Source organism: Pseudoclavibacter sp. JAI123, from assembly GCF_013409665.1.
Lineage (GTDB): Bacteria > Actinomycetota > Actinomycetes > Actinomycetales > Microbacteriaceae > Pseudoclavibacter.
Window position 1 is genome coordinate 1,369,226 of the sequence record NZ_JACCCM010000001.1, and the last position, 112,081, is coordinate 1,481,306.

The window sequence follows — 112,081 nt, forward strand, 5'->3', positions numbered from 1 at the left end:
GAGGGTGTGCTGACGATGGTGGCCATCATGGTGGTGTGCATGCTGTTCGCCACGCTGTGGCGCCGGTATCTCGGGGTTGGCCCGCTCGAGAGGGTCATCGGGGTGCTGTCGCTCAGGCATCCGCCGGAAACATTGCTTGCAGTTCCTTCCGCTTCGACCAGGCGATCCGAACCAGCTCTTCCAGCACCTCGAGGTTGAGGGAGGAGAAGCGACCGGCCCAGATGCAGTCCTTGCCGAGCTTCACCTTGCCGAGCTGCTCGATGAGGCCATCCGGAGCCCACATCTGCAGACCGTAGATGGACATCGACGCTTTGCGCGGTGAGAACCCGAGGATCATCGCGTCGCCCGAATGGCCGCTCTCGTACGTGTAGTGGTAGCTGCCGTAGCCGATCATCGTCGGCCCCCACACGACGGCTTCCTCGCCCGTGACCCGATCCATGATCTCCTTCAGGATGCGCGCATCTTCGCGCCGCCCCGCGGGCTCCGCCTGGTCGATGATGAGATCGGGTGAGACATCTGACGGCTTCGTCTTCGTTTCTGCCATGACGAGAGTATGGACCCAGCCGCCGACAAAACGTGTCCCAGCGGCGCTGAACCCTGGTCACGATTCGCGATAGGATTCCCCACGGTCGCCGCACTCCAGGCGACTGTGGGGCCTGTAGCTCAGTTGGCAGAGCATCGGACTTTTAATCCGCGGGTCGTGGGTTCGAGCCCCACCGGGCCCACCCTTCTCGCTGCTGACCACCTGGAATGCTTGCGGTCTCGTTGAGATACCAGCTGCAATTCCTCGCAGGTTCGAGCCGATGTTCGGACGTGCTACTCAGATTGCGTTAGATAAGTCCGACTGGCGCATCTTCTCGCGCCAGAGTAGCTGGACGATGAGTCCACGCTCGTACTCGGCGAGGGTGGAGAGCACGTTCAGCATGAGGCGGCCCGTTTGCGTCGCCGGATCGATACCGTCGGAGACTGAGCGCACGTGGATGCTGCACTCCCGCGACAAGTTGACGGTGTCGCGGGCGTCGATGAGTGCGTACCCCACGTGATCGACCCGCGACGAGACGACAGCATTGCCGGTCTCTGCGCTCGAGTAGTCGCGTCACGCCCCGGCGTTTGATCGCAGTCAGGCGTACGGAGGTGACGTCGGCGAAGACGTCGCGCACCTGGACGCCGACGAGTGCGTCGAGCTGGAGCTGCGCATCCTGAGGCGCGGACTAACGCGGGCGTAGCCGAGGAGCCTCACCCGGGCAGTTTGCCTCAGAAACCCCGTGGCTCGTGCAGGCCGAGACGATTCGTGATGAGGCGAGTTTTCGAGACAAGCTTGGTCCCGGGTTTACGGGGGAGTGGTCGCACCTCGTGCAGGGTGCCTCTATGTCTCGAAAGTCTAATGGTTTATGCACCACGCCTCTCACAGTCCCTTCAACACCCAAGCAGCTGACAGTGCCGCTCAACCCCGGTCGCGGGCACGCCAAGTATTTGCGCCGATGTGGCTTCCCGCGCTACACACCAAAGGAGCTGAACTTCTGCGCCCCGGTGCATATATTGGCGTGGTGACTGAACTGCTAGCGGCTCTACTAGGTGCGATCGTCGGTGGCGCCCTCTCTGCTTGGATTGGTTCCCGGCAGACTGCGCGAGTCCTAAAACACGAAACGGATCTGGCCGCTGCCGAGCGACGCGAAGCACAACGTGTCGACGACGACCGTCGACGGACTTTCACTGCTGATCAGCTGATCTCTGCTCTCGCAGACTTCACAACGATGCCTACAGACGATCACGATTGGTCAGCGTCATTCGTTCGAGTCTCCTCCACGGCTGAAGCCCATCGCGACCGGAATGCCCGCGTTTCAACCCTGCTGCAGGCCAGCTCGAGTCACGCACACGCCCTACCCGTGGAGTTACGTCCAAGGTGGGATGCCCTGACATGGATGGTTCGCTTCAACAACTCGCGACAATCAGAACGTGCGTCAGACTTACGACGACGTGACGCCCACGACCTGCTCAACTACATCGAGTACGTGCGTCAGTCCCTGAGCGCGTTGGGCGGAGACCACACAGCACTGCCCCACTTCCCTGCACCTGATGTACGTCGCAAAGGAGACCGCCCCTGGGGCTATGAGCCCGAGGGAAGAGGCGACGAGTTCGATCTCACCCAGTGGCACCGGAGTACGCGCCTGCTTGGCCGAGTCAAGTTCACGACTGGCGAAGAGCGTTGGTACGGGCCCAACGGTCTGGTCGTGGAACTAGCGGATGACCCGAACGACATCGATCAAGCCGGAGACTGACGTAGCTAGAAAGCTGCACGCACGAATGAACCTTGGACCGCGTGACCACTACCTTCAGCACCGCGCGATGCACACACTGTGAGGCTTCGATCGCACAGAAAATACTGAAACCCATGGGCTTAGAGATAGCTCGACTAGGAGACACGGTCCGGTCCGCTGCTGGGTGTGCCAAGCCTACTCAGCCAGGACGAGACCACCAGTCGCTGCTGGGAGCCTCCTGCGACGGCACCTAAAATCCATCGCCCTAGAGGCAGCCGTGACGTTCGACGACTGATGCTCCCTTATCGTTGACTCAACTTCCAGCGTTCCACCTCAGGCCAACTGCTAAGCAGCAGCATGACGAAGCAGCAAAGCAGGATCCACACGTGCCGCCAGGCAAGACGTAGAGCAGGATCGAAACGTGAACAGATCGAATCGGGCCGACACTGAGGCTCTCTCCCAACGCGCACGGCACTCTGAAGTTTCCTCGCGTTGGTCAATGATAATTGCGGCACTTTCCCTGGTTGTGAGCGTCCTCACAGTCCTAAACGGCACGGGTCGACAGAGCACGTTTGAGTCGCGAAGGCAAGTATGCTTAGAGTCCCTTACTACATATTCGGGGACTATGTACGAGATCTTAGTGACCCAAGGGATTGTCAATGACAATCTCCAAGGTCGATTTAGATCCGAAGCCGCAGCGGCCGAGATAAGTTGTTTCGATGGTGGATTACTACTACGAGATTCGGAGTGGTTCAACTGCTGGAGATCTAACATCATTTTTCTCGACACGTACATCGGTGGGCGCGACGACGAGTTCGCGGATATCGATATCTCTCCGTTGGACCCAGAAGAGTTCTCGAACGTGCGGATACGAATGCAAATAGAGGCCATAAATGCGGCATTTGAAGTTGTGATTGAAGCGGATGGTCCTGCGCTTATAAGCTGGTTCGATCCAAGCCCCAAGGTTCCGACAGCCTGGCCCAGTCAGAACGCACCAAACCCCGACGCCTGCCAGGCGCCAGTATTTCCACCACCCGGGGAATCCAGTGAATAAACCCTAATAAAACTGAACAAAATTGCAGTCGAAGCCCCTTAGGCTGCGTTCAGTTTAATGATCGCATCAAAAAACGCGGTCTTGAGCTTGCCGCCCTTGAACATCCGATCCATGGCCGTCTTGCCATCGTCCATCTTGCGTACCTCCTGATATAGCAGCTTGTGCAAGTCGGTAAGCATAGCCTCGGACGGTTTCTGCTTGAGGTTAGGGGTAGGTATCTTCTGGAAGTCTCCAAGAATCTTCACACCGGCGGCACGCAAGACATAGCCCGAGACCAGGTAATATCGAGCATTGGTGGAATCATCAGCGATCGCCTTTGCTGGAGATGAGCGTAGGTAGTCGTCTACTGCGTCCACTACTGAGAGAGCCTTAGAGTAGAGTTCCTCGGGTTCGTTCGGCTCGAAAACCTTATTCCATCCGGCGCTGGTTCCAAGCAGCGAGGTGGGGCGAGCTCGCGCCGTGTCGGGCTGCAGTAGGCGGTAGGCCATCACCGCTTGACCCACCTCCGTCATGTTGCGGATCCTGCTCGCGGCCACCTTCACCCCGCGGTACTGGTAGCGTCGGCGCTCGTAGTACCAACCCGACGCGCGAAGAAACTCTTCGATGCGCAGCTGCTTCTCCTCGTTCGCGTGGAGTTGGAGACTCGCGATTGCGGTCTGATTGTTAGTTCCGCTGATGATCGCCTCGCGGACGTCGGCGTCGGACTCGGTGATGACTCGCACAAGAACGGATTGACCAAGCCGCTTGCGGGTGATGGCCCCTGCAATATCTTGCGCGTGGATGACATGTGAAGTCTGGAGGCCGTTCACGATTAATGGATTTGTCAGCAACCATTCCAATTCGAGTGGATCCTCAGCCTTGTCTGCGATGATCGTTATCCCGTTGTTGAGCCACCAAAACAGCGACTCTGTATCGCTCGCAAGCGTTTTGCCAATCGCATCATTCACTCGAATATTCGCTCCAGCGTAATCTCTCACATTGACGGCAAACATCTCATCTCTGATCACCTTGGACTTCTGGTGTCGGAGAAACTTGAGATACTCCTTGACAGTGACCAGGCCTACGAGGGCATTCGCCTCACGGATCGGTAGTTTAGTTAACACGAGCTTTGCTTTGAAGTCAGTACCTAGGCGCAGGCGTGTGACAACCTCCGCGTCGCCGACATACTCCACAATCGTGGTACTTCCGGTCGGCAGACTGCTTACAAGCCACGACTTGAGCTGTCGCGCTTTCGTCTTCATGTAGGCGTTTACATCTGATTGCTTTGCGAATGTGGCGTAATGGACGTGAAAATGTACAACTGGCGCAAGCATGGCAATTTTGGATCGCAATTTTCGCCATGTCATCGCTTTCTCGACAACGTCTTCGTTCAGTGGGAACGCCCTGAGGTCGGCCGCCGACTGATTGTTGTCGAACATAGCCCTCAGCGCGCTCTCAATCTTTGGGAATACGTTCGTGTCCCAGCTTGATTCTTTCTTTGACTGGACAATCACCACATCTAGAGATAGCCCGGCCTGGAGTCCATCCAGAGCACTCTTTCGATTAGTCAGTCGTGGCGAATCGGACTCCACCAGTTCGCGACGATTCAGGAAGAGGTAGAACCCGTCTATTCCGCCGTCGTCACTCGCAGACACGAGGCCTCGCTCCAGATCTGCGGGGCTGGGACCGTAGTGTTTTAGGAGCAGGCTGATGGTGAATCGCTCAAAGCCATCATCGTCTGACAACTTCGGGTAGTTGGCTGCCTTAAATTGACTAAAGCTGTCTTTTGCGATGACCTGATCGGGGGAGTCACTCATTGGGCCACCCTATCGACCAGCCGCACCGCACGGCGGGTCACAGGTGGTTCCGTTTGTCGTGCGCAGGGTCGTCTCACAACCCTAGGGTTTCGCGACCACCTACATGAGACACCGAACCGGCGGAGTGGGTGGCGGAGCCTTGCGGGAGTCGGATTCTCAAAACTATGTTTCACAACCGGCTCACCGTTGACGTGTCGCAGGGGTCGGTTTCGTGACACGTCTCGTGCCTGAACGACCAAGCTCATCGGCTGCGCCCGCGTCTCGACCCGACACCAGGACGCTGACCGCCAAGAAGTCGATCTGCGCGCAACCGGTGTCCGTGCCAATGACCGCTACGTGATCGGGGAGCTTCGGGCGTGAACGCCTCCCGACCAGCACTCAATGATGCGTTACGGGCGCTCGCGCGCGCAGACAGCTTCGTGGTGGCGACTCTTGATCGCCTTGATAGTCTCGGCTGCTCGACCGGCAACATGCGCACGGTCGCCGAAGAACTCCGCGACGAAGGAGTTGCGTGGCGGGTCTTGAGCCTGGGCGGGGGAAACGTGGACACATCGACCCCGATGGGGTCGATGGTGTTTACCGTGCTGGCGGCCGTCGTGCAGATGGAGTTCGAGATGAAGCGTGAACGCGTCCTCGACTCGATCAACAGACGACGAGCGGCTGGTTCCGACCTGGGCGGGCGCCAGGTGAAGATCAGCGAAAGCCAACTCAACAACTCCACCCCCCCCTCGTCGCCGCGGACGTTCCGGTCGCGGAGGTCGCGGATCGTACGCGAGCGCAGCACTCGACCTCGGCGCCGCCGCCGGGCCAGTCCTGGGGATCTTCGCCCTCGAGACCGGAGCGGGCGACGTCGGCCCGGTCTGGGCAGCTCCCGTCCTCACCGCACTGGCCCTCTGGGTAGCGGCACTGCGCCGCAGGGACTCGCTCGGTGGATGACAGCATGGCCGGGCGGCGACAAACCGCGACGCCCCACGGGTGTGGACGTCGCCAACGGACCCCGTCGTCGACGGCTCCTGGTTGGCCCTCGGATCGCACTCCGAGTTGCGTGACCGTCACTGGTACCCGCTGGTGGGCTGACCTGTCGGCACCTGCCGGGTTGTGCCGAGGGCGGGGGAGACCGCGCTGTGTCCCTCTTGCGTGATCGTCTAAGTTTATCCGGTGATGATGATGTCGAGGTGGGCCGCCTGTGCGCTCCTCGTGTCGTTTGCCGCGGGGATCCTCGCCGCGGTGCTCGCAACCATCCGCCTCGACTGGGCCATGGGTCTGGCGACACTGACCGCGCTCGCGGCGGCGTGGGCGACGGTCTGGCTGGTCCTGAAGGACCACGAGCGCGATCGGAAGCGGCTCGAGGAGGTCACGGAGCTCAGCACGAGGCGCGCCGACCAGGCATCGGTGCTCAGCCACGAGCTGCGCACCCCGCTTGCCGTCATCCAGGGGGCCGGTGAGCTGCTCGCCGAGGAACGCGCGGGTCCGCTCACCGAGAAGCAGGCGGTGTTCGTGCACCGCATCGTCGACAACGCGGTCCGCATGCACAACTTCTCGGAGCAGCTGCTCACCCGCGCTCGTCTCGAGGCTGGCCTCGTGTCGATCGAACGCACGTGGGTGGACCTCCGCGTCCTGTTCCGCGGCGTCGTGGAGGAGCTGTCCGAGATCTCCGACGTCACGGTGGTGTTGGATGCGCCCGGCGCCCCGGTCAGCGCGTTCGTCGACCCGCAGCTCACCCGCCAGGTCATCACGAACCTCGTCAACAACGCGGCGAGGAGCGAATCCACCGGCGGGCGCGTGGAGGTGCGTATCGTTCCAGGAGACGACGAGGTCATGATCTCCGTCAGCGACGGGGGAACCGGGATGAGCGAGACGCAGCGGGAGCGGCTCTTCAGTCGCTTCTCGAGCGGCCGGCCGCTCGGCAACGGAACCGGAATCGGGCTCTTCATCTCGCAGCAGTTCGTGGAGCTGCAGGGCGGGCGCATCCACGTCGACACGATCTCCGGGAAAGGGACGACCATGATGTTCACGCTGCCGCTCGCCGACCCGTCGCTTCGACGGCGGCGCCGATGACCGCGCCGAACAGCCTCGCCTTCGTCGTCGATGATGAACCCGCGATGCTCGACATCGTCACCTTCGCGCTCGAGACGCAGGGGTTCACCACGGAGTCGTTCCGTTCGGCCGAGGCAGCCTGGTCCGCCCTCGAGCGCTCCCGCCCCGACCTCGTGGTGCTCGACATCATGCTGCCTGGCATCTCGGGCATCTTGCTCTGCCAGCGCATCAAGTCGCGCTGGGACGTGCCCGTCATGCTCGTCACGGCGAAGGGCGAGGTCTCCGACCGCATCGCCGGGCTGGAGGCGGAGGCCGACGACTACGTCGCGAAGCCGTTCCACCCCCGCGAGCTCGCCCTTCGAGCGCAGCGGCTGGTGCGGCGCACGGACTCGTCACGCGTCGTCGTCACCGCGGGTGTCCGTCTTGAGCTCGACCCCGCGAGCCACGACGTGATCGTCGGGACCGAGCGGGTGTCGCTCACCAACACCGAGTACAAGCTGCTGGCCGCCCTCATCTCGCATCCGAATTCGCCGCTCGACTTCTCGCAGCTGCTGCTCATGTGCTGGGGTGAGTACGACCGCCACGGAGACCGGGAGATGATCAAGGCGGCGATCTACCGGATGCGCCACAAGCTCGAAGCCGCCGTGCCTGGCAGCGCCGCGGCCATCGAGAGCGTGCGAGGCACCGGCTACCTGCTCCGCGCCGACCGCTGACGGCTGGCGACGCCCGCCAAGCCCAGGTGAGCCCGGGTCCCGCAGCGGCTCGGTGACGAAGCTGTCACCGAGCATCACCAAGCTGTCACGGACGGATGCCCGTCCCGCTCCTAGCGTTGGCATCGTCAGCCACAGCGTCCTGATGCTCGACAGCACGGAAACAAGAACAAAGGAGTTCTCCAGCATGCAACGCAAAATGCTTCCTCTCGCAGTAGCGGCAACCGCCGCCACTGCTCTCCTCGCCGGTTGCTCGGCGGGTGCAGGCACTGAAGCTGGCGGCTCGAGTGAACCCGTCACGTTCATCTGCAGCCCGCAGGAGGACTGGTGCCAGCTCATCGCCGCCGAGTTCACGGCCGCGTCCGGCATCCCCGCCAACTACGTCCGCCTGAGCGGCGGCGAAGCGGTCGCCCGCCTCAGCGCGACCGGCGAGACTCCTGAGTTCGACGCGTGGTTCGGTGGAGGCGCCGAAGGACACCTCGCGGCCGACGAGTCGGGCCTGCTTGAGCCGTACACCTCCCCGAATGCGGAGCAGATCCCCGACGAGTACAAGGACGCCGACGGCACCTGGACCGGCGTCTACGTCGGTGCGCTGAGCTTCTGCTCGAACACGGACGTGCTCGAGGAGATCGGCGCCGAGGCTCCCACCTCGTGGGAGGACCTGCTCGACCCCAAGTTCAAGGGCAACATCGCGATGGCGCACCCCGGAACGTCAGGCACGGCCTACCAGGCGCTGTGGACCGAGGTCGAGCTGAACGACGGCGACCAGGATGCGGCGATCGACTTCTTCGGGAAGCTCCACTCGAACATCCTCCAGTACTCGAAAAGCGGCAGCGCACCCGGCCAGATGGCGGGCCGCGGCGAGGTCGCCACGGGCGTGATCTTCGCCCAGGATTGCCAGAAGTTCGTGAACGAGGGCTTCACGAACCTCGAGACGACGTTCCCGTCAGAGGGAACCGGCTACGAGGTCGGGGCCGTCTCCCTCATCAAGAACGCCAAGAACCCGGAAGGCGCCAAGGCGTTCATCGACTGGAGCCTGACGGCCGAGGCGCAGGACCTCGCTGCGACGGTCGGCAGCTACAGCGTGCCGACGAACCCCGATGCGACGATCACCGAGGACATGGTCGACTTCGACACGCTCAAGCTCGTGCACGCCGACATCGACGCCGCAGGCAAGGCGCGCAACGAGCTCACGGGACGGTTCGACGCGGAGGTGGCGCCTGCTCCGAAGGAGTAGAAGCGCAGACGAACAATGACCTCCACACTCGAAGCAGTCGCGGGCGGCGTCACGCCGCCCGCGACCCCGGCCGCCCCCAGGCGCGGCAAGCGCCCGGCTCCACGAACGCGAGCACGCGCCGATCGCAGCGTCGTGATCCTCGGCCTCGCCGTCGCCCTCGTCCTCATGCTGCTCATCGGCTACCCGGTGGTGAGCCTCCTCTCCGCGGCCTTCGCCCCGGACGGCCTCGCCGTGCTCGGCAGCATCGTCACCGACCCCGTCAACCACCGCATCATCCTCAACACCCTCACCCTCGGACTGATCGTCGGCGTGATCGGGACGATCATCGGCTTCCTGTTCGCCTTCGCCCAGGTGCGGGTCGCGTTCCGTGGGAAGCGCGCACTCCACCTGCTCGCGATGGTCCCGATCGTCGCACCGCCTTTCGCGGTCGCGACCGCCGTGATCACGCTCTTCGGGCGCAACGGCGCGATCAGCAACGGCATCTTCGGCATCAAGGGTGACATCTACGGCCTCACCGGCCTCGTTATCGTCCTCTCCCTCTCCTTCTTCCCCGTCGCCTACATGAACTTCCGGGGCATGCTCGAGTCCCTCGACCCGAGCCTCGACGAGGCCGCCGCCGGTCTCGGCGCGAGCAAGCTCAAGGTGTTCTTCTCCGTCACCATCCCCATGCTCGTACCGGGCTTCGCGGGCTCCTTCCTGCTGCTGTTCGTGGAGTCGATCGCCGACCTCGCCAACCCGCTCGTCCTCGGCGGCGACTACACGGTGCTCGCCAGCAGGGCGTACCTCGCCGTCACAGGTGACTACAACACGAGTGCCGGCGCCGCCTACTCGCTCACGATCCTCGTCCCGGCCCTCCTCGTGTTCCTCGTGCAGCGCTACTGGGTGTCGAAGAGGAGCGTCGTGACCGTGACCGGGAAGCCGACCGGGCGATCCGAGCAGATCACCGCCGCGAGCATCCGCGTGCCCATCCTCCTGCTCGTCGGCTCGATCAGCGCGCTCATCGTCACCATCTACCTGACCGTGCTGTCCGGCGGCTTCATGAAGGTGCCAGGCGTCAACAACGAGTTCACCCTCGAGCACTTCCAGTTCGTGCTCACGGGCATCGGCTCGAAGGCGATGACCGACACCGCCACCCTGGCCCTCATCGCAGCACCCATCGCGGGTGTGCTCGGGATGCTCATCGCCTGGCTCGTGGTGCGCAAGCTTCGGCGTACGGCCGGCATCCTCGACTTCGTCGGGATGCTCGGGCTCGCCGTGCCTGGCACGGTGCTCGGCATCGGCTACGCGCTCAGCTACATCACGCCCACGACCATCTTCGGCGTGCAGATCCTGCCCGCGCTCGCGGGAGGCAGCGCCGCCTTCGCCGGTGGCATCGCGATCGTCATGGTCTACATCACGAGGTCGCTGCCGTCCGGTCAGCGCTCGGGCATCGCAGCGCTGAACCAGATCCACCCCGCCATCGAGGAGGCCTCAACCTCGCTCGGCGCGGGCTCTGGCACGACCTTCCGCAAGGTCACGCTGCCGCTCATCCAGTCGGCGCTCCTCACCGGCCTCACGTTCGCGTTCGCGCGGTCGATGACAACCCTGTCGCCCATCGTGTTCCTGACCACGCCCGGCATCAAGATCATGACCTCGCAGATCCTCGCCGAGGTCGACTCCGGCCGATTCGGGAACGCGTTCGCGTACTGCACGGTGCTGATCCTCATCGTGCTGACGCTCATCCTCATCATCAACTTCCTCGTCCGAAAGGTGATCTTCCGTGGTCGCACACACCGTCGTTGACTCCGTCGAAGGCCTCGCCGAGGCCGTCGGCATCGACCCAGAGGCCGCGCTCGGCCGCATCACGCTCCGCAAGCTGACGAAGCGGTACGGCGCGAAAGCGGACGACCCGCTCGCGGTCGACTCCATCGACCTGGAGATCGAGCCGGGCGAGTTCATCACCCTCCTCGGCCCGTCCGGCTGCGGCAAGACCTCGACGCTGCGCATGATCGCCGGCTTCGAGGAGCCGACCTCCGGCGAGCTGGAACTCGACGGTGCGGACATGATCCGCGTCGCCCCCAACCAGCGGCCCATGTCGATGGTGTTCCAGTCGTACGCGCTGTTCCCGCACCTGTCGGTGCGCGAGAACGTCTCCTACGGCCTCAAGCTCAAGAAGATGCCGGCGGCGCGGATGCGCGAGGAGGTCGACACCGTCCTCACGATCATGAACCTCATGAACTTCGCCGACCGTGCCCCGCACCAGCTCTCGGGCGGCCAGCAGCAGCGTGTCGCCCTCGCCAGGGCCCTCGTCATGCGCCCGAAGGTGCTGCTCTTCGACGAGCCCCTGTCGAACCTCGACGCGAAGCTGCGCGTGCTCATGCGCAACGAGATCCGGCGCCTCCAGCGTCGCCTCGGCATCACGAGCATCTTCGTCACCCACGATCAGGACGAGGCGATGACCCTCTCCGACCGGATCGTCGTGATGAACCGGGGCCGGATCGAGCAGGTGGATGTGCCGGACACCGTCTACCGGCGTCCAGAGTCGGTCTTCGTCGCCGACTTCATCGGCCGGGCCACCTTCCTCGACGCGACCCTGCTCGCCGAGCCCACGGACGGCCGGGCTCGCGTCGTCGCGCTCGGGCGCGAGTTCGAGACCGACTGCCAGGACGGGGTCACGATCGACACGGAGGTGCTGCTCATGATCAGGCCCGAGTCGGTTCGCCTCTCGGAGCGGGTGGATGCGGCAGACGTGCACGGGGACATCGGTCGCGTGCTCAACGCGATCTTCCACGGCGACAGCGTCGAGTACGAGATCGAGACGGACACCGGCACCATCGTCGCGCAGGTGTCCGACCCGTCCGTCGAGGACATCCTCCGGCCCATGGACTGCGTCCGCGTCAGCATCGCGCCTGACCGCGGGTGGCTGCTGCCGAAGACCGACTACGAGGAGGACGCCGCGGCGGCGCACTAGTCACGTCGGCACCGTGAACTCGGGCCGTCTGCTCCTCTCGGAGCCGGCGGCCCGATTTCTGTCGTGGCGCTCACGTGCGCCTCCCGGGCGAGGTCCTTGCCCGTATCCGAACGGCTATAGTCGCGATCATGGAGCCAGAAGACACCTCGCCCGTTGGCATGGCCGGCATCGCCGCCGCCGCGGGCGTCTCCGTCTCCACCGTCTCCCGGGCGCTCAGCGGCGTGCCCGGCGTCTCCACGGCGAAGCGCGCGGAGATCCGCAGGATCGCGCGGGCCCAGGGGTACCTGGCCGACGACGTCGGCCGAGAGCAGAACCGGGACGCCCGAACCGCGGGGCGGATCACGGCCGTCATCCCGGAACCCGACCGCTGGGTCTTCGGCTCCATCCTCGCCGGGCTCCACGACGTGCTCACCCCGACGGGCGCGACGCTCACCGTCTATCAGGGGCTCTCCGGGCGTGAACGGGCCAAGCTCTTCGAAGCCACCGCGCTCTCCCGCAGCAGTGACGTCGTGGTGCTCGTGCCGATGCCGCATCGCATGCCGGTCCCTGACGTGCGGCGCCTCGGCGTTCCCGTCGTCGTGGCTGGATCCGTCGTCGAGGGCGTCGCGAGCGTCGGCATCGACGACGTCGTCGTCGGCCAGCAGGCCACGAACTCCCTCATCAACGGCGGATGCACGAGCATCGTCTACGCGTCGAGCACCGACCACGAGGGCACGCCAGGCAACGCCTCCCGCCGCCGAGCCGAGGGCTTCGAGTCGCGCATGCAGCGAGCCGGACTCGACCCGAGCTGGCAGGTGCAGGTGCCGTTCGGCCCCACGGCGGGCCAGGTCGCCGCGGAGCAGCTGCTGGCCGGGGAGCGCCTGCCCGATGCGGTCTTCGCGTCGTCCGACGACCTCGCCTCCGGCATGATGTCCGCGTTCCGCAAGGCCGGGGTGCGCATCCCCGAGGACCTCTCGATCATCGGCGTCGACGACAGCCCCATCGCGAGCCTCATGCACCTCACCACGATCGCGCAGCCTGCACGCCAGCAAGGACACCTCGCGGCATCAATGGCGTTGCGTGCCCTGCAGGGTGACCCGCCGAGCGAGGCGGTCACGCTCGAGACGCGCCTCGTCATCCGCGAATCGACGGGGCACCCGACCGCGAGATAGCGCGCGCTTCGCGGTCTTGCGGGTGGTTCCGGCCAGTTGCGCAAAGGCACGCAACAGTCACGCAAGCGCCCCGAATCGCGTCGGCCCCGGTCCTAGGCTTCTGCCGATGCGTACTGAATCCAACGGCGGCTTCCAGCAGAGCACCGTCTACCAGATCTACCCGAAGTCCTTCCTCGACTCCACGGGTAGCGGCGTCGGCGACCTCCGCGGTGTGATCCGGAAGATCCCGTACATCGCGTCGCTCGGCGTGGACATGGTCTGGTTCAACCCGTTCTTCGCGTCGCCGCAGGCTGACAACGGCTACGACATCTCCGACTACTACCGCATCGACCCCGAGATGGGCACGATGGCGGACTTCGAGGAGCTCGTCGCCGGCCTCAGGGCAGCGGGCATCGACGTCATGCTCGACATGGTGCTCAACCACACGTCCACTGAGCACGAGTGGTTCCAGCGTGCGCTCGCGGGCGAGGACGAATACCGCGACTTCTACTTCGTGCGGCCGGCGGGCGCCGACGGCGGCCCCCCGAACAACTGGGTGTCCAAGTTCGGGGGAGCGGCGTGGGACCGCTTCGGCGACACCGACGAGTACTACCTGCATCTCTTCGACCGCACCCAGGCGGACCTCAACTGGCACAACCCACGAGTGCGCAGCGAGATGGCCAAGATCGTCGAGTTCTGGCGGCTCAAGGGCGTGCGCGGGTTCCGCTTCGACGTCATCAACCTCATCTCCAAGCCCATCGACCTGCCCTCGGCGCCCGAGGGTGCCGACGACCGGTACATGTACACCGACGGCGAGCTCGTCACGACGTTCCTGCGCGAGCTGGCGGAGGCCTCCTACGGGAAGGACGCCGGATGCGTCACGGTCGGCGAGATGTCCTCGACCTCGATCGAGCGGTGCGTCGAGTACTCGCATCCCGAATCCGGGGCCCTCTCCATGGTGTTCAACTTCCACCACCTCAAGGTCGACTACATCGACGGCAAGAAGTGGTCGGTCGGGCGCTTCGAGCTCGACGAGCTGCGCCGTGTGCTCATGGAGTGGGCCGACGGCATGCAGGCTGGCGGCGGCTGGAACGCGCTGTTCTGGAACAACCACGACCAGCCTCGCGCGCTCAACCGCTTCGGTGACGCGGGCCGGTTCCGGGTCGAGTCGGCGATGATGCACGCCACGCTCCTGCACCTGTTCCGCGGCACGCCGTACGTGTACATGGGGGAGGAGATCGGAATGACCGACCCCGAGTACACGTCGATCGACGACTACGTCGACGTCGAGGCGATCAACGCGCACACGGCGCTTGTCGGCACCGGCCTGTCCGACGAGGACGCACTGCAGGTCGTCCGCGCGAAGGCCAGAGACAACGCCCGCACCCCCATGCAGTGGGAGCCCGGCCCAACTGCCGGCTTCACCTCGGGCACGCCGTGGCTCCGGCCCACGAACGCCGAGCTCATCAACGTGGCTGCCGAGGAGCGAAACGGGCGCATCCTGCCCTACTACCGCCGGCTCATCGAGCTGCGGAAGGCGCACCCCGTCATCAGCCACGGCAAGATAGCCGGGTATTCGCCAGAGCACCCGCACGTCTTCGCCTACGAGCGCACGCTCGGCGAGACGCGCCTGCTCGTCCTCGCGAACTTCCTCGACAGCCCCACGCGCATCGACGTGCCGGCCGAGTTCACTTCGGGTCGCGTGCTCATCTCCACCATCGACCGCGCCGCCACGCCGAGCTCGCCCGACGTCGAGCTCTCGCCGTACGAGGCACTCGCGATCCTCCTCGAACCTTCCGAAAGCTAGGAGCAGCAATGTCCCAGACCGAACTCAGCGGAGGCATCGTCGCGCCGCTCGCCGGCACGATGGTCGCCATCACCGATGTCCCAGACCCCATGTTCGCCTCGAAGGCCATGGGCGACGGGTTCGCCGTCGCGCCGAACGCAGACGATGTCGTCGCGCCGTGCAGCGGAACCGTCATCATGGTCGCCAAGACCGCGCACGCCTTCGGCATCCGCACCGACGACGGCCTCGAGGTGCTTGTGCACATGGGCATCGACACGGTCGAGCTCGAGGGCGCGCCCTTCGCGATGCACGTCGACGTCGACGACCGCGTCGAGGCCGGGCAGCCGCTCGGGCGCATGGATCTCGCTGCCGTCGAAGCCGCGGGCAAGAGCACCATGACCATGGTGATCTTCCTCAACCTGGCCCAGAAGAAGGGCTCCGTCGAAGCCGCGACCGGCCCCATCGGGCTCGGCGAGCGGGCTGCGACCCTCGACATCCCCGAGCAGGATGCGGATGCGCCAGCGGCGGCGCCAGCGGCAACGGCAACCACGGAGGCGTCAGCGCAGAGCGCGGCTTCGCCCGCGACTGCGAAGACCGCCGTGGCCACCGGGCACCCCTCCGGCGCGACTGGATTCGACGCCCTCGCCTACGACATCGTCGAGGGAATCGGCGGCAAGGACAACATCCGCAACGTCGTCCACTGCATCACCCGCGTTCGCTTCACGCTGAAGGACACGGAAGCGGCCAACGACGACCTCGTCAAGAACCTCGATGGCGTCATCGACGTCATCAAGGCCGGCGGCCAGTATCAGGTCGTCATCGGCCCGGCCGTGGAAGACGTCTACGACGCCGTGGTCCGTGTCATCGGCGGCACGGGGGAGGCGTCGCCTGACGACGAGCCAGCCGAGCGGCCGACGACCATCGTCGGGTGGTTCCAGTTCGGCTTCAGCTCGCTCATCGGCGTCATCACCGGCTCGATGATCCCCGTGATCGGGCTGCTCGCCGCATCCGGAATCCTGAAGGGCATCCTGGCCCTGCTGACGCAGTTCGGGGTCGTCGAGAGCGACAGCTCGACCTACGCGCTCATCGACGCGATGTCGTCGTCGATGTTTTACTTCCTGCCCATCATCATCGGGTTCACGGCGGCACGCAGGTTCGGCTCCGACCCCATCATCGTCGCCATCATCGGCGGCGTGCTCGTGTTCCCCTCGGTCGTCTCGATGTCGGACCCTGCGGCCGATGGCTACACGGTCGTCAGCCAGCTCGGCAACACGATCTTCAACGCCGACTTCTTCGGCATCCCCGTGGCGCTGCCGCAGGGCAACGCCTACGCGTACTCGATCTTCCCGATCATCGTCGCCGCCTACCTCGCGTCGCTGCTCGAGCCGCAGCTCAAGAAGTACATTCCGGCGGTCGTGCGGATGATCTTCGCACCGCTGCTCGAGGTCTTCATCATCTCGACCGTCATGCTCGTGGTCTTCGGCCCCATCATCATGACCATCTCGGGCGGCATCGCGAACGGCATCAACGGCGTGCTCGAGGTCAACTACGCGATCGCTGGCCTCATCATCGGCGCCCTCTACCAGTGCCTCGTCATCTTCGGCCTGCATTGGGCGGTCATCCCGCTCGTCGCCTCGCAGATCGCGATCGACGGCTCGTCGCCGCTCAACGCGATCATCTCGGCGACCATGGTGGCGCAGGGTGGCGGCGCGCTGGCGATCTGGATCCGCACGCGCAGCCAGAAGATCAAGACCCTCGCGGGCCCCGCGACCATCTCGGCGTTTTGCGGCATCACGGAACCGGCGATGTACGGCTTGAACCTCAAATACGGTCGGGTCTTCATCACCGCGTCCGCCGGTGGCGCGGTCGGCGGCTTCCTCACGGGGCTCATGGATGTGAACATGTACGGCTTCACGGGAGCGTTCGTCGGCTTCCCGTCGTTCGTGAACCCTGCAGGGCTCGACCACAGCTTCTTCGGATTCCTCATCGCCTCCACGGCTGCACTCGTGGTCTCGTTCACGCTCACCTACTTCTTCGGGTACAGCGACAACGACCTCGAGACGGAACGCGCCGTCAAGAAGGTTCGCCTCGGGAAGCGCGAGCCCGCGGGCGTCTAGAGTTCCCGCGCCGCCACGTCGTCGGCGGCGCGGGGCGACAGAGCGGAGACCCCGGTGGTCACCTCGAGGATGCGCCCTCGAGGTGGACACCGGGGTTCTTCGGTTGAACGGCGCGGCACTTGCCGACGGCTAGTCCCGCTTCTTCTGCGTGTAGGCGACGGTGGCGGCGGCCGCGAGCGAGGCGCCGATGGCGACGAGCACCCCGCCGCCCCCGGTGAGCGGGGTGAGGAGCCCAGCCCCCGCCGGGATGAGCGACTGGGCGAGCCTGTTGCCGACGAGTCGGAGCGAGAGAGCGAGGCCGCGCTGATCCTCCGGCGCCACGTCGGTGAGCCAAGCCATCGTGATGGGCTGCGTGACACCGATCGCGAACCCGTAGAGCACGGCCGCGACCACGAGCCAGATCGGGCCGATCGGGAGGCCCGTGAGGGCGAGCGTCACCGCCGCCGCTCCCAGCGAGATCAGCAGCAGCATGCGCCGGGAGAGCCGTCGACTGAGCGCGGGGAGGGCCGCTCGGGAGGCGAGCGTCGCGAGGGCGCGGCTCGTCAGCATGAGGCTCACGAGCGCCGCGGAGATACCGGGCTGCGTGCTGAGCGCGGGCCAGAACGCGAGCGTCACGTCGACGGAGGCGATGGCGATCCCGCCCGCGACGACCGCCCGGAACGCGCCTGGCTCGCGCAGGATCTTCCGGCTCGACGCGAACGACCCCGGCCGCTTCGCGGCGCTGGCGCCTCGGGACCCGCTCCCCAGGAAGAGGCTGGCGACGCCGAGCAGGACGGCGGCTCCCATGGCGCACCAGAACACGAGCGAGAGGTTCGGGCCAGGACCGGCGGGGTTCGGGATGGCCAGCAGCAGCGGGCCGAGCGTCTGGCCGATGGATGCGGCGAGCGTGTAGAGCCCGAACGCCGACTCCCGAGACCCCACCTTCGAGCGATTGGCGACTGCGGTCTGCTCGCTGATGATGCTGAGCAGATGTCCGACGCCGAGGACGAGGGCCGCGACCATGAGGCCTGCGACGCTCTGCAGTGACACCAGCGCGATGCCGATCGCGGCGATGAGCAGGACGCTGCCGAGCACCGCGATGGTGCGTTCGCCGCGCCCATCCGTGAGCCGGCCGGCGGGCAGTGCGAGGAGGAGAGCCGGGAGCGCGAACGACGTCGCGAGCAGGCCGATGACGGCCTCCTGGCCGCCCGCTTCGAGCACGGCGAACGAGAGCCCGGGGCGAACCGCATACGTGAGCACCTGGATGAGCACGGCATGCACGATGATCCACGGCCACCGCGAGCCGGGTGTGCCCGGCATTCAGCGCACCTCCGAGGGGCGCGTCACGCCTTAGCCCACTCGCCCCGCACGTGCCCGATGTGCCGCGCGACGATCTCCTGCATCCGTTCGCGGTCGCCGTCGAGTGCCGCCTCGATCATCTGCTCGTGCTCGAGGGTGGATGCGGTGAGCTGGCCCGCCTCGGCGAGCGGCACCAGGTTGTGGAGGCGGCTGCGTTCGCGGGCGCGGCGCACGATCTGCACGAGCTCGGGGTTGCCGTGCATGGCGAGGAACGCGGTGTGGAACTCGGTGTCGGCAGTGAGGTACGCCACCATGTCGTTGGCCTCTTCCGCCCGCTTCATCGCCTCCACGAGAGGGCGAAGCGATCGGATGCGCGTGGCGTCGTCGTCGCTGCGGACCTCGGCGATGTCGCCCATGACAGGCACCTCGAGCAGCCGGCGCACCTCCGCGAGGTTGTCGAGTTCCGCGCGCGTGACCTCCGTCACCCGGAAGCCTGTGTTCGGAACGACCTCGACCATCCCGTCGCGCGCCAGGTCGAGCATCGCCTCGCGCACGGGGGTCGCCGACGAGTCGAAGCGCGCGGCGAGGGTGGGCGCCGAGTAGACCTGGCCTGGCGCGAGGTCGCCGCCGATGAGCGCCGCCCGCAGCTCGGCCGCCACCCGCTGGCGAACGGAATCCCGGCGGCCCCCGCCGGAATCGCTGGAGCCGGCCGGGCTCATCCTCGGCGCCCATCGGCGTCGGCGATCGCCTGCGCGAGCACGAGGTCCTCCCACGACATGCCAGCGCTCTTGAACACGACGGGCCGCCCGCCGCGAATGCCGCGGCTGCCTCGCACGAGGTCGCCCATCGGGATGAGGTCGTCGGCAGCGAGGTGCCCCTCGTCGATCGCCAGCACCACGTCGCCGCATTCGCGGAGCGCCGCGCCGATGTCCTCCACGATCACGTCCGACCGGCCGAGCAGGGCCCCCGGCAGCTCGCGCGCATCCGGCGAGTGCGAGCCCACGGCGACGACGACCGCGTCGTCGCGCACGACATCGTCCTCGAACAGCGGAGTCGAGGCGGTCGTCGTGCAGAGGATGAGCCCCGCGGCACGGGTCGCGGCCACGGCCTCCTCGCTGCCCGCCGCCACGACCGCATCGAAGTCGGCACCCGTCGTCACGCGGGCGGGGGAGCGGACCACCGAGGTGACGCTGCCCACGAGTCGAGTGCCCTCGAGCACCGCGCGGACCGTCCGCACGTGCGCTCGGGCCTGTGGGCCCGCTCCGAACACGACGATGTCCAGCGTTCCGGCGTCGCGCTCGAGCGCATCCCTGATCGCCGCTACCGAGACGGCCGAGGTGCGGATGTCGGTGAGCGCGGGACCGTCGATGAGCGCGCGCGGGCTGAGCGTCGCCGAGTCGAACAGCACGTAGAGGCCCTGGATGCGCGCGAGGCCCCGCGCGGGATTGTCCGGCGCGATCGTGAGCACCTTGATGCCGGTGCTTGTCGCCGTCTCCGCGGGCATGAGCAGGAACTCGCCGCCATCGAGCTGCTCGAAGATGCGCGCGTGGTCGGTCTCGGGACGGAAGCCGCCCGCGAGGGCGCGGCGCAGCGCATCCACGGCCGCCGTGGGCGTGAGCAGGGCCTCGACATCGCTCGCGTCGAGGAAGGGGATGCCGGCGCTCATCGCAGCACGAACCCGGGGGTCATCTCGTCGCTCGGGTCGACCTCGAACACATGCTCCCCGGTCTTGTGGGCGATGCCGGAGACCTGCGTCGTCGTCGCCCGGTGCCCGGCTTCGACGCCTTCCGCCACGACCCGCGCCAGGAATCTCGAGCCGACGATCGAGTCGTGCACGAGTTCCACGCCGACGGGCAGGATGCCTTCCTCGGTCAGCGTGGCGACCCGCGCGCACGTGCCGGACCCGCAGGGAGAGCGGTCGAGCTCTCCGTCTGCGAAGACCGTCGCGTTGCGCTGGTGCACGACGCCGTCCGCGCTGTGGTCCGAGTACAGGATCGTGCCGTAGATGCCGTTCAGGCGTCGGTCGCTCGGATGCTCGGCGTGCGCCGAGTCGTTCAGGAGCCACTTCACCTCGCGGCCGAACGCGATGACCTCGCTCACGTCCTCCGGCTCGATGGACAGCCCGACCGCGGTCGCGTCGACCTGGGCGTAGATGGCCCCGGCGAAGGTGATGTCGGCGAGCACTTCACCGCGGGACGTCTGCACGGGCACCCGTCGAGCGAGCACGTACCCGGGCACGTTGATGAAGTCGGCTCCGGTGACCGTTCCAGCCTGGTCCGTGCGGACCCGGGCCGTCACTCTCCCCGAGGGGACGTCGATGACGACGTCCGTCGTCCCGCTCTCGTCGGCAGTCACGAGCCCGCTCTCGATCGCCCACACGCCGAGCGCGATCGTGCCGTGCCCGCAGGCCGTCGAGAAGCCGTCCTTGTGCCAGAAGAGCACCCCGAGGTGAGCGCCGGCGTCGTCCGGCTCGACGATGAAGCCGCCGTACATATCGGCGTGCCCTCGCGGCTCGAAGCAGAGGAGGCGACGGGCGCGGTCGACCTCGGGGGACGCTGCGGCGAAGACGCGCTTGCTGGCGACGTCATCGCCGTCGATCGCGATGCCGAGATCCGGGACGATCCGGAACGGCTCGCCGGCTGTGTGGTAGTCGATCGTCGCGAACCGTTCGCGCATGATGCCTCCCCGTCAATTGCAATTGCAATAACACTACGCGTCGTCAGGCTCACGAGCGAGGATGGTGACACGCGATGCGCGCATCCCTCGAATGTGGCCTAGAACATAGGTACGATGGCGTGGTCATGAACTCGTACCTGCTCCATGCCGACGCCGATGCGTTCTTCGCGTCGGTCGCGCTGCGGGATCGGCCGGAGCTCGCGGCCAAGCCCGTCGCCGCAGTGGCGCACCTCTTCATCGCGAGCGCCAACTACCCGGCCCGCGAGTACGGCATCCACGCGGGCATGCTCGTGACCGAAGCCCGAGAGCTGTGCCCCCGCATCCTCCTCGTCGAGTCCTACCGGCAGGAGGTCGAAGCGGTGGGGGATGCGCTCTTCGCGCTCTTCGACTCGATCGCCAGGGGTATCGAGCCCGGTTCGATCGAGGAGGCGTTCCTCGACGTCGGAGCCACCACGCCGGAGGGGGCGCTCGAGGTCGCGCACGAGCTGCGACGGCGTGCCGCCACCGAACTGCGCATCCCGGTCAGCATCGGCATCGGCCGCACGAAGCTCATGGCGAAGCTCGCGTCACGCAACGCGAAGCCCGACGGTGTGCACGTCATCGACCCGGCGCGCGAACTCGAACTGCGCACGGAGCTGCCCATCGGCGACGTCTGGGGCATCGGGGCCCGCACCGAGGCGAGGCTCATCAAGCTGGGCGTCGCGCGCATCGGCGACGTCGACGTCATCCCGCGCGACGAGCTGCTGCGCGTGTGCGGCACGGCGATGGCGAGGCGGCTGTGGCGCATCCGCGCCGGCACGGACGAGGCCATGATCTCGCCCATCAGGCATCGCACGTCGCTCACCTCCGAGTCGTCGACGTCCGGGTATGCGCGCGCGGATCGCACGCCCGTCGAGGTCGTCGAGGGGTGCGTCGAACGCGTCTGCCATCGAGCCACCCGCGCCGGCCTCAGCGCGACCGGCATCAAGCTGGAGCTGCGCCCGACCGGTCTCGCCCCGATCCGCGAGAAGTATCAGGGCATCGACTCGAGCGCTTCGTTCGACGTGTGGATGCCCGTGGCCGAGCGGCTGCTCGTCGCCTCGAAGGCGACCGAGATCGAGTCGGCCAGCGTGACCCTCACGGGGCTCCTGCCCGTCGAGCTGGTGCAGCCGACGCTCTTCTGACCCGGGCGGGGCTCGTTCTCCTCGGTTCGCGAGTCTCAGCCCGCGGACAGCCAGGTGCGAACGCCGTCCCACGCACCGGGTGTGGCATCGTCGACCGTTGCTGCGAGGTCTGCGATCGAGACGCCGCGAAGCGAGTCACGCCAGGCGATCTCGGCCTTCGCCATGACCTTCGCGATGCCGCAGGGGGTGGTGCACGCCTCGGGTGGCGAGGCGAGGGGGCCCTGTTGGCGTATCTCCGTGCATCGGAATGCCCGCTCCGGTCCATCGATGGCTCGCACGACGTCGTAGACGGAGATGTCCTCGGGGCTTCGGGAGAGTCGGTAGCCGCCATCGCGCCCCTCGACGGCCGCGATGATGTCAGCCTTCGACAGCGCCTGCATGTGCTTGGCGAGGTAGCTCTTCGAGACGCCGTGGAGCTCGGCGAGCTGCGCGACGGGCACCGGGGACTCGCTGGCGCTGAGGACGGCGCAGCAGTGCAGTCCCCACTCGACACCCGCGGACATCTTCACGCAGCTCATGATACTCGGATATGAAATGTCTGTGTATGCTCGTGATCACGGACAAGATTTGTCCGAGTTAGATGGGAGGAAGCACCATGCGCATCGCAATCGCCGGATCCACAGGTCTCGTCGGGCGGCACGTCGTCCGAGAAGCTCTCGCCGCAGGGCACGACGTCCTCGAGCTGTCACGTCAGAACGGGGTTGACCTCACGTCCCCTGACGGTCTGGCGGGCCGTCTCGAGGGCGTCGACGCCGTCGTCGACGTCACCCAGAGCCCGACCCTCGATGAGACGGAATCAACGCAGTTCTTCACGACCGTCGCCGGAAATCTGGGCGACGCGGCCCGGGAAGCCGGGGTCACCCGCAGCGTGACGCTCTCGATCATCGGCATCGACCACGTCCCCGACTACGGCTACTACGTCGCGAAGCTCGCCCAAGAGCGGACCGCCATCGAACGTGGACCCGCCGCCCGCATCCTGCGAGCCGCCCAGTTCCTCGAGTTCCCAGGTCAGATGCTCGACCGGAACCGTGACGGTGACAAGGTGGTCATCCCAGAGCTCAAGACCCAGCCGGTCGCGATCTCGGAGATCGCACGCCTCCTCGTCCGTCTCGCCGACGACAGGGTCCCAGAGGCCATGGTCGAGCTTGCCGGCCCCGAGTCCGGCGAGCTGACCGACTTCGTGCGCCGCGTCGCCGAGGCACGCGGCGTCGAGGTCGAGGTCATCGGGGTCCGCGCCAGCGAGGGAATGGCCGACGGGGCCTGCTTGCCGGGCCAGAACGCCATCATCGCCGGCCCGGGGTTCACCGACTGGCTGGCCACACAGGCGTAACCGGTCCCGTCGACCGCGGCTTCCGCGTGGTTTCGTCCGCCCGCCACCCTGCCTCTACGCTGAACTGCAGATCGCGGGATGCGCGAGCAGACGAGACGAGGACCCCACGATGAGCAGCACCGTCGAGCCGCGCGAGGGCATCCTGCGCCCCATCTCGGCCGGCGTCGTCTCCGCGCTCGTCGCGTTCACGAGCTCGTTCATCGTCGTGCTGACCGGGCTGACCGCCGTCGGTGCCAGTGCAGACCAGGCGTCGAGCGGGCTCCTCGCCGTCAGCGTCACCATGGGCCTCGGCTGCATCCTCCTCGCGAGCTGGACCCGCCTGCCCATCACGGTCGCCTGGTCCACGCCCGGAGCGGCGCTGCTCGCGGCGACGGGCACGCTCGAGGGCGGGTGGCCAGTGGCCGTCGGCGCGTTCCTCGTCACCGGCATCCTCATCATCGTCACCGGCCTCATCCCACAGCTCGGTGCACTCGTGGCGCGGATCCCCGTCTCCGTCGCCCAGGCGATGCTCGCAGGGGTGCTGTTCCAGCTCTGCCTCGGACCGATCACCGGCATGGCCGAGAACCCGCTGGCCGTCGCGCCGGTCGTCGTCGCGTGGCTGCTCGCGCTGCGCTTCCTGCCGCGCTGGGCCGCGCCCATCGCGTTCCTCGTCGCCGCGATCGTCATCGGCGTCCACATCGTGGCCTCCGGGGCTTCTCTCGACGCCGCCGACTTGGCGCCGCGCACCCAGTTCACGGCACCCGAGTTCTCCGTCACCGGGATGATCGGCATCGCGCTTCCCCTCTACCTCGTGACGATGGCCTCCCAGAACGTGCCAGGCGTCGCCGTCATGAAGGGGCTCGGCTACGACGTCCCGTGGCGTCGCTCCCTCATCGTGACGGGCATCGGCACGGTCGCGGGAGCCCCGGCAGGTGGGCACGCCGTCAACCTGGCCGCCATCAGCGCCGCCCTCGCGGCCGGTCCGGAAGCCGGGGAGGACCGTTCGAGGCGCTGGATCGCGAGCGTCACCAACGGGGTCGTCGTCATCGTGCTCGGCGTCGCCTCCGCCGCGTTCGGGGCGCTCGTGCTGCTCGCCCCTGCTGGCGTCATCGCCGCCGTCGCCGGGCTCGCGCTCGTCGGCACGCTCGCGAGCTCGCTCAAAGCCGCGTTGGCAGAGACCGGGGAGCTCGTCCCCGCCGTCGTGACGTTCGCGACAGCCGCATCCGGCATCGCCATCGGTGGCATCAGCGCCGCGTTCTGGGCGCTGGTCGCGGGCCTCATCGTCCGCGTCGTCGTGCGCCCGCGCCGCCCGCCCGCCCAGGGCTGAGTTGCGGTCCCTGAGACCGCGGGATGACGACCAGAAGTCCGCCGCGGGCCGCCGGCATAACCGCTGAGCGTGGCTCAGTCGTTGCGCGGCGCGGTGAGCCTCACGACCACGAGGAAGACGGCGAGCGCGGCGATCGCACCCACGATCGCGGAGGTCCAGTTCGGCAACGAGAAGGGGTCGCTCGTGCTGCTCCAGAAGAGCACGCTGCCGAGCCAGCCTCCGAAGAGCGCGCCGAGCGCGCCCACGAAGAGCGGCGCGATCCAGTCGTCCCGACGGCGAGTCGGGAGGAAGCGCTTCGCGACCACCCCCGCGAGTAGGCCGATGGCGAGGAAGGCGAAGTAGCTCACGCGTGCTCCTGAGGTTCTGGGGACGATTCGACGGGCTTCAGCTCCCGGTACGCGAACGGCGGGATCTCGGCGACCGGAACGAGGACAACATCCCGCAGCTTCCAGTCGAGCCCACGACAATCCTCCGTGAGTCGATGCAGTTCCGCCAACTCGAGCGCGGCGCCGTCGCGAGGCACGATGAAGACCTCCGCCTGCAGCTCATGCCCTTGGTCTCGCACCCGGCACCCGACCTGCGCCACCCAGTCTCGTGCCTCCACGAACGTGTTGAGCTGTCCCGCCAGCGGGTGCGGGCGTTCACCGTCGTAGGTGCGCGCCTGCTCATCCATGAGGTCGAGCACCGCGATGCGCAGGTTCCGAACACCGTCGTACAGGATGCTCGCCGAGATGAAGAGCGCCGCGACGGAGTCGAGCCACCAGAGCCCGATGCCGATCCCCGCGACCCCGACGGCCGACCCGACCGCGGTCTGCCAGTCGGCCTTGTTCATGTCGGCGTCCGCGTACAGCACCTTGTCGTGCAGCTTCGCGGCGAGCTTCATCTTGTGGTGTCCGATGATGACCGGCGGCCACGCGATGAAGATCATGACGCCGATCATCAGCCAGCCGAGCCAGATCTGCCGCCCGAACAGCTCGACTGAACCGATCGTGGGGTGCTCCTGTGCGAGCAGCCCGGAACTCGAGTCGACGATCAGGAACACGGCCATCGAGGTCAGTGCGATGCCGGACACCAGGTGCCCGATGCCGACGGCCCGGTGGTAGCCGTAGGGATGCTCGACGGTCGCAGCCCTCCGGCTGATGCGAGCGGCGATGAGGAACGCGAACGGCGGGATGAACGACAGCAGGTCCTCGAGCCAGGCGGCCTTCATGGCCTGCGAGTTGCCGAGCACCAGGTAGACAAGGGTGACCGTGACGGCCAGGAAGCTGATGGTGATCCACTCGAGCCGGATCGCCTTCCTGCGGACCTCGTCGTGGGAGTCGCTCATGAGGTGGCCTCCGCAAGGTACGTCTCGAGCTCGACGAGGTAGGCGTTCTCGCCCATGGGCGTGAGCATCACGTGGGATACCTTGCCGCCCGCGGCGTCCTCGGTCTCCAGGAACGGCTGCGTCGAACCGGCCTCGTCGACGTAGGGCGAGTCGTCGCGGAAGCCGGCGATCGCGAGGTCGAGCGTGCCGTCCTCGAGGCCCTGGACGAGGGCGGCCTCGGAACCGTCCACCCAGGTGATCGAGGCGCCGAGCTCGTCGGCGAATCCCTCGACGAGCTCGACCTCGACGCCCGTCGGGTCCGCGCCCTCAGCGATCCCCGTGAACGGCGGGTTGTGGGAGACGCCGACTCGGAGCTCACCGCCACGAACCCGATCGAGGGTCCCGTCCGGGTCGGTCGGGACGCTCATCCCGCACCCGCACAGCATCAGCACGACGGTCGCGACCGCCATCGCCACGGCGATCGTTCGCCGCACGCTCGTCAACTCCCAGACGCGCAGAGCCATGTCAGCAGGTTAGGAGTTGTCGCTGTGCTCGAGCTCAGCACTCCGCGGCTGGCCGGGTTCCTGGACGACGACGCATGGCTCGTCGCCGATGCCGCCCTCGAGGAGGCCAAGCTCGCGAAACGCTTGCAGCCAGCCGACCATCGGCCACACCCGCCAGCGCTCGCGGAACAGGTTCGCGTTGCGCGCGATGTCGTGGAGGTGCTGCACCGGCGGATTCGAGGTGGGGTGCCACTGGTGGTAGGCGCGGGCACCGCCGACCCAGGCGAGCCCCACGCCCAGGTTCCCCGCGACTCGCGCGAAGTCGGTGTCCTCGGCGCCGTACCCGCGGTAGCCCTCGTGGAAGCCCCCGATGCGGCGCCAGTTGTCGGCGGTCACGGCGAAGGAGAGCGACCAGAAGAGGTTGCGATCGTCACCGAGCTGCACCTCGCCAGCCGCCGGGGCGGGGCGAGCGGGATGCGGGGCGTCCTTCAGCTCCACGCGTTCCGCGTCGTAGCCGTTCGGTCCAGGGGGCTCGAGGTAGGTGACCGGGCCGCTGAGCAGGCTCGACGCCCAGCGGGGATCCTGCGCTGCGTCCTGGTAGGCCTCGACGAGCCCACGGCCGGGGATGCAGTCGACGTCGAGGAACACGAGCAGCTCGGCACCACGCTCCAGTGCGATCCGCGCCCCTTCGTTGCGGGCGGCGGCGAGGGGGAGCCCGCTCGCGTCCGCGGGCATCTCGACGGTTGTTCCCGGCAGCAGTCCGTCGGAGATGAGCTCCGCGATCTGCAGGTCGCCCATCGCGACGACGATGGCGTCGTCCGCGGGTACCGACTGCCGGAGGAGCCCCCGTCGCTGCTCGAGCAGGTGGCGATGGCGCCCGTGCGCCAGCGTGATCGTCGCGGTCTTCATCGGCTCGCCATCCGGTCGAGCAGCGCGGCAGCTCGCAACGCGCCGCCGCCGTCGTTCCACGTCGCCCACTGCCTGCCGTCGAGCTCGGACGCGGCATCGAGGAGCCCCGCCCAGTCGTCGCGGTCGAACGTCTCGGCCACGATGACCGGCAGGTTCGGCGTCGCCGCGAGCACGCGCGCGGAGGTGATCTGCTCGTCGTGGGGCCGGGGCTGGGGTACGACGATCGCGGGGACCTGAGCCGCGGCGACGTCCGCGATCGCGCCCTGGCCCGCGTGCGTGATGACGAGCGACGCCTCGCGGATGCGGGGGCCGGGGTCGGCGACGCGGTTGCCGGGCGTCGTCCCGATCTCGTCCCACTCGACCCCGGGCGTCTGCCGTTTTGCCTCGCGGATCTGCGCCGACGTCATGCCGCCGCCGCCAGAACCGGCGAGCACGAGCACTCGTCTGATGGGGCCAGGGCCGGCGCTGTGGCCTCGCTCCGCAGCCGAGATCGCACCGACCTGATGGATGCGCGCTTCGATGTGGGACGGAACGCCTGGCAGCATTCCGGTGATGCCGACGGGCCAGGCCGCGAGGATCGCGTCGGACAGACCGAAGCCCAGCGTGTGCGGCGCGTCGGTGCGCACTCCGGGGAGTGCCACCGAGACGACGGGAACCCCGTGGAGTCTGGCCAGCGAGGCAACTTCGACGGAGACGTCGGAGACGAAGACGGTGGGGGCGGTCTCAGCGATCCAGGCGGAGATGCGGGCCATGCGGCGCCGCATGCCCTCGTCGTCGACGGGCGCCCAGTGCAGCGCGCCGTTCGCCGTCGGCTCGAGGGGCGAGAGCGCCATGTCGTCGCGCTCGAGGCGAATCCAGGGTCCGAGCCAGGCGTCGGGCTTGGCGAGCGTCGAGAGTCCGGTGACGGGCATCGAGCATTCGCGGGCGATGGCAAGCGCACGGCGCGCGTGCCCGCCGCCCTGATGGTGGACGTAGTAGCCGATGGTGCCCGTGACCGCCGAATCACCGGCGTTCGGACCGTTCGCTCCCGAGATGGTCATGCGGCTACCCGCCCTTCTGTCACCGAGCGCAGCAGCGCTTCGTACTCGTCCACCATCCGCTCGAGCGAGCAGAAGGTCTCCGCGCGTTCCCGCGCGCCTGCTCGGGGCAGGTTCGCCGCCTGCAGCAGTGCAGCTGCGAGCGCGTGGATGTCGTCGCCGGGGGCGAGCCGTCCGCTGCCGTCGTCGAGGATCTCGCGCAGCGCGCCGCGATCGAACGCGGCGACGGGGGTGCCGGCCGCCAGCGACTCCGCGGCCACGAGCCCGTACGGTTCGTCCCAGCGCGGGGTCACGAGCGTGACGCTCGCCCGACGGAGATGCTCGAAGAGAACATCGTGGTCGAGGTGCCCGAGGTAGCGGACGCTCTCGCCGAGACGTGGGCGGATCGCAGACTCGAAGTAGTCGCTGTCGTAGGCGGGCCCCGCGATGTCCAGCGGGACGCCCGCGAGGTTCGCGGCGTCGATCGCGAACTCGAGCCCCTTCTCCGGCACGATGCGCCCCGACCAGAATGCGGGCCCGCCTCCGTCGCCCGGACGAAGGCGCTCGGTGTCCACGCCATTGAGGATCACCGAGCAGTCGATGCTGTCCGACCACGCCTCCCGCATGTGGGAGCTGACCGCGACGAACGTGCCGGCAGCCCCGTCGACCCGGACCGCCGATTCGATCCACCCGACGGGGGGAGTGTGCAGCGTGGTGACGACGGGAACATCGAGCAGTCCCGACATGGCAACCGGGAGGTGATGGATGCTGACGTTGAGGACCGCGTCGAATCGGTCGCTCGAGTTCCGTGCGAGACCGACCATGAGCGACAGGTAGGCGTGATGCTCGCGCATCCACTCGGCCGGCATGGCACCGACGTCGCGCCTCGCGGTCTCGCTCATGGAGAAGTCCGCGACGTCGAGGAACTCTACGCCGAGACTGGGGTCCGAACCGGGTGCCGCGAACAGCGTCACCTGGTGCCCGCGGCGCTTGAGCGCCGTGATCAACGCGTGCGTATGTGCCTCGAGCCCGCCGGCGAAGGGCTCGCTGATGGGGAAGCGCGAGGGGCCGATGACGCAGATCCTCACTGGGTCACCCGCACTCGGGTCAGCACTGCCGCGTAGATGTCCGCGTGCGCTGCGGCGATCTCATCTCGCTGCGACGCCCGGAACTCGGGGGCGTGGCGGGGCGCGACGGCGCGTGACGCGGCGAGCACCGCATCCCGCAGCGAACGGGCGTCGAGTGCGTCAGCCGCGCGCCGGTAGGTGAAGACCGGCCCCTGATCGGCGTAGAAGCCCACATCGGGGGCGATGACGGTCGTGCCAAGGTCGAGGCACGCCTCCATCCAGCCCGAGTGCGTCCCGAAGCGATAGGGGAGCACCGACGCGTCGAGCGAGGCCAGGTAGCGCCACAGCTCTTCGTCGCTCAGGTAGTCGTGGATGCGCAGCTCGATGTGGCCCGCGTCCGCGAGCTCCCGCAGGCGCGAGGCGAGGCCCTCTTCGAACTTGGCCCCACCCGGCTCGAGGATCTCACGGTGCCCGTTGACGTGGACGACGATAGACGGCTCGACACGCGCCAGCTCGACGAGCGCCTCGATCACGGGCAGCGGCTCCATGCTCGCGCGCAGGCTCTTCGCGTGCACGCCCACATGGAACTCGCCACGTGTATCCACCCGTTCAGCCAGAGCGGTCTCGACTTCAGCAGGCTCGACGATGTGCGGGTGCGGGATCACGACCGGTCGTCTGCCCCACCGGCGTTCGACCTCGTCCGCAGCCCCCTCCGTGAGGGTGATGAGCTCATCCGCCGCGGGGATCAGGATGTCGAGGTGAGCGAGGTGGGCCTCAGGCGTCGCGTGGTGCGGGTTCGTGAGGTCGTGCACGGTGTACACGAGCGGCTTGCCCTCGCGGCGGAGCGCATCCACGAGCTCCGTGAGGACGTCCGGCGCGAGCGCGTCGAAACCGAAGTGCACATGGAAGACGTCGAACTCGTCGGCGTGCTGTTCGATCCAGGACGGCTCGAGCATGACGGGGGGCCACCAGCGCTCGGCTGCAACCCGAGCGGAGCCGTCGGGGTGAGGGTCCGGGAGTCGGAGGATCGCTGCGAGCGATGGGTCTGGCGTGACGGCCGAGAGGTGCCTGACGTAGACGTGCCCCGCGGGAACGCTCGCAATCCGAATGGTTCGACTGAGGTCGTCGACGACGTCTGAGCTGCTGGGGGATGACACCCCTCCACCTAAACAGCTTCAACAGGGGAGCGTCGCGCTCTTGACAGTCCTCGACCATCGTGCATTCGTCCGCCCGGCCCTGGAACCCGGCGCGAGGCGGGTCAGTCGCCCGGGTTCGGCTCCACGATGACGAGGCCGACGCCAGGACCGACCAGCAGGTTCGCCGGCTCGAGGCGTCCTTCACCGCGGTCCCCGCGCACCCAGAACCACTCTCCGCTCGCGACGCGAGCAAGGATCTCGGCCTGGAACGTCCCGATGTCGTCCACGAGCTTCGAGAACGTCTCCCCCTGGTAGAGGAGCTCGATCCTGGTCTGTCCGTTCATGACGCCCTCTCTGCGGGTTCAGCGATCACGGCCAGGCCGGCCTGCGAATTGGCGCCCTGTACCAGCGCCTCAACCCACGATCGGTTGATGTGCACCTGCCGGCTGCCGAGGAATTTGAAGCGGATGGGGACGGCCGGGTGCATCCAGACGGTACTGCGACCGTCGCCACCTGCGTTGTTGTCCTTCCAGCTGAAGAAGAACGACTCGCCGCGGCGCAGCTTCGTGCCGATTGCGAGCTGGAGGTGCGCAAGCAGGCGATCCTCGAAGTCGACTGTGACCTCGGAGTTGTAGATGAACTTCCCCACGCTGAACCCTGCTTTCTGGTCTGTCGCGCATTGTGTGCGCCGTCCATTATCACTGTCTCGGAGCTGACGTTTCGCCAGCTCGGCGTCTAGAGCTCGTCGAGCCAGTCGGGATGCGGCACGCGCGGGTCGTTCGACGACCCTTCTTCGACGAGCGCCTCTGGCGCCCCGTGCTCTTCGGCGAGCTCGGCACGGAGCCTCTGGAAGGTCGCGAGCGCCTCGCTGTCGTCGAACTCCGGGACCTCGGAAGTGACCGTCTCGGTCGCGATCTGGCTCGAGGGCCCGACCAGCACGGAGAGCATGTTGTCCGAGCCGTCGGCGTGACGAACCGGGATCTCGACGATTCCGGCCTGATGGGCAGCGGCAAGCGCCGCCGCATACGCGACCAGCTCTTTCGCGATCCTCGTGCTCGTGAAGTAGACGCCACCTGCGTAGTGAAGTTGGTCCATCGTTTCCCCAGACGGTCGCGTGCGTGCAGAATTCCCCGAGTCTCGCAGGCCCAGTTGGGTGCGCTTGGAGTATTGCCTTCTGAACCGTTGTATGAAGCGGCGGCATCTGTTTCCCGAATGGAAACGCGAAATGAGGCTCCGTAACGCTACGCTCAGTGCAAATCCCACGCCTTGGCAGTGCCTGATTGGAGTCCCTGATGTCTACCCCTCAGCTCGACGCCCCGCTCTACCCACCGCTCTACGGAGCCAGCTTCGGTCAGGCGGTGAAGCGGTTCTTCAAGAAGTACGCCGTCTTCTCCGGTCGGGCCAGCCGCAGCGAGTACTGGTGGTGGATTCTCTTCGGCGTCATCGTCAACGCCGTGTTCTTCCTCATCGGCTCTCTCGCCGGCGGGCCGGGCACTATGGACTCCTCCGGCCAGTTCACCGGCGCCAGCGGGGGCTACACGGCCGTGTCGGTCGTGCAGTCGCTCTGGGGCCTCGCGACGCTCATCCCGGGGCTCGCGCTGCTCTTTCGCCGCCTGCACGACACGAACCGCTCCGGCTGGTGGTGGCTGCTCCTCTTCATCCCGCTCATCGGCGCGATCGTCATCCTCGTGTTCGTGATCAGCGACTCGCGCCCCGAGGGCGCCCGCTTCGACCGCCAGTAGCACTGGCCGCCGAGCGACCGAACCGCCACCCTCGATCGAGGGTGGCGGTTTCGTCGGTCAGCACGCTCGGCCCGTGAGCGTCACGACTCCGGGGTGACGGCCTCCGCGACCGCACCGAAGCGGCCGAGGAGTCCAGAGAAGACACGCAGCTCCTCTGGCGTCCAGTCCCGCAGCACAGCGTGCAGGCGGTGGCGGTTGCGGGCACGCACCTCGGTGACCCGTTCGACGGCGAACGACGTCGGCGTCAGGATGCGCGCCCGCCCGTCGTTCGGGTCCGACCCGACCGTCAGCAGCTCGAACTCCTCGAGCATCCGCACCTGTCGGCTCATGACGCTCTTGTCGACGGCGAGCTGCTCGCCGAGCATGCCGGCGTGCGCCGTGCCGTGCTGCACCAGCGCGGAGAGGATCTTGTAGCCGATGGGCTGCAGCGACGGGTGCACTGCGACGGCCGACTCGCTCCACGTGGTGCGGACACGGCGGTAGAAGGTGCCGAGCTCCGTCTCCACTGAGGCGATCGCCTCCGCGAAGTCGGCGTCGTCTGGGGACTCTGGCATGGTCGCCATCTTAGGTGCGGTCCGCCCGCCGCCCCGAGTCGCCGAGGATCGGGATGGCGCCGGTGCGGGGGATGCCGACCACGGCCTCGGCGACCTCCACGAGGTCCTCCGATGCCGACTCTGCACCCGCGTGTCCGCTGGGGTTCTCCTCGCCCTTCGCGCGCTGCACCGCGTTCTGCGTGCCGAGCTGCGCGTTCGGGAGGAACGAGACCGCGACGAGGGTCACGATCGCGAGCGGCAGTGCTGCGAGGAAGATCGCGCCGACCGAGGTGCCGTAGGCGTCCTCGACGAGGATCCGCAGCCACTCGGGGAGCGTCGCGAGCTGCGGGATGCTGCCGCCCGCGAGCGACTGCGCCGCAACCGCCTGCTGCTCAGGTGGCAGCGCCCGCACGCTCGTGGAGATCGTGTCCGCCACGACCGTTCCGAGGATCGACCCCATGACGGAGACGCCGATCGTGCCGCCGAGGCTGCGGAAGAACGTGACCGCGCTCGTCGCGACGCCCATGTTCTTGACCTCGGCCTTGTTCTGCACGACGAGCACGAGGTTCTGCATGACCATGCCGACGCCGGCGCCGAGCGCGAACATCGAGAGGCCAACGTAGAGGTACGGCGTGTCGTAGTGAAGGCGGCTCAGCAGGAAGAGGCCGACGACCATGAGCGCGCTGCCCGTGACGACGAACGCCTTCCACTTCCCGCGACGGCTGATGAGGTTTCCCACGATGGTCGAGGCGACGAGGAGGCCCGCCATCATCGGGATCGTGAGGATGCCCGACTCGGTCGGGGTCGCCCCTCGCGCGAGCTGCATGTACTGGCTGAGGAAGACGCTGGTGCCGAACATGGCGACGCCGACCGAGACGCTCGCGATCACCGCGAGGGTGAAGGTGCGGTCGCGGAAGAGCGTGAGCGGGATGAGCGGCTCCTTGACGCGCAGCTCGACGAGGACCGCGATGACGAGCAGCAGCACGCCGCCGCCGGCCATGAGCCAGGAGGGGAGCGAGTTCCACTCGAACTGCGAACCCGCGAGGGTCACCCAGATGAGCAGCAGCGAGACGCCGCTCGAGATGAGCACGATGCCGAAGTAGTCGATGCTGACCTTGCGCTTCTTGGGCTTCGGCAGGTGCAGTGTGACCTGCAGCAGGATGAGCGCCACGACCGCGAAGGGGAGCCCCACGAAGAAGTTCCAGCGCCATCCGAACGCGTCGGTGATGACGCCGCCGAGCAGGGGGCCGCCGACCGTGGCGAGCGCCATGACGGCACCGAAGAAGCCGGCGTAGCGGCCGCGCTCGCGGGGGCTGAGGATGTCGGCCATGACGATCTGGCTGAGCGCGCCGAGGCCACCGGCGCCGAGGCCCTGGAACACGCGCATCGTGATGAGCATGGACGTGTCCTGCGCGAAGCCGGCGATCGCCGAGCTGACGACGAAGATGACCAGCGAGATCTGCAGGAGCAGCTTGCGGTTCGTGAGGTCGGCGAGCTTGCCCCAGATGGGGGTTGAGACGGTCGTCGCGAGGAGGGTCGCGGTCACCACCCAGGTGAACGCGCTCTGGTCGCCCTTGAGGTCGCTGATGATGAGCGGCAGGGACGTGCTCACGACGGTCGACGCGAGCATCGACACGAACATGCCGAGCATCAGGCCGGAGAGGGCCTGGAGCACCTGGCGGCGGCTCATGCCGGATTCGGTGAGCGCTGCTGCTGGCTTGGTGCTGGGTCTGGGGTTCTTGCTAGACGACATCGACGCGGGGCCTCCTGATAGTTGACGACGGTCAACCATACATAGATGGTTGACCGCAGTCAACTACCAGAAAGGGCCCCGCGAACGGGGCCCTGATCCTGCGTGCTGCTGACTGCGGCGCTGTGCCTAGTCGATCTTGCGCTTGAGGTTGTCGAGGCCCTCCTTGGCGCCGTCCTTGACGTCCTCGACCTTGTCCTTGAACCCGGCCTTCGCCTGGTCGGACCGGCCTTCGGCCTTCAGCTCCTCATTGCCGGAGACCGCTCCAGCGGCTTCCTTCGCGCGTCCGCCGAGGTCTTCTGACTTGTTCTCAATTCGATCGTCAATTCCCATGAGGGGATGCTCTCAGGCCAACTTGAGCGCCGCCTGTGGCGACGCATGACCCGGACGCTCCACGGATCGGGGTGCGGTCCCGCGGGCGCCTCAAGCCCCCTGGTGGCGTTCGGTCTGCCCGGACAGCGCCTCGAAGACGGCAGCAACGGCCTCGTCGTCGCCCACCCCCAGCTCGCGTGCCTCGACGGCAAACGCCCGCGCCGCTGCCGTGAGCCGCACATCCCCGTTCCGGCTGTTCGCCGTCACGAAGGTGCCGGCGCGCCCACGGCCCTCGACGACGCCCTGTTCCTCGAGGGCCGTGTAGCACTTCGCGACGGTGCCCGGTGCAACACCGAGGGTCTCGGCGAGGGAGCGCACAGGGGGCAGCCGCTCGCCGGGTTGGAGGTCACCGCGCTCGACGGCGAGGATGATCGCATCACGAAGCTGCCTGCCCGGCGCCTTCGACGAGTCACCCCCGATCGCGAGGTGCTCGAAGAAGTCACCTGTGCTCATGCGCGAGGTCGCTTGCCTGGGCTCGTGTTCTCGTCGATCGCAGTCTCCGAGCCGAGCGAGATCTCCTCGTCGTCATCCGGCTCGACGAGGTCATCGAACATCGCGGCACTCACGGCCTCGTCGTGCTCCTTCGCACGCTGCGGGCCGAAACCGAGCCACTTGCGAGTCGGGTAGTGGAGCTTCTCACGCCGCCACCACAGCGTCGCGAGCACCAGCGTCGCGATACTCGGCACCAGCGCCAGCCACGCTCCGTAGGCGATCGGGTACTGGCCGTTCGCCGCATCCACACGCAACGTCGCGAAGACGAACAGGAACAGGATGCCGAGCGTCGCGAGGGCGGCGTAGACCTGGAGGATCTTGGCCGAGATCACCGCGACACCGGAGATCCGCAGGATCAGCACCACGACGAGGCCGAGCAGGGGAATGGTCGGGACGAGCCCGAACAGGAAGGTGCCGAACCAGTTGTAGCCGAGCGCCTCGTCCATCTGGCTGAGGCCGGTGCCCGCCAGGAACAGCTGCCAGCCGTTCAGGGTCGGGGCGATGCGGTTGAGGGGGATCTCGGAGTTCCACCAGGGGAAGAACATCACCACGAGCAGCAGGGCCGCCAGGACGCCGAACGCGATCTGCTTGGGGCGGTAGGCCGGGTACGACGACATCGCCGCCGTGTCCTCGACCAGCGAATCGTCGTCCTGCGCAGTAGCCATGCCCCCAGCCTACGAGGCAGGTTCGCAATCGTGGCTCCGAACGCGCAGACTGGATGCGGCCCCTCACGAGGCCGAACGGTCTCAGGCGGCGAGAGGGGCAGCATGACGGAACGACACCACAGGCCCGTGCGCGTGCCATCGCAGGCGTTCGAAGCGCTCATCGGCGCCGATGACCCCGCGGCGGTGAGCCGCGTCGCCCACGATACGGCGAGGGCACTGCTGCAGCGGGCGCGCGGAGAGGGCGACCAGGCCGTCGTCGCGCGTCTCGTCGCCTACGCCGACGAGCACGGCATCGATGAGATCGCCGAGCTCTGGGCCGGCGCCAGCTCGCGGTCGCTGCCTGGCGCACTGTGGCGTCTCTACCTGCTGCGGCAGGCCGTGCGCGCGAACCCCGCGGAGACGAGCTACCTCTTCCGCCGCGGCTACGAGGTCGACCGCTCGATCAGCTCCGTCGTCGCAGGAGCCGCCACGCCGACCGGCCCAGAAGAGGTCGTCGCCCTCGCGGACGTCATCCTGCACGGCGCCTTCTCCGGAGACTTCGCGCTCGCGCTCGAGCGAGCCGCCGCGTTCTGCCGCGTCATGTCACAGGGCGCGACGAGTCTCGCGAAAGACGAGGAAGGGCCAGCGCCCGCTCGAGCCAGGCAATCGACGCGTCGTGCCGTCCGCTACCTCGAGATGGGCGACGACCTGCACGCCTCCGCCGGCATGTGGCGCCTCGATACCCTCGACTGAGCCGCGGCGCGCCGCATCCCGCCCGCGCACTCGCTGCCCTCCGCTTCGCTTGCACACCCGCTGCCGGCCGCTTCGCCCGCGACTTCGCCCAGAGGGCTGCCAAAGCAGCTCCGTGACCCCCCTTTGGGGCAAGTCGCGGGCCGAGCGGGCGTTCGAGCGAGCCTCTGCGACGAGCCGAGTGCAATACGACGTCGGATGTGTTCGCGGAGAGCCGATCCGGCTTCCGGAGCGCCCGAGGTTCGGTAAACTCGACGTCGCCGGGCCGCAGTAACCCCGGGCTCCAATATTCGCCGCTGCGAGCGGCCTTCCGCCGAGAGGCGTTCCTGCGGCCTGGCTTTTCTCTTCCCTGCAGTCGCGCGCCGCATCCGTCGTCTCGGGATGGAAACCTCGCATCGTTGCGGGAAGTTCTCCAGCACGAAGTGAGAATCCCATCCCGAGTCGGTGCGTCGCCGCGTCGCCGCGTCTCCGCGTCTCCGCGTCTCCGCGTCGCCGCCTCGCCGCCTCGCCTCGACGGCCGCGTCGCCGCCTCGACGGCCGCGCGGTCCATCCGTCGTTTCGAGATGGGTTTCGCGCTTCGGGATGCGTTGCAACCCATCTGCATGCGTGGAACCCATCTCGAGTCGGGGAGATCGATGAGTGGCCCAGCGCGCGACGACGGGGCCGACGCAGCGCGCGACGAAGGCCCCGGCGAGATCGCCGGGGCCTTCGTCATGATGCGGGGAGTGCGGTCTAGCCGAAGCGGCCCGACACGTAGTCCTCCGTCGCCTGGACGGACGGGTTCTCGAAGATCGTCTTCGTCGTGTCGTACTCGATGAGCTTGCCCGGCATCCCGGTTCCGGCGATGTTGAAGAACGCCGTCTTGTCAGAGACGCGCGACGCCTGCTGCATGTTGTGGGTCACGATGACGATCGTGTACTCGGTCTTGAGGTCCTCGATGAGGTCCTCGATCGCGAGCGTCGAAATGGGGTCGAGGGCAGAGCAGGGCTCGTCCATGAGCAGCACGTCGGGGGAGACGGCGATGGCGCGGGCGATGCAGAGACGCTGCTGCTGTCCGCCGGAGAGGCCGGAGCCGGGGAGGTCGAGGCGGTCCTTGACCTCCTTCCACAGGTTGGCACCCTGCAGCGACTTCTCGACGAGGGCGTCGGCGTCGCTCTTGGAGATCTTCGTGTTGTTGAGCTTCACGCCGGCGAGCACGTTCTCACGGATCGACATCGTCGGGAACGGGTTCGGGCGCTGGAAGACCATGCCGACCTGACGGCGCACGAGGACGGGGTCGACGCCGGGGCCGTAGAGGTTGTTGCCGTCGATGAGGACCTCGCCGTCGACCCATGCCTTCGGGATGACCTCGTGCATGCGGTTGAGCGTGCGGAGGAACGTCGACTTGCCGCAGCCGGATGGGCCGATGAAGGCGGTGACGCTGCGGGGCTCGATCACCATGGAGACGTCTTCGACGGCCTTGAACTTGTCGTAGTAGACGTTGAGGTCGTTGACTTCGATGCGCTTGGACACTGTGTTTCCCTAACTTCCTGGCTGGTCGGCCTGGTCAGTCTGACCGGTTAGCCCTTGGGGGCGAAGAGCTTGGTGATCATGCGTGCGACGAGGTTGAGCAGCATGACGATGATGAGGAGGACAAGTGCGCCTGTCCAGGCGAGGTTGAGCATGTTCTCGGCCCCGGCTCCGACCTGCTGCGTGTAGGAGCGGTAGACGAAGACGGGGAGGCTCATCATGGCTCCCTGCGTCATGTTGTAGTTCATGTAGATGTTGAAGCCGGCGGCGATGAGCAGCGGCGCGCTCTCGCCGATGACGCGGGAGATGGCGAGCATGACGCCAGTCGTGATGCCGGCGAGCGCGGTGGGGAGCACGACCTTGGAGATCGTGAGCCACTTCGGCACGCCGAGCGCGTAGGAGGCTTCGCGGAGCTCGTTCGGGACGAGGCGGATCATCTCCTCCGAGGAGCGCACGACGGTCGGGATCATGAGCACGGTGAGGGCGATGGAGCCCGCGAGTCCCGTCCGCACGTTGGTGAGCGGGATGCCGAGCGTCTGCAGGATGAGCATGATCATCGTGTAGGCGAACAGACCCGCGACGATCGAGGGGACACCCGTCATGACATCCACGAAGAAGTTGATGGCCTTGGAGAGGCGGCCCTTGCCGTACTCGACGAGGTAGATCGAGGTGAAGAGTCCGATCGGCACCGAGATGAGGGTCGCGACGAGGGTGATGAGGAGGGTTCCGACGATGGCGTGGATGCCACCGCCGCCTTCCGTCACGACGCCGACCATCGAGGAGGTGAAGAAGGTCATGTCGAAGCGGGCGAGGCCGTTCGCGACGAGGGTGAAGAGCAGGGAGAGCAGCGGCACGAGGGCGAGCACGAACGCGGCGGTGACGAGCGAGGTGACGAAGCGGTTCGTGGCCTGGCGGGGGCCCTCGATGATGCGGGCGATGATCCACTGGCCGGCGATGTAGAAGATCGCGCCGAGGACGGCGAAGCCGGTCCAGTTGAACTCGCCGCCGCCTGCCGCGAGGAGCAGGGTGATCACTGCGGAGAGCGCGAAGCCGCCGACGAGGATCGCGTACGGGCCCCACTTTGGGAGGCGTCCGTGCGTGAGCGGGTTGATCATCTCGGGAGCCGACTGGTTCTGGGTTGGTTTCTGCAGTGTTGAGGTCATCAGTTGGCTCCTGAGAATTCCTTGCGGCGGCTCACGATCCATCGTGCGAGGGAGTTCACGAGGAGGGTGATGGCGAAGAGCACGAGACCGGATGCGATGAGCACGTTGATGTCGAGGTTCGACGCTTCCGGGAAGGAGAGGGCGATGTTGGCGGCGATCGTCGACGGGTTGGTGTTCGACGTCAGCTGGAAGGTGATCACGCCGGTCGCGGAGAGGACCATGGCGACGGCCATCGTCTCGCCGAGGGCGCGGCCGAGGCCGAGCATGACGGAGGAGACCATCCCGCCGCGTGCGAAGGGCAGGACGGCCATCTTGACCATCTCCCAGCGCGTTGCGCCGAGGGCGAGCGATGCCTCTTCGTGGAGCCGCGGCGTCTGGAGGAAGACTTCGCGGGTGAGGGCGGTGACGATGGGGAGCACCATGACGGCGAGCACGATGGCGGCCGTCAGGATGGTGCGGCCCGTTGCCGAGACCTGCCCCTGGAAGAACGGCAGCCAGGAGAGGTTCTCGTTGAGCCAGACGTAGAACGGCTGCACGAAGGGTCCGAGCACCGTTGCACCCCAGAGGCCGAAGACGACCGAGGGAACTGCGGCGAGCAGGTCGATGACGTAGCCGAGGGGGGCGGCGAGCTTGCGCGACGCGTAGTGCGTGATGAAGAGCGCGACGCCGATGGCGACGGGGACTGCCATGAGCAGCGCGAGCAGCGAAGCCCAGAGCGTTCCGAAGATGAGCGGCAGCACGTACCAGAAGAAGTTGCCTTCGGCCTCCGGCTCGGCGAGGTTGCTCGCGCCGGCGACGAAGTGGCTGTTCTCGGCCGCGTCGGGGAAGAAGGCCGGGAGTCCCTGGAAGAGCAGGAAGAAGAACACGGCGGCGAGGATCGCGAGGATGAGCGATCCGGAGAACGTCGAGAGGAAGCTGAAGACGCGGTCGCCAGGACGCGACTTGGCCTTCACCGATGTGCCCGCATCTGGGGCGAGTTCTGCAGTCATCTGCTGAGGGTTTCCCTAAGTCATTTGGGTGGAGCGGGGCGAGGAGCTGAAGAGAGCCGAATCGCCCGGTGCCATGCTTTCACAGCACGGCACCGGGCTGAAACGGAACTTCAGTCCGCGCGGACTACTTGATGGCGTCGACTGCTGCCTGTGCCTGGGTGCGGAGGTCGTCCGAGATGGGCGCGGAGCCCGCGTTCTCGGCCGCCGCATCCTGCGCCTCGGGGCTGATGACGTAGTCGAAGTACGCCTTGACGTTGGCTCCGACGGCCGGGTCCGTGTACTCGGCGCAGCCGATGAGGTACGAGACGAGGACGATCGGGTAGACGCCTTCGGCCGAGCGGTCGAGCTCGAACGAGAGGTCGGTCGCTGCGCGGCCTTCCTCGAGCGTGGAGTTGTCGACGACGGCGGCTGCCGCCTCGGGGGAGAGCTCGACGAACTCGGAGCCCGTCTGGATGGCTGCCGTGCTGAGGTCGCCGGCTGCGGATGCGTCGAGGTAGCCGATGGTGCCGTTGCCGGAGGTCAGCGCCTGCTGGACGCCGGGGGTCTCCTGCGCGCCTTCGCCGCCTTCGATGGGCCAGTCGTCGCTGTCCTCGAAGGTCCACACGTCGGGGGCTGCCTCGACGAGGTAGGACGTGAAGTTGCCCGTCGTGCCCGAGGTGTCGGAGCGGTGGACCGGCGTGATGGCGAGGTCGGGGAACGTGACGCCCGCGTTGAGCGCCGCGATCTCGGGGGCGTTCCAGTTGGTGATCTCGCCCTTGAAGATCTTGGCGAGGGTCGCGGGGTCGAGGTTGAGCGTGTCGACGCCCTCGACGTTGAACGCGACGGCGATGGGGGAGATGTAGGCGGGGATCTCGACGAGGTCGGTGCCGTCGACGCAGTTGCCGAAGCCGCCTGCCTCGATCTCTTCCATCTTGAACGCGCGGTCGGAGCCGATGAAGGCCGACGTGCCGTTCGTGAAGTCGGTGCGGCCGGCGCCGGAGCCGCCACCCGCGTAGTTGATCTGGATGCCGGGCTGGACAGCCTGGAAGCCAGCGATCCACGAGGTCTGGGCGGTGCCCTGCGACGATGCGCCCGACGCGGCGAGGGTGCCCGTGAGTGCGTCTGCGCCGTCTCCGGATCCCGGTGCTGCTGCGGGAGTCTCGTTGCCAGCGCAAGCCGCAAGCGTGAGTGCGGCGATTGCGGCCATGGCGACCGATGCGCCTACTCGCGTGAACTTCATGGAGTTTCCCTTCGGGGACAGGTGACATTCCGTTGGATCAGTTGCGATCCGTCGGTGACGCTATGCGCGAAGGGTGACGAGACGGGGCGGGGAAAGTGAACGGGGGGTGAACGGGCTGGGAATGCGCGCAGATTTCACCCGCATCCGCTACTTCATCTGCTCCAGGACGGGCTCGATCTGCGCCCGGAGGGTGGCGGAGATGGGCGCGGATCCGGCAGCTTCTGCCGATGCCGCCTGCCCCTCCTCGCTCACGACGTAGCTGAAGTAGGCCTTCGCGTTGGTGCCCTCGTCGGCGTCCGCGTACTCGGCGCAGCCGATGAGGTAGGAGACGAGCACGATCGGGTAGACGCCCGGCGTCGTGCGGTTGAGCTCGAAGGCGAGGTCGGTCGCGGCGCGACCTGCTTCGATCGTCGAGTTGTCGACGACGGCCGCGGCGGCTTCGGGGGAGAAGGGCACGTACTCGCCGCCCGTCTCGACGGAGGCGGTCGTGAGGCCGTCGGCCGCGGACGCATCCATGTACCCGATCGTGCCGTTGGCGCGGAGTGCCTGCTGCATGCCGGCGCTCTCCTGGGCCGCCTCGCCGCTCTCGACCGGCCACTCGTCGACTTCGCCGTAGCTCCAGGCGTCGCCTGCCGCCTCGTCGAGGTAGGCGGTGAAGTTGCCGGTCGTCCCGGACTTGTCCGAGCGGTGCACGGGGGTGATGGCCAGCGACGGCAAGGCGGCGTCCGGGTTCAGGGCCGCGATCTCCGGCGCATCCCACGAGTCGATGTCTCCGGCGAAGATTCCGGCGATCGTCGCCGCGTCGAGGCGCAGCTCGTCGACGCCGTCGAGCGCGAACGCCACGGCGATGGGGGAGATGTAGGCGGGGATCTCAACGAGGTCGCTGCCGTCTGCGCACGTCCGGAACGGGCCCTCCTCGATCTCCTCGAGGTCGAAGGCGCGGTCGGAGCCGATGAAGGCGGAGGTGCCGTTCTGGAAGTCCGAACGGCCGGCACCGGAGCCGCCACCCGCGTAGTTCACTCGAACGTCGGGCTCGATGGGGTAGAAGCCTGCGATCCACGCCGTCTGCGCGACGCCCTGCGAGGAGGCGCCCGACGCGCTCAGCACGCCGGACAGGTGCTGCGAGCGGGGGTCCTTGCTGACCGAGATCTCGTTGAGCGCGCATCCGCTCGTCGCCAGAACGGTGGTTGCGAGGAGCGCCAGGGCGGCGAGTGCTCGGGAGTGGTGCATCGAGTTCCTTCTGCCATCAGGTGTCAGGCGATCCCAGGACCCACGGGGACCGACTACGGGCCTGAATCAGTATGGACGAGAAGTGGACGGGACGTGACGCGCGGGTGAACGGACCGGCACCCGAACGGGCGGATCCGACGGCGGGGGTCAGGTGATCGGACCGTGCGTCTCGGCGGCGACGACGCCCGCCCTCGGGTGATTGACGGGCACGTGGATGACGGAGCACTCACCGGTCGAGAGCATGGCGTGCCGCGCGAGCGAGCTCGGGCGCGTCGCGGTGTACAGCGCGATGGAGCGGACGATGGCGGGCATGACCGGTGAGTGACTGCAGATCACGGTGCTGCGGCGCTTGGCGATGAGCTTCCGGACGACCTCGTCGAGCTCCTCCTCGTCTCGCGTGTACGAGCCCTGAGCGATGCTGCGCTCGACCTGCGGCGTCAGCCCGAGGAGCGAGCTGATGGGAGCGACCGTCGAGCGGCAGCGGACGGCGTTCGAGGTGATGACGGCCTCCGGTCCGAAGGCCCGGAGGATGGGCACGACCGTCTCCGCCTGCTCGAGACCGCGGGCGGTTATCGGCCGGGAGTCGTCGTCGCCAGGCCACGACTGCGGGGGCACGGCCGTCGCGTGGCGCAGCACGAGGATCGCGAAGGTCCGGTGCAGGCCACGGCGGTACCGGTCGGCGAAGACCTCGAGCAGCTCGCGGTCCCTGTCGTAGCTGAGGAGCTTCTTGGCCTTCTTGAGGGAGACCCACTCGATGGCGTCGACCTCGTCGTTCGGCTCGAAGACGTGCGCCTCGAAGGATGCCTCATCGACCTCGGCCGTCCAGTAGTGCACCTCTTTCGGTCGGCCGTTCGGCATGACGTACTCGATGTACCCGAGCGGCGCGCCGAGCTTCGCCTCGTATCCGGTCTCCTCCTCGACCTCGCGCGCGGCGGTCTCCGGCAGCGTCTCGCCGGGGTCCACCTTGCCCTTGGGCAGCGAGTAGTCGCCGTGGCGCCCACGATGGATGACCAGCACCTTGAGCTTGTCGTCCGCGATGTCTTCATGCCACAGCACAGCGCCTGCCGCGTAGACGGTGCGCGAGGCGGCAGGGGAGTCGATCGTCATCCGGTCAGGCCAGCGTGGTGGGCCTGCGACGCTTGCTGATGCGACGCATCATCTCGTCGTGGAGGTCGGTGAGTCGCTGCCCGTTCTCGTCCCTGGCGTGGCGGACCCACTCGGCGTCCGAGCCGAGGTGCCAGGTCGCGGTCGTGTCGTCCATCGCGAGGTCGAACATCGCCGCGATGTCGGCGGCGTGGTGCTCGTCGATGATGCGCACGAGTGCTTCGATGCGGCGGTCGAGGTTTCGGTGCATCATGTCGGCCGATCCGATGAAGACGCGTTCGTCGCCGTCGTTCGCGAAGCAGAAGATGCGGGAGTGCTCGAGGTAGCGTCCGACGACCGAGCGCACGCGGATGGTCTCGCTGAGGCCGGGGACTCCCGGGCGGAGGCCGCAGATGCCGCGGACCCAGATGTCGACGGGCACGCCCGCCTGGCTCGCGCGGTAGAGGGCGTCGATGATCTCCTCGTCGACCATGGAGTTGACCTTGATGCGGATGCGGCTCGGCTTGCCGTCGAGCGCGTTCTTGCGCTCCTTGTCGATGAGGTTGAGCAGTCCGGGGCGCAGGTGCATGGGGGCGACGAGGAGTCGCGTGAACTTGCGCTCGATGGCGTAGCCGGAGAGCTGGTTGAAGAGGCGCGTGATGTCGCGGGAGATCTTCTCGTTGCAGGTGAAGAGGCCGAGGTCCTCGTAGATGCGGCTCGTCTTCGGGTTGTAGTTGCCCGTGCCGATGTGGTTGTACATCTTGAGCTCGTTGTCTTCCTTGCGGATGACCTGGAGGAGCTTGCAGTGGGTCTTGAGCCCAACGGTTCCGTAGACGACGTGCACGCCGGCCTTCTCGAGCTTGCGCGCCCAGACGATGTTGTTCTGCTCGTCGAAGCGCGCCTTGATCTCGACGAGGACCAGCACCTGCTTGCCGGATTCTGCCGCCTTGATGAGGGCGTTCACGATGGGGCTATCGCCTGAGGTGCGGTAGAGCGTCTGCTTGATGGCGAGCACGTTCGGGTCGGCGGCGGCCACCTCGAGGAAGGCCTGCACGCTCGTCGAGAACGCCTCGTACGGGTGCTGGACGAGCACGTCGCGGCGGGCGATCGCACCGAACATGTCGGGCTTCTCGTCGCTCTCGGACGTGCGGAACGCTGCCGCTGTCACGGGCACGTGCGTCGGGTACTTGAGGTCGGGCCGGTTGATGGCGCCGAGCGCGAAGAGGCCGCCGAGGTCGAGTGGCCCCGGGAGCACGTAGACCTCGTTGTGGGTGATGTCGAGCTCGGTCATGAGCAGTTCGAGCGTCACGTCGTCCATGTCGTTGGACACCTCGAGGCGGATGGGCGGGCCGAAGCGTCGCCGCAGGAGCTCCTTCTCGAGGGCCTGCAGGAGGTTCTCGGTCTCGTCCTCCTCGATCGTCATGTCCTCGTTGCGCGTGAGGCGGAACGCGTGGTGATCGAGGATCTTCATGCCGGGGAAGACGTGGCCCAGGTGCTGGGCGATGAGGTCTTCGAGCAGGATGAAGCGAGCCTTGCCGTGGTCGGACTGCAGCGGGTAGAACCGCGGAAGCACGGGCGGCACCTTGAGGCGGGCGAACTCCTCCTTCTCACTGCGCGGGTTGTAGACGCGCACGGAGATGTTGAGGGAGAGGCCCGAGATGTAGGGGAACGGGTGCACCGGGTCGACGGCGAGCGGCATCAGCACGGGGAAGATCTGCTCGTCGAAGAGGTCGCCGAGCTCGACGCGCTCGGCATCGGAGAGCTCGTCCCAGCTGACGATGTGGATGCCCTGGTCGGCGAGCTCTGGGCGCACGCTGTCGTTGAAGATCGCCGCGTGCCGCTTCTGCAGCTCGTAGGCCTTGGAGCGGATGGTGTCGAGGGCCACCTGCGGCGGGACGCCAGCGGGGGTCGGGACGGCGAGGCCGGTCGCGATACGGCGCTTGAGGCCGGCGACGCGCACCATGAAGAACTCGTCGAGGTTCGAGGAGAAGATCGCGAGGAAGTTCGCCCGCTCGAGGAGCGGCGTCGAGGGGTCCTCGCCGAGCTCGAGCACACGCTGGTTGAAGGCGAGCCAGCTGAGCTCGCGGTCGACGAAGCGGCTTCGCGGCATGTCCGGCGAGTCTGCACCGGCCTCGGGGGCGCGGAGTTCGATTGTCATGCGGTCATCCTTGCAGGTGTGCGGAGAAGAACGGTGCCTCGATGCGCCTGTCCCGCAGGATCGAGATGATCCTGTGGGGGTGAAGCTCAGCAGACCCATTCAAACGGATCATGAACGGGTGTGTCGGTACTGCACGTCGATCGAGAGCTGCTCGTAGCCGAGGGACCGGTAGAGCGCGAGTGCTGCCGTGTTGTCGCCCTCCACGTACAGCGAGGTCTCCCTGGCGCCGGTCGCGTGCATCCGCTGCAGGCCGGCCTGCATGAGGGCGCGGCCGAGCCCGCGGCCCGCTGCCTCCGGTGCGATGCCGACGACGTAGATCTCGACCTCATCGCCTTCTCGCTTGAGCCAGTTGTAGCCGAGGAGAGCGCCGTCGCCGTCGCGCAGGAGCAGGAAGTCGTCGGCGTCGAACCAGTCGGTCGACCGTCGCGCGTCGAGGCCTGCCGCGTCGAGCGCCCCCTGCTCCGGGTGGCTGCGGAACACGACGGCGTTCAGCGCCAGGAAGTCGTCGGCGTCCGCTTCCGTGAAGGGTGCGATCGTGAGGCCGTCGGGGGGAGGGGACCCGCCGGCATCGGCCTCCGTGATCGGCCGCCCGAGCTTGAGGAGCGTTCGCACGGCCTCGAGGCTCCGGCTCGAGGCGAGTGCCGATGCGCCCGCCAGGTTCCCGTGAGCCCACAGAACCGGGGCAGCATCAGCGGCTGAGGAGACAGCGTCGTAGAGCCGTGCGCCGAGGCCCGCTCGGCGATGCTCTGGATGCACGACCAGCTCGCCCTCGATCGTTCCGTCGCCGAGGTCTCTCGTGAGCGCCACGGCGACGAGCTGACCCGAGTCGTCGATGGCGGCGAGCCTCCGAGCGTCGAGCGACAGCATCGTGTCCTCGTTGAAGGGCGAGACGCCGTCCGCCGAGCGCGCGGCGTCGGTGATGGCGCGGATCTCCTCGCCGCGAACGTCGGCAGATGCCGCGGTGGAGATCTCGGACGTTTCGGGCATCTCGGCTCCTAGGCCTTGGCGGTCGCTTCGTCTGCGTGGCCCGTGGCCGAAAGCTCGTCGCGGGAAGCCTCGCCCCCGCGCAGCAGGCGGTAGCCGACATTGCGGACCGTGCCGATGACGCTCTCCTGGTCGCCGAGCTTCGCGCGGAGACGCCGCACGTGCACGTCGACCGTGCGTGTGCCGCCGAAGTAGTCGTACCCCCACACCTCGCTCAGCAGCCGTTCGCGCGTGAACACGTGGTCGGGATGCGAGGCAAGGTAGCGCAGCAGCTCGAACTCCTTGAAGGTGAGGTCGAGGGTGCGTCCGCGGTACCTGGCGGTGTAGCTGTGCTCGTCGATCGTCAGGGGGCCGATGGCGATCGTGCCGCTCGGCTCCTCCACAGCGGCCTGTGGGCGCAGCAGACGGATGCGCGCATCCACCTCCGCCGGTCCTGCAGTGCGCAGGATGACGTCGCCGATGCCCCAGTCGGAGGAGATGGCCGGGAGGCCTCCCTCCGTGATGGCGAGGAGCACCGGAACCGACGACTCGATCGTGTTGAGCACCCCGCACAGTCGCTTCGCACTGGGGAGGTCGCTGGTGCCGTCGATGATGTTGGCATCGGCTTGGGGGGCCGACGCGAGGGCGGATGCGGTCGGAGGGAGCACCCGGACGCGGTGCGCCAGCAGAGTGAGGGAAGGGAGAGCGTGCTCGACGCCGCCGGCGCTGAACAAGAGGACGTCTGCCAAATGTGGCCTCCTCGATGTTTGGTCGGACTCGCTGGCTAGTCTACGCACCCTCGGGACAGCTCCAGCGTGCACAATGGGGCAATGACCCGCGAACGAGTGAGCATCGGCATCGTCTGGCTGGCGGCCATCGTCGGAGTGTTCGGCGTCGCGATCCTCGCCGACCCCTCGCGGCACCTGGTCTGGGTGAGCATCCTGATGCTGACGCTCATCTGTCTCACCTGCCTCCTCCAGCTCCGCCTGCAGGAGAGCGACGGGTTCATCATGAGGATGAGCCTCAGCCTCGTCGGCGCCCTCGTCGTGCTCGGCGTCGCCTCGCTCGGCTTCGCGCTGCTCGGTGGAGACGCGGTCGTGGGCACGCCGAGCCACAGCTAGCCGCACTGACTCTCGCGTGCATCCGCACTGACTCTCGCGTGCATCCGCACTGACTCTCGCGTGCATCCGCACGGCTAGGATGGTCGGCATGGACACCGTGCTTGTTATCGAAATCATCTTCACCGGGCTGCTGGTGCTCGCGCTCGTCGCCATCAGCTTCGTCTCCGTGGTCGTGCTCAAGAACCTCTTCAAGGGCCAGAACTAAGCAGCCAAGCGGAGCGACACTGCAGCCGGATCGAGAGGAAACCACCGATGGTCTACGACATCCCCACTGACCTCCCGCCGGAGATCGTGCCGCTCTCCTGGCTTCTCGGCGTGTGGGAGGGAACCGGCCACGTCGAGTACAAGGTGGGCGAAGAGGTGCGCGAGCAGGCGTTCCGCCAGCGCGTGAGCTTCAGCCATGACGGTCTTCCCTACCTCAACTACTCTGCCCAGCTGTGGCTCGAGGAAGGCACCGGCGACGAGCCAGTGCAGCTCCCGCTCACGGGCGAGACCGGGTTCTGGCGGCTGGCTCGCACCCGGGACGACGGCGATGTCGGCCCCGGCTACCTGCCCCCGACCGCGCCGGCCACGATCACGGACGCCGATGGCGTCGAGGGACTGCGCGACGACGACCAGGCGTTCCCACTCGAGGTGTCGATCGTGCATCCGACCGGACTGCTCGAGCGGTACAGCGGCAGCGCCAGAGGCCCGCGCATCGACCTGAAGACCGAGGAAGTCCTGCTCGCGCCCGGCGCGAAGAAGTTCACCGCGTCGACCCGCATGTACGGCTACGTCGCGGGCGAGCTGCTGTGGGCGTGGGACATCGCGGCCCTCGGCCAGGAGCTGGCGACCCACGCGTCGGCGAAGCTGGCCAAGCTTGACTGAGCAGGCTGTTCCGAGCGGCTCGGCGGCGGCCGCCGACGAGCCCCAGCCGTATCGCTCGCCGTTCCTCGCGCTACCCGGAGCGGTGGAGGGCGTCGGCATCGACGCGGGCGTCGCCTGGCGCTACGGGCAGGTGACGGCCGATCAGCGCGACCTCGCTGCGGGCCGCTCCGTGGTGGACACATCGCATCTCGGGATCCTCCGCCTCACCGGCGGCGACAGGCTCAGCTGGCTCGACTCGCTCACCTCGCAGCGTCTCACAACGCTCCAGCCCGGTGAGAGCGCGGAGACCCTGCTCCTCGACATTCAGGGTCACATCGAGCACGGTGCGGCCGTCGTCGACGACGGCGCCGCCACCTGGCTGATCACGGAGCGAGATTTCGCCCCCGCCTTCGCGGCCTGGCTGAACCGCATGCGGTTCATGCTCGACGTGCAGGTCGCCGAGGTGACCGGCGAGTTCGCCGTGATGGCGACGCTCGGCGAGCTGGACCTCGGTGCAGCAGCCCCGAACGGCACCCCACTCGTGTGGAGCGACCCGTGGGCCGCGCCGCCGGAGCACGGCTGGAGCTACTCGGCATACCCGGTCGTGCCTGCTGAAGGCATCACCGACGCGCACCCGGGGGCCGACTTCCCCCTCAAGCTGCACGTGGTCGAACGTGCACGGCTGCAGACCATCGTCGACCGCGCTGCGTCCGGCGAGCTGCCCATCGCGGGCATGCATGCGCTCGAGGCGCTGCGCATCGCCGCCTGGCGGCCTCGCCTCGGCGCCGAGGTCGACTCCCGCGCCATCCCGCACGAATTCGATTGGCTCCGTAGCGCCGTACACCTGGAGAAGGGCTGCTACCGCGGGCAGGAGACCGTCGCGAAGGTGCACTTCCTGGGCCGCCCGCCGCGCAGGATCGTCCTGCTCGACCTCGACGGCTCGCTCGGTGAGCTTCCCGAGGCCGGGAGCACCCTGTCGGTCGAGGGCGACGCCGGGGCGCAGACGGTCGGTCGAATCAGCTCCGTGGCCATTCACCACGAGGACGGACCCATCGCACTCGCGCTCGTGAAGCGTTCCCTCCCGGAGGACGCCACCCTCGTCGCGCATCTCGCTGACGAGCAGCAGGTCACGGCGAGTGCCACGACGATCGTCTCGCCGGGTGCGGGACGAGCGGCCGAGGTGCCACGGCTGCCGCGCCTCGAGCGCCGCGGGCAGTAGACGTGGCGGCTCCGGCGGTCGGCGTCGGGGCCGCGTTCGCTCGCGTGCGCGCATCCCTGCCGGCGGTCGTGCAGATCACGGCGGCCGCGTTCGTGGCCTACGCAATTGCACACTGGGGGCTCGGGCATCCCATACCGTTCCTCGCGGTGACGGTGGCGATCACGAGTCTCGGGCTGCAGCGGGACGCGCGGCCCCGTCGCGTGTTCGACACCGCGCTCGGCATCACCTTCGGGGTGCTGCTCTCCAATCTCTCGCTGGTGCTCTTCGGGCGCGGCGTCTGGCAGGTCGCGGTCGTCCTGGCCGTCGTGCTCCTGCTCGGGCGGCTCGTGCACCCGAGCCCGGGCTTCGCGATCGGCGCCGCGGTCCAGGCTTCGCTGGTGCAGCTCATCCCGGTGCAGGGCGTGGCCGAGTACTCGCGGCTCCTGGACGCCGTCATCGGCGGGGCCGTCGCGATCGCGGCCACAGCGCTCGTGCCGCGCAACGCGGCGGCGCTCGCCAAGAACGAGGCCAAGGGTCTCATCGGGGCATTGGCGCAGGCGCTCGGCGACATCTCTCAGGCGCTGCGTCGCGGCGACAGCGACGCCGGGCTCGCCGCGCTCGAGGAGCTGCGCCGGACGCAGGACACGCTCGACGCCTGGTCAACGGAGCTCGAGAGCGCCGCATCCATCGCCCGCCTGTCGCCGTTCATGCGCCATCACCGCGGGCGAGTCGATCGCCTGGTGGAGCTCCGCACGAGCATCGACCTCGCCACTCGGAACCTGCGCGTGCTCGCCCGTCGCGCCTGGTCGCTGTCCTGGGACGGACGCCACCGCGAAGAGCTCGCTGACCTTCTCGGCGACATCCAGTCGGGCATGCTCGAGCTGCGGCTGGGCCTCGACGACGACGCCATGCTGCACCAGTCCCGGCAGACGCTGCTCATCGCGGCGGCGCGACTGGAGCCCGACCACCTGCACGGGGCGCAGCTCGCCGATTCCGTGCTGCTCATGCAGTGCAGGCCCCTCGTCGTCGACCTGCTCATCGCGAGCGGCATGGACCCGGAAGCTGCCCGCACGGCGCTCCCCGAGGTCAAGTAACCCTCCTCTCGCCGATCGCTGCCAGTGAAGTGGCCGTTCTGGCCGGTTCGGAAGGGCCATTCGGCTGGCAGCGATCGGCGGATGAGTGCGGGGCGCATCACCGGGGCTTCGGGGTACTGCTCAGGGGCGCGCCGGCGCGAGCGCGCCGGAGGAGGGCGCGACCGCGTCCCAGGCGACCGTGACCTCGCCGAGCCGCCAGCGCTTCTGCGTGTCGACGAGCGGCCAACCGGCCGCGCGCATCCGCTCGCACACGGCGAGGAAGCGCTGCCTGGCGCCGAACGTCTGCCGCGGGGCCTCGCGCTGCCAGGCGTCGTCGAGCGCCTTCAGGTAGTCGTGCACCCCCTCGCCGGGCACGTTGCGGTGGATGAGGGCCTTCGGCAGGCGCTCGGCGACGATCAGCGGTGAGTCGAGGCTCGCCGTGTGCAGCGAGACCGTGAACGTGCGGGGTCCGCCGGCGTCGATGCCGACCCAGGACGACACGCGGCCGACCTCGTTGCACGTTCCCTCGACCAGCAGTCCGCGCGGCGCGAGTCGCGCCGTCATGCGCGACCAGGCATCTGCGACCTCCGCCTCGTCGTACTGGCGCAGCACGTTCATGGCGCGGATCACGGCGGGCGGCTCGGACGTCGGCGTCGGCACCTCGAACCCGCCGACGGCGAACGAGACCCGGCCGGCCAGCTCGGGCCGCTCGGCGAGCTGCTGTCTGGCGAGCGCCACGCGCCCTGGGTCGATCTCCAGTCCGTGCACGCGCACGTCGGGGACCGCGCGACCGAGGCGCTCCGCCAGCTCGAAGGCTGTCGCTCCGCTCGCCCCGTAGCCGAGGTCGACCACGAGTGGGCGTTCGGCGGACGTGAGCGCCGGATGCTGCGCGATCCAGCGGTCGACGCGACGCAGACGGTTCGTTCCCGTCGTCCCACGCGTGAGTCGACCCAATGGCATACGACAAGACTATTGAGCCACCGAGACTATTTCAGCGCGCGACGACTCCGCGTCGCACACGGGCCAGCCCCCACTCGGTACGCTTGGACGCATGACTGAAGCGCTGACCCTCATCCTGGTCCGTCACGGACAGAGCGAGTGGAACGAGAAGAACCTCTTTACCGGCTGGGTGGACGTTGAGCTCACCGAACAGGGCCGGGAGGAGGGCGCCCGTGCGGGCCGCCTCATCCGCGAGTCCGGCCTCAAGCCGAACGTGCTCTACACATCGCTGCTCACGCGCGCCATCGACACCGCCAACCTCGCGCTCAAGGAAGCGGGCCGCGGCTGGATCGACGTCAAGCGCACCTGGCGCCTCAACGAGCGCCACTACGGCGACCTGCAGGGCAAGGACAAGGCCCAGGTCCGCGACCAGTACGGCGAGGAGCAGTTCATGGAGTGGCGCCGCTCGTACGACACGCCGCCGCCCGCGCTCGACGACAGCAGCGAGTTCTCGCAGGCCCACGACGAGCGCTACGCCGACCTCGGCGACGAGCTGCCCCGTACCGAATGCCTCAAGGACGTCCTCGTGCGGTTCCTGCCCTACTGGGAAGATGAAGTCCTGCCGACGCTCGTGCAGCGTGGCACCGTCATGGTCGCCGCGCACGGCAACAGCCTCCGCGCGCTCGTGAAGCACCTCGAAGGCATCAGCGACGACGACATCGCCGCCGTCAACATCCCGACCGGCATGCCCCTCGTGTACCGATTCGACCCCGAGACGCACGAAGTGCTCGGCAAGGGCGAGTACCTGGACCCGGAGGCAGCAGCAGCGGGAGCCGCCGCCGTCGCCTCGCAGGGCAAGTAGCGCCGAGCGACCCCCAGGCCCCCGCCGGGCCACGCGAACGAGGAGCTCCCCGTCATCGGACGGGGAGCTCCTCGTTCGCGATCACCAGTGACCAGGAAGATCGTCAGTGGTCGTGGTCGTGGTCGTGGTCATGGTCATGGTCATGGTCATCTTCTAGGAGCATCCCGACCGACGTCGCGCAGGCATCGCCCTTCCAGGCCTCGATGCCCTCGCGCACCGCGAAGGCGGCGATGACGAGCCCGGCCACCGCGTCGGCCCACGCCAGGCCGAAGAGCGAGTTCAGCACGAGGCCGAGGAGGACGGCGGCGGACAGGTACGTGCAGATCAGGGTCTGCTTCGAGTCGGCCACGGCCGTCGCCGAGCCCAGCTCGCGCCCGGTGCGTCGCTCGATGAGCGACAGGAACGGCATCAGGACGACGCTCACGGCGGCGAGCACGATGCCGACGGTGCTGTGCTCGACGTCGGAGCCCGATGTGAGCGCGAGCACCGAACTGATCGTGACGTAGGCGGCGAGCGCGAAGAAGGCGATCGCGATGACGCGCAGCGTCGGCTTCTCCCAGCGCTCCGGATCCTTTCGCGTGAACTGCCAGGCGACCGCTGCGGCTGAGAGCACCTCGATGATCGAGTCGAGGCCGAACCCGATGAGGGCCGCCGAGGATGAGGCTGCGCCCGCACTCAGCGCGACGGCCGCCTCGATCACGTTGTAGGCGATCGTGAACGTCACGACCAGGCGGATGCGGCGCTGCAGCAGCGCGCGGCGCGCCTCCCGGTTCCCGCGTGCGGCACCGACGCCGCCGGGACTGGTGTCTGCTGCGATCCTCGGCGTCGAGGTGGGTCGCTCGGTCACGAGACAGGCTCGCAGCAGCCTGGCACCGGGCAGGACGCGTCCTGGCACGGGGCGGCCTCGTCGACGGCGAGGACGACGCCGACGAGCGTCGTGAGCGACTGGGTCAGGTGCGGGTCGGCGATCTCGTATCGCGTCTGCCTGCCTTCCGGCTTTCCCACGACGATGCCGCAGTCACGAAGGCAGGTCAGGTGGTTCGACACGTTCTGCCGCGTCAGCTCCAGGTCCGCGGCGAGACGGGCGGGGTAGTCGGGGCCGTCCAGCAGGCGCATGAGGATGCGGGACCGCGAGGGATCGGCCATGGCGCGCCCGAGGCGGTTCATGACCTCGAGGCGTGAGGTGGTCGCGGTTGTCATGCACCCATTAATACAGCGCCCGCTGTATTAAGCAACCTGCGGGCGGCGACATGCGGCCCGAGAACAGACGACTGCACCCCTGGTCGCCGGCGTTCCCGGAGGAACAGCGGCGGCAGGGGTGCAGTCGGTGGTGAGGTGCGGGTGCTACGCGCCCGGGGTGACCGGTGCGACGGGCGTGGACGGCTCCTTCTCCTGCATCCACTCGCCGCTCGTCAGGTACTGCACCTTCTGCGCGATCGAGACCGCGTGGTCGGCGAAGCGCTCGAAGTAGCGGCTCGCGAGCGTCGCGTCGACGACCTCGACGCTCTGCGCCTGGATGTCGTCGGACAGGAGCGCGTCGAACGTGCTGCGGTGCAGGTCGTCGATCTGTGTATCGCTCGCCTTGATCTCGTCGGCGATGCGGTTCGTCTCCTCGTCGTTGCCCGCGTCGAGCAGGGCGACGAGCTGACGCGCAACCGCGACGTCGAGTCGGCTCATCTCGGCGAACACCGGACGGAGCGTGTTCGGGCCGACGCCGCCCGGGAAGCGGTAGCGGGCGAGCGCCGCGATGTGCGCCGCGAGGTCTCCCATGCGCTCGAGGGACGAGCTGATGCGCAGCGCGCTCACGACGAGTCGGAGGTCGCGTGCCACGGGGGACTGGCGGGCGATGATCTCGATGGTGTGCTCATCGAGGGCGATCGCGAGCTCGTCGATGCGGGCATCGTCGGAGATGACCTGCTCGGCGAGGGCGACGTCGGATGTGGTGAACGCAACGGCGGCGCGCTGCATGGCGGACTCGACGTGGCGGGCGATCTCCACGAGGCCGTTGCTGACCTCAGCGAGTTCCTGCTGGAAAACTTCGCGCATGTTTATCCTCTGTTTCGTGGCAACGAGCGATGTGCCGCTGCCCGTAGTTCTGGGAAGACCGGTCGTCCGGTGCCTTGGGAGTGACGCTGCCTTCGCGGGCGAGTCTACGGAGCCAAGGTAACGGACTCGTGTACGACGGGTGACACATCCGATGGCCCATATGCTGGGCACATGGACTCGTCCGTCGCAGTGGTCCTTGCGATCGTACTCGGCTTCCTCTTGGGCGCAGGTTTCGTCTGGCTGCTCCACGTCGCCTCAGTACGGCAGGCAAAGGCGCGAGCTGCCTTCTCACCCCGCCTCCCAGAGGGCATCGAGCATCTGCTCGGCGCCCTCGACTCCATCGTGATCGTCACTGACCCTTCGAGGAACGTCTACCAGTCGTCCCCTGGAGCCACCTCGAAAGGGCTCGTCCGCCCCGGCGGGCGCCTCGACGAGCGAGTCGGTGCCGTCGTCGACGAGGCCAGAAGGCAGGGCGAGGCCGTCACACGGGACCTCGAGATCGCGCGCGGCCCGTTCGGCCGCTCGGAGATCCACGTCCGCGTGCGAGCGGCGCCCCTCTCCACGAGGTTCTTCCTGGTGCTGGCCGAGGACCGAACCGAGGCGCTGCGCGTCGAGAGCGTGCGGCGGGACTTCGTCGCCAACGTCAGCCACGAGCTCAAGACGCCGATCGGGGCGGTCACACTCCTCGCCGAGGCGATCGCGGAGTCAGCGGGCGACGAAGAGCAGGTCAAGTACTTCACGGGGCGCCTCAGCAAGGAGAGCCTGCGCCTCGCATCGATCACCAACGAGCTCATCGAGCTGTCGAGGCTGCAGTCGAGCGACTCCCTCGCGCATCCGGAGCTGATCTCCATCCACGAGATCCTCTCGCTCGCCGTCGACCAGTCACGCGTCCCGGCCGACGTCGCCGGGGTCGAGATCGTACTCGGCGACGACGTGGATGCGTTCGTGTACGGCGAGCGGACCCACCTGCTCATGTGCTTCACGAACCTCGTCTCCAACGCCGTCCAGTACTCGTCGACGAACTCGCGCATCGGCATCGGCACGCGGCTCGTCGACGACACGGTCGAGGTCGCGATCTCCGACCAGGGCATCGGCATCGCCCCGGAGGACCAGGGGCGGATCTTCGAGCGGTTCTTCCGCGTCGATCAGGCGCGCTCTCGCCGGACCGGTGGAACCGGCCTCGGCCTCAGCATCGTGCGACACGTCGCGGAGAACCACGGTGGTGACGTCCGCGTCTGGTCGCAGCTTGGCAAGGGATCGACCTTCACCGTGCGTCTGCCCTCCGCGGACTCCGTCGTCGAGGAGATCGACCTGCAGCGGTTCACCGAGCGGCGCTCCGCCTGACCAGATCCAAGGTCCCGTCGCTCACCGCGCGCATCACGCGAGCCGTGACGCGCCGGTCCGCGTCCACGTCACTCAATGTTCACGAAAGATATGCACAATGACCACCGTGACCCGCATCCTCCTCGTCGAAGACGAATCAGCACTGCACGAGCCGCTCTCCTTCCTCCTCGGACGGGAGGGGTATGACGTCGCAGTCGCCGAGACCGGACTTGACGCGCTCGATCTGTTCGACCGCGACGGCGCCGACCTGGTGCTCCTCGACCTCATGCTCCCCGGCGTTCCAGGCACCGAGGTGTGCAAGCAGATCCGCCTCACCTCGAAGGTGCCGATCATCATGCTCACGGCGAAGGACAGCGAGGTCGACATCGTCGTGGGGCTCGAGCTCGGCGCCGACGACTACGTCACGAAGCCTTACTCGACGCGCGAGCTGCTGGCGCGTGTGCGTGCCGTGCTCCGCCGCAACGAGCAGGAGGAGGAAAGCGAGGACGACAGCATCATCGAGGTCGGCGAGGTGCGCATGGACCTCGACCGTCACACGCTCGAGGTCTCCGGCAAGGTGACGCCGATGCCGCTCAAGGAGTACGAGCTCCTCGAGTACCTCATGCGCAACTCGGGACGCGTGCTCACCCGCGGCCAGCTCATCGACCGCGTCTGGGGGCCCGACTACTACGGCGACACGAAGACGCTCGACGTGCACATCAAGCGCATCCGCAGCCGCATCGAGGACAAGCCGTCGACACCGGTCAGGCTCGTCACCGTTCGTGGCCTGGGCTACCGCTACGAGGGCTGAGCTCGCTCCTGGCCCATGCCAGGTGAACGCAAGAAGGGCGCATCCGGGTGGATGCGCCCTTCTCGGCGGTCTGCGGGTGGCGGCTAGGCCGTGCCGCCCTCTTCCGGCTCCTCGGTGGGGGCCGGGGTCGGGGCGATGCTCGGCGGTGCGGCCGGCGGCTCGGTCTGAGCGGGCCCAGGCACGAGCGTCGAGTACTCCGGAAGCGTGCCGTCGAGGACGGGAACACTGACGGCCTGCACCGACTGCTCGCCGTCGAGTGTCGCGGTGAACGTCACCTCGTGGGTCGAGCCCGGGGCGAAGTCCATGCCTTCGAGGAGCACGCTGGCGCCCTCGCCGAAGCCGACCTGGGTCACGCCTGCGGCGGCGTCGACGGGGACGGTCACGACGACGTCCTGCTCGACGCCGTTGATCAGTCCCGTGTAGGTGATGTCGAGCGAACCGGCGCTGCCTGTGTGGTTGACGACCGCGAAGATGAGGTTGGCACGGTCGGTGACGTCGGTGCCAGTCAGCGTGTCGGTGATGAGGATCGCGTTGCGAACCTCGAGCTCGCCGACGTTGGCGTTCGTGCCGTCACTCGCCGAGTACTGGGTCGTCGTGCGCTGGGGGGAGATGTAGTTGCAGCCGGCAAGCCCAACCGCGACTACGGCGGCAAGGGTGACGGACGCGACGGCGCGGATCTTCACGTCTGGAGCCTCCAGGTTCGGACCGTGCGACTGTCGCCGCACGAATTCACAGGATGCAGCAAGCCTATCTGATCTAGCTGCAGCTCCCGGACGACGCGGCGGCGGACTCTACCACTTCCACCCTCGGATGGGCCCTTTTGACATGGTACTCTTAGGTGCCGAAAGGGGCTTGTATTTATGCAGTTTGAGGTCGGGGAGACAGTCGTCTATCCCCATCACGGCGCGGCCACCATCTCAGAGGTGAAGATCCGAGTCATCAAGGGTGAAGAGAAGACGTTCCTCAAGTTGAACGTTGCACAGGGAGACCTCGTCATCGAGGTCCCTGCTGACAACGTCGACCTGGTCGGAGTGCGCGATGTCATCGGACAGGACGGTCTCGACCGTGTGTTCGAGGTTCTGCGAGCCCCCATCACCGAGGAACCGACGAACTGGTCCCGCAGGTACAAGTCGAACCTTGAGAAGCTCGCCTCTGGCGACGTCATCAAGGTCTCCGAGGTCGTCCGCGACCTCTGGCGCCGCGACCAGGACCGGGGTCTCTCCGCTGGAGAGAAGCGGATGCTCGCGAAGGCCAGGCAGATCCTCGTCTCGGAACTCGCTCTCGCGGAGAAGACCGACGAGGAGAAGGCCGGAGACGTGCTCGACAAGGTCCTCGCGTCCTAGTCGGCTGACATCGGCGGTCTCCCTCGGGACTGTCGTTCGGCACACGCCACACGCTTCATCGTCGGGGCCGCAGGGACGTTCACTCGTCCGTGCGGCCCCGACGCGTATGCTGGTGCAGTGAATCAGCGCATCTACGACACGCAGACGCAAGCACTCGGCGACTTCACGCCGCTCGTGCCAGGCGAGGTCTCGCTGTACGTCTGCGGGCCGACGGTGCAGTCCGCGCCGCACGCTGGTCACCTGCGTTCTGCGCTGGTCTACGACCAGTTCCGTGCATGGTTCGAGGCGACCGGGTCGCGCGTGACGCTGGTTCGCAATGTCACGGACATCGACGACAAGACCCTCGCCGGCGCGACGGCGGACGAGCCGTGGTGGGCGCTCGCGTACCGCGTCGAACGCGAGTTCAACGCGGCGTACTCGGCTCTCGGCATCCGCCCGCCCACGTACGAGCCCCGCGCGACGGGCTCCATCCCGGAGATGCAGCAGCTGATCTCGCTGCTCATCGAGCGCGGCCACGCCTATGCAGCGGCCGACGAGAGCGGCGACGTGTGGTTCGACACCGGCAGCTGGCCGAGCTACGGCGAGCTCACCCACCAGCGTCCGGAGGACATGGCGGAGGGGGAGGCCCCCAGCCGAGGGAAGCGGAGCGCCGCCGATTTCGCTCTCTGGAAGGGACAGAAGTCGGGCGAGCCGGACTCGGCGGCCTGGTCTTCGCCGTGGGGTTCGGGGCGACCGGGCTGGCACATCGAATGCTCGGCCATGTCGACGAAGTACCTCGGGCCGACCTTCGACATCCATGGCGGCGGACGAGATCTCCGCTTCCCGCACCACGAGAACGAGCTGGCGCAGTCCCGCGCGGCGGGCCTCGAGTTCGCTCGCACATGGGTGCACAACGGGCTCGTGTCGGTTGCCGGGCAGAAGATGTCGAAGTCGATCGGCAATACCGTCTCGGCCGCCGATCTCCTCGCCGCCGCGCGTCCGATCGTCGTCCGCTACTTCCTCGGATCCGCCCACTACCGCTCGACGATCGAGATCGGTGAGAACTCGCTCGACGAGGCGGCGGCATCCTTCGCGCGCGTCGAGGCGTTCCTGGAGCGTGCCGAGCGGGCAGGTCTGCTCGCATCCGTCGTCGAGGACGCGCCGCCGAGCCTCGCCAACCTGCCCGAGGCGTTCGTCGCGGCGATGAACGACGACTTCGCAGTCCCTCAAGCCATCGCCGCGCTGCATGAGGCCATCACCGCCGGCAACCAGGCATTCGACACCGGCGCCCCCGACGCGGCGGCGCGCGCCGTCCGTGAGGTCACCGCGATGCTCGACATCCTCGGCATCAACCCACGCGCAGAGCAGTGGAGCGGGGGAGTGGATGCGACGGGCGAGACGGCCCTCGCCGCCCTCGTCGATGCGCTGCTCGTCGAGCGCACGCAAGCCCGCGGTGCGAAGGACTTCGCCCGCGCAGATCAGATTCGAGACACGCTGGCAGCAGCCGGCGTGCAGATTGAAGACTCGCCGAACGGCAGCTTCTGGACGTTGGAGAAGGCATGAGCACGAACTCGCGCGGAAATCGCAGCAAGAAGGGCCCCACGAAGGGCACCGGCGGCAATGGCCGCAAGTCCCTCGAAGGTCGGGGCAACACGCCTCGTGCCGAGGACCGCTCCTGGCACGTCGCCGGCAAGCGCAAGGCGGCGAAGGAACGCCTCGAGGCTGCTCGTGGCGGCTCCAAGCCGCGTCCGGCGCAGCGTGAGGGCGGGGCGCCCCGCCGCGCCCGCACCGACGACAGCACGGAACTCGTCACCGGCCGCAACTCGGTCGTCGAGGCGCTCCGCGCCGGCATCCCGGCGACGACGCTCTACGTCGCCGCCCGCGGCGAGATGGACGAGCGCGTCAAGGAGATCTTCAAGATCGCCACCGAGCGCAAGATCCCGATCCTCGAGGTCATGCGCCCCGAGCTCGATCGCATGGCGGGCCGCGACGCGGTGCACCAGGGCGTCATCATCAAGGTGCCGGCCTACACGTACGCGGACCCTATGGAGGAGCTCGACCGCGCCATCCAGCGCCGTCGCAACCCGCTCTTCGTCGCGCTCGACGGCATCACCGACCCGCGCAACCTTGGTGCCATCGTGCGCTCGGTGGCCGCGTTCGGTGGCGACGGCATCATCGTGCCGCAGCGTCGCTCGGTCGGTATGACCGCCTCGGCGTGGAAGACCTCGGCAGGTGCCGCTTCGCGTCTCCCCGTCTCCATGGCCTCGAACCTGACGGCCACCATCAAGGCGTACAAGAAGGCCGGCGTGTTCGTCATCGGCCTCGACGGCGACGGCGACGTGTCGCTGCCCTCGTTGGAGCTCGCGACCTCACCGTTGCTTATCGTCGTAGGCAGCGAGGGCAAGGGCCTCTCGCGCCTCGTCACCGAGCACTGCGACGCGATCGTCTCGATCCCGATCGACGGGGCCACCGAGTCACTCAACGCCGGAATCGCCACGAGCATCACGATGTACGAGGTCTCGAAGCTCCGCGCGGAGAAGCGCGCGGCCAAGTAACCAGGGCGTTCGACGCCGAAGGGCCTCACCCCCGCGGGTGAGGCCCTTCGTCATGCCAGCACAGATGGATGACCGCTGGTAGCCGTCAGCGGCACCACGAGGTCAGGAAGCCGGTGAGCCGACGCAGTTCCGCGCCGCTCGCGATGTCGATGACGGTGGTCGTCGACTGCTTCATGCCAGGGAGCACGGCGTAGCCGTCCGGCCCCTGCGCTCCGAGCCCCGTCTCGACGGCGAGGTACTGGCCGTTGGGGGAGACGCAGATGTCGCGCAGCCATTCGCCGCTCTCGCCCGGGTCGAACAGCGTCCGCTGCCCAGCCGTGTCGGCGAGCTCGACCGTGACGTCGGCGAGCCCGGCAGCCGCATCCGCAACGGCTGAGATCTGCGTCCCATCTGGACTGAGCACGCTCGTCTGCGTGAGGTACTGCGTCTCGCTGAGCGAGATCGGGGCGGGGGTCAGTGCTTCGGCGGTGCCCGAGCTGAGATCGAACAGCGTGTAGCCGCCGACACCGGACGTGACTGCGGTTGCCGTGCCCGGCATGAAGCCGTGGAAGTGCTGCGCCTGGCCGATCGGCTCGGCGGGTGTGCCCGCCAGGACGTTGACGAGGTAGAGCTGCTCGTCGAGGGTCTGCGCGATGAGGGCACCGGTTCGAGGGGCGAACGCCCACGCGGAGACCATGAGCGGGGTCCCGTCTGGTCCCGCGACCTGCTTCGGCCGGAACGAGGTGTCGCTCGTGTCGAAGACGAACAGCGACCGAACGAGCTCCGTCTGCCCGTCGGCGTGCATCCCGTCGATGACGAACCCGATGAGCCCACTCTCCGCATCCGCGGCGAGGCTCGAGAAGTTGCCCGTCGCATCCACGTTCAGGGGTACGGCCGGGCCGGGCTCGGCGCGGGGTGCGACGCCCACGGTTCCGAGGCCCGCGGCGTCCTGCTCGACGACGGCGACGAACGCGTCGGTCAGCGCGTACTCCTGGATGCGAGGCGCGGTGAAGAGAATACGAGGCTCACCGCCGCCGGAGACGTTCGTCTCCACGACACGGTCCTCGAGGCTTCCGCCGGTGGAGATGGCACCGCGCACGAGCGTCGACACCTCGAGCTGGGGTGTCGTGAACTGCGTCTCGAGCGTCGATGCGACCCCCGTCGAGGAGCTGACCGCGTCTGTGACGGTGAGCGTGTAGCTCGTGTCGTAGGCGAGCAGCTGCTCGAAGGTGAGCGTGATGGTGCCGTTGTCCTGCGAGAGGCTGTAAGCGGCGGCCGGCTCGAGGACGACCTGTGCGGGGTCGATCTCCTGCAGCCGCTGGTTGGGTGTCAGTACGAGGCGCGTGCCCTGCTGCTCGACCGTGCCGATCGCGTTGACCGCCGTCGAGGCGACGCGCGGCCCCTGCAGGATGTTGCCGACGGCGAGACCCGCCGCGAGCAGGGCGAGCACGACGACCGCGAGGATGAACGTCTTCCGGAAGCCTCGTCCCGTGCGGGCGTCAGGCGAGCTGAGATCAGTAGACATATGGGTCGCTCGGCTGGTCGATGGCGGCGACGGTCGTGGGCATGAGCGCCACCCGTTCCGCGCTGGACGCGCTCGGGTTCGTGACGAACGCGCCGTCCACCTCGACCCAGGTGTCGACGGGGTAGTTCGCCTGCCAGCCGGGCTGGTGCACGGCGACGCCGACAGGGGCGGCGTCGATCGCGCAGCAGTTCACGACGAAGCGGGCGAGGATGAACGCATCCGGCGCGTCCGGATCGACGGTCACGAAGCCGACGAGCTTGGCGCGCTCGCCCAGGACCTGCTGCTCGCCGTCGCCCTGCCGGAGCATTGCCGCCCAGTCCTTGACCGTGAAGCTGCTGGTGTCGCGGCCGCGCAGCGTCTCGCCTTCGTCGATCGGAGAGTCCACGGTCTGCGCGTTGGCGTTCAGCGAGCGGTTCTCGACGGCCGCCGAGCTCAGGGTCACGGGCGGCGCGATGATGAGCGCGACGAACGCCGTCACGACGACGACCAGCGTGACCGTCGTCGAGGCGATGACGGCGATGCGCTGGCGGGCGCCGAGGCGCGGACGTCGATTGTTGCGCCGGGCGCTCGACGTGCCGAGCGCATCCGACTCATGCGAGTGGTCGTGGTCGTGCCCGTGGTCGTGCTCGTCACGGGAGGGCGTGGCCGCGATCGCGGCGATCGCCAGGATCCCGCCGATGACCGCCATGATCGAGGTGAATACGAAGTAGCGCGGGTGGATGTATAGCGAGAGGCCGCCGGTCATCGAGAGCCATACCGTCGCGACGACGGTGATGAGGGTGAGGGCGACGCCGCGCCACCTGGAGAGCAGTCGTTCAAGCAATGAGGTTCACTCCGAGTCCGAGGGTGAAGGCCGACAGCGCGACGATGAGGGTGATGCGGGCGAGGACCGCGCTCGTGTAGGTCGTGCGCATGAGGGCGAGCATCTTGACGTCGATCATGGGGCCCATCACGAGGAAGGCGACGATGCCGCCAGGCATGAAGGTGCCGACGAACGAGAGCGCGAAGAACGCGTCGACGTTCGCGCAGATCGAGATGACGAAGCCGAGGGTCATGAGCACGAGCACGGAGAGCACCGGATGCTCTCCGAGGGTGGTGAGCAGGTCGCGCGAGACGCCGACTTGGATGGCCCCGGCGATGGCCGACCCGACGAAGAGCGCGGGCAGCATCGTCGAGGTCTCCGCACCGAACATCGACGCGCTCGCGCGGAACCGCTCGCGCACGCTCGAGCCCGTCTCGTGGCCGTGTTTCGCCTCCAGCTCGCACGTCGCGGCGAAACTCGGTGTGAGCAGGTCCTGTGGCTTCGGGTGGCGGCTGAAGAGGAACCCGATGACGTTCGCGATGACGAAGCCCCCGATGATGCGGGCGGCGAGGATGCCGTGGTCCCAGCCGAACGCCTGGTACGTCGTGACGATCGTGATGGGGTTCAGGATGGGGGCCGCCAGCAGGAACGTGATCGACTCGGCGGGCGTGAAGCCGCGCAGCACGAGGCCGCGTGCGAGCGGAACGTTGCCGCACTCGCAGACGGGCAGCGCGATGCCGAACAGTGAGATGACGGCACGCCGAAGCCACGGAGTCTGCGGCAGGATGCGCATGAGGAAGCCCGGCGGAAGCCAGTGCTGCACGACGATCGAGAGCAGGATGCCGAGGATGATGAACGGCATCGACTCGATGACGACGCTCAGCGAGAGCGTGACGAAGTCGGTGATCGGCCCGAGTGCCGGCTGGTCGTCGAGCGACGCAGTGAGCGTGCGGATCGCGATGAGCGTGAGCACGAGGCCCGCCCCGATCGTCAGCCCGAGAACTCCGCGGTTGGCGGCCGTGCGCTGCTGCGGGAGCTTGGTGCGCTGCGCGGTCGTGTGCTCGTGCATCCAGCCGAGTATAGTTCGGGCCGCTTTCACGAAGTGGGGACGTGTCAGGGCTGTGCGCCGGAAGACGCATCGTGGAGCCGACTGCGAGGTTCGAACTCGCGACATCCGCTTTACAAGAGCGGTGCTCTACCAGCTGAGCTAAGTCGGCCTGCTGCAATCGCAGCGGCACCATCATAGTCACGCGGTGCACGTCCCCGCGCACCGCATGGCTGTTGATGGATGCCCGTGCGCTTACTCGGCGGAGGTCTCTTCCTCGGGTGTGAAGGAGAGCGACAGCGAGTTCATGCAGTAGCGGTCGCCCGTTGGCGTGCCGAAGCCGTCAGGGAAGACGTGGCCGAGGTGGGAGCCGCAGTTGGCGCAGCGCACCTCGGTGCGCACCATTCCGAGCGAGCGGTCCTCGAGCAGCTCGACCGCGTCCGGCCGAACGGACTCGTAGAAGCTCGGCCAGCCGCATCCGGAGTCGAACTTCGTTCCGGCCTTGAACAGCTCTGAGCCGCAGGCGCGGCAGGTGTAGAGGCCTGCGCGACCCTCCTCGAGGAGCTCTCCCGTGTAGGCCCGCTCCGTGCCTGCCTCGCGCAGCACGTGGTACTCCTGCGGCGTGAGCTCCGCGCGCCACTCGGAATCGGGCTTGTTGACGGCGTAGGACACCGTGCCTCCTGGAAAATCGACGAGACCGCTGGGAGCGGCCGGGGAGGATCGAGCATACGCGCGTTGCGTGAGTCCAGTCGGTGAACCCTGCTCGTACACTTCGTGCATGGCACGGGACGTGGAGCTCAGCGACCTCGAGCGCGCGCTGCTGGATTTCGAAGACGGGAATCCGCGGCAGAATGCGGCGAAGGCGGCAGCGATCAGGGATCGCTTCGGCTGGTCGACGACGCAGTACTACCGAAATCTCGCTACGCTCATCGAGACACCAGCTGCGCTTGTCCATCAGCCGATGCTCGTCGGCCGCCTGCGGCGTGCGCGCGAGCGGCGAGCGGACGAGCGCCAGTTGCGGCGCGAGCAGCGAATGTCCAGCGCCTCTCCCACCTCAGGACGGATTCGGTAGACACGTGAATTACCCCAAGGATCGCTTCGACGACATCCCACCAGGGCTTGACCGCCGCGGAGCGCATCGCGCGCCCCGCACGCGCCTCGCCAAGCTCGCCTCGTGGCTCTGGGGTCTGCTCGCCGTCGTCGTGATCGTCGCCGTTGCCGCCGTCGCGATGCAGGTCATCAACGGCGCCGTGTCCTTCAGCCCGACCGCGGAGACAGAGACGAGTGAGACTCCGACGGCGGAGGCGCCGGTCGAGGAGGCTCCGGCCGAGGTCGTGCCGCAGCTCGACCCGAACGTCTCAGTGCGCGTTCTCAACGGAACCGAGCTGGCGGGCGTCGCGGGCGGCACCACCACGGAGCTCGCAGCCGCGGGCTGGAACGTCACCGAGACGGCGGACGCTCCGACGTCCGACTACGAGACGACGACCGTCTCCTACAACGACGCCTCCCAGGAGGCTGCGGCGCTCGCCCTCGTCCAGTCGCTCGGTGGGGGAACCGCCGTCCTCGACCCGAACGTCGCCGCAGCAGGCACGATCGTGGTCATCGTCGGCCTCGACCTCGCCGGGTAGCCATTCGCGGGTCCACGGTGGTTCGACACGGAGGATGATCCGAGAATTCTCCGGGGAATGCGGCTCGTGTGTTCCGTGCGTGTGAACATCTGGAGACAAAACGTCGCCAGGTGACGTGATCCCGGTTTTGGGCTTCCTCGCTCAACAGGTCGCCACCTAGTATCTTGCTCGAGTCCTGGGCACCATCGTTCGTCCCCCTCGCACGCATGCAGGGCTCCGCGGGTTGGCGCCTGCGAGTACTACTGAGCAATGGAGACAAACATGGCGAATGGAACCGTGAAGTGGTTCAACGCTGACAAGGGCTACGGCTTCATCACTGTGGATGCGCTCGACGGCGCTGCTGCACAGGATGTGTTCGTGCACTACAAGGCCATCGAGATGCAGGGCTACCGAGTCCTTGAAGAGGGCCAGAAGGTCGAGTTCGAGATCGGTGCGGGCGACAAGGGCCCGCAGGCGGAGTCCGTGCGCGCGCTCTGACCGCAGGCTGGGAACGGCGTCGGCCCTCTCGGGTCGGCGCCGTTCCGTGTTCAGGCGGACATCGGCGTCTCTTCAGGCCCGGCTCGTTCGCCCGCAGCGAGAAGGCGTGGGGTGGCTTGCACTCGACAGGGTCGAGTGCCAATATGGATTTGCACTCGCCTCGTTCGAGTGCCAACCACGAACCTCACGAACCACGTCCGGAAAGGACGCAGTACACATATGTCGAAGATCATCGCTTTTGACGAAGAGGCCCGTCGCGGGCTTGAGCGTGGACTGAACACGCTCGCCGACGCGGTCAAGGTCACGCTCGGCCCACGTGGCCGCAATGTCGTGCTCGAGAAGAAGTGGGGCGCGCCCACGATCACGAACGACGGCGTCTCCATCGCCAAGGAGATCGAGCTCGAGGACCCGTTCGAGAAGATCGGCGCCGAGCTCGTCAAGGAGGTCGCGAAGAAGACCGACGACGTCGCCGGTGACGGAACGACCACGGCTACCGTCCTCGCTCAGGCACTCGTCCGCGAGGGCCTCCGCAACGTCGCAGCTGGCGCCGACCCGATCTCGCTCAAGCGCGGCATCGAGAAGGCCGTCGAGGCTGTCGTCGCCGAGCTCCTCTCCTCCGCCAAGGAGGTCGAGACCAAGGAGCAGATCGCTGCCACCGCGTCCATCTCGGCCGCAGACGCTCAGATCGGCGAGATCATCGCCGAGGCCATCGACAAGGTCGGCAAGGAAGGCGTCGTCACCGTCGAGGAGTCGAACACCTTCGGCACGACGCTCGAGCTCACCGAGGGCATGCGCTTCGACAAGGGCTACCTCTCGCAGTACTTCGTCACCGACCCCGAGCGCCAGGAAGCCGTCTTCGAAGACGCGTACATCCTGATCGTCAACGGCAAGATCTCCAACATCAAGGACCTCCTGCCTGTCGTCGACAAGGTCATCCAGGCCGGCAAGCAGCTCCTCATCATCGCCGAGGACGTCGAGGGCGAAGCTCTCGCGACGCTCATCGTCAACAAGGTCCGCGGCATCTTCAAGTCGGTCGCCGTCAAGGCTCCCGGCTTCGGAGACCGCCGCAAGGCTCAGCTGCAGGACATCGCCATCCTCACCGGTGGTCAGGTCATCAGCGAAGAGGTCGGCCTCAAGCTCGAGAACACGACGCTCGACCTCCTCGGAACCGCCCGCAAGGTCGTCGTCACCAAGGACGAGACCACGATCGTCGAGGGCGCTGGCTCGCCCGAGCAGATCGCCGGCCGCGTTGCGCAGATCCGCGCCGAGATCGAGAACAGCGACAGCGACTACGACCGCGAGAAGCTCCAGGAGCGCCTCGCGAAGCTCGCCGGTGGCGTCGCCGTCATCAAGGCCGGAGCCGCGACCGAGGTCGAGCTCAAGGAGCGCAAGCACCGCATCGAGGACGCCGTCCGCAACGCGAAGGCTGCCGTCGAAGAGGGCATCGTCGCCGGTGGTGGCGTTGCGCTCATCCAGGCTGGCGCTCGCGTGCTCGGCTCGCTCGACCTCCAGGGCGACGAGGCGACCGGCGTGAACATCGTCAAGGTCGGCATCCTCGCACCGCTCAAGCAGATCGCAACGAACGCTGGCCTCGAGCCCGGCGTCGTGGCCGAGAAGGTCGCCGGACTCGAAGACGGCTGGGGCCTCAACGCCGCAACCGGCGAGTACGTCAACCTCATCGAGGCCGGCGTGCTCGACCCAGTGAAGGTCACGCGCTCCGCGCTGCTCAACGCAGCGTCGATCGCTGGTCTCTTCCTCACGACCGAGGTCGTCGTCGCCGACAAGCCCGAGAAGGCTGGCGCACCGGCGATGGACCCGGGCGCTGGAATGGACTTCTAAGCACCACACGCAAGTAGACAAGCGGGCGGCTCCCCAGGGAGCCGCCCGCTTCGTCGTGCCGTCGCCGGGTGAGCGGGACCAGGTCGGTCAGACGCTGAAGAGCCGCCTCACGTCACCCTCGACGGTGCCGTAGCTCGCGCTCGCGCTGCCGAGGGCACCGTTGATGGTGGAGATGCTCGACTCAACCTGCGCCTGCGTGGCTCGCCACTGCTGCACGAGTCCCTGGAAGGCGGTGGCGGCCTCGCCGGTCCACGAGCCCTCCAGGGCGGTCAGGTTGCCCAGCAGAGCGGCCACCTCCGCCTGAACGCGGCCGATGGATGCCTGCGTGTTGGTCACCGTGAGTTGCAGCTGCTCGCTGTCGACCATGTAGACGGCCATGGATGTTCCCCCTTCGTCGGCCGCCGAGCGGTTCCGGCGGCTCTTCGCGAGAAGGCTACGGGGGAGGAGGGCGGTGCCGGCCTCAGGAGTTCGGGGCTGTGGACGAGGCGCTGTCCACAGGCGCGGACATGAGGAGTGGGAACTTGAGGCGGAAGGTGGCCCCGCCGCCCGGCGTCTCGAACACGTCGACCTCGCCGTCGTGCGCCTTCATGATCGCGGAGACGATCGAGAGGCCGAGTCCCGAGCCGCCGGTCTCGCGGGCTCGCGAGGTGTCCGCGCGCCAGAATCGCTCGAAGATCTTCTGCCTGATCTGCGGTGGGATACCTTCGCCGTGGTCGATGATGTCGACGATCGCGAGCTGATTCGGCAGGTCCACGGTGACACCGACTTCCAGCGGCGAGCCCTCAGGTGTGTACCGCATGGCGTTGCCGAGCAGGTTCGAGATCGCCTGGCGAACCTTGTCCTCGTTCGCGTGCACCATGGCGGGCACGTCGCCGTAGTCGTCGTCGACTTCCGGGGCTTCACCCGTGCTCGGCTCGACGCCGCGGCGGCGGATGGGGAAGCCGCGGAGGGCGGGCCGTGGCAGAGGCCGCCTGCGCCAGATGGCGCGCCTCGCGGCGGCGGCTTCCGGGGCAGCGGCGTCACCGGCGGGCACCACGTCCGCTTCGATCGGCGCTGGCAGCTCGCCCGTGGTTGCCGTTCCGGGGACGTCAGCCTCATCTCGCGGCTCCTGGATGATCCGCACGGGGAGCGCTCGGACGACGCGGTCCTTCGAGGTCGCGTGCGCGTCCATGGCAGCATCTTCTGCGATGGGCTCGAGGTCGATGACATCCTTTACGAGCTCGCGGGTCTCGTCGAGTCTCGCGAGCTGCAGGAGGTCCTCGACGAGGCCGCCCATGCGGAGGGCCTCCTTCTCGATGCGTTCCATGGCCTGCCCGACCTTCTCCGGGTCGTTGAGGGCGCCCATGCGGTAGAGCTCGGCGTAGCCGCGCACCGTGACCAGCGGCGTTCGCAGCTCGTGGCTCGCGTCGCCGACGAAGCGGCGCATCTGGGCGATGGTGCGGGTGCGCTCGTCGAAGGCATGGTCGATGCGCACCAGCATCGTGTTGAGCGAGCGCGAGAGTCGCCCGACCTCGGTGTTCGGCGTGCCAGCAGGCAGCCGCTGCGAGTAGTCGCCGGAGGCGAACTGCATGGCCGTCGCCTCGACCTGGCGCAGCGGCAGCAGGGTCGCAGAGACGAGGACTCGTGTCAGCGCTGCGCCGAAGATGACGACGGTCAGCCCGAACCCGAAGAAGATGGCGAGGAAGTTGACCATGGTCGCATTGACGCTCGTGAGCGGAGCGGCGATGAGCAGCGTGCCACGGACCTGGTCGGCGGCGTACTCGCCCTCTGGCACGGTGATCGTCCGCCACGTCGCGCCGAGCGGGTCCTCGATGTCGAAGAGGCTCTGGCTTCCTCGGTTCGCGGCATCGGAGGGCACTTCCGGCGCGATGGCCTGCGGGCGCTGCCACTGCCCCCAGTTGTCGACGACGACATTGCCCTCGGCGTCGAGCACCGCGACGTACAGCGTCGAGGGCGCGATGCGGATCGCATCGTAGGTGATCAGCCGGGACGAGGGGTCGGCGGCGAGGAACTGGGTCGGATCGCTCGCGTAGACGCTCAGCTGCGAGTCGGTCTGCGACACGAGTGTCGGTCGCAGCAGCAACGTCGTGCCGATGCCGGCGACGACGATGCCGAACGTCAACAGGGTGATGTTGACGATCGTCAGCTTGTTGCGGAGCGAGAGCCGATCCCAGCGCCAGGCTTTGAACGGCACCGCCTAGTTCCCCTCGTGACCGAGCCTGGCCACCTCTGTCAGGCCTTGGCCCCGGAGACCTTCAGCATGTAGCCGAAGCCGCGCTTGGTCTGGATCAGGGGCTCCTCGGTGAACTGGTCGAGCTTGCGACGCAGGTAGGAGATGTACGACTCGACGATTCCGGCGTCGCCGTTGAAATCGTACTCCCACACGTGGTCGAGGATCTGCGCCTTGGAGAGCACGCGGTTCGGGTTGAGCATGAGGTAGCGCAGCAGCTTGAACTCGGTGGGGGAGAGCTCGATGGGCTCGTCTCCGATGAACACCTCGTGGGTGTCCTGGTCCATGGTGAGCTCGCCTGTGCGGATGACCGCTTCTTCTTCGGCCTGCATCGTGCGGCGGAGGATCGCCTTGATGCGGGCGACGATCTCGTCGAGGCTGAATGGCTTGGTGACGTAGTCGTCACCGCCTGCGTTGAGGCCCTCGATCTTGTCGTCGGTGTCATCCTTCGCCGTGAGGAAGAGGATGGGGCTCGTGTACCCGGATGCGCGGAGGCGCTTGGTGACACCGAAGCCGTTCATATCGGGGAGCATGACATCGAGGACGATGAGGTCGGGCTCCTCCTCGATGACGGCGGAGATCGCGGCGGCGCCGTTGCCGACGGCACGCACCATGAACCCTGCGAAACGCAGGCTGGTCGACAGGAGTTCGCGGATGTTTGGCTCGTCGTCAACGACGAGAATCTTGGGGCCATCAGTCATGCACTAAGTATCTTGACGCCGTCTGAGTGAAGTCTGACGGCGCGCGGTGTCGCGGCTATGCGGGTGCGCTAATCTGCTGGGCCGCGTTCTGTCGGATGCTCGGACGAAGGCGCTGCGCTACTGTGCCGACATGGATGACTCCGCAGCACCGAGGTACACCCACGGCCATCACTCGAGCGTGCTCCGATCCCATGGTCGACGCACGGCGGAGAACTCCGCCGCCTACCTGCTTCCCGAGCTCCATGCGGGGATGCGCGTGCTCGACGTCGGTTGCGGGCCCGGTTCGATAACGCTCGACCTCGCAGGCCGGGTCGGGAGCACCGGGCAGGTCACGGGCATCGAGGTCGTCGACGAGCCACTCGGCGTTGCGCGTGCCGCGGCCGCCGATCGCGGGGACACTCGCACGAGGTTCCTCCTGGGTGACGTCTACGCGCTCGACTTCGCTGACGGTGAGTTCGACGTGGTGCACGCGCATCAGGTGCTCCAGCATCTGGCCGACCCGGTCGCCGCGCTGAGGGAGATGCGCCGTGTGACGAAGCCTGGCGGGCTCATCGCGGTGAGGGACGTCGACTACGGGACCTGCGTCTGGGCTCCCCAGCTCCCGGCCCTCGACCACTGGCTCGCGGTCTACGACCGTGTCGCGCGTTCGAACGATGGCGAGCCGAACGCCGGACGGTTCCTGCGGCGCTGGGCGCGGGCCGCCGGCCTCGAGAACACGCGCCTCACGGCGAGCGCCTGGATCTTCGCGACGGCCGACGAACGCGAGTGGTGGGGATCCACGTGGGCGGAGCGCGCTACGCGGTCGCGCTTCGCGGAGGACGCGCGCGCGAGGGGCATCGCCTCGGCGGGTGATCTCCAGCAGATCGCCGACGCCTGGTCCGCGTGGGCCGAGGACGACGACGCGGAGTTCGTGATGACCCACGTGGAGCTGCTCGCCCGCGTGTGATCGGTTCGGTCGGTTGCTGCTAGGCGGGTGCGAGGATCGCGTCGGCGTCCAGGATCTCGTAGGAGTAGCCCTGCTCGGCGAGGAAGCGCTGCCGGTTCTGCGCGAAGTCCTGGTCGACCGTCTCGCGCGAGACGAGCGTGTAGAACGACGCGGTCACGCCGCTCGAGCTCGGACGCAGCAGGCGACCGAGGCGCTGGGCCTCCTCTTGCCTCGACCCGTACGAGCCGGAGATCTGCACGGCGACGGACGCGTCGGGGAGGTCGACCGAGAAGTTCGCCACCTTCGACACGACGAGCACCTTCTCACGTCCCTCGCGGAACGCCTGGAACAGCTCCTCGCGTTCGGCGATGGGCGTCTGACCGGTGAGCTTGGGCACGCCCAGCTCCTCGGCGATGCTGTCGATCTGATCGAGGTACTGCGCGATGACGAGGATGTTCTCGCCTTCGTGCTTGCGGATGAGGGCCTTCACGAGCTCGTGCTTTGCCGGTGCCGTGGCGGCGATGCGGTAGCGTTCGTCGTCGCTCGCCGCGGCGTACTCCATGCGGGTCTCGTACGGGAGGTCGACGCGCACCTCGTAGCACTTGGCCGGCGAGATGTAGCCCTGCGCCTCGATGTCCTTCCACGGGGCATCGAACCGCTTGGGCCCGATGAGGCTGAACACGTCGCCCTCGCGGCCGTCCTCGCGCACGAGCGTCGCGGTGAGGCCGAGCCGTCGGCGCGCCTGCAGCTCGGCCGTGAGCTTGAAGACCGGGGCCGGGAGGAGGTGCACCTCGTCGTAGACGATGAGGCCCCAGTCGAGGGCATCGAGCAGCGAGAGGTGCGTGTAGACACCCTTCCGGCGCGCCGTGAGGATCTGGTACGTGGCGATCGTGACGGGCTTGATCTCCTTGATCTCGCCCGAGTACTCGCCGATCTCTTCCTCCGTGAGCGTGGTACGGCGCAGCAGCTCGTCGCGCCACTGCCTCGCGGAGACGGTGTTGGTCACGAGGATGAGGGTGCTTGTGGACGCCGTGGCCATCGCACCGGCACCCACCAGGGTCTTTCCTGCGCCGCAGGGAAGCACGACGACTCCAGAGCCGCCCTCGAAGAAGTGGTCGACTGCGGAGCGCTGGTAGTCGCGCAGCTGCCACTCGGACTCGTCGAGCGCGATGGCGTGCGGCGTGCCAGGGGTGTACCCGGCGAGGTCCTCGGCCGGCCAGCCGAGCTTCACGAGCTGCTGCTTGAGCTCGCCGCGTGCCCAGGCCTGGACACGGAATCCTGACTCGCCGGTCGGCCCTTCGAGGAGCGGCGCGACGTGCTTGGCCTTGGAGATCTGGAGGAGCACGGCGGGGTCGTCGCTGGAGACGATGAGCTCACCGTCATCGTCTCGGGAGATCACGAGCTTGCCGTAGCGCGCCACCGTCTCGCGGATCTCCGCGGAGACCGAGGCGGGCACCGGGAACTTCGCGAAGCGCTCGAGCACGTCGAGCATCTCGTCGGCCTCGTGCCCGGCGGCGCGTGCGTTCCAGAGCCCGAGGCGCGTGATGCGGTAGGTGTGGATGTGCTCGGGTGCGCGTTCCAGTTCGGCGAACACGGCCAGCGCGTGGCGGGCTGCTTCGGCGTCGGGATGCGCCACTTCGAGCAGGACAGTTCTGTCGCTCTGTACGATCAACGGTCCAAGTGCCATAACGGTCGATCATACTCGTCGGCATCGGTGCGCCTGAGTGCTTGTCGGTGAAGCGCCCCGAATGCGTGGGGGCTACTCGACGTCCGGCTGTTCGGAGAGCTGGACTTCGAGGATCGCGCGGATCGGCAGGGTTCGCTCGACGTCGGCCGCGAGGTCGCGCGCTCGCAGGCGTCCCGCCGCGACGCTCATCGGGACGAGTCGGAGGGTGGTCTCCTTGCCGCCGCCGAGGTCGACTCTCACCGTCACTTCGCTCTTCGCCCGCCTGGCGACCTCCAGCTGCCGCTGCACCCACGTCTGCGCGTCGTCGCCGGCATCGAGCCGGGTCGCCTCGTCGTGCAACGCGTCGGCGAAGCGCAGTGCCGCGTCACTGGGACCGAGCTCCCGGGCGGGGGCCGTCTCCCTCGGTCGCAGAGGAACGAGCTGGCCCTCGGCGTTCTCGGCGCTGGCCGGGTATCGAGCGTCGAGGAGCATCAGCACGACCGTGTCTCGAGAGGCTGAGGAGACGAGCGCGCCTTCCCCCGACTGGCGCAGCCCGAGCGGAGCGACCGCGGCATCCACCCGGAGCGCGTCCATGAGGGCTGGGTCCTGGCTCGTGACGATGGTCCCCGGTCTCACGGGATGCTCGCGGACCCGGACCCGACCGTGCCGGTTCGAGGCCTCGCGGAGCAGGTACTCGACCGGTTGCGGGATGCCCGTGAGGGAGAGCCTCGCCAGCGTCGCCTCGATCTCGGCGATGGAGAGGCCCGTGCCGAGGGCGTGCGTGACGGACGCCTCGGAGAGGCGGTAGCTCGATGCGAGCCCGCGTCGCTCGAGGGACGCCACCGCCTGCAGCGCCTGCTCGTCGACGGGGGCGAGCGGGCCGGGCGCGATGATCGAGAGGTCGGGCTGCAGGTAGACGCCTGCCACCTCCTCAGGGAGCGCGGACGCGAGGAGCTCTGCCGCGGCCCGGAGGTCGTCGTGCGTGAGCAGGAGCCCGAGCTGGCTGAGTCGGCCCTCGACGGTCAGCCCGAGGAGCTCCGTCTGCGGGGTCGCGTGGCTCGCGCTGTCGCGGAGCAGGCCTGCGCGGTTCGCCACGCTGAGCTCGGCCAGCCAGCACTCGGCCAGTCGGCGCCAGCGATCGAGCGGGGCGCTCAATCTGAATGCGCGCCCGGCGGCCGTCGGGCGCATGGCATCCGCGACCGGGCTGCAGAGGCCCAGGTCGAGCATCCACTCGAAGAGCGGCGAGAGCACGGTCTGCTCGGTGTGCAGCTCGGCGGCGATGCGCCGGACCGTCGTGGCGCCGAGTTGCAGGCCACCCCGACCGTCTCGGTAGGCGCGCGGGGCGAGGTCGAGCGAGGCGATCGCGTCCGCCGCGAGCTGCGCTGCGCCGTGGGCGCGCTCTGTCGCCTGGGGGAGCGGCGCGAGGTCCGCCCGCTCGACGGTCACGTCGTCGCCCGCCCCGGCGAGCTGTCGGGTGAGCGCGGCGGATGCGGCGGGCAGGAGCTCGGGAGCCTCCAGTGTGCCGACGGCGAGACCGCGAAGCCGCGCGCTCTGCAGCGCCTCCACCGAGCCCGAAGCCAAGCGGGATGCATCCCGCCAGCCGAGCTTGCCCACGGCCTCGCCGATGTCGGCCTCATCTGCGAGGGCCTCGGCGATGTCCATGGCCCCGTTCGAGCCGCGCATCGACAACCTGCGCCAGCTTGCGAGGGCGGCGAGGTCGGTGCGATCGAGGCTGCGGAGGAGTTGGAGCACCCGCAGCGCGCTCGGGGAGGCGTCGATCAGTTCTCGGACCTGCCCCGCGAACGCCGGTTCGCGACGACGCGCCAGATGATGAGCGAGAGGATGAGGAGGAACGCGATCGGGAACCCGAGGTAGGTGACGAAGAGCAGCGTCGGCCAGATGGGATTGGTTGCGTCCACTTCGATGCCGAGAAGCGGCGTCGCGAGAAGCACCAGGAGCGCGATGAACGAGATCGCCGCGATGCCGAGGGACATGAATGCGAGGATGCGTTCGCCCTTCGCGATGGGGGCGCCGTTGGAAGAGGTCACCGAACCAGACTAATCGACATGCGCGCCACCGTAGACTGGTTCGGATCAGCCGCACGCCGCGGCCGACCAGGGGAGACGAAGTTCGCCGCCCCGCCTGTGAAAGTTCGATCTGGTGCTCTACGCGCCGAACAAGGAGATGGCCATGCCCACCGGCAAGGTGAAGTTCTACGACGAGGACAAGGGATTCGGTTTCATTGCGGCCGACGACGGTCAGGAGATCTTCCTGCACGCGACGGCGCTGCCAGCAGGGACCTCGTCGGTGCGCCCGGGAACGAAGCTCGAGTTCGGCATCGCCGACGGCCGACGCGGTGCGCAGGCGCTGTCGGTTCGCGTCCTCGAGGCGCCCCCGAGCGTCGCGCGCATCCAGCGCAAGTCGCCTGACGACATGGCGGTCATCATCGAGGACCTCGTGAAGCTGCTCGACACGGTCGGCGGCGCGATGCGTCGAGGCCGCTACCCAGAGAAGCCGCAGGGCGCGAAGATCGCAGCGATGCTCCGTCGCGTCGCGGACGACTTGGACGCCTGATGACGAACGAGGCCGTGCTTCCAGCCCCGCTCGGGGTCGCCCTCGACGCGGCCGAGCTCGAACCTTCGCGACGGCTCGCGTGGGCCGCGCTGCTGGACGTGACGCCGGCCTCGGAGCTCGGCGAGCTCGTCGCCGTCGTCCCGGAGACGGATGACGGGGTCTACACCCTGCAGTACACGACCCGCCTGCCTGGATACCCGGACTGGCGCTGGAATGTCTCGCTGGTTCGGCTCGTCGACCAGGCGGAGCCGACGGTGCTCGAGGTCGAGCTGCTGCCCGGAGACGGGGCTCTGCTCGCACCCTCGTGGGTGCCGTGGTCCGACCGACTCGCCGATTACGAGGCCGCCCAGCTGCTCGAGGCCGGCGAAGCCGCCGAGGTCGGCGACGAGCCGGCCGAGGCGACGGGTGAGGAGCCCGCTCCGAAGTCGAGCAAGCGCATCCGCCGCACTCGTACGCGTCGCCGCATCGGCGCCGATGGGACCGCCGAAGTCGAGCCGACAGGCGCTGAGTCGAGTGAGGACGAGGCCACCGCCGCTGAGCCGGGTCAGCTCGCTTCCGCCGAGGATATCGACGCGGGCGCAGCGGCTGAGAAGCCGAAGAAGAAGAAGCGCAAGAAGGACAAGTCCGCGAAGAAGGCGAAATCGGAGGCTGGAGACGAGCTCGCGGCTGGCAGCGTTGAGCGCGGTGGCACTCCCGAGGACGCCTCCGGCGCTGCCGTCGACGAAGCACCGAGCGAGGGCAAGCCGAAGAAGTCGCGGCGCAAGCGTGTCGACCAGGCCAGTCCCGAGGCGATCGAGCTGACCGACGGCAGGCCGGACGAGGCATCCGACGAGACTGCCCCGCAGAAGCCCGAGCGTCGGAAGCGCAAGAAGGCCGTCAAGGCGGTGGACACCGCTCCCGACGTCCAAGTGGATGTGGGAGACGCTGCCGACGGGCCCGTTGAATCCGACCGGGTCGCCGTCGCTGCGGTGCACGCCGAGCCAGCCAAGGCGAAGGCTCGTGGCAAGCGCCGCCGCGTGGTGGTCGTGCCGAGAAGCGAGGACGAGCTTCCGGCGCAGGATCCCGTCGAATTCGGTGAGGCAGCCGACATCCGCGAGTTCGCCGACGACATGGACGACGTGTTCGATGGCGTCGATTTCGAGCCTGAGACCGCTTCCGACGACTCGCGGGCCGCGGACTCGACCGCTGCGGACACGGCTCGCACGGAGGACTAGCGAGACGCGGGCACCTTCCGCGGAGAGAGAAGGGGCGTCACCAGCAGCTGCTGGTGACGCCCCTTCTTCGTGTGTCGCTTCTCGCTCAGCGCGAGAGATCGACTCAGCCCAGGTGCTCGATCACGTAGTCGATAGCACCGGTGAGACGTCGGACATCGTCGGGGTCGACGGAGGTGAAGGTCGCCACCCGCAGCTGATTGCGGCCGAGCTTGCGGTAGGGCTCCGTGTCGACGATGCCGTTGGCACGGAGAGCCGCAGCGATCGCGGCGGCGTCCACGTCGTCGTTGAAGTCGATCGTCGTGACGACCTGCGAGCGTTCCGCCGGGTTCGAGACGAACGGGGTCGCATACGCCGAAGCCTCGGCCCAGTCGTACATGATCCCGGAGGATGTGCGGGTCCGGCTGTCGGCCCAGGCGAGTCCGCCGTTGCCGTTGATCCAGTCGAGCTGGGCCTCGAGGAGCAGGAGCGTCGAGATCGCGGGGGTGTTGAGCGTCTGGTTCTTCCGCGAGTTCTCGACCACGTGGCTGAGCTTCAGGAAGTCGGGGATGTAGCGGTCTGAGGCCGCGATGCGCTCGATGCGCTCGAGAGCGGCGGGCGACGCGATCGCGATCCAGAGGCCACCGTCCGAACCGAAGTTCTTCTGCGGAGCGAAGTAGTAGACGTCCGTCTCGCTGATGTCGATGTCGACGCCGCCGGCAGCGCTCGTCGCGTCGATGACGGTCAGTGCGCCCTCGTCACCGTGCACGCGGCGGATGGGAGCCATCGCGCCCGTCGACGTCTCGTTGTGCGGCCAGGCATAGACGTCCACACCGGCAAGGGCCTCGGGGGCGGCGATGGTGCCGGGCTCGGCGGAGCGCACGTCAGGGGCTGTGAGCCACGGGGCGGCTGCGGCCTTGGCGAACTTCCCGCCGAACTCGCCGAACGTCAGGTTCTGGGCGCGGTCGGCGATCAGGCCGAAGGCAGCCGAGTCCCAGAACGCGGTCGACCCGCCGTTGCCGAGGAGGACCTCGTAGCCGTCGGGAAGTCGGTAGAGCGACGAGAGCCCGGAGCGGACCCGGCCGACCAGGTCCTTCACCGGCGCTTGGCGGTGCGAGGTGCCGAGGATGCTCGTGGCCCCGGCGACGAGGTGGTCGATCTGTGCGGGCCGTACAACCGACGGGCCGCAGCCGAATCGGCCGTCGAGCGGAATGAACTCAGTCGGGATGCGAATGTCAGGCATGCTGCAAGCCTATGCGCGCGAGTGGCCTCGCTCGCCGCTAGGCTTGGCGGACCAATGCAACGGGAGGTGGCGGGGCGTGACCAATCTGGTGGACACCACGGAGATGTATCTCCGCACCATTCTCGACCTCGAGGAAGAGGGCATCACCCCGCTTCGCGCTCGGATCTCCGAGCGGCTCGGCCACTCGGGGCCGACGGTGTCGCAGACGATCGCCCGCATGGAGCGCGACGGACTCGTCTCCGTCGCGAGCGACCGCAGGCTCGTGCTCACCATCGACGGTCGCGCGAAAGCCACCCGAGTGCTTCGGAAGCACCGCATCGCCGAGGGGCTGCTCGCGAACGTGATCGGCCTGGACCTCGCGCAGGTGCATGAAGAGGCCTGCCGCTGGGAGCACGTCATGAGCGACGAGGCCGAGCAGCGCATCTTCGAGATGCTCGGGCGCCCGAGTGAGTCGCCGTACGGCACGCCGATTCCCGGGCTCGACGAGTTCGGCGCCGAGCCCGCTGAGGAGTTCCTGTCCGGCGTCGTGAGCGTCTCGACGCTGCTCGAGGTCGCGGCGAGCGGCGCGACGTCGACCGAGCCGGTCCTCGCGAAGGTGCGTCGCCTCGGCGAGCCAGTCCAGTCCGACCTGCAGACCCTTACGCTGCTCCGCGAGGCCGGGGTCCTTCCTGGCACCCAGGTCACGTTGCAGCGTCGCGGTGCGTGGATCGGTCTCCTGCCCGCGTCAGGCGGCATCGGTGTGGAGGTCTCGCTGGAAACCGCAGAACACGTCTACGTAGATGCGATCCTGAGCCCCGAAGGTGCGCTAGGCTGAGATCCGGTCACGGCCAGCTGAAGATCTCCTCCGCGTTCTGCGGACCTCGAAGCGCCTGACTTCCGCTCTATTCCGGGACTCGTTACCTCGGCGTTAGCGTTCTGACACCGAAGCGTGACAATTCACAGGTTTTCCACTAGTGTTGTCCGAGTCATGAGCTATGCAATCTGCATAGCTGGCAGGCCGAGGCGCCGCATCCCGCTCCTCGACCTAGCTTCCCCTGGTAACAGGCAAGAGCGGGATCGGCTCCCAGGAGTCAGGCGCTGGAGGAACGACTTGGAAAACTTTTCGAACGCCACGGCACCGCTGACGCGACGCCAGGCTCGTGAGATCGAGCGCCGCACGGGCCAGCGCCCGGTGGCGACCGTCGGTGTCGCGGGTGTGTCCGCGCCGGTGATCGAGGCTTCGGTCGCAGAGATCACCTCAGCGCCCTCTGCATCTGTGCACGACACCGCTCACATCGAGCGCAACGAACTCGGTGCGCTCGTCTCCGTGCTTCCCACGACCACGGCACTGCCCCAGGTCGCTGGCGATGAGGCCGTCGAGACGAAGCTCGCCGAGGTCATCGAGATCCCCGAGGCATTCACGGGGCGCTCGCTGAGCATCCGCGCCGCCAAGCCTGCCGCAGTCGTCGCTCGCCAGCGTCGACGCACGGCAGGTGGCTTCGCCGCCGCTGCCACGGCAGCCGCGATTGCGACGGCTGGCGTCGTCGTTCCGGCCGCAGTGGCTGACGGCAACGGTGCCGACCAGGCCCAGGCCAACCTCGTCGCCGCTACGACCGTTGAGACGGACGCTCCGGCGGCCGAGCCCAGCGCGACAGCCGAGGCCACCGAGGAAGCGACCGCTGAGCAGGTCTCTGTCGACCTCGTCGCGGCACCCGAGGTCGCGGTCGACCGCACCGAGTCGAGCGTCGTGACGTTCTCGAGCGACCAGGTCGCCGAAGTCGTCGCAACTCCTGAGCCCACGGCAACGGCAGACACCCGCGCCTCGACCGGTGGCACGACGTCCACCGGCGGAAGCACCTCCGGCCAGGCCACTTCGGCTTCGACCGGTGGACTCAGCGTCGACTCGTCGAGCGTCTCTTCCGCTGCCATGAGCTACGTCGGCACGCTCTTCGGGTCGTGTGACCTGCTGACGCAGGCTGCGTATGCAGCAGTCGGCATCTCGCTCCCGCGGGGCGTCTCCGCGCAGGCAGCGATGGGCACACCGACCACGAACCCGCAGCCCGGCGACCTCGTCGTCTGGCCCGGTGAGCACATCGGCATCTACGCGGGCAACGGAATGGTCATCGACGATCCGGGCGACGGCTCGCGGTCGGTCATGTACCGCTCGATCTCGTGGGGCAGCCCCTACTACGTGACGCTCCGCTAAGCAGCGATTCACCTCGACAAGCGCGTCCAGCTTCTGCTGGGCGCGCTTCGTCGTTATGGCTCCGTGATCCCGCGTGCATCGATTTGTGACCTGGCCGTGACAATTCTGTGACCTTTGTGTAGGCTCGTACGCGTCGAGGATGCCGGTTCCAACGGTGTTCGAAAACACCCGAGGAGAAGTCTTGAGCACATCGAGCACCCCGCGAACGGACAGCACCAAGGTGCTGACCCGCCGCGAAGCCCGCGCGATCGAGCGGCAGACCGGAGTTCGGCCAGCCGCGGCTCCCGCGGCAGTCACCGGGGTCTCTGCCCCGGTCATCGACGCGTCCATCGCCGAGCTCTCGGCGACGGAGGCCTCGCGCCCTGACGCCACAGCTGCATCCGTGCACGACACGGCTCGCATCGAGCGCAACCAGCACGGCTCGCTCGTTTCTGTCCTTCCCGTTGCGCCCGCGGTCGACCGCGCCGCCTTCCAGGCAGCCGAGCAGGCCGACGATGCGCCCTCGGCCGACGTGACCCCCATCTCGGAAGCCCTCACGGGCCGAGCGGTAAGCATCCGTGCGGCCAAGCCGGCCGCGCTCGTAGCCCGCGGTCGCCGCCGCACGGCCGCGAGCTTCGCCGCCGCCGCGACGGTTGCCGCCGCCGCCACGGCAGGCATCGTCGTCCCAGCGGCTGTCGCAGATGGCAAGAGCGAGGTGCAGTCACAGGCCAACCTGGTCGCAGCGACCGCACCGGATGCAACTGCCGCTCCCGCCGACGCCACCACGACTCCCGCCGCGGAAGCTGCGCCCGCCGAGGAAGTCGCCCTCGTTGCGGCTCCCGAGGTCGCCGTCGACCGCACTGACTCGACCGTCGTCTCCATCTCGAGCGACGACCTGGCCGCGGTCGCCGAGACCCCGACCCCGACGCCGACTCCCGAGGAGACTCAGGAGCCAGAGGCGGAGTCGTCGACGTCGTCCAGCACATCGTCCGGCGGCGGCACCAGCAGCCAGACCTCGACGACCTCGTCGTCGCCATCCTCGTCAGGTGCTTCCTCATCAGGATCGGGCAACGTCGACACGTCGAGCTTGATCGCCGCCGCGCACAGCTACGTCGGCTCGTACTTCCCCGCCTGCACCGATCTCACCAAGGCCGTCTACGCCACGCAGGGCATCTCGCTGTCTGGATCGGTCAGCAACCAGATCGCAGGCGCCCGCCAGACGTCCAGCCCCCAGCCCGGCGACCTCGTCGTGCAGCCAGGAGCGCACATCGGCATCTATGCCGGCGACGGAATGGTCATCGACTCACCCGGATACGGCGGCAAGGTCGTGCAGTACCGCTCCATCTGGTGGAGCAACCCCGTGTACTACACGTTCAACTAGGTTCGGCCAGTTCGGACTCGTTGCATCACGACGCCGCGCACAGCATCTGCTGTGCGCGGCGTCGTTCTTCGTGACCTAAACGTGACGTCTTGGGATGCTTCTGTGATCTGAGCGTGACAATTCCGTTATAAACGGTTACGCTCGTCGGAGTCCAGGGCACCGGTTGGTGCTCAGCTCCACCCGAAGGAAATCCATGAGCACCACGCTGACTCGTCGCGAGGCACGCGCCATCGAACGCCAGACCGGTGTGCGCCCCGTCGCAGCTGCCACGAAGTCGCTGAGCGCATCGGCGTTCGCCTCCGTCGCCAACCATCAGTCCTCTGCATCCGCTCAGATCGAAGAGACCGGTCGCATCGAGCGCAACGCGATGACCTCGCTTCTCTCGGTCGTCCCTGCCGAGCAGGCCGCGGCCACGTCCGCCGGAGCGGCCTCATCCGGACCCGCGGTTCCAGCATCGTTCGCGGGCGAGCGCGCCATGACGATCCGTGCCCCACGCCCCAAGCAGCTCGTCGCCCGGCGCCGCGTCGCCGGCGGCCTCGCCATCGCGGCGTCGCTCGCCGCCGTCACGACCGCAGGCGCCATCGTGCCGAGCACGATGGCAGCGCCGGCCAGCGAGGCAAGCCTCTCCAGTGCCGTGACAGCCCAGGACGGCACCTCCGACGACACCAACGCAGACGCGCAGAACGACCAGGCATCCGTCGAGGCGGCCATCGCCGATGCGGTCGCCGATGCGACTCCCGCCGTTCCTGCACCAGAGACCGTCACCGACCGCACCGAGACATCGGTCGTCAGCTTCAGTGCAGACCAGGTCGCCGCCGTGGCGACGCCCGAGCCAACGGCCGACGCGACTTCGGCAGACGCGACAAGGGCTGACGCCAGCGGAGCGACCGGACAGAGTGCTGTCGGCGCCAGCGTCGTCGAGACCGCCTCGCAGTTCATCGGCGTCTCGCCGTACGTGTTCGGGGGGGCGACGCCAGACGGCTTCGACTGCTCCGGTCTCGTGAAGTACGTCTTCGGCCTCCACGGTGTGGATGTCGCGCACGGCGTGAGCGCGCAGGCGGCCGCCGGAACGCGCGTCTCCGACCCGCAGCCGGGTGACCTCGTCATCTTCCCGAACTTCCATGTCGGCATCTACGCCGGCAACGGACAGATGATCGACGCTCCGACCGAGGGTCGCATGGTCGAGCTCGGCGGCCTCGACGCCGGTGGCAGCTACTACTTCGTGCGCCTCTGACCCCTCGGTCCTCCTGATGCGGGAGGGGCAGCTTCCTGTCTCGGGCCTTTCCGGCCCGTGAACAAGCGAAGATGCCCCTCCCGCATTCTGCATGCGTGGTCTACGCTGATGCCAGATCGACGACACTCGGGAGCGTCAATGAGGGCACGCAGCAGCATCCACGCCACGGATGCGCGCGCGTGCTCAGCCCTCGACGTCTACCAGAGCGGTGAAGCCTGTCAGACCATGCGAATACAGGCCGACGAGTCTCGTCAGTCCATCTACCTACTCGATTCAAGGGTGCCGCCGATCCGGGCGGTGCCCTTTTTTCGTACGGATGCGAAAGCAGGTCCGCGATGCGAACTCTCGTCCTGAACGCAGGCTACGAACCACTCGGGGTGGTCTCCGACCGGCGGGCGCTCGTGCTGGTGCTTCACGGCAAGGCAAGCGTCATCGATGTGGATGAGGAGCACCCCGTGCTCGCGTCCAGCGGCGTCTGGGAGCGGCCTCGCGTCATCCTGCTCACCAGGTACGTGCGCGTGCCCATGGCGCGCATGCAGCCGGTCAGCCGGAAGGGAGTGCTGCGCCGGGACGCGAACCGGTGCGGCTACTGCGATGGGTTCGCGAACACGATCGACCACATCCTGCCCCGCTCGAGAGGAGGGCGCGACAGCTGGGAGAACCTCGTCGCGTGCTGCCTGCGCTGCAACAACGTCAAGGGCGACAAGACGCCGGGGGAGATGGGGTGGCGACTTCGCCTCACCCCACGGCCGCCGCGGGCCACCGGCTGGTCACCGCGCAGCGTCGAGCGTGAGCTGCCGGAGTGGGCCGCCTACCTGCCAGCCGCTTAGCGGTTCCGCTGTCAGACGGCGGCGAGCTGCTCGGCCCGTGATGCGAACGCGTCGGCACGTTCCTTGAGCTCGCGGTCGAATACGGGCTTCGTCGCAGCTCCGAGCGTCGAGGCGAAGACCGGGGAAGCGAGCTTGTACGTGTACTTCCAGGTCGCCTTCGTGCCGCCGTCGACGGCCTCGAACCGCCAGCCCTCACCGAACGAGGCGAGCCAGGCCGGGCCCTTGACCATCTCTGCGGCGCTCATGAGCGGTGCGTGCACAATACGCAGCTCGAGGATCATGCGCCGCCCGCTCGGGGTCTTCGTGAAGAAGTGCGCGCCAGGGTGGGGTGCGCTTGCGCCGCGGATGTACTGGCTGCGGACGACGCCAGGGTCCCAGCTGCGTGCCTCGCCGACGGTGTGCGCGAGCGCGAACGCCTCGTCGGGGGAGAGTGGCACGATCACGGACGCTTCCAGCTGAGGCATGGAACCAAGTCTAGGAGTGACTAGCCTGGTGCCATGACTGACGCCGATGCCCGTATCGAAGCCGCACGCAGAGCACTCGAGGAAGCGACGGCCGCCCTCGCTGCCGCCGAGGCAGAGGCTGAGGCCTCCGCGGCCGCCGAGTCCGAGCCCGAGCCCGTGCCCGTGCCCGTGCCCGAGCCCGAGTCCGCTCCCGCCACCGCGGCGAGCGTCTCCGGTCCGCTGGACGAGCAGCAGCTTGAGGCCGTGCGTGCCGGGTACGCGTTCGAGGCGGCTGCGCTCGAGATCGGCGCCATCGTGAACGGCGAGGCCGTGCCAGGGGTGCCGGTGCGCATCCCCCTTGCGATGACGAATCGCCACGGGCTCGTCGCTGGGGCAACGGGCACCGGCAAGACGAAGACCCTGCAGGTGCTCGCCGAGCAGCTCTCGGCGGCTGGGGTGCCCGTGTTCGCGGCCGACATCAAGGGAGACCTGTCCGGCATCGCCACCCCGGGTGAGCCGAACGACAAGCTGCTCGCGCGCACGCGGGGCATCGGCCAGGACTGGGTGCCCGCTGCCGCGCCGACCGAGGTGTTCTCGCTCGGCGGGCGGGGCATCGGCGTTCCCATCCGCGCGACCGTGTCGAGCTTCGGACCCCTCATGCTCTCCAAGGTGCTCGGCCTCAACAAGACGCAGGAGTCGAGCCTCGGCCTCGTCTTCCACTTCGCGGATGAGCACGGGCTCGCACTCGTGGACCTGTCGGACCTGCGCACGGTGCTCCAGTACCTCACGAGCGCAGAAGGCAAGGTCGAGCTCGAGGGGATCGGCGGCCTCTCGAAGCAGACCGCCGGCGTGATCCTGCGGGAGCTCGTGAACTTCTCCGAGCAGGGCGCTGACATCTTCTTCGGCGAGACCGAGATCGATACCCGTGAGTTCCTGCGTGTCACGGACGACGGGCGCGGGGTCGTCAGCCTGCTCGAGCTCCCCGGCGTGGCCAGCAACCCGGCGCTCTTCTCGACGTTCCTCATGTGGCTGCTCGCGGACCTGTTCAACGAGCTCCCCGAGGTCGGCGACCTCGACAAGCCGAAGCTCGTGTTCTTCTTCGACGAGGCGCACCTGCTCTTCTCCGGCGCCTCGAAGGCGTTCATCGAGCAGATCACGCAGACGGTTCGGCTCATCCGCTCCAAGGGCGTCGGCATCTTCTTCGTCACGCAGACGCCCAAGGACGTGCCGGACGACGTGCTCGCCCAGCTCGGCTCGCGCATCCAGCACCAGCTGCGGGCGCACACGCCAGACGACGCGACCGCTCTGCGGCAGACGGTGCGCACGTATCCCAAGAGTGGGTACGACCTCGAAGAGGTGCTCACGCAGCTCGCCACCGGTGAGGCGATCGTCACGGTCATGAACGAGAAGGGCGCGCCCTCACCGGTCGCCTGGACTCGGCTGCGCGCCCCGCAGGCATCCATGTCGCCGACCCCGGAAGATGGCCTCCGGCAGCTCGTCGCCTCCTCGTCCCTGTACCCGCGGTATGCGCCGGTGCTCGATCCGCAGTCGGCGCATGAGGTGCTCACGTCGAAGATGAACGCCGCGGCAGAGCGGGAGCGCGCGGAAGCTGCGGCCGCCGAGGCCGAGAAGCAGGCCGCGAAGGATGCGAAGGAGCGGGAGCGCGCCGAGAGGGCCACGCGCTCGCGCACGCAGACCCGCACCACCACCAGGGCGAGGCAGGATACGGGCGGCGGCAATGTCGTGAGCGACCTCCTCGGCTCGCGCACCGGCCAGACGATCGTGCGCGAGGTCGTGCGCGGCGTGTTCGGCACGCTCTTCAAGAAGCGACGCTGACCGGCCGAGCCCGGACCGGCCGGGCATGACGGAGGCGGGTGGCGGATCTCCTCGATCCACCACCCGCCTCCGTCATGCTGCCGCGTCGTTCAGCTCAGTGCGCTTGAACCGACGTCGACGACGAACTCGGTGCCGCCCTTCAGCGCCGAACCTGCCCGGTCTCCTCAGGCGGTGGCGACGATCGGCACGCCCTCGCTCGGCTGCACGACGACGAACCCGGGCCCGTGGAATGCCAGCTGGAACGACTCGCCCGAGCCGCGGCCGATGAGCGAGCCCATCTTGAAGTCGTTCTTGATGGTCGGCTGCAGGTTCTGCGACCAGCAGATCGCCGCCTGCGGGTCGACGAAGGTGGGCTGCACGGAGCAGTCGAGGACCATGGGCGGGCCGTCGCTCGAGACGGCGACGGTGCCGTGCCCGCCGACCTCGAGGTTGAAGAGGCCGCCCGTCATCATGCCCGCGTTCGCGAGCATCTTGATGTCCCACTGCAGGTTCGCGTCGAACGCGAGGAGGTTGGACGTGTTGATGGTGATGCCCTCGCCCTCGAGCGTGAGCGTAAAGACGTCCGCGCCCTGGCGGGCGAAGAAGACCTCACCCTGGCCGCCGACGCGCATGAGCGAGCCGCCCTCGCCCGAGACCATCTTCTTCATGAACTTGCCGAGGCCGCCGGAGCCCTCGTGCTTGAAGTCGAACTGGCCCTGGTAGGCGACCATGGCGCCCTTGGCCGCGAGGACCTCTGGGCCGAAGCCGACGCGCAGCATCTTCTTCGACTGCAGCACCCAACGCTCGGTGCTCTGGCTCTCCCGGTTCGCTTCCGCGAATAGCTCGCTGCGCATGCTCATTCTCCTTGTCGTCTGCTTCACTGAAGCACGATGCCTGCAATCGCGGGGCTGAGGGCCTCGCTGTTCGGAATCATATTGCCGTTCGCTTGCGGGGCGCATGGGGAGTGCTCCCCATGCGCCCCGGGTTTCGCTCAGGCTCGTGCGGTACCGCCGAGCCGCGGAATCCTGCGGGTGGCCGCTCTAGCTCAGCGCGATCTCGTTCGGCACGCCGGGGAGCGTCTCCGAGGTGGTGATCTCCTCGGTCTCGAGGTCGACCGCGTGGATGCTGCTCGTCGCCGGGTCGGTGACGTACGCGACGCCGTCCTGCACCTTCAGTGCGGGGTGAGCGTCCTGCCACTCGGCCGGACCCTCCCACGCGTCGATGACCGGGATCGAGGTGATGAGCGAGCCGTCCGCCTCAGAGAAGAGGTGCAGCGACCCATCGGAGCCGAGGATGATCGCCTCGTTGTCAGAGCCGCGACCCAGGTCGCGGAAGGTGTAGCCGACACCCTCGGGGAGCTCGTGCACGGAGATGGTGCCGGTCGCCGTGTCAACGAGGCTGAAGGCCTGGAGGAGGTAGCCCTCGGCGTCCGGATCCGACTTGTAGTCACCGAGCGCGATGGCCGAATCCTCGGTCGTGAACATGTTGCCGATTCGACCGAAGTCGTCCGGCGACGAGAGCTTGGTGATCTCCCCGTCCGCGTAGGCGAGCGCGCCGTTCTCGCACCCCACGATGACGACCTCGTCCTTCACGGTTCCCTCGCCGTGCACGCCGGGGCACTCGGTCGAGCGGGCGAGCTCGTTGCCGTCGGCGTCGGTCGCGACGATGCCGGTGCGGTCGCTGAGCGTCGTGACGAACGTGCCGTCGGAGAGCTCGATCGAGACGCCGTGGTGCGCGGCGTCGCTCGCGACCGTCGTCGTCTCCGGCAGCGTCGTGTTGTCGGCGAGGAGCGCATCCGTGTCGAAGATGACGGAGTCGCCCGTGCCGTCGAAGAAGAGCACGGTCTTGCCGGCGTGCGGCACGGCGTGGCCGGCCTTGGAACCCTCGAACGTGAGGCCGGTCAGGGCCGGCTGCTGGGTGTCGAGCACCTGGAATCCGGTCTCGGTCGTCACCAGCACGTTCTGGCCGTCGCCGACGGGGTTGACGCGCGTGAATCCCTCGATGGGCACGTCGCCGACCACCTCGAGGGTCGCGGCGTCGAGAACGACGAGTCCGCCGTCGTAGGTGAGTGTGACCGTCTCGGATGCAGGTGCGGAGGCGGACCCGGGGGTTGCCGCCGCTTCACCGGGGGCGGCCGGGGTGGTCTGCGCGCAGCCGGTCAGGGCGAGGATGCCGAGGGCGGTGACGGCGATGGCGCCGCGCGTCTTCAATGGTGATGCGATGGTCATGGAGACCTTTCTGTGTGCGGACTTGCTTCTGGGATGGGGGATCGTGGTCGGGGCCGGTCGGAGCATCAGGGCGCGAGGCCTGAGGTGATGCGCTCCGTGTTGGCGCGCATCATCTCGAGGTAGCTCTCGGCACCGCCGCCCGCCGGGGTGAGCGATTCCGTGAACAGCGGCTCGACGCGCACGTCGATGCCAGCCTCGTTCGCGAGGGCGCGGGCGAGGTCGTCCGGGCTCGATGCGTCGGCGAAGATCGTGGAGACGCCGGCGGTCGTGATGTCCGCGCTGAGCTCGGCGAAGTCGGCGGCGCTCGGCGCGGCCAGCGTCGTCCCACCGGGGATGACGGTGCCCACGATGGTGAAGCCGAACCGGTCTGCCAGGTAGCCGAAGACGTGGTGGTTGGTGACGAGGCTCTTCGACGCGCTCGGGATGGTGTCGAACTGGGCCTGCATCCACGTGTCGAGCTCGTCGAGCTGACCGGAATAGTCGGCGACCGAGGCATCGAGCGCCGCCTGGTCGAGGCCGTCGACGTCCGTCGAGAGCTGGCGGCTCAGGGCGTCGACGACCGCCGACATCCTGGCCGGGTCGGTCCAGAAGTGAGGGTCGTCCATGCCTTCCGCGTCCCCTTCCGTGTAGGCGAGTGGCTCGAAGGCGTCGCTCGCGACGAAGTGGGGGATGCCCGCCGCGTCGACCTGCGTGAGGTGCTGCGCGACTCCCTCCTCCAGGCCGAGCCCGTTGGAGACGACGAGGTCGGCGTTCTCGATGGAGGCGGCCTCCTGCGCGGAGAGGCTGAAGGAGTGCGGGTCGGCGCCGGGTCTCATGAGGGTCGTGACGGTGGCCTGGTCGCCGACGAGCTCGGTGACGACGTCGCCGAGGATGTTCGTGGTCACGACGATCTCGGGTCGGTCGTCGGTTCCCGTCGCGCTGCAGGACGCGAGACTCGCCGTGATGGTCACGGCGGCGAACGCGGCGGCGATCGTCCGGAGGGTCGGGGGCTGGGTGCGGCTGGTCATGGTCAGTTCCCCGTCTCGAAGGCGAAGGCCGGAGGGGAGGAGAGGTCGAGGGTGCGGGCGATGCGGGCGCTGTCCTTGTAGTCGATCTCGTGCAGGTCGGTGGAGGCTGGAGTGCTCAGGTAGGCGCGGCTCGTGTCGACGGAGAGGTGGACGCTCGCGGCGGAGTCCGGGGTGCCGATGAGCCCGGCCTGCGTGCCGGTCACCTCACCGGTCTCCCCGTCGATGACCAGCAGCGTGCCTTGGCGGTCGACAGCGACGATGCGGCTGCTGTCGTCGGCGACTGCCACGGCGGTGAGGATCGGGTCCGCAGTGGGGATGAAGCTCAGCTCCTGCGTTCTGGACGAGGCGAGCCAGATGCCTGCGTCTCCGGCCGGGCCTGCGACGGCGGGCCGGTGCGGGCGGTTCTCGAGCGAGCTCGCCGGGCCGACGGGTGCAGCGCCCTGGTCTGTCGTGCTGCTGACCGCCGGATAGGCGACCTTGGTGAGGGCGGGGGCCGCGGACTCGGCGCCTGCCTCCGCGGCAGCTGCGAACACGAGGCCGTCGGAGCACGCGAAGGTCGCACCGAGGCTCGTCTGCTGGACGTCGCCCAGTCCCGGGCATTCGACGTCGACGCCCAGGTCCTGACCGTCGAGCGAATAGGCGCCCAGCGTCGGCGTTCCGCCTGGCGACTCGACGCTGCTGGCGACGACCGCATCGCCGACCGGGGCTGCGGCCGCACCGTGGGCGGTGGACTCGACTCGGGCGAGCTCGACCACCTCGCCCTGTCCGAGTGCGTGACGATCGAGGATGACGGTGGTCCCGGAGTCCTCGAAGCTGAGGGCTGCGACGGCCTCGTCCGAGGAGACGCGGGCGGGTCCCGCCTCCGCGAGCTCCCCGGTGATGCCCGGAGCTGTGCGGTAGTAGTGCACGTGGTCGCCGTGCGGCACCGTCCACACACCCGTGTCGATCACCTGCGTGGTGCCGTCGCCGTCAGCTCCGGACCCCGTGAAGACGAATCGCCCATCGCTCGCCGCCCAGGCGGGGTTGGCGACGGAGTCGAGCGTCGAGCTCTCGCCAGTCAGGAGGTTGAGCACGTTCACGGAGCCGTCCGCTCCGATGCTCGCGATGCTCGACTGGGCTTCCGTGAGCTCCTCGGCGCCGGCGACGAAGCCGTGCGGCTGCTCCTCGGGCGCAGCGCTTCCGGCGGGCGCCGCATCCTCGGGAACGGGGGAGGCGCACCCGGCGAGGGTGAGCATCCCGACCGCCGCCAGGGTGGCGACGAGGGGGTGTCGACGAACGGATGCGGGGGAGAGGCGGAGGGTTAGGCGTGTGCGGGGCAAGACGTGACGCTTTCTGCTGGAGCGGTGGATGCGGAGGAGGTGCGGGCGCGCGCGCCGCGGAGCCGGGCCGGACGCACGAGCGCGGCGACGGCGACGGACAGCACGGCGGTGAGCGCGATGGCGGGGCCGGCGGCGATCGCGAGGTGCCAGGAGGCGTAGAGGCCGACCACCACAGCGGCGACGCCGATGGCGCTGCCGAGCGCCATGATGCCGACGACGCTCTTGCGTGTGAGGGATGCGGCGGCAGGCGGAGCCAACAGGAGCGCCGTCACGAGCAGGGTGCCGATGGCCTGATACGACGCGATGACGGCGAGCGCGACGAGCGCGATGAGGGCGAGGCTCGCGCGCTCGGGGCGCAGGCCGAGGGTGAAGGCCTTGCGCTCGTCGAAGGCGAGTGCCGTGAACCCGCGGTGGAAGAAGGCGAGTCCGGCGACCGCGAGCACGAGGGATGCGCCGATGAGCCAGAGCTCTGCCGGTCCGATGGCCAGCACGTCGCCGAACAGCATGGCCGTGACGTCGACCGCGAAGCTCCCCGATCTCGAGACGATCGCGATGCCGAGCGCGAGCATCCCGACGAAGAGGATGCCGATGGCGGTGTCGTTCGAGAGGCGGGTGCGCTTCGTCAGGGTGCGCACGCCCACAGCCATGACGGCGGCAGAGGCTGCGGCTCCGGCGACGGGCGGGAAGCCGAGGAGCACAGAGAGTGCGACGCCGGGCAGGATGCCGTGGGCCAGCGCCTCGCCGAGGAAGGCCATGCCGCGCAGCACGACCCAGGTGCCGACGCAGGCGCACAGGACGGCGGCGAGGGAGCCGCCGATGAGGGCTCTGGCGAAGAAGCTCGCTTCGAGGGGATCGGTGAGGAAGGGCACGAGGAAGGACCGTAGCATAATGAAAACGCTTCTCATTACCGATAGGGTTCGAGCATGGCCGCCCTCACCACACTCGCGAACGCAACTGTCCGCTACGACTCCCACGAGGCGCTCGCGGGCGTCTCGCTCGAGATCGCCCGCGCCGCGATCACGGTCGTCGTCGGGCACAACGGCTCAGGCAAGAGCACGCTGCTCGGCGTGCTCGCCGGGACCACGCCGCTCACCTCCGGGTCACTCGAATGGCACGACTTCGACGCATCCCCTGGGCGGATCGCCTTCGTGCCGCAGCACGCCCGACTCCCAGAGGCCTTCCCGATGACCGTCGGGGCCGCGGTCGCGATGGGCAGGTGGGCCGAGCGAGCACGAACCGGCATCCGCCTGAGCCGTCGAGCACACGCGGATGGGCGCCGGAGCTCCGACGCCCAGCACGTGCGCGAAGCCATCGAGCAACTCGGCCTCGGCCCTCTGCGCGGACGGCTCCTCGGCGAGCTCTCCGGCGGCCAACGGCAGCGCACGCTCATCGCGCAGGGCATCGCGCAGGACACCGAGCTGCTCCTCCTCGACGAGCCGACGGCAGGCGTCGACGCCGAATCGAACGAGCGCATCGCAACCTGCCTCGCCGCACTCGCGGCACGCGGCAGGACGATCGTCGTCGCGAGTCACGACGCCCACGAGATCTCGGCGGCAGACGCCGTCATCACCCTCAGGGACGGTCGGAGGATGGACGAAGAGCCCACGCCGTCGGTGGGCCTGCGACGCGCGCTTCGTCACTAGGATGACGGCAACCCCTCGCTCTCCGGACGAGGGGCGTCGACGCCGCGCGCGGCGCATCCCCCGCTGAAGGAGTCCGCAGTGAGCCAATCCACCCCCATCGTGCGTTTCAACCTCAACCCGACGCTCCTGAGCCCGAAGCAGGTGACGACGCTGCGCTGGATCTTCGGCATCGGCGGCGCAGTCGCACTCATCCTCGGCATCGTCGCGTTGGCTTTCCCCGAGAAGGCGCTCACCGCCATCGCGTGGGTCTTCGGCATCTTCTTCGTGTTCACCGGCGTGTTGCGCCTCGTGCGCGCCATCGTCTCCAAGGGGCTCCCCACCGGGTGGCGCGTCTTCAACGCGGTGGTCGGCCTGCTGCTGATCGCCGGTGGAATCGTCGCGCTCGTGCAGCCCGCGGCGCTCATCGACGCGCTCGGCATCCTCATCGCCATCACCTGGATCATCGAGGGCATCGCATCGCTCGCGGATGCGTCCCCCGACCAGTCGCGCTGGTTCGCCATCATCTCGGGCGCGCTCAGCATCGTCGCAGGTCTGCTGATCCTGCTGTGGCCGGCTGGGATCGTCGTCGTGATGCTCTGGATCGTCGCGTTCATCCTGATCATCGGCGGCATCACGCAGCTCGTGATGGCATTCCGGTTCGGCAAGACGGCCCGGAAGGCGTGACGATCATGGCGATCAAGAGCTCGGATATCCGCCTCGCCGACGAGGCACCCACCTCGCGGCTTCGGACCGTCAAGCGCGTGCTCCTCGGCGGCTTCCTCGTCTTCGCGGGGGTCACGCACCTGACCGTCGCACGGGATGAGTTCAAGGCACAGGTGCCGAAGTCGGTGACCAGGTACGCGCCCCTGACGACCGACCAGGTGGTGCTCGCATCCGGAGTCGCCGAGATCGCGCTTGGCCTGTCGCTGCTCTTCGCCCGTCGAGCCCAGCGGCCGACCGTCGGCTGGGTGGCCGCGGCGTTCTTCGCGGCCGTGTTCCCCGGCAACCTCGCGCAGTTCGTGCACCGCCGGGACGCGTTCGGGCTCGACACCGACAAGAAGCGCTTCCTTCGCCTCTTCTTCCAGCCCGTGCTCATCGCCTGGTCGCTGTACGCGACCGGAGCCTGGCGCCGCCGCGTCAGGTAGGAGGGCGGGCTCGCCCGAGCCGCCGCCAGTCTCGGCCCGGGCGCCAGCAGACTCGGGATGGGTTTCTCGCTTCCGGATGGTTTGTTTCCCATCCCGAAGCGAGAAACCCATCCAGAGACGCGCGCGAGGTGGGTGGAGACGCGGCGGCACCCGCGGCGGAGCTAGTGGGGCGCGGGCGCGTCCTGCTCGATGCGGTCGAGGTGCGCCGCGGCGTGGCGGTGCCCCACCGACTCGTAGCCGATCACGACGACGACGGGTGCGAGCATCCCGACGAGCAGGCTGACCGAGATGCTGGCGCCGTTGGCGGCCATGACGACACTGGCAGCGAGCACGGCGACGGATGCGAGCGCGAGCAGCGCGTGGAACGCGTCGATCGTGCGCAGCAGGTACGAGTAGAGCGTGAACACCGTCAGTAGGAAGATCAGCACGGGGATCGCGACGGCGAGCACCGCCGTGACGTCGCTCACGTGGTAGTGCTCGTCGAACGTGTACGCCACGATGTGGAGACCAGCTCCGGTCGCGGCGATCGACGCGAAGATGAAGAAGTGGCCGTAGCCCCACGGGAACGAGCGCTCGCGGTGGACGTGCAGCACCTCGGCCGCTGGCACCATGAAGTACACCCACCACATGCCGAAGATGAGCACCATGCCGACGACGACGAGCACGATCGCGTCGAAGCTCCAGCCGTACTCGGTCGTGACGGTCGTGACGGCGGCGATCGTGCCGAAGACCCCTTCTCCGAGCGCGATGATCGCGAGCAGCGAGTAGCGTTCGGCGATGTGGTGTGCGTGCCAGGGCGTTGCCGTGCCGTTCTTGGCGCCGCGGCTTTCGGCCACGAGAGGGCCAGCGATCTCGACGAGGAGCGCGACGAGTCCGCCCAGCAGTGCGAAGACGAGCGTGAGCGGGAGGATCGCGATGACGATCCAGAGGATCTGCGCGACGGAGACGAAGACCGCGTACGTCATGGCCGTCGTCCGGTACCGCGAGCCGCTCCGGGCCGCGCGGAGCCACTGGCAGACGAGCGCGACGCGCATGACCACGTAGCCTGCGATCATGACGCGGTTGTCGAGCACCTCACCGTGGTCGATGGACTCGAACATGGCCGGGAGGCCGAGGGCGAGGATGACCACGCCCGCCATCTGCACCATCGTCAGCAGCCGGAAGAGCCAGTCGTCGGTGTCGAAGGCCGAGGCGAACCAGGAGAAGTTGATCCACGCCCACACCAGCGAGAACATCGCGAAGCCGAAGCCGATGATCGCGGGCACCGTGTGGCCCTCCGCGATGCCGTGGGCGAAGAGATTCCCGGCGGTGGCGAACGACGCGGCGAACGCGAGGTCGTAGAGCAGCTCGAGCGGCGTCGCGGCGCGTCCCTGCTCGTGATTGTCGCGGCCGAGCATCCGCTGGAGGCCGTGGTTCAGCCGCCGCGGGGCAGGCTTGAGCGTTTCTGAGGTCATGAAGTCGTCCGATCTGACGAAGTGAGCGAGCTCCGGAGGTCTCGCAGACCGACGCTGATGTTCCCCCACCGGCTCCGAAGCCTGTACATGTTACGTCGTCCTCCGCGTTCCCGCGCGTCGTCTCCGTGTGAGCACATGTGCAGATGCGACACTGCGGGGGTGGATGCACACCTCCGACCATGGGTGTCCGACGATGCCCCTGCCCTTGCGAACGCGATGCGGACGTCGCCGGACCTCGCAGCGCAATTCCCGGGAGGGGTGCCTTCGACGGAACTCGACTTTGTCTCGTACATGGCACAGCACCTCGTCTCCGGCACGGCGAAGCACGACCTGGCGATCATCGTCGACGGCATCGCCGTCGGCAACGTGGGGCTCAGCAACATCGAGCACGTGCACCAGACGGGCTGGGCCTACTACTGGCTTGCGAAGGGGGCGCGGGGGAGGGGCCTCGCCACGCGGGGCCTCGCGACGATCGCCGACCTGGCGTTCACGGAACTCGGCCTCTTCCGCCTCGAGCTCGGGCACCGGACGGGCAATGCAGCCTCGTGCCGCGTCGCGAGCCGCGCTGGCTTCCGGCCGGAGGGCATCGAACGACAGAAGCTGCGCTACGGGAAGCAGCGCTTCGACGTGGAGACGCACGCGCGCCTGACGCTCGACCCGGTGCCGGACATCGAGCTCATCCCGCGCACGGCCTCCTTGGCCGGACCTCGGCAGCCGGATCTGACGCGCCCGGATCTCGGCACCGCCTGACCGAGCGCGAGCGATGCGGGACCGGTGTCCCGGTCGGGTGCCGTCGAGTTCATGCGGGGTAACGCAATTGCACGGGGCCCCGCCGGTGGTGGCAGTTTGGTATCTGATCTCCCCCGAACTCCACTGCTGAGGACCCCCACGTGCGCATCTCCCCGACGGTTCCCGAGTCGATCGCCTCGCTGACGGCAGCCAAGCCCGAGGTCATCGAGCAGACGCTCGCCGCCTACTCGGCGCTCTACGAGGCACCCCAGGCGCTCGAAGCCACGCTTCTGCACGGGTTCGCCCGCACGGTGGCCCGCTGGCAGGGCAACGCCCAGCTCGCGGAGTGGCACCTCGCGCAGGGCGCGGACGCACGCCTCGTCGGCGACGAGCTGCCCGCCGACCCGAAGCTCCGTGCGCTTGTCGAGCACGTCGACCTCATCACGGTGTCGCCGGCGCTCGCGACCCACGAGGACCAGCACGTGCTGCCGCTCACCGGCATCACCCCTGACGAGATCGTGCTCCTGAGCCAGCTCGTCGCGTTCGAGAGCTACCTCGCGCGCATGCTCGACAGCGACGCGCTCCTCGCAGGCCGGTCGCCGGAGCGGGTGGATGCGCCTGCGCGCTCGACGGTCGCGGCCGGCCGCTCGAAGGACCTGAGCGGACGCACGATCTCCGGCCTGCAGAAGCCGACCGCGTACACCCAAGAGCAGCTCGAGTGGTCGCCGTGGATCGCCGCTCCCGCGGAGGACGAGCTCACTCCCGAGCAGGTCGATTCCTTCGCCGCGAAGGCCACCACCAACAGCGTCTACTTCAGGCTCCTGTCCCGCGTGCCCGCCGTGCTGAAGGCACGGAGCGCGATCGACAACGCCGTCTTCCTGAGCAAGGACGGACTGCCGCGTGCCGAGCGCGAGCTCGCGGCGGCGGTCGCCAGCAAGGTCAACGACTGCATCTACTGCGCGTCCGTGCATTCGCGGAAGGCGACGTTCCAGTCGAAGCGTCACGACGACGTCCAGCGGGTCATCGATGCGAGCCTGCCGAGGGACGCGAACTGGCAGCCGACCTCGCTCGAGGCGCTGAGTGCGGGGCAGGATGCGCGCTGGTCCGCCATCATCCGCTTCGCGGCGAGCCTCTCGACGCTGCGCCCGAGTGCGACGCCCAGCCAGATCGAGGAACTCCGCGATCTCGGCCTCGACGACGCCGAGCTGTTCGACCTCGTCGGGTCGACCGCGTTCTTCGCGTGGGCAAACCGCCTCATGCTCAGCCTCGGCGAGCCCAACTGGCCCGCGTCCGCCGCGTCCGCCAGCTGAGCATCCCGACCCTCTTCCTCGCACCTTCTTCTGCACCCCCAGCCACCGAGAGGTTCCCCTATGCCCATCGCACGTCGACTTCCCGCCGCCATCGCGGCCCTCGTCGCCAGCACGCTGCTGCTCACCGGCTGCGGCACCGTCACCCCCGAGGGCGGGGCCGACGCCGAGACGATCACCGTCATCGACGACCAGGACCGCGAGGTCACCATCGACGGACCCGTCGAGCGCGCGGTCGTGCTCAACAGCTACGGCAACGAGTTCGTGCGTGCGATCGGCGCGGGCGACACGGTCGTCGGCGTCGACCGCGCCTCCATCAACCGCCTCCCGTACCTGCCGGTCGACGAGGCAGACGTCATCGCCGAGGGCCTCGACCAGATCAACTACGAGGCGGTCGCCGAACTCGACCCCGACGTCGTCATCATGCCCCGCAACGCCGTCTGGCGTGAGGCTGCAGAGCAGCTCGAGTCGTTCGACATCCCCGTCGTCGTCGCGACCGCGTGGGACTACGCGGTCTTCGACGAGACCGTGAGCCTCCTCGGACAGGTCTTCCAGAAGGAAGAGGGCGCGCAGGCGGTCACCGACTTCTCGAGCGAGATCCTCGACGTCGTCGCGGAGCGCACCGAGGGCGTCGAGCCCGTGCCCGTGTACTGGGAGACGGTCGACCCGTACCTGACGGTGCTCCCCGGCTCCGGCTTCCACGCGATCATCGAGGCGGCCGGCGGCACCAACGTGTTCGAGAACGCCGCGGGCGGCGGTGACGAGCAGGAGGAGATCACGGTCGACCCCGCCGAGGTCGTCACCCGCAACCCCGCCGTCATCGTGCACGAGTTCGAACCAAGCGCCACGCCGACAGGCCAGGAGCGCTTCGACTCGCTCGGCGCGGAGATCACGGCCCGCCCGGGCTGGTCGAACGTCGACGCCATCAAGAACGGCGAGGTGTACCTCGCGAACGGATGGGCGACCAGCGCCGTCGCGAAGTCCATCGGCGCCCTCTACCTGGCGAAGTGGCTGCACCCGGAGGAGTTCTCCGACGTCAACCCTGACGAGTTCCTCGAGCGCTGGGTCGTCGACTTCCAGGACACCGACTTCCCCGGTGCAAGCGAGTACATCCAGCAGTACCAGGCGGGCGCGTAGTGACGGTCGCGACACCAGAGGCCGGCACGGGCTCGGCCGGCGAGCAGAACGCGGTCGCGTCGAGCGAGCGCAAGCGCGCCAACGTCAAACGGCTCGCGATCGTCGGCGGCCTGATCGTGAGCGCGCTCGCGATCATCGCCGCCGTCACGATCGGCACGGCGGGCGTCACGTTCGGGGACGTCTGGGCCGCGGTCATGCTGTCGATCTTCGGCGGCACGCTCGAGAACGACTTCGCCCAGAAGTTCTCGATCGTGACGGAGCTGCGCCTGCCGCGTGTGCTGCTGGCCTTCGCCGCCGGCGCGGGACTCTCGCTGTCCGGCGTGCTCATGCAGGGGCTGCTGCGCAACCCGCTGGTCAGCCCCTTCACCCTCGGCGTCTCGCCCGCGGCCGCGTTCGGCGCAGCCCTCGCGATCACCATCGCGGGCGGCACGACCCTCCCGTCGTGGGCGATCATCGCGAGCGCGCTGGTCGTCTCCCTCGCCGTGTCTGCGCTTGTCCTCGGCCTGGCCTCCGCCAAGGGCATGGCGATCGCCACACTGCTGCTGCTCGGAATCGCCATCACGCAGCTCTTCGAGGCGCTCACCGCCGCCCTGCAGTTCACGGCCAACGAGAACACGCTGCAGGCGATCGTGCGATGGACCTTCGGCTCGGTGAACGACGCGACCTGGGGGGACGTGCAGACGGTCGGGATCCTCGTGCTCGCGACGATCCCGTTCGTGCTGTGGTTCGCGAAGGACCTCAACGCCGTCGCCTTCGCCGGCGACGACGCCGCGAAGAGCCTCGGCGTGAACGTGCAGGCGCTTCGCGTGGGGCTCATCATCGTGGCGGTTGTCCTCGCCGCGGTCATCGTGAGCTTCTGCGGCGTCATCGGGTTCGTGGGCCTCGTCGGGCCGCACATCGCGCGCCTCATCATCGGCGCGGACCACCGCTACCTCATCCCGTTCTCGGTGGTCACCGGCGGCCTCCTGCTGCTCGTCGCCGACACGGTCGGACGCACGATCCTCGCCCCGGCCGTCATCCCCGTCGGCATCGTCGTCGCCTTCATCGGCGCGCCCATCTTCATCCAGCTCATCCTCACGAGGAAGACGGCCCTCAAATGAGCCTGACGATCGACGGCATCGAGTTCGCCTACGGCAAGCACAAGGTGCTGAAGGGCGTGAGCCTCGAGGTGCAGGACGGCACGTTCTGCGCGCTCCTCGGCCCCAACGGCTCCGGCAAGTCGACGCTCACGAAGGTCATCGCCCGCGTGCACAAGCCAAGCGAGGGCACCGTGACGTTCGACGGCACGGATGTGCTGAGCCTCGGCAGACGCGAGCACGCCCGGACCGTGGCCTACGTGCCGCAGTCCGGCGAAGCGCCGTTCGACCTGACCGTGCGGGAGGCGGTGCTCCTCGGCCGCACCCCGCACTACGGGATGGCGCCCGGTGCCGAGGACTGGCGCCACGTGCAGGACGCCATCACGCTGCTCAACCTCGACGAGCTCGTCGACCGCAACATGTCGGAGCTGTCCGGCGGGCAGGCGCAGCGTGTGCTCGTGGCCAGGGCGCTCGCGCAGGACCCGAAGGTGCTGCTGCTCGACGAGCCGACCAGCGCCCTCGACCTGCGCTACCAGATCGAGACGCTGCAGATCGTGCGCCGCATCACCCGCACGAAGGGCATCACGGCGCTCATCGCCATCCACGACCTGAACCACGCCGGCCGCTTCTGCGACCAGATCGTCATGCTCGACCAGGGCACGATCATCAAGAGCGGCACGCCAGCCGAGGCGCTGCAGGAGGACACGCTCAAGCAGGTCTACGGGCTGCGCGTGACGGTCGAGGAGCGGGAAGGCTTCGTCGAGGTGCGCCCCGTCGTCGAGGACGACCTGGAGTACCGCATCTGATGTTCGACGCCGTCATCGTCGGGGGAGGGCCGCGCGCCGTCGCCACGGCGCTCCGGGTGGCGGCTCGCCGGCCCGCGACGCGCATCCGCATCGCCATCGTCGACGCGATCGACGTCGGCGCCGGGGCGACCTGGCGCATCGACCAGCCGGCCGAGTTCCTCAACAACACGACGTCCGGTTCGACGACCATCCACGCCGACGAGTCGACCAGGATGTCCGGGCCGGTCGTGCCCGGCCCAGACCTCGTCCACTGGGCGGAGGCGATCGTGCAGCGCGGTGCGCACCCCACCCCGTGGGTTCTCGAGGAGGCCCGGGCCGTCCGGCCCGGAAGCTTCCCTTCGAGACGCCTGCAGGGCATCTACTTCCGCGAGCAGCTGGACGCCGCCGAAGCGAGTGGGCACGTCAGCGTCACTCGCATCGACGGGACGGCCGTGGATGTGCGAGGCGACGGGGCCGCAACGCGCACCGTGGTCCTCTCCGACGGCACCGAGCTGACGGCGTCGGTCGTGGTGCTCGCCCAGGGCATGGTGCAGGCGCTGCCGAGCGAGGAGACGGAGCGATTCGAGCGAGCCGCTCGCGAGCGGGGCCTCGTCTACATCGCACCGGGAATGCCAGCCGAGCAGGACTGGTCGGCCGTCCCCGAGAGCGAGCACGTCATCGTCCGCGGCCTCGGCGCGAACTTCTTCGATGTCGTCGCCGTGCTCACGGCGGGCCGCGGCGGCAGGTTCGAGCCCATCGCGGGCGACACGAGGGGCCGCCTGCGGTACCTGCCCTCCGGCCGGGAGCCGATCCTGCACGCCGGCTCGCGCCGCGGCGTGCCGTATCGCGCGAAGGCCGACGGTTGGGCGGAGGCGACGCCCTTCTCCGCCCGCATAGCTGACCGCGCCTGGTTCGACGCGCTCGCCACGGCAGAACCCGCGTCGCTCGACTTCCGCCGAGACGTGTGGCCCGGGATCGCCCGAGAGCTCGCCGTCGCGTACCTGACGGCACTCGCCGGGTGGGCCCCGGAAGCGATGCTGGTGCCGTTGCAAGCCGCACTCGAGGAACTCGACCGTGCGCAGGACGTCGCCGCTCTCGACGAGGTGCTCACCGCATCCATCGACCAGGACCTGGACGATGGAGCGCACGCCTTCACGATCGACTCCCTCCGCCGGCCCACGCGAGGCGAGCAGATCACGCCAGAGCAGTGGGCGCGGCAGGTCGCGCAGCTCGTCGAAGCGGAGCTCGGCTCGATGTCGACGCCGGACACGCACCCGCGCGCCGCCGTCAACCGCGCGATGGGCGCACTCCGGGGCCAGGCCGGACGCCTCTCCGCCGCCGGCGTCCTCGAAGGGCGATCCGCGGTCCTGGACTTCGAGGGGTGGTTCAACGCCGACGGCCTGTTCCTCGCATCCGGCCCGCCCTCAGGGCGCACCCGCGAGGTCCTCTCGCTCATCGACGCTGGGATCCTCCACCTCACCGGGCCCGAGACCGAGGTCTCCCTCGACGAGGCGGCAGGCGAGTTCGTCGCCCGATCGGCGATCACCGGCGCCGTCGTCAAGGCACGCGCGCTCATCGAGCCCCGCATGTCCAAGGGCAAGGTGCCCGCCACGAACGACCCGCTGCTCCGAGCACTGCTCGACTCAGGCCGCGCCCGCGTGCACACGCGGCGCTCGCGGGACGGTGTCGACGTGGAGACGGACAGCATGGAGGCGACCGGGGCAGTACTGGACGATCGCGCGCCAGGCCTCAACCTCGTGCGCGGCGACGGCTCCGTGGACGAGCGTGTCGTCGTGCTCGGGATACCGGCGCTCAGCACGCAGCCTGGCAGCGCGATCGGGGCGACCCCGGGCAAGCCGTCGCCGCTGCTTGCGGGTGCGGATGTCGCGGCCAGGCAGATCATCGCGGCCGCGCGGTCGAAGCCGCAGGATGAGGATGCGGGACAGCTGCGGGCCTGAGAGGCCGAGCGCGGCGCGAGCTCAGACCTGGGCGGGCTCCGGGCGTCGATCGTGCGCGCCACGACCTGCCCAGGTCAGCGCGGCGACGACCGTCGCGACAAGGCTGACCCCGCCGAGCACCACGGCGGTCGGCGCGAGCCCGAGCCCGGCGCCGAGGAAACCCGCCGCCGGATAGCAGAGGATGTAGCAGGCATGCGAGAGCGAGAACTGCGCCGCGAAGACGGCCGGCCGCTCATCGCTCGACGCCGCCCGGCGCAGGAGGCGAGACGACGGGGTCAGCACGAGTGAGGTGGCCGCGCCGAGGAGCGCCCACACCGGGAGGGCGAGCATCCACCCCAGTTCGCTCGACGTCGAGAGGGCGCCGGCCGCAGCGAGGAGGCTGACGGGGACCAGCGCGGCACCTGCGAGCATCACCCTGCGGTCGGAGACTCGCTCCAGCACGCGCGGCAGGCCGAGCGCGACGAGCATGGACCCCGCACCGGAACACGCGAGCAGCACGGCGAGGTCGGATTGCGGCCGCCCGAGCTGCGCCTGCACGAGCACGACGGAGTTGACGATGACCATCGCCGTCCCGGCGGCGACCGCCAGGTTCAGTGCCAGGAGCGCCCTGAGGTCGCGGGTGCGCCAGAAGACTCGGATGCCCGCGGTCAGTCGAGCGAGGAAGGGGCTTGGCGCGGCGAGCGCGACGCCCGGGAACCTGGTCGCGGCGACCAGGGTCGCCGAGACGAGAAAGCCGACGACGGTGCCGACGAACAGGGAGTTGTAGGTGACGACCGTCAGCAGGAGGGCTGCGAGGACGGGGCTTGCGAGCGCCTCGAGGTCGTAGGCGAGGCGGGAGAGTGAGAGCGCGCGTGTGTAGCGGCGCTCGTCCGGGAGCACGTCGGGGATCACGGCCTGGAACGTCGGCGTGAAGGTCGCCGACGCCGCCTGCAGCACGAAGATCAGCAGGTAGACCTGCCAGACCTCGCCCACGAACGGCAGCCCGAGAGCGATGGCGGCCCGGATGAGGTCGGCCGAGATGAGAACTCGCCTCCTCGACCACCGGCTCGTCACCGCGGCCATGACCGGGGAGACCACGACGTAGGCGATCATCTTGATCGTGAGCGCCGTGCCGAGCACGATGCCGGCGTCGCCGCCTGCGAGGTCGAACGCGAGGAGGCCGAGCGCGACCGTGAGGAGGCCCGTCCCGACGAGGGCGACGACCTGCGCCCCGAAGAGGTGCCGGAACGCCCGGTTCTCGAGCAGGTCACGCATCGGAGTCCCCAGCGGTGACCGGTCCGCGCGCGTCGTCGTTCCGGTGGTGCGGCGGGATGGCGTCGGCGCCACCGACTCCGGCGACGGAGTGCTCGGCCTGGAAGATGGCATCCGCGACGAGACGCCTGGCGTGCCCGTTGATGAGCCGGTAGAAGACGCGCGTCCCCTCTTGTCTGGTCGCGACGATCCTCGCGAGTCGCAGCTTCGCGAGGTGCTGCGAGACGCTCGCCGGCGTCTTCCCGACGGCTTCGGCGAGGTCGTTGACGGCGTGCTCGCCGGTGCTGAGGACCAGCACGATGCGCACGCGGGTGGCGTCGGCGAGCATCCCGAAGACCTCGGCCGCGAGTTCGACGGTGGGGCTGTCCAGCTCGACGAGCGGTGCGGTGTCGGCGGGACCGTGCGAGGCACCCGTCGATGTCTGCTTATCTGCATGCATACGCAGATAATGTCACGTGGCCTCCGCCTGGTCCAGTGCGGCACCGGCGAACCGGCTCGAATCGCCGCGCCAGACCGCCCTCAGGACGTACCTGACGCGCGGGACCTACGCTGGAGGCATGTCTGCAGTTGAAGATTTCACGCGCTTCCCGATCGACGAGACCTCGAAGGCGAAGCTCGCCGAGTCCGGCCTGCGCTACGAGACGCTGGACGCGAGCGACGCAGCTGGCTTCGCCGCGTGGGCGCGGGCCGACCTGCGCGGGTTCCTCGCGGCAGAGCCCAGCGAGAAGCACCTCGAGGGCATGCGGGCATCGCTCGGCTACCGGCGCACGACTGGCGTCTGGGACGATTCCGCTCCCCAGGCGGATGAGCCCGTCGCGACCACGAGCTCGTGGCCAGCCGAGCTCACGCTGCCAGGCGGCACCCAGCTGCGCGTGTGGGCCATCAGCTCGGTCACCGTCTCGCAGGCGCGCCGCAGGCGGGGGATCGCCAGGAACCTGCTCGAAGGCGAGCTGCGCACGGCGGCTGCGCTGGGCATTCCGCTCGCGGCGCTCACCGTCTCCGAGTCGACGATCTACGGGCGCTTCGGATTCGGGCCCGCGACCTTCGCGGCGAACCTCAGCATCGACACCCGTCGTGTTCGATGGAGCGGCCCCACGCCGAATGGTCGCGTCGACTACGTCAGCCGCGAGCAGTGGGCGGAGCAGGTCGCGGGGCTCTTCGACCGCGCCCGGACGTCGACGGTCGGCGAGATCGAGGGCTGGGACGGCATGTGGCCGCGCCTCGCAGGAACGGTGCACGACGAGGAGGGTGAGGGCAAGAAGCTCCGAGCCGTCACCTATACGTCGGAGTCCGGCGAGCTGCAGGGGGCGGCGCTCTTCAAGTACGAGGGCGGAGACAACGATTACGCGAGCCACACGCTGAGCGTCGAGTTCCTCCGCTCGGTGAGCGATGACGCGTACGCGGCCCTCTGGCGCTTCTTCCTCGAGGCGGACCTCGTCTCCACCGTCAAGGCGGAGCACGTCGCCGTCGACGAGCCGGTCAGGTGGATGCTTGGTGACCAGCGGGCTGCGAGCGTCACGACGACGGATCACCAGTGGCTGCGGATCCTCGATGTGAAGGCGGCGCTGGAGGCGCGAAGCTACGCGTCGCCTGGAGTGCTCGGCCTGGAGGTCGAGGATGCGCTCGGATTCGCGGACGGGTCGTTCCTCCTCACGGTCAGCTCTGACGGGGCCGGAAGCGTCGAAGCGGTCGACCGCCTCCCGGAGGCGGTGCCTGCGGTGCGCCTGCGCGTGGATGCCCTCTCGTCGCTCCTGCTCGGTGGGGTCGCACCCGCCGCGCTTCGCGCAGCAGGGGTGCTCAGCGAGGTGACGGGCGGGGCGAGCGCCCAGGCCGCGCGCCTGTTGCGGGTCTCGCCGGAGCCCGCTCCCGGCATCTGGTACTGAGCCGGGCTGCGGGGCGCTCCGCCGGCGGTGAACATCGACAGCTTCGCCCGGTGACGCGCAACTAGAATCTGCGGCATGGCATCTGGATTCTGGGGGCGCGCTCGCCGCGCGAAGCAAGCGCAGCAGGCCGAGATCGACGCTCACGACAAAGACCTGGCGATGAAGGCGGGAGTGGCGCTGGTCGACGCCGACGAGCGCATCCGCCTCATGAACGACGAGCTGTCGTTCGCGGAGGCCGAGCTCGGCTCGGGTGCCACGCAGGACCTCAGGGACACGCTCGTCAATGTGCGCAAGTACATGGGCGAGGCGTTCCATCTCAATCAGCTCAACGTCGACGACATCCCGGACACGCCAGAGGAGCTGCGCACCAGGAACGCGCGCATCGTGCAGATCTGCGAGTGGGCGATGGGCCTGCTCGAGGAGAAGTCCTCTGTGCTGGAAGAGGCTGTCGCGGTGGTTCGTCAGACCCCAGCCGTGCTGGAGGGCGTCAAGCGCGACTCGGAGCGTCTCCGGGCGCGCATCCCTGACGCGCAGGCGAGCATCGATCGGCTCGCGCTCCGGTACTCGGATGCCGCACTTCACCAGGTCGGCGACAACCCGGCGGAGGCGGCGCAGCTGCTCACCTTCGCCGAGCACAGTGCCGACGTGTCGCTGCGTCGACGCGAGGCGGGCCAGAACGAGCAGTCCCGGCTCGCGCTCGAGGCATCGACGGAGGCCGTGCGCCGAGTGCACACGCTGCTCGACGCCGTCGAGAACTACGAGATCGAGGCGCTTCGTGCCGAGTCGACGCTCGCCGCGGTCATCGCCGATTCCCGAGGCGACCTCGTCGCTGCGCGAGACGTGCCGCGCAGTCGCGAGGTGGAGGAGGCAGCCGAGCGGCTCACAGAGGCGCTCGCCTCGCTCCCTCCGGCGGGTGAGCGCACCGACCCGTTCGCGTCCCTGTCGCGACTCCGGGCCGCGAACACGGCGCTGGACGAAGCGGTGGCGAAGGCGAGGGATCGAGCGGCGCGCCCCATCCCGTCGCAGGCGCAGGTCGCGACGGCGATCGATGACGCGGACCGGCAGATCGCCGTCGCGAACGACGTGATCTCGGGGCACCGAGGGTGGATCGGGTCCGCGCCGCGGACGCGCCTGGCCGAGGCCGAGCGCATCCGGAACGAGCTCGTCAGCTACCGCGGCGGTGAGGAGGAGCGTGAGCAGGCCCTGTCGCTTGCACGGCGGGCGGGTTCGCTTGCGAGCGAGGCGCTGCAGCTCGCGCAGCGCGACATCGACCAGTCGCGCCCGCAGCAGCAGCAGGGTTACGACGAGTGGGGCCAGCCGCGCGGTGGCGGATACCAGGGCGGGTACGGCGGTCGCGGGGGTCGACGTGGTGGCGACATGGGGGACGTCGTCGGGGGTGTGCTCGGCGGTCTCATGATCGGCGGACTGCTCGACGGGATGTTCGACTAGGGCACTGTTTCACGTCCCTCACCGTTCGGTTGGTTGAGATGGGTGAATATCCGGGTGAATCACCCCGTGTGACGCGGATATGCGGATCAGAGTCCAGGATGCTGTGGTATTGCGCTATGTTCTAGTCCTAGCGCGTGATTTCGGAGCCGAAGTACCCAGCGTCTCCGACGCACGTGGTCCCACTGCCATTCGTCCCCCCAGCGAAAGAGTGCCGCCGAATGCCCAGCACATCCCAAGAATCATCTGCCCAGACCCCGCAGGTGCCGAGTGCCTTCTCGGCTGCTCCGGCACGCACCGGGACCGTCACGCGCCGCTCCATCGTCGCCGGCGCCGCCTGGACGGCACCCCTCGTCGTTGCCGCTGCATCCGCACCACTCGCCGCCGCGTCACTGACGACCGCCGGCTGTCTCCCGACCGGCACCCTGTTCAACGCCGGCTCGAACGGTCGCCTCCTGAGTGGGACGCTGCTCGGCACGGAGCTGCTCGGCGGGCTGCTGGCCGGTCTCACGGGCGCCCCGACGCAGCTCTCGGGGAACACCGTCCAGGCCGACAACACGTCGCCGCTCGACGGAGTCATCGACCTGCTCTCCGGCGTGCTCCAGATCGTCACGGGGCCCCAGTCGCTCGGCCTCCTGAACCAGCGCTCCTACGCGAACCAGTACGGCACGACGGACGGCTCGAGCGGCGCGGTCGCGAACGACGGCCTCATCGCCCTGACTCCCGCCCAGAGCGAGCTGACGCTCGGAAACCTCGACCTCACGAAGGTCTTCACGCAGCTCGGCACTCTCATCGGCTCGCCGGTCGCTGCCGACCTCCTGAACTCGCTGACCGACCTCGACCTCGACATCGGGGCGGTGGCCGGCCGCACCTACGCGAACGTCCTGTGCGTCCCACCGCAGACCGTCGTCGGCACGCCACCAGCGCCGAGCGTCACCTCCGGTTCTGTGTCCGAGGCCTTCCGCGGCGCCACCGCGCCGCCCGTCACCGTGCAGCCACCCACCGGCGGCATCCAGCGCCAGTACATCCTCAGCCACCTGCGTGCCAAGGTGACCTCGGGAGTCGTCGGTGCGCTCGGCACGGCCCTCCAGACGACCATTCCGGTCAACCTCCCCGTCAGCACCCAGGCGATCTTCGACGTCCTCGCCGGTATCCCGCTCCTCAGCGGATTGGTCGCCGCGCTCGGCGGCGCCGCCGCGCTGAACGTCTCTGCCACCGTGGATCTCGCGGCCCTCACCGCTGCGCCCATCGGCGGGGCGAACTCGCCGCTTCGCCTCGACCTCACCGCCGGCACCGTCACGGTCGATCTCGCCACGCTGCTCAATACGCCGGATGGCAAGACCTTCAACAACCTGCCAGCCAACACCCGCCTGTTCGCCGACCTGGCACTGCCCACCAACGCCGTCGTCGCCGCGCTCAACACGCTCGTCGAGGACATCATCACGCGGCTCGCGGGCTCGATCGCGATCTCCATCACGGCGAGCGTGCTTGGAGGCGTCACGACCGTCAACATCAGCGGCACGCTTGCACAGTTCCTGGCCGGTCCGACGGGCGGAGCAACGGCAGTGATCCGTGTTGCCCTGGTCACTCTCAACCTCACGCCTATCCTCGGCACGCTCCTCGGCGGGATTGCGGGCGTCGTGGCGGGCACGGTCCGCAACCTGCTCGCTCCGAACGGCACGCTCAACGCGATCTTCACGCCGCTGAACAACCTGCTGTCGTTGCTGTTCAGCGCGCTCACGAACGTCCTCGTGATCACGATCAACGCGCAGAACGACGGATCGTCGAAGGATCCGTTCAGCAGCGTGCGCGTGCCGCTGCCAGCGGGAGGCACCATTCCCGCCTCGCCGACGTTCCGCGTCTTCGAGACGGCGGCGCTCCAGGTCGGGGCGATCGGGTTCCTGAACCTGCTCAACCTGTTCGTGGCTCGCGGTTCGAGCGGACCGAACCCGCTGCGCCCGTAACACCGACCGCGGGGCTCCCCGCAGAGAACGGGCCCCGTCGGCGCTGACAAGCGCTGGCGGGGCCCGTTGTCGTCCGCGGAACCAGTGGTCTCGACGGTCCTGGCGCGCGCGGGACCGTCGGCGCGCCTACTTCGTCGAGCGGACCGAGAGCAGCTCGTACCCTTCCGGCACCATGGCCTCGATCTTCGACTTCGCTTCTTCGTAGGAGTCGGCTTCCGCCTCGATCGTCTCGCTCGCGACGGGACGGATGACTGCAATGACCTTGACCATCCGCTGATCATAAGGCTCTCGGTCGCCGCTGTCGGAGAAGGACGCGACCGCCCCTAGTCGGTGTCGGCGTCGGCGTCGGCGTCGGCGTCGCGGAGGATGCGCTTCGTCGCCCTCGCCCGCCACGCCTCCTGCAGGACTTCGCCCAGTCTCGCCGCGGACACGGCCTCGAGCCGCACGAGCACGCTCGGGTGGCCGTCGTAGTGCGGGGTGGTGAAGAACGCCTCCGGCTCGCCCTGCAGGAGCGCCTCGCGCTCGCCCAGGTCGGCGCGCCAGCACACCAGCACTCCGGGCTGATCGTGGAAGCGTGCGAACATCTTCTTCCCGACGTAGAACGCCGGAGTGCCGTAGGCGGTGCGCTCCTCAGTCTCGGGGAGCGCGAGCGCCAATCGCCGAACATCGTCGTCGCTGCTCATGACGCCATCGTGTCACTGCTTCTGCCAGGGAACCAGACTGAGCGCGGAAATCGGCCGAGGAGGCTCGCCGAGCAGGGAATACCTCGCGCCTCGGCCGTGCTGGACCTTGGTATGAAGGCAATCGTCTACGCATCCACCGGCCCCTCCGACGTCCTCTCCCTGGTCGAGCGCGAAGTCGCGCAGCCGGGCCGCGGGGAGGTGCGCGTCAGGGTCGTCGCCTCGGGCGTGAACCCGACGGACTGGAAGGCACGCGAGGGAGGCGGAGCCGGAAGCGCACTCGGCTTCGACGAAGTCGTCCCGAACCAGGACGGTGCCGGGGTCGTGGATGCGCTGGGCGAGGGCGTGACGGGGCTGGCGGTCGGCGACCGCGTCTGGGTCTACCTCGCGGCGCACCAGCGCCCGACCGGAACCGCGCAGGAGTTCACGGTGCTGCCCGCCGATCGCGTCGTCGCCCTGCCCGAGGGCATCGACTTCGATGTGGCTGCCAGCCTTGGCGTGCCGGCCATGACGGCGCACCGGGCGCTGACCGTGCACGAGCACGGACCCGCGCGTCTCTCGCCCGGGGCGCTCACCGGCCGCACGGTGCTCGTGCACGGTGGCGCCGGCGCAGTCGGGCACGCGGCGATCCAGCTCGCGGCGTGGGCAGGTGCGACGGTCATCACCTCGGTCAGCAGCGACGAGAAGGAGGCGCTGGCCCGTGCTGCCGGGGCCCACCACGTGGTTCGCTACCCCGACCCCGCGCTCGCCGAGCGCATCCAGGAGCTCGCCCCGAACGGCGTCGACCACATCGTGGAGGTCTCGCCGACGCAGAACGCGGCGCTCGATGTCGAGGTCATCGCGAATCACGGCAGCATGGCCTACTACGCGAACAACAACGGCGACGAGTTCACGGTGCCGATCATCGCGAGCTTCGCGAAGAACGTCCGCTGGCAGGGGCTGCTGCTCTACACCGTGGGGCCGGATGCGATGCACGCGGCCGCCGAGGACGTGACGGCGGCGCTCGTCGACGGCGCGCTGCCCGTGGGGGAGTCGGCAGGTCTGCCCATCACGTGGTTCCCGCTCGAGGACACCGCAAAGGCGCACGACGCTGTCGAGGGAGGCAAGGTCGGGAAGGTGCTGATCCGCGTGGCTGACGAGGCCTGATCCCTACCCCCGGTGCGGCCTCGTCCTCGGGGCCGTCACCGCGGGAAGCGGGGGTCGCGGCGATACTCGTCGAGCCTCGCGCTCAAGGCGGCGTGCACCTGTGGTGGGGCGTCGTCGCCGATCAGCAGTCGCACTCTCGTGTCGTCCGGGTCGGCGACGTGCGCGATGATCTCTGCGGCGGCATCCGCGGGCGAGGTGCCACTGGGCTGCGGCTCGTCGGCAGCTGGCGCAGACGGCCACGGCACCTGCGGCGTCCCGAAGAGGCGTGTGCGCAGCTCGTCGTAGGTGGCCAGTGGCTCGCTGAACTGCATGCTGCCGCCGGCCCAGTCGGTGCGGAGCTCGCCGGGCTCCACGATCGTGACGCGCACCCCGAAGCTGGCGACTTCGGCGGCCATGGCCTCGCTGAACCCCTCGAGGCCCCACTTCGCCGCGTTGTAGAGGCCGAGCGTCGGCATGGTCCCAACCGCGCCGACCGTCGAGATCTGCACGATGTGCCCTGATCCCTGCTCGCGCATCCCGGGCAGCACCGCCTGGCTGAGCCAGAGCGGGCCGAGCAGGTCGGTGTCCAGGATGCCCCTCGCATCCTCCTCCGAGACCTCCTCGGCAGCCCCGATGAGCCCGTAGCCGGCGTTGTTGACGAGGACGTCAATCGCGCCGAAGCGGGTGGTGGCGCGGTCGACCGCCGCGAACGCGTCGGCTCGGTCGCGGACGTCGAGCGACAGCACCAGCAGGTGTTCGTGCGCCGGGAGCGAGTGCTGGCCGCGGGCCGTCGCGACGACGTCGTGGCCGGCATCG

109 protein-coding genes, 2 tRNA genes and 3 pseudogenes (2 of these 114 cut by a window edge) are annotated in these 112,081 nt (G+C 68.3%); 53 read left to right on the forward strand and 61 right to left on the reverse strand.

Annotated elements, in window-relative coordinates; genetic code table 11:
- On the forward strand, positions 1-198 hold the 3' portion of the coding sequence (locus HDC34_RS06435) for an acyltransferase family protein (protein ID WP_179556287.1). The gene continues 945 nt to the left of window position 1, outside the view; 198 of the gene's 1,143 nt are visible here — the last part of the coding sequence; its start codon lies beyond the left edge, outside the window; the stop codon is at positions 196-198.
- On the opposite strand, the gene HDC34_RS06440 is transcribed toward HDC34_RS06435, so the two are convergent.
- Positions 113-544 carry a DUF1801 domain-containing protein gene (locus tag HDC34_RS06440; RefSeq protein WP_179556288.1) on the reverse strand — a complete coding sequence of 144 codons (432 nt, stop codon included), beginning with the start codon at positions 542-544 and terminating at the stop codon, positions 113-115. The genes HDC34_RS06435 and HDC34_RS06440 overlap by 86 nt on opposite strands.
- Before the next feature lie 108 nt (positions 545-652).
- On the opposite strand from HDC34_RS06440, the gene HDC34_RS06445 reads away from it, so the two are divergent.
- Positions 653-725, forward strand: a tRNA-Lys gene (locus tag HDC34_RS06445).
- Between the two features lie 95 nt (positions 726-820).
- On the opposite strand, the pseudogene HDC34_RS18030 reads toward HDC34_RS06445, so the two are convergent.
- Both HDC34_RS18030 and HDC34_RS06455 read right to left on the reverse strand, forming a co-directional pair.
- Positions 821-1,072: pseudogene (locus HDC34_RS18030) on the reverse strand (recombinase family protein); the annotation flags it as partial.
- Between the two features lie 2,278 nt (positions 1,073-3,350).
- On the reverse strand, positions 3,351-5,108 hold the full coding sequence (locus HDC34_RS06455; protein WP_179556289.1) for an AIPR family protein: 1,758 nt from the start codon (positions 5,106-5,108) through the stop codon (positions 3,351-3,353).
- A gap of 356 nt (positions 5,109-5,464) precedes the next feature.
- On the opposite strand from HDC34_RS06455, the pseudogene HDC34_RS18275 reads away from it, so the two are divergent.
- The 10 genes and pseudogenes from HDC34_RS18275 to HDC34_RS06500 all read left to right on the forward strand — a co-directional run.
- Positions 5,465-5,713 (forward strand): annotated as a pseudogene (locus HDC34_RS18275) (recombinase family protein); the annotation flags it as partial.
- Positions 5,714-5,870: 157 nt separating this feature from the next.
- A pseudogene (locus tag HDC34_RS18280) lies at positions 5,871-6,044 on the forward strand (Cmx/CmrA family chloramphenicol efflux MFS transporter); the annotation flags it as partial.
- A 291-nt stretch (positions 6,045-6,335) separates the two neighbouring features.
- Positions 6,336-7,166 carry a sensor histidine kinase KdpD gene (locus HDC34_RS06465; protein WP_179556290.1) on the forward strand — a complete coding sequence of 277 codons (831 nt, stop codon included), beginning with the start codon at positions 6,336-6,338 and terminating at the stop codon, positions 7,164-7,166.
- Positions 7,163-7,858, forward strand: a complete 696-nt coding sequence (locus HDC34_RS06470; protein WP_179556291.1) for a response regulator transcription factor — start codon at positions 7,163-7,165, stop codon at positions 7,856-7,858. The genes HDC34_RS06465 and HDC34_RS06470 overlap by 4 nt, the downstream gene beginning before the upstream one ends.
- Positions 7,859-8,042: 184 nt before the next feature.
- Positions 8,043-9,092: an ABC transporter substrate-binding protein gene (locus HDC34_RS06475; protein WP_218854908.1), complete on the forward strand. Its 1,050-nt coding sequence runs from the start codon at positions 8,043-8,045 to the stop codon at positions 9,090-9,092.
- Positions 9,093-9,107: 15 nt separating this feature from the next.
- Positions 9,108-10,874, forward strand: a complete 1,767-nt coding sequence (locus tag HDC34_RS06480) for an iron ABC transporter permease (protein ID WP_179556292.1) — start codon at positions 9,108-9,110, stop codon at positions 10,872-10,874.
- Positions 10,852-12,042, forward strand: a complete 1,191-nt coding sequence (locus HDC34_RS06485) for an ABC transporter ATP-binding protein (RefSeq protein ID WP_258068256.1) — start codon at positions 10,852-10,854, stop codon at positions 12,040-12,042. The genes HDC34_RS06480 and HDC34_RS06485 overlap by 23 nt, the downstream gene beginning before the upstream one ends.
- Before the next feature lie 128 nt (positions 12,043-12,170).
- A complete protein-coding gene (locus HDC34_RS06490) occupies positions 12,171-13,193 on the forward strand; it encodes a LacI family DNA-binding transcriptional regulator (RefSeq protein ID WP_104312528.1) in 1,023 nt (340 codons plus the stop codon).
- Between the two features lie 106 nt (positions 13,194-13,299).
- The gene (locus tag HDC34_RS06495) at positions 13,300-14,979 is read left to right on the forward strand and encodes an alpha,alpha-phosphotrehalase (RefSeq protein WP_179556293.1); all 1,680 of its coding nucleotides are present in this window, start codon (positions 13,300-13,302) and stop codon (positions 14,977-14,979) included.
- An 8-nt stretch (positions 14,980-14,987) separates the two neighbouring features.
- Complete coding sequence (locus HDC34_RS06500; RefSeq protein WP_179556294.1) at positions 14,988-17,075, forward strand: PTS glucose transporter subunit IIABC; 2,088 nt, start codon at positions 14,988-14,990, stop codon at positions 17,073-17,075.
- Positions 17,076-17,204: 129 nt separating this feature from the next.
- Here the strand turns inward: HDC34_RS06500 and HDC34_RS06505 are convergent, their stop codons facing one another.
- The 4 genes from HDC34_RS06505 to HDC34_RS06520 are packed head-to-tail and all read right to left on the reverse strand — an operon-like array spanning position 17,205 to position 21,029.
- Positions 17,205-18,374 (reverse strand): MFS transporter, encoded by a 1,170-nt coding sequence (locus HDC34_RS06505; RefSeq protein ID WP_179556295.1) that lies wholly within the window; start codon positions 18,372-18,374, stop codon positions 17,205-17,207.
- Between the two features lie 23 nt (positions 18,375-18,397).
- Complete coding sequence (locus HDC34_RS06510; protein WP_179556296.1) at positions 18,398-19,072, reverse strand: GntR family transcriptional regulator; 675 nt, start codon at positions 19,070-19,072, stop codon at positions 18,398-18,400.
- Complete coding sequence (locus HDC34_RS06515) at positions 19,069-20,019, reverse strand: ornithine cyclodeaminase family protein (protein WP_179556297.1); 951 nt, start codon at positions 20,017-20,019, stop codon at positions 19,069-19,071. Before HDC34_RS06515 ends, HDC34_RS06510 begins: the two co-directional genes overlap by 4 nt.
- Positions 20,016-21,029 carry a proline racemase family protein gene (locus tag HDC34_RS06520; protein WP_179556298.1) on the reverse strand — a complete coding sequence of 338 codons (1,014 nt, stop codon included), beginning with the start codon at positions 21,027-21,029 and terminating at the stop codon, positions 20,016-20,018. Before HDC34_RS06520 ends, HDC34_RS06515 begins: the two co-directional genes overlap by 4 nt.
- A 125-nt stretch (positions 21,030-21,154) precedes the next feature.
- Between HDC34_RS06520 and HDC34_RS06525 the strand changes: the two genes are divergently transcribed.
- Positions 21,155-22,192, forward strand: a complete 1,038-nt coding sequence (locus HDC34_RS06525) for a DNA polymerase IV (RefSeq protein ID WP_179556299.1) — start codon at positions 21,155-21,157, stop codon at positions 22,190-22,192.
- 35 nt (positions 22,193-22,227) lie between these two features.
- Here the strand turns inward: HDC34_RS06525 and HDC34_RS06530 are convergent, their stop codons facing one another.
- The gene (locus tag HDC34_RS06530) at positions 22,228-22,695 is read right to left on the reverse strand and encodes an Rrf2 family transcriptional regulator (protein WP_249312076.1); all 468 of its coding nucleotides are present in this window, start codon (positions 22,693-22,695) and stop codon (positions 22,228-22,230) included.
- Positions 22,696-22,787: 92 nt separating this feature from the next.
- Here HDC34_RS06530 and HDC34_RS06535 point away from each other — a divergent pair, with 92 nt between their 5' ends.
- Both HDC34_RS06535 and HDC34_RS06540 read left to right on the forward strand, forming a co-directional pair.
- The gene (locus tag HDC34_RS06535; RefSeq protein ID WP_179556301.1) at positions 22,788-23,522 is read left to right on the forward strand and encodes an SDR family oxidoreductase; all 735 of its coding nucleotides are present in this window, start codon (positions 22,788-22,790) and stop codon (positions 23,520-23,522) included.
- Between the two features lie 109 nt (positions 23,523-23,631).
- Positions 23,632-24,828 carry a benzoate/H(+) symporter BenE family transporter gene (locus HDC34_RS06540; RefSeq protein ID WP_179556302.1) on the forward strand — a complete coding sequence of 399 codons (1,197 nt, stop codon included), beginning with the start codon at positions 23,632-23,634 and terminating at the stop codon, positions 24,826-24,828.
- A gap of 74 nt (positions 24,829-24,902) precedes the next feature.
- On the opposite strand, the gene HDC34_RS06545 is transcribed toward HDC34_RS06540, so the two are convergent.
- The 10 genes from HDC34_RS06545 to HDC34_RS06590 form a co-directional block, all read right to left on the reverse strand.
- Positions 24,903-25,175, reverse strand: coding sequence for a GlsB/YeaQ/YmgE family stress response membrane protein (locus tag HDC34_RS06545; RefSeq protein WP_104312511.1), 273 nt, complete (start codon positions 25,173-25,175; stop codon positions 24,903-24,905).
- Entirely contained in the window at positions 25,172-26,155 is a 984-nt protein-coding gene (locus HDC34_RS06550; RefSeq protein WP_179556303.1) for a cation diffusion facilitator family transporter, read from the reverse strand. Before HDC34_RS06550 ends, HDC34_RS06545 begins: the two co-directional genes overlap by 4 nt.
- Entirely contained in the window at positions 26,152-26,658 is a 507-nt protein-coding gene (locus HDC34_RS06555; protein ID WP_257023089.1) for a transporter substrate-binding domain-containing protein, read from the reverse strand. The genes HDC34_RS06550 and HDC34_RS06555 overlap by 4 nt, the downstream gene beginning before the upstream one ends.
- 9 nt (positions 26,659-26,667) lie before the next feature.
- Positions 26,668-27,546: a glycosyltransferase family 2 protein gene (locus HDC34_RS06560; RefSeq protein WP_179556304.1), complete on the reverse strand. Its 879-nt coding sequence runs from the start codon at positions 27,544-27,546 to the stop codon at positions 26,668-26,670.
- Positions 27,543-28,586 carry a glycosyltransferase gene (locus tag HDC34_RS06565; RefSeq protein WP_179556305.1) on the reverse strand — a complete coding sequence of 348 codons (1,044 nt, stop codon included), beginning with the start codon at positions 28,584-28,586 and terminating at the stop codon, positions 27,543-27,545. The genes HDC34_RS06560 and HDC34_RS06565 overlap by 4 nt, the downstream gene beginning before the upstream one ends.
- Positions 28,583-29,650, reverse strand: coding sequence for a glycosyltransferase (locus tag HDC34_RS06570; RefSeq protein WP_179556306.1), 1,068 nt, complete (start codon positions 29,648-29,650; stop codon positions 28,583-28,585). The genes HDC34_RS06565 and HDC34_RS06570 overlap by 4 nt, the downstream gene beginning before the upstream one ends.
- Entirely contained in the window at positions 29,647-30,786 is a 1,140-nt protein-coding gene (locus tag HDC34_RS06575; protein ID WP_179556307.1) for a glycosyltransferase, read from the reverse strand. Before HDC34_RS06575 ends, HDC34_RS06570 begins: the two co-directional genes overlap by 4 nt.
- A gap of 101 nt (positions 30,787-30,887) precedes the next feature.
- Positions 30,888-31,109 (reverse strand): hypothetical protein, encoded by a 222-nt coding sequence (locus tag HDC34_RS06580; RefSeq protein ID WP_179556308.1) that lies wholly within the window; start codon positions 31,107-31,109, stop codon positions 30,888-30,890.
- Entirely contained in the window at positions 31,106-31,414 is a 309-nt protein-coding gene (locus tag HDC34_RS06585) for an ATP-dependent DNA ligase (RefSeq protein WP_104253917.1), read from the reverse strand. The genes HDC34_RS06580 and HDC34_RS06585 overlap by 4 nt, the downstream gene beginning before the upstream one ends.
- 86 nt (positions 31,415-31,500) lie before the next feature.
- Positions 31,501-31,860: a hypothetical protein gene (locus tag HDC34_RS06590; RefSeq protein WP_179556309.1), complete on the reverse strand. Its 360-nt coding sequence runs from the start codon at positions 31,858-31,860 to the stop codon at positions 31,501-31,503.
- Positions 31,861-32,057: 197 nt separating this feature from the next.
- Between HDC34_RS06590 and HDC34_RS06595 the strand changes: the two genes are divergently transcribed.
- Entirely contained in the window at positions 32,058-32,507 is a 450-nt protein-coding gene (locus HDC34_RS06595) for a DUF805 domain-containing protein (protein WP_104312505.1), read from the forward strand.
- Between the two features lie 80 nt (positions 32,508-32,587).
- On the opposite strand, the gene HDC34_RS06600 is transcribed toward HDC34_RS06595, so the two are convergent.
- The 5 genes from HDC34_RS06600 to HDC34_RS06620 form a co-directional block, all read right to left on the reverse strand.
- A complete protein-coding gene (locus HDC34_RS06600) occupies positions 32,588-33,061 on the reverse strand; it encodes a MarR family winged helix-turn-helix transcriptional regulator (RefSeq protein ID WP_179556310.1) in 474 nt (157 codons plus the stop codon).
- A gap of 10 nt (positions 33,062-33,071) precedes the next feature.
- Positions 33,072-34,793: an MDR family MFS transporter gene (locus HDC34_RS06605; protein ID WP_374757222.1), complete on the reverse strand. Its 1,722-nt coding sequence runs from the start codon at positions 34,791-34,793 to the stop codon at positions 33,072-33,074.
- A gap of 126 nt (positions 34,794-34,919) precedes the next feature.
- Positions 34,920-35,123 (reverse strand): CsbD family protein, encoded by a 204-nt coding sequence (locus HDC34_RS06610; RefSeq protein WP_104312502.1) that lies wholly within the window; start codon positions 35,121-35,123, stop codon positions 34,920-34,922.
- Positions 35,124-35,213: 90 nt separating this feature from the next.
- Complete coding sequence (locus HDC34_RS06615; RefSeq protein WP_104312501.1) at positions 35,214-35,615, reverse strand: GntR family transcriptional regulator; 402 nt, start codon at positions 35,613-35,615, stop codon at positions 35,214-35,216.
- The gene (locus HDC34_RS06620) at positions 35,612-36,319 is read right to left on the reverse strand and encodes a hypothetical protein (protein WP_179556311.1); all 708 of its coding nucleotides are present in this window, start codon (positions 36,317-36,319) and stop codon (positions 35,612-35,614) included. The genes HDC34_RS06615 and HDC34_RS06620 overlap by 4 nt, the downstream gene beginning before the upstream one ends.
- A gap of 102 nt (positions 36,320-36,421) precedes the next feature.
- Between HDC34_RS06620 and HDC34_RS06625 the strand changes: the two genes are divergently transcribed.
- Entirely contained in the window at positions 36,422-37,051 is a 630-nt protein-coding gene (locus tag HDC34_RS06625; protein WP_104312499.1) for a DNA-directed RNA polymerase subunit beta, read from the forward strand.
- A gap of 729 nt (positions 37,052-37,780) precedes the next feature.
- Here the strand turns inward: HDC34_RS06625 and pstB are convergent.
- The 9 genes from pstB to HDC34_RS17755 all read right to left on the reverse strand — a co-directional run bounded on the left by pstB (position 37,781) and on the right by HDC34_RS17755 (position 48,111).
- The gene (gene pstB, locus HDC34_RS06630; protein ID WP_104241957.1) at positions 37,781-38,560 is read right to left on the reverse strand and encodes a phosphate ABC transporter ATP-binding protein PstB; all 780 of its coding nucleotides are present in this window, start codon (positions 38,558-38,560) and stop codon (positions 37,781-37,783) included.
- A 47-nt stretch (positions 38,561-38,607) separates the two neighbouring features.
- Complete coding sequence (gene pstA / locus HDC34_RS06635; protein ID WP_104312498.1) at positions 38,608-39,720, reverse strand: phosphate ABC transporter permease PstA; 1,113 nt, start codon at positions 39,718-39,720, stop codon at positions 38,608-38,610.
- The gene (gene pstC / locus HDC34_RS06640) at positions 39,720-40,709 is read right to left on the reverse strand and encodes a phosphate ABC transporter permease subunit PstC (protein ID WP_179556312.1); all 990 of its coding nucleotides are present in this window, start codon (positions 40,707-40,709) and stop codon (positions 39,720-39,722) included. Before pstC ends, pstA begins: the two co-directional genes overlap by 1 nt.
- A 124-nt stretch (positions 40,710-40,833) precedes the next feature.
- Positions 40,834-41,928, reverse strand: a complete 1,095-nt coding sequence (locus HDC34_RS06645; protein WP_179556313.1) for a phosphate ABC transporter substrate-binding protein PstS — start codon at positions 41,926-41,928, stop codon at positions 40,834-40,836.
- A gap of 147 nt (positions 41,929-42,075) precedes the next feature.
- The gene (locus HDC34_RS06650; protein WP_179556314.1) at positions 42,076-43,158 is read right to left on the reverse strand and encodes a phosphate ABC transporter substrate-binding protein PstS; all 1,083 of its coding nucleotides are present in this window, start codon (positions 43,156-43,158) and stop codon (positions 42,076-42,078) included.
- 147 nt (positions 43,159-43,305) lie between these two features.
- Complete coding sequence (locus HDC34_RS06655) at positions 43,306-44,265, reverse strand: NUDIX hydrolase (protein ID WP_104312494.1); 960 nt, start codon at positions 44,263-44,265, stop codon at positions 43,306-43,308.
- Positions 44,266-44,269: 4 nt separating this feature from the next.
- The gene (locus HDC34_RS06660) at positions 44,270-46,399 is read right to left on the reverse strand and encodes an RNA degradosome polyphosphate kinase (RefSeq protein ID WP_104312493.1); all 2,130 of its coding nucleotides are present in this window, start codon (positions 46,397-46,399) and stop codon (positions 44,270-44,272) included.
- Positions 46,400-46,507: 108 nt separating this feature from the next.
- The gene (gene mshD, locus HDC34_RS06665) at positions 46,508-47,386 is read right to left on the reverse strand and encodes a mycothiol synthase (RefSeq protein WP_179556315.1); all 879 of its coding nucleotides are present in this window, start codon (positions 47,384-47,386) and stop codon (positions 46,508-46,510) included.
- 8 nt (positions 47,387-47,394) lie between these two features.
- The gene (locus HDC34_RS17755) at positions 47,395-48,111 is read right to left on the reverse strand and encodes a winged helix family transcriptional regulator (RefSeq protein WP_257023090.1); all 717 of its coding nucleotides are present in this window, start codon (positions 48,109-48,111) and stop codon (positions 47,395-47,397) included.
- A gap of 81 nt (positions 48,112-48,192) precedes the next feature.
- Here HDC34_RS17755 and HDC34_RS17760 point away from each other — a divergent pair, with 81 nt between their 5' ends.
- The 4 genes from HDC34_RS17760 to HDC34_RS06685 all read left to right on the forward strand — a co-directional run bounded on the left by HDC34_RS17760 (position 48,193) and on the right by HDC34_RS06685 (position 51,621).
- Positions 48,193-48,483 carry a hypothetical protein gene (locus tag HDC34_RS17760; RefSeq protein ID WP_249311991.1) on the forward strand — a complete coding sequence of 97 codons (291 nt, stop codon included), beginning with the start codon at positions 48,193-48,195 and terminating at the stop codon, positions 48,481-48,483.
- Between the two features lie 252 nt (positions 48,484-48,735).
- Positions 48,736-49,350, forward strand: a complete 615-nt coding sequence (locus tag HDC34_RS06675) for an FABP family protein (protein WP_179556316.1) — start codon at positions 48,736-48,738, stop codon at positions 49,348-49,350.
- Positions 49,343-50,548, forward strand: a complete 1,206-nt coding sequence (locus HDC34_RS06680; RefSeq protein WP_179556317.1) for a folate-binding protein YgfZ — start codon at positions 49,343-49,345, stop codon at positions 50,546-50,548. The genes HDC34_RS06675 and HDC34_RS06680 overlap by 8 nt, the downstream gene beginning before the upstream one ends.
- A gap of 2 nt (positions 50,549-50,550) precedes the next feature.
- Complete coding sequence (locus tag HDC34_RS06685; RefSeq protein WP_179556318.1) at positions 50,551-51,621, forward strand: FUSC family protein; 1,071 nt, start codon at positions 50,551-50,553, stop codon at positions 51,619-51,621.
- 120 nt (positions 51,622-51,741) lie between these two features.
- Here the strand turns inward: HDC34_RS06685 and HDC34_RS06690 are convergent, their stop codons facing one another.
- Entirely contained in the window at positions 51,742-52,560 is an 819-nt protein-coding gene (locus tag HDC34_RS06690; RefSeq protein WP_179556319.1) for a class I SAM-dependent methyltransferase, read from the reverse strand.
- Positions 52,561-52,651: 91 nt separating this feature from the next.
- Between HDC34_RS06690 and HDC34_RS06695 the strand changes: the two genes are divergently transcribed.
- A complete protein-coding gene (locus tag HDC34_RS06695; protein WP_104312486.1) occupies positions 52,652-53,401 on the forward strand; it encodes a phosphoglyceromutase in 750 nt (249 codons plus the stop codon).
- Between the two features lie 103 nt (positions 53,402-53,504).
- Here the strand turns inward: HDC34_RS06695 and HDC34_RS06700 are convergent, their stop codons facing one another.
- The 3 genes from HDC34_RS06700 to phoU form a co-directional block, all read right to left on the reverse strand.
- The gene (locus HDC34_RS06700) at positions 53,505-54,218 is read right to left on the reverse strand and encodes a cation transporter (protein ID WP_104312630.1); all 714 of its coding nucleotides are present in this window, start codon (positions 54,216-54,218) and stop codon (positions 53,505-53,507) included.
- A 26-nt stretch (positions 54,219-54,244) separates the two neighbouring features.
- The gene (locus tag HDC34_RS06705) at positions 54,245-54,601 is read right to left on the reverse strand and encodes a helix-turn-helix transcriptional regulator (RefSeq protein WP_104312485.1); all 357 of its coding nucleotides are present in this window, start codon (positions 54,599-54,601) and stop codon (positions 54,245-54,247) included.
- Between the two features lie 144 nt (positions 54,602-54,745).
- A complete protein-coding gene (gene phoU / locus HDC34_RS06710; RefSeq protein WP_104241934.1) occupies positions 54,746-55,447 on the reverse strand; it encodes a phosphate signaling complex protein PhoU in 702 nt (233 codons plus the stop codon).
- Between the two features lie 171 nt (positions 55,448-55,618).
- Here phoU and HDC34_RS06715 point away from each other — a divergent pair, with 171 nt between their 5' ends.
- Positions 55,619-56,791: a cell wall metabolism sensor histidine kinase WalK gene (locus tag HDC34_RS06715; RefSeq protein ID WP_104253832.1), complete on the forward strand. Its 1,173-nt coding sequence runs from the start codon at positions 55,619-55,621 to the stop codon at positions 56,789-56,791.
- A 106-nt stretch (positions 56,792-56,897) separates the two neighbouring features.
- On the forward strand, positions 56,898-57,581 hold the full coding sequence (locus HDC34_RS06720; protein WP_179557116.1) for a response regulator transcription factor: 684 nt from the start codon (positions 56,898-56,900) through the stop codon (positions 57,579-57,581).
- Between the two features lie 83 nt (positions 57,582-57,664).
- Here HDC34_RS06720 and HDC34_RS06725 read toward each other — a convergent pair whose 3' ends face one another.
- Positions 57,665-58,264: a DNA modification methylase gene (locus HDC34_RS06725; RefSeq protein ID WP_104312484.1), complete on the reverse strand. Its 600-nt coding sequence runs from the start codon at positions 58,262-58,264 to the stop codon at positions 57,665-57,667.
- Positions 58,265-58,441: 177 nt separating this feature from the next.
- Between HDC34_RS06725 and HDC34_RS06730 the strand changes: the two genes are divergently transcribed.
- The 3 genes from HDC34_RS06730 (at position 58,442) to rlmB (ending at position 61,458) form a co-directional block, all read left to right on the forward strand.
- A complete protein-coding gene (locus HDC34_RS06730; protein WP_068479837.1) occupies positions 58,442-58,924 on the forward strand; it encodes a CarD family transcriptional regulator in 483 nt (160 codons plus the stop codon).
- Positions 58,925-59,041: 117 nt separating this feature from the next.
- On the forward strand, positions 59,042-60,466 hold the full coding sequence (cysS, locus tag HDC34_RS06735; protein WP_179556320.1) for a cysteine--tRNA ligase: 1,425 nt from the start codon (positions 59,042-59,044) through the stop codon (positions 60,464-60,466).
- A complete protein-coding gene (rlmB, locus tag HDC34_RS06740; RefSeq protein ID WP_104312482.1) occupies positions 60,463-61,458 on the forward strand; it encodes a 23S rRNA (guanosine(2251)-2'-O)-methyltransferase RlmB in 996 nt (331 codons plus the stop codon). The genes cysS and rlmB overlap by 4 nt, the downstream gene beginning before the upstream one ends.
- 85 nt (positions 61,459-61,543) lie before the next feature.
- On the opposite strand, the gene HDC34_RS06745 is transcribed toward rlmB, so the two are convergent.
- The 5 genes from HDC34_RS06745 to msrB form a co-directional block, all read right to left on the reverse strand.
- Positions 61,544-62,962, reverse strand: coding sequence for a hypothetical protein (locus HDC34_RS06745; protein ID WP_179556321.1), 1,419 nt, complete (start codon positions 62,960-62,962; stop codon positions 61,544-61,546).
- Positions 62,952-63,785, reverse strand: coding sequence for a TIGR03943 family protein (locus tag HDC34_RS06750; protein ID WP_179556322.1), 834 nt, complete (start codon positions 63,783-63,785; stop codon positions 62,952-62,954). Before HDC34_RS06750 ends, HDC34_RS06745 begins: the two co-directional genes overlap by 11 nt.
- The gene (locus tag HDC34_RS06755) at positions 63,778-64,833 is read right to left on the reverse strand and encodes a permease (RefSeq protein ID WP_104312479.1); all 1,056 of its coding nucleotides are present in this window, start codon (positions 64,831-64,833) and stop codon (positions 63,778-63,780) included. The genes HDC34_RS06750 and HDC34_RS06755 overlap by 8 nt, the downstream gene beginning before the upstream one ends.
- 72 nt (positions 64,834-64,905) lie before the next feature.
- Positions 64,906-64,981: transfer RNA gene (locus HDC34_RS06760), tRNA-Thr, on the reverse strand.
- Positions 64,982-65,064: 83 nt separating this feature from the next.
- The gene (gene msrB, locus HDC34_RS06765) at positions 65,065-65,481 is read right to left on the reverse strand and encodes a peptide-methionine (R)-S-oxide reductase MsrB (RefSeq protein WP_179556323.1); all 417 of its coding nucleotides are present in this window, start codon (positions 65,479-65,481) and stop codon (positions 65,065-65,067) included.
- A 118-nt stretch (positions 65,482-65,599) separates the two neighbouring features.
- On the opposite strand from msrB, the gene HDC34_RS06770 reads away from it, so the two are divergent.
- The 4 genes from HDC34_RS06770 (at position 65,600) to groL (ending at position 68,753) form a co-directional block, all read left to right on the forward strand.
- Positions 65,600-65,881, forward strand: coding sequence for a DUF3263 domain-containing protein (locus HDC34_RS06770; protein ID WP_271985678.1), 282 nt, complete (start codon positions 65,600-65,602; stop codon positions 65,879-65,881).
- 4 nt (positions 65,882-65,885) lie between these two features.
- On the forward strand, positions 65,886-66,437 hold the full coding sequence (locus HDC34_RS06775) for a LytR C-terminal domain-containing protein (RefSeq protein WP_104312477.1): 552 nt from the start codon (positions 65,886-65,888) through the stop codon (positions 66,435-66,437).
- 261 nt (positions 66,438-66,698) lie between these two features.
- Positions 66,699-66,914 (forward strand): cold-shock protein, encoded by a 216-nt coding sequence (locus HDC34_RS06780; RefSeq protein WP_068479823.1) that lies wholly within the window; start codon positions 66,699-66,701, stop codon positions 66,912-66,914.
- A gap of 219 nt (positions 66,915-67,133) precedes the next feature.
- Positions 67,134-68,753: a chaperonin GroEL gene (gene groL / locus HDC34_RS06785; RefSeq protein ID WP_104253821.1), complete on the forward strand. Its 1,620-nt coding sequence runs from the start codon at positions 67,134-67,136 to the stop codon at positions 68,751-68,753.
- Positions 68,754-68,840: 87 nt separating this feature from the next.
- Here the strand turns inward: groL and HDC34_RS06790 are convergent, their stop codons facing one another.
- The 3 genes from HDC34_RS06790 to HDC34_RS06800 all read right to left on the reverse strand — a co-directional run bounded on the left by HDC34_RS06790 (position 68,841) and on the right by HDC34_RS06800 (position 71,684).
- Positions 68,841-69,131 (reverse strand): WXG100 family type VII secretion target, encoded by a 291-nt coding sequence (locus HDC34_RS06790; protein ID WP_104312476.1) that lies wholly within the window; start codon positions 69,129-69,131, stop codon positions 68,841-68,843.
- An 82-nt stretch (positions 69,132-69,213) separates the two neighbouring features.
- Positions 69,214-70,947 carry a cell wall metabolism sensor histidine kinase WalK gene (locus HDC34_RS06795; RefSeq protein ID WP_104312475.1) on the reverse strand — a complete coding sequence of 578 codons (1,734 nt, stop codon included), beginning with the start codon at positions 70,945-70,947 and terminating at the stop codon, positions 69,214-69,216.
- 38 nt (positions 70,948-70,985) lie between these two features.
- Complete coding sequence (locus tag HDC34_RS06800; RefSeq protein WP_068479813.1) at positions 70,986-71,684, reverse strand: response regulator transcription factor; 699 nt, start codon at positions 71,682-71,684, stop codon at positions 70,986-70,988.
- Between the two features lie 130 nt (positions 71,685-71,814).
- Here HDC34_RS06800 and HDC34_RS06805 point away from each other — a divergent pair, with 130 nt between their 5' ends.
- Positions 71,815-72,630, forward strand: a complete 816-nt coding sequence (locus HDC34_RS06805) for a methyltransferase domain-containing protein (RefSeq protein WP_179556324.1) — start codon at positions 71,815-71,817, stop codon at positions 72,628-72,630.
- 19 nt (positions 72,631-72,649) lie between these two features.
- Here the strand turns inward: HDC34_RS06805 and HDC34_RS06810 are convergent, their stop codons facing one another.
- The 3 genes from HDC34_RS06810 to HDC34_RS06820 all read right to left on the reverse strand — a co-directional run bounded on the left by HDC34_RS06810 (position 72,650) and on the right by HDC34_RS06820 (position 76,323).
- Positions 72,650-74,296, reverse strand: coding sequence for a DNA repair helicase XPB (locus HDC34_RS06810; protein ID WP_104312473.1), 1,647 nt, complete (start codon positions 74,294-74,296; stop codon positions 72,650-72,652).
- A 72-nt stretch (positions 74,297-74,368) separates the two neighbouring features.
- Entirely contained in the window at positions 74,369-76,027 is a 1,659-nt protein-coding gene (locus HDC34_RS06815) for a helicase-associated domain-containing protein (RefSeq protein WP_179556325.1), read from the reverse strand.
- Between the two features lie 26 nt (positions 76,028-76,053).
- On the reverse strand, positions 76,054-76,323 hold the full coding sequence (locus HDC34_RS06820; RefSeq protein WP_104253815.1) for a hypothetical protein: 270 nt from the start codon (positions 76,321-76,323) through the stop codon (positions 76,054-76,056).
- A gap of 142 nt (positions 76,324-76,465) precedes the next feature.
- On the opposite strand from HDC34_RS06820, the gene HDC34_RS06825 reads away from it, so the two are divergent.
- Together HDC34_RS06825 and HDC34_RS06830 are read left to right on the forward strand one after the other, a co-directional pair.
- Positions 76,466-76,849, forward strand: a complete 384-nt coding sequence (locus HDC34_RS06825; RefSeq protein ID WP_104253894.1) for a cold-shock protein — start codon at positions 76,466-76,468, stop codon at positions 76,847-76,849.
- Positions 76,849-78,063, forward strand: coding sequence for a DUF3027 domain-containing protein (locus HDC34_RS06830; protein WP_179556326.1), 1,215 nt, complete (start codon positions 76,849-76,851; stop codon positions 78,061-78,063). Before HDC34_RS06825 ends, HDC34_RS06830 begins: the two co-directional genes overlap by 1 nt.
- A 103-nt stretch (positions 78,064-78,166) precedes the next feature.
- On the opposite strand, the gene serC is transcribed toward HDC34_RS06830, so the two are convergent.
- On the reverse strand, positions 78,167-79,282 hold the full coding sequence (serC, locus tag HDC34_RS06835) for a phosphoserine transaminase (protein ID WP_179556327.1): 1,116 nt from the start codon (positions 79,280-79,282) through the stop codon (positions 78,167-78,169).
- Between the two features lie 76 nt (positions 79,283-79,358).
- Here serC and HDC34_RS06840 point away from each other — a divergent pair, with 76 nt between their 5' ends.
- The 5 genes from HDC34_RS06840 to HDC34_RS06860 all read left to right on the forward strand — a co-directional run bounded on the left by HDC34_RS06840 (position 79,359) and on the right by HDC34_RS06860 (position 84,891).
- A complete protein-coding gene (locus HDC34_RS06840; protein WP_179556328.1) occupies positions 79,359-80,096 on the forward strand; it encodes a metal-dependent transcriptional regulator in 738 nt (245 codons plus the stop codon).
- A 276-nt stretch (positions 80,097-80,372) separates the two neighbouring features.
- The gene (locus HDC34_RS06845) at positions 80,373-81,467 is read left to right on the forward strand and encodes a C40 family peptidase (RefSeq protein WP_179556329.1); all 1,095 of its coding nucleotides are present in this window, start codon (positions 80,373-80,375) and stop codon (positions 81,465-81,467) included.
- A 181-nt stretch (positions 81,468-81,648) separates the two neighbouring features.
- Entirely contained in the window at positions 81,649-82,827 is a 1,179-nt protein-coding gene (locus HDC34_RS06850) for an NlpC/P60 family protein (protein WP_179556330.1), read from the forward strand.
- 193 nt (positions 82,828-83,020) lie between these two features.
- Complete coding sequence (locus tag HDC34_RS06855; RefSeq protein WP_179556331.1) at positions 83,021-84,061, forward strand: C40 family peptidase; 1,041 nt, start codon at positions 83,021-83,023, stop codon at positions 84,059-84,061.
- Positions 84,062-84,396: 335 nt separating this feature from the next.
- Positions 84,397-84,891, forward strand: coding sequence for an HNH endonuclease (locus HDC34_RS06860; RefSeq protein WP_104253808.1), 495 nt, complete (start codon positions 84,397-84,399; stop codon positions 84,889-84,891).
- An 11-nt stretch (positions 84,892-84,902) separates the two neighbouring features.
- On the opposite strand, the gene HDC34_RS06865 is transcribed toward HDC34_RS06860, so the two are convergent.
- The gene (locus HDC34_RS06865) at positions 84,903-85,355 is read right to left on the reverse strand and encodes a type II toxin-antitoxin system RatA family toxin (RefSeq protein WP_179556332.1); all 453 of its coding nucleotides are present in this window, start codon (positions 85,353-85,355) and stop codon (positions 84,903-84,905) included.
- Positions 85,356-85,388: 33 nt separating this feature from the next.
- Between HDC34_RS06865 and HDC34_RS06870 the strand changes: the two genes are divergently transcribed.
- Entirely contained in the window at positions 85,389-87,170 is a 1,782-nt protein-coding gene (locus HDC34_RS06870; protein WP_179556333.1) for a helicase HerA-like domain-containing protein, read from the forward strand.
- Between the two features lie 164 nt (positions 87,171-87,334).
- On the opposite strand, the gene HDC34_RS06875 is transcribed toward HDC34_RS06870, so the two are convergent.
- From HDC34_RS06875 to aztB, 5 genes are all read right to left on the reverse strand, one after another.
- Positions 87,335-88,003: an AIM24 family protein gene (locus HDC34_RS06875; protein ID WP_104312463.1), complete on the reverse strand. Its 669-nt coding sequence runs from the start codon at positions 88,001-88,003 to the stop codon at positions 87,335-87,337.
- Between the two features lie 186 nt (positions 88,004-88,189).
- On the reverse strand, positions 88,190-89,377 hold the full coding sequence (locus HDC34_RS06880) for a hypothetical protein (protein WP_179556334.1): 1,188 nt from the start codon (positions 89,375-89,377) through the stop codon (positions 88,190-88,192).
- Positions 89,378-89,442: 65 nt separating this feature from the next.
- Positions 89,443-90,384: a zinc ABC transporter substrate-binding protein AztC gene (gene aztC / locus HDC34_RS06885; RefSeq protein WP_179556335.1), complete on the reverse strand. Its 942-nt coding sequence runs from the start codon at positions 90,382-90,384 to the stop codon at positions 89,443-89,445.
- A gap of 2 nt (positions 90,385-90,386) precedes the next feature.
- Complete coding sequence (locus HDC34_RS06890; RefSeq protein ID WP_179556336.1) at positions 90,387-91,703, reverse strand: hypothetical protein; 1,317 nt, start codon at positions 91,701-91,703, stop codon at positions 90,387-90,389.
- Positions 91,685-92,572: a zinc ABC transporter permease AztB gene (gene aztB, locus HDC34_RS06895; RefSeq protein ID WP_308807281.1), complete on the reverse strand. Its 888-nt coding sequence runs from the start codon at positions 92,570-92,572 to the stop codon at positions 91,685-91,687. The genes HDC34_RS06890 and aztB overlap by 19 nt, the downstream gene beginning before the upstream one ends.
- Positions 92,573-92,626: 54 nt before the next feature.
- Here aztB and HDC34_RS06900 point away from each other — a divergent pair, with 54 nt between their 5' ends.
- From HDC34_RS06900 to HDC34_RS06910, 3 genes are all read left to right on the forward strand, one after another.
- Positions 92,627-93,346 carry a metal ABC transporter ATP-binding protein gene (locus tag HDC34_RS06900; RefSeq protein WP_179556338.1) on the forward strand — a complete coding sequence of 240 codons (720 nt, stop codon included), beginning with the start codon at positions 92,627-92,629 and terminating at the stop codon, positions 93,344-93,346.
- A 78-nt stretch (positions 93,347-93,424) separates the two neighbouring features.
- The gene (locus HDC34_RS06905; protein WP_179556339.1) at positions 93,425-94,009 is read left to right on the forward strand and encodes an HdeD family acid-resistance protein; all 585 of its coding nucleotides are present in this window, start codon (positions 93,425-93,427) and stop codon (positions 94,007-94,009) included.
- Between the two features lie 5 nt (positions 94,010-94,014).
- Complete coding sequence (locus tag HDC34_RS06910; RefSeq protein ID WP_179556340.1) at positions 94,015-94,470, forward strand: hypothetical protein; 456 nt, start codon at positions 94,015-94,017, stop codon at positions 94,468-94,470.
- Between the two features lie 161 nt (positions 94,471-94,631).
- Here the strand turns inward: HDC34_RS06910 and HDC34_RS06915 are convergent, their stop codons facing one another.
- Positions 94,632-95,924 (reverse strand): low temperature requirement protein A, encoded by a 1,293-nt coding sequence (locus HDC34_RS06915; protein ID WP_218854913.1) that lies wholly within the window; start codon positions 95,922-95,924, stop codon positions 94,632-94,634.
- A 135-nt stretch (positions 95,925-96,059) separates the two neighbouring features.
- Between HDC34_RS06915 and HDC34_RS06920 the strand changes: the two genes are divergently transcribed.
- From HDC34_RS06920 to HDC34_RS06945, 6 genes are all read left to right on the forward strand, one after another.
- Positions 96,060-96,674 (forward strand): GNAT family N-acetyltransferase, encoded by a 615-nt coding sequence (locus HDC34_RS06920; protein WP_218854914.1) that lies wholly within the window; start codon positions 96,060-96,062, stop codon positions 96,672-96,674.
- A gap of 140 nt (positions 96,675-96,814) precedes the next feature.
- Positions 96,815-97,963, forward strand: a complete 1,149-nt coding sequence (locus HDC34_RS06925; RefSeq protein WP_179556342.1) for a peroxidase-related enzyme — start codon at positions 96,815-96,817, stop codon at positions 97,961-97,963.
- A 60-nt stretch (positions 97,964-98,023) separates the two neighbouring features.
- On the forward strand, positions 98,024-99,097 hold the full coding sequence (locus HDC34_RS06930) for an ABC transporter substrate-binding protein (RefSeq protein ID WP_104312453.1): 1,074 nt from the start codon (positions 98,024-98,026) through the stop codon (positions 99,095-99,097).
- Positions 99,097-100,197, forward strand: coding sequence for an iron ABC transporter permease (locus tag HDC34_RS06935; protein WP_104312452.1), 1,101 nt, complete (start codon positions 99,097-99,099; stop codon positions 100,195-100,197). Before HDC34_RS06930 ends, HDC34_RS06935 begins: the two co-directional genes overlap by 1 nt.
- Entirely contained in the window at positions 100,194-100,979 is a 786-nt protein-coding gene (locus HDC34_RS06940) for an ABC transporter ATP-binding protein (RefSeq protein ID WP_104253794.1), read from the forward strand. Before HDC34_RS06935 ends, HDC34_RS06940 begins: the two co-directional genes overlap by 4 nt.
- Positions 100,979-102,916 (forward strand): FAD/NAD(P)-binding protein, encoded by a 1,938-nt coding sequence (locus HDC34_RS06945; protein ID WP_179556343.1) that lies wholly within the window; start codon positions 100,979-100,981, stop codon positions 102,914-102,916. Before HDC34_RS06940 ends, HDC34_RS06945 begins: the two co-directional genes overlap by 1 nt.
- 21 nt (positions 102,917-102,937) lie before the next feature.
- On the opposite strand, the gene HDC34_RS06950 is transcribed toward HDC34_RS06945, so the two are convergent.
- On the reverse strand, positions 102,938-104,170 hold the full coding sequence (locus HDC34_RS06950) for an MFS transporter (RefSeq protein WP_179556344.1): 1,233 nt from the start codon (positions 104,168-104,170) through the stop codon (positions 102,938-102,940).
- Positions 104,163-104,606, reverse strand: coding sequence for a metalloregulator ArsR/SmtB family transcription factor (locus HDC34_RS06955; protein ID WP_179556345.1), 444 nt, complete (start codon positions 104,604-104,606; stop codon positions 104,163-104,165). The genes HDC34_RS06950 and HDC34_RS06955 overlap by 8 nt, the downstream gene beginning before the upstream one ends.
- Positions 104,607-104,724: 118 nt before the next feature.
- Here HDC34_RS06955 and HDC34_RS06960 point away from each other — a divergent pair, with 118 nt between their 5' ends.
- From HDC34_RS06960 to HDC34_RS06970, 3 genes are all read left to right on the forward strand, one after another.
- Positions 104,725-106,050 carry a GNAT family N-acetyltransferase gene (locus tag HDC34_RS06960; RefSeq protein ID WP_179556346.1) on the forward strand — a complete coding sequence of 442 codons (1,326 nt, stop codon included), beginning with the start codon at positions 104,725-104,727 and terminating at the stop codon, positions 106,048-106,050.
- 75 nt (positions 106,051-106,125) lie between these two features.
- Positions 106,126-107,499: a hypothetical protein gene (locus tag HDC34_RS06965; RefSeq protein WP_179556347.1), complete on the forward strand. Its 1,374-nt coding sequence runs from the start codon at positions 106,126-106,128 to the stop codon at positions 107,497-107,499.
- Positions 107,500-107,717: 218 nt separating this feature from the next.
- Positions 107,718-109,460, forward strand: a complete 1,743-nt coding sequence (locus tag HDC34_RS06970) for a choice-of-anchor G family protein (RefSeq protein ID WP_179556348.1) — start codon at positions 107,718-107,720, stop codon at positions 109,458-109,460.
- A 126-nt stretch (positions 109,461-109,586) separates the two neighbouring features.
- Here HDC34_RS06970 and HDC34_RS06975 read toward each other — a convergent pair whose 3' ends face one another.
- Together HDC34_RS06975 and HDC34_RS06980 are read right to left on the reverse strand one after the other, a co-directional pair.
- Positions 109,587-109,730 (reverse strand): hypothetical protein, encoded by a 144-nt coding sequence (locus HDC34_RS06975; protein ID WP_167516459.1) that lies wholly within the window; start codon positions 109,728-109,730, stop codon positions 109,587-109,589.
- A 53-nt stretch (positions 109,731-109,783) separates the two neighbouring features.
- Positions 109,784-110,143, reverse strand: a complete 360-nt coding sequence (locus HDC34_RS06980; protein WP_179556349.1) for an MmcQ/YjbR family DNA-binding protein — start codon at positions 110,141-110,143, stop codon at positions 109,784-109,786.
- A 111-nt stretch (positions 110,144-110,254) separates the two neighbouring features.
- Here HDC34_RS06980 and HDC34_RS06985 point away from each other — a divergent pair, with 111 nt between their 5' ends.
- Positions 110,255-111,286 carry an NADPH:quinone reductase gene (locus HDC34_RS06985; protein ID WP_179556350.1) on the forward strand — a complete coding sequence of 344 codons (1,032 nt, stop codon included), beginning with the start codon at positions 110,255-110,257 and terminating at the stop codon, positions 111,284-111,286.
- Between the two features lie 35 nt (positions 111,287-111,321).
- Here HDC34_RS06985 and HDC34_RS06990 read toward each other — a convergent pair whose 3' ends face one another.
- Positions 111,322-112,081 carry the 3' portion of an SDR family NAD(P)-dependent oxidoreductase gene (locus HDC34_RS06990; protein WP_179556351.1) on the reverse strand. It continues 74 nt past the right edge of the window, so only the last 760 of its 834 coding nucleotides appear in the window; the start codon falls outside the window, past its right edge; it ends in the stop codon at positions 111,322-111,324.

Excerpts from the sequence above, each read along its gene's own strand:
- HDC34_RS06440 (WP_179556288.1), bottom strand. The coding sequence starts at position 544 with ATGGCAGAAACGAAGACGAAGCCGTCAGATGTCTCACCCGATCTCATC.
- HDC34_RS06455 (WP_179556289.1), bottom strand. The coding sequence starts at position 5,108 with ATGAGTGACTCCCCCGATCAGGTCATCGCAAAAGACAGCTTTAGTCAA.
- HDC34_RS06470 (WP_179556291.1), top strand. The coding sequence starts at position 7,163 with ATGACCGCGCCGAACAGCCTCGCCTTCGTCGTCGATGATGAACCCGCG.
- HDC34_RS06475 (WP_218854908.1), top strand. The coding sequence starts at position 8,043 with ATGCAACGCAAAATGCTTCCTCTCGCAGTAGCGGCAACCGCCGCCACT.
- HDC34_RS06480 (WP_179556292.1), top strand. The coding sequence starts at position 9,108 with ATGACCTCCACACTCGAAGCAGTCGCGGGCGGCGTCACGCCGCCCGCG.
- HDC34_RS06490 (WP_104312528.1), top strand. The coding sequence starts at position 12,171 with ATGGAGCCAGAAGACACCTCGCCCGTTGGCATGGCCGGCATCGCCGCC.
- HDC34_RS06495 (WP_179556293.1), top strand. The coding sequence starts at position 13,300 with ATGCGTACTGAATCCAACGGCGGCTTCCAGCAGAGCACCGTCTACCAG.
- HDC34_RS06500 (WP_179556294.1), top strand. The coding sequence starts at position 14,988 with ATGTCCCAGACCGAACTCAGCGGAGGCATCGTCGCGCCGCTCGCCGGC.
- HDC34_RS06505 (WP_179556295.1), bottom strand. The coding sequence starts at position 18,374 with ATGCCGGGCACACCCGGCTCGCGGTGGCCGTGGATCATCGTGCATGCC.
- HDC34_RS06510 (WP_179556296.1), bottom strand. The coding sequence starts at position 19,072 with ATGAGCCCGGCCGGCTCCAGCGATTCCGGCGGGGGCCGCCGGGATTCC.
- HDC34_RS06515 (WP_179556297.1), bottom strand. The coding sequence starts at position 20,019 with ATGAGCGCCGGCATCCCCTTCCTCGACGCGAGCGATGTCGAGGCCCTG.
- HDC34_RS06520 (WP_179556298.1), bottom strand. The coding sequence starts at position 21,029 with ATGCGCGAACGGTTCGCGACGATCGACTACCACACAGCCGGCGAGCCG.
- HDC34_RS06525 (WP_179556299.1), top strand. The coding sequence starts at position 21,155 with ATGAACTCGTACCTGCTCCATGCCGACGCCGATGCGTTCTTCGCGTCG.
- HDC34_RS06530 (WP_249312076.1), bottom strand. The coding sequence starts at position 22,695 with ATGTCCGCGGGTGTCGAGTGGGGACTGCACTGCTGCGCCGTCCTCAGC.
- HDC34_RS06535 (WP_179556301.1), top strand. The coding sequence starts at position 22,788 with ATGCGCATCGCAATCGCCGGATCCACAGGTCTCGTCGGGCGGCACGTC.
- HDC34_RS06540 (WP_179556302.1), top strand. The coding sequence starts at position 23,632 with ATGAGCAGCACCGTCGAGCCGCGCGAGGGCATCCTGCGCCCCATCTCG.
- HDC34_RS06550 (WP_179556303.1), bottom strand. The coding sequence starts at position 26,155 with ATGAGCGACTCCCACGACGAGGTCCGCAGGAAGGCGATCCGGCTCGAG.
- HDC34_RS06555 (WP_257023089.1), bottom strand. The coding sequence starts at position 26,658 with ATGGCTCTGCGCGTCTGGGAGTTGACGAGCGTGCGGCGAACGATCGCC.
- HDC34_RS06560 (WP_179556304.1), bottom strand. The coding sequence starts at position 27,546 with ATGAAGACCGCGACGATCACGCTGGCGCACGGGCGCCATCGCCACCTG.
- HDC34_RS06565 (WP_179556305.1), bottom strand. The coding sequence starts at position 28,586 with ATGACCATCTCGGGAGCGAACGGTCCGAACGCCGGTGATTCGGCGGTC.
- HDC34_RS06580 (WP_179556308.1), bottom strand. The coding sequence starts at position 31,109 with ATGAACGGACAGACCAGGATCGAGCTCCTCTACCAGGGGGAGACGTTC.
- HDC34_RS06590 (WP_179556309.1), bottom strand. The coding sequence starts at position 31,860 with ATGGACCAACTTCACTACGCAGGTGGCGTCTACTTCACGAGCACGAGG.
- HDC34_RS06595 (WP_104312505.1), top strand. The coding sequence starts at position 32,058 with ATGTCTACCCCTCAGCTCGACGCCCCGCTCTACCCACCGCTCTACGGA.
- HDC34_RS06600 (WP_179556310.1), bottom strand. The coding sequence starts at position 33,061 with ATGCCAGAGTCCCCAGACGACGCCGACTTCGCGGAGGCGATCGCCTCA.
- HDC34_RS06605 (WP_374757222.1), bottom strand. The coding sequence starts at position 34,793 with ATGTCGTCTAGCAAGAACCCCAGACCCAGCACCAAGCCAGCAGCAGCG.
- HDC34_RS06610 (WP_104312502.1), bottom strand. The coding sequence starts at position 35,123 with ATGGGAATTGACGATCGAATTGAGAACAAGTCAGAAGACCTCGGCGGA.
- HDC34_RS06615 (WP_104312501.1), bottom strand. The coding sequence starts at position 35,615 with ATGAGCACAGGTGACTTCTTCGAGCACCTCGCGATCGGGGGTGACTCG.
- HDC34_RS06620 (WP_179556311.1), bottom strand. The coding sequence starts at position 36,319 with ATGGCTACTGCGCAGGACGACGATTCGCTGGTCGAGGACACGGCGGCG.
- HDC34_RS06625 (WP_104312499.1), top strand. The coding sequence starts at position 36,422 with ATGACGGAACGACACCACAGGCCCGTGCGCGTGCCATCGCAGGCGTTC.
- pstA (WP_104312498.1), bottom strand. The coding sequence starts at position 39,720 with ATGACCTCAACACTGCAGAAACCAACCCAGAACCAGTCGGCTCCCGAG.
- pstC (WP_179556312.1), bottom strand. The coding sequence starts at position 40,709 with ATGACTGCAGAACTCGCCCCAGATGCGGGCACATCGGTGAAGGCCAAG.
- HDC34_RS06645 (WP_179556313.1), bottom strand. The coding sequence starts at position 41,928 with ATGAAGTTCACGCGAGTAGGCGCATCGGTCGCCATGGCCGCAATCGCC.
- HDC34_RS06650 (WP_179556314.1), bottom strand. The coding sequence starts at position 43,158 with ATGCACCACTCCCGAGCACTCGCCGCCCTGGCGCTCCTCGCAACCACC.
- HDC34_RS06655 (WP_104312494.1), bottom strand. The coding sequence starts at position 44,265 with ATGACGATCGACTCCCCTGCCGCCTCGCGCACCGTCTACGCGGCAGGC.
- HDC34_RS06660 (WP_104312493.1), bottom strand. The coding sequence starts at position 46,399 with ATGACAATCGAACTCCGCGCCCCCGAGGCCGGTGCAGACTCGCCGGAC.
- mshD (WP_179556315.1), bottom strand. The coding sequence starts at position 47,386 with ATGCCCGAAACGTCCGAGATCTCCACCGCGGCATCTGCCGACGTTCGC.
- HDC34_RS17760 (WP_249311991.1), top strand. The coding sequence starts at position 48,193 with ATGACCCGCGAACGAGTGAGCATCGGCATCGTCTGGCTGGCGGCCATC.
- HDC34_RS06675 (WP_179556316.1), top strand. The coding sequence starts at position 48,736 with ATGGTCTACGACATCCCCACTGACCTCCCGCCGGAGATCGTGCCGCTC.
- HDC34_RS06690 (WP_179556319.1), bottom strand. The coding sequence starts at position 52,560 with ATGCCATTGGGTCGACTCACGCGTGGGACGACGGGAACGAACCGTCTG.
- HDC34_RS06695 (WP_104312486.1), top strand. The coding sequence starts at position 52,652 with ATGACTGAAGCGCTGACCCTCATCCTGGTCCGTCACGGACAGAGCGAG.
- HDC34_RS06705 (WP_104312485.1), bottom strand. The coding sequence starts at position 54,601 with ATGACAACCGCGACCACCTCACGCCTCGAGGTCATGAACCGCCTCGGG.
- phoU (WP_104241934.1), bottom strand. The coding sequence starts at position 55,447 with ATGCGCGAAGTTTTCCAGCAGGAACTCGCTGAGGTCAGCAACGGCCTC.
- HDC34_RS06715 (WP_104253832.1), top strand. The coding sequence starts at position 55,619 with ATGGACTCGTCCGTCGCAGTGGTCCTTGCGATCGTACTCGGCTTCCTC.
- HDC34_RS06730 (WP_068479837.1), top strand. The coding sequence starts at position 58,442 with ATGCAGTTTGAGGTCGGGGAGACAGTCGTCTATCCCCATCACGGCGCG.
- rlmB (WP_104312482.1), top strand. The coding sequence starts at position 60,463 with ATGAGCACGAACTCGCGCGGAAATCGCAGCAAGAAGGGCCCCACGAAG.
- HDC34_RS06745 (WP_179556321.1), bottom strand. The coding sequence starts at position 62,962 with ATGTCTACTGATCTCAGCTCGCCTGACGCCCGCACGGGACGAGGCTTC.
- HDC34_RS06755 (WP_104312479.1), bottom strand. The coding sequence starts at position 64,833 with ATGCACGAGCACACGACCGCGCAGCGCACCAAGCTCCCGCAGCAGCGC.
- HDC34_RS06780 (WP_068479823.1), top strand. The coding sequence starts at position 66,699 with ATGGCGAATGGAACCGTGAAGTGGTTCAACGCTGACAAGGGCTACGGC.
- groL (WP_104253821.1), top strand. The coding sequence starts at position 67,134 with ATGTCGAAGATCATCGCTTTTGACGAAGAGGCCCGTCGCGGGCTTGAG.
- HDC34_RS06790 (WP_104312476.1), bottom strand. The coding sequence starts at position 69,131 with ATGGCCGTCTACATGGTCGACAGCGAGCAGCTGCAACTCACGGTGACC.
- HDC34_RS06800 (WP_068479813.1), bottom strand. The coding sequence starts at position 71,684 with ATGACTGATGGCCCCAAGATTCTCGTCGTTGACGACGAGCCAAACATC.
- HDC34_RS06805 (WP_179556324.1), top strand. The coding sequence starts at position 71,815 with ATGGATGACTCCGCAGCACCGAGGTACACCCACGGCCATCACTCGAGC.
- HDC34_RS06810 (WP_104312473.1), bottom strand. The coding sequence starts at position 74,296 with ATGGCACTTGGACCGTTGATCGTACAGAGCGACAGAACTGTCCTGCTC.
- HDC34_RS06825 (WP_104253894.1), top strand. The coding sequence starts at position 76,466 with ATGCCCACCGGCAAGGTGAAGTTCTACGACGAGGACAAGGGATTCGGT.
- HDC34_RS06830 (WP_179556326.1), top strand. The coding sequence starts at position 76,849 with ATGACGAACGAGGCCGTGCTTCCAGCCCCGCTCGGGGTCGCCCTCGAC.
- serC (WP_179556327.1), bottom strand. The coding sequence starts at position 79,282 with ATGCCTGACATTCGCATCCCGACTGAGTTCATTCCGCTCGACGGCCGA.
- HDC34_RS06855 (WP_179556331.1), top strand. The coding sequence starts at position 83,021 with ATGAGCACCACGCTGACTCGTCGCGAGGCACGCGCCATCGAACGCCAG.
- HDC34_RS06860 (WP_104253808.1), top strand. The coding sequence starts at position 84,397 with ATGCGAACTCTCGTCCTGAACGCAGGCTACGAACCACTCGGGGTGGTC.
- HDC34_RS06865 (WP_179556332.1), bottom strand. The coding sequence starts at position 85,355 with ATGCCTCAGCTGGAAGCGTCCGTGATCGTGCCACTCTCCCCCGACGAG.
- HDC34_RS06870 (WP_179556333.1), top strand. The coding sequence starts at position 85,389 with ATGACTGACGCCGATGCCCGTATCGAAGCCGCACGCAGAGCACTCGAG.
- HDC34_RS06875 (WP_104312463.1), bottom strand. The coding sequence starts at position 88,003 with ATGCGCAGCGAGCTATTCGCGGAAGCGAACCGGGAGAGCCAGAGCACC.
- HDC34_RS06880 (WP_179556334.1), bottom strand. The coding sequence starts at position 89,377 with ATGACCATCGCATCACCATTGAAGACGCGCGGCGCCATCGCCGTCACC.
- aztC (WP_179556335.1), bottom strand. The coding sequence starts at position 90,384 with ATGACCAGCCGCACCCAGCCCCCGACCCTCCGGACGATCGCCGCCGCG.
- HDC34_RS06900 (WP_179556338.1), top strand. The coding sequence starts at position 92,627 with ATGGCCGCCCTCACCACACTCGCGAACGCAACTGTCCGCTACGACTCC.
- HDC34_RS06910 (WP_179556340.1), top strand. The coding sequence starts at position 94,015 with ATGGCGATCAAGAGCTCGGATATCCGCCTCGCCGACGAGGCACCCACC.
- HDC34_RS06915 (WP_218854913.1), bottom strand. The coding sequence starts at position 95,924 with ATGACCTCAGAAACGCTCAAGCCTGCCCCGCGGCGGCTGAACCACGGC.
- HDC34_RS06920 (WP_218854914.1), top strand. The coding sequence starts at position 96,060 with ATGTGCAGATGCGACACTGCGGGGGTGGATGCACACCTCCGACCATGG.
- HDC34_RS06930 (WP_104312453.1), top strand. The coding sequence starts at position 98,024 with ATGCCCATCGCACGTCGACTTCCCGCCGCCATCGCGGCCCTCGTCGCC.
- HDC34_RS06940 (WP_104253794.1), top strand. The coding sequence starts at position 100,194 with ATGAGCCTGACGATCGACGGCATCGAGTTCGCCTACGGCAAGCACAAG.
- HDC34_RS06945 (WP_179556343.1), top strand. The coding sequence starts at position 100,979 with ATGTTCGACGCCGTCATCGTCGGGGGAGGGCCGCGCGCCGTCGCCACG.
- HDC34_RS06950 (WP_179556344.1), bottom strand. The coding sequence starts at position 104,170 with ATGCGTGACCTGCTCGAGAACCGGGCGTTCCGGCACCTCTTCGGGGCG.
- HDC34_RS06955 (WP_179556345.1), bottom strand. The coding sequence starts at position 104,606 with ATGCATGCAGATAAGCAGACATCGACGGGTGCCTCGCACGGTCCCGCC.
- HDC34_RS06960 (WP_179556346.1), top strand. The coding sequence starts at position 104,725 with ATGTCTGCAGTTGAAGATTTCACGCGCTTCCCGATCGACGAGACCTCG.
- HDC34_RS06965 (WP_179556347.1), top strand. The coding sequence starts at position 106,126 with ATGGCATCTGGATTCTGGGGGCGCGCTCGCCGCGCGAAGCAAGCGCAG.
- HDC34_RS06970 (WP_179556348.1), top strand. The coding sequence starts at position 107,718 with ATGCCCAGCACATCCCAAGAATCATCTGCCCAGACCCCGCAGGTGCCG.
- HDC34_RS06975 (WP_167516459.1), bottom strand. The coding sequence starts at position 109,730 with ATGGTCAAGGTCATTGCAGTCATCCGTCCCGTCGCGAGCGAGACGATC.
- HDC34_RS06980 (WP_179556349.1), bottom strand. The coding sequence starts at position 110,143 with ATGAGCAGCGACGACGATGTTCGGCGATTGGCGCTCGCGCTCCCCGAG.
- HDC34_RS06985 (WP_179556350.1), top strand. The coding sequence starts at position 110,255 with ATGAAGGCAATCGTCTACGCATCCACCGGCCCCTCCGACGTCCTCTCC.